This window comes from Algoriphagus sp. NF, from assembly GCF_028823735.1.
GTDB classification, from domain to species: Bacteria; Bacteroidota; Bacteroidia; order Cytophagales; family Cyclobacteriaceae; genus Algoriphagus; species Algoriphagus marincola.
Genome location: NZ_JAPEIB010000010.1, coordinates 1 through 115,343, shown reverse-complemented (window position 1 = coordinate 115,343; position 115,343 = coordinate 1). Strand labels below are relative to the sequence as shown.

Here is a 115,343-nt window from a genome sequence, read left to right as displayed (position 1 = left end):
AAACTGGACTGATTTTGTACCTCTGGGCCTTATTCAAGGAAAACCAATTTCGGCTCTGCCTCTGGAGACGCTGATCCTTGTTCTGCTTCTTTCTCGCCCTTGGCTTTTTTGGAATAAGTAAGGGGTGTTTTTTTCTTGATCAACACTTCAATTTTTTCCAACGATATCATCCCTTTTGCGATGATCGAAGGGGTCTTTGAAATGCTTCTAATCGCGGGAGCCATAGCACCTATTACAAGCATAAAGGCCAGCAATTGACCGGGACTTCCTTTGCTTTCTGGTGAAAAAGAAATGGCAGCAAGCAAGGAGAAAGTAAGCAAAGGACCCAAAATGGCTACCCAAGCCAGTCTGGAATTTTCCCAGAATTGATATTGAAGATTTGCTGTTAGTGCCTCCTCGCTTTTTTCTTGAAAAGTCCCGCTTATTTTGGTTCTTTCGGATTTAGCAAAATCTCCCTTTTGATTGGAAAAAGTCTCTGTGACATACTTCAAAACCAAGCTTTTTTTATTCCTTTTGGATCTGGTCCAGGGGATCTGTTTCGAATCAAGGAGAAAAGCGATTGGGCTCACAATTAATAGCGTGGCCACAATGGTCAAGGTCCAAAATGGGTTTAAATAAACCAGTAAGCCCAAACCCGTCAATAGAAAGAAGGCATCCCGGAGGCCTCTATGAAAGCCATTGCATAGCATATTTCTTACTGACAATTGATCCCCTGAATACCTCAGAAGGTATTTTCCAAATCCATTCTTTTTGTAGTAATCTGAGGTCCATTGAAGCTGCCTTCGGAATAGCCTTTGCATCAAATGAAAATTGAACTTTTCAGCCTTGGTGCGTATCAGCTGCCTCTCCCAAAAATGAAGGAAGAACTTAAGCAGGATGACGAAGCCAAGAATCGCAAAGAATTGTTGCAGCGAGCTAACTCTAAGCCCGAAGTCGGCAAGTAATTCTGATTTGCTGATCGAATTTTGATACATCAGGTCAAAGAACCACCCAGTCATTAGACTGAGGAAAAAGGTACTGACTGCTCCCAACCAACCTATCAGTAGAATTGCTGAAAGTCGACCCCAATGGGCAAACCAATGGCGTTTGAGAGTTTTATTTTTTAACCAGTCCATCGGTGATTTCAGGCAGATAGGAGTTGCATAGGTTTGAGATAGCTAGGGAACTCACCCATACTCAGCTGCTCCAGGTTCAAAATAGGCAAATAGCTATGTTCCTTGTTCTCATCCAGGCATTCCCTTACTTCCTGAACCAAAAGTGGACTAGCTGTAAATATCCCTGCCAAAGCTGTTGCTTGGATGCCCCAGGAGTTTAGAGTATGGACTCCATTCACCGCAGATAAACTATCTCCTGCTGAGAACACGACTTGATGCACCGAATCTATAAATTTGGAATTTTTCAAAAGCATCTTGGTCTCGCGCTGAAGTATGCCGTCTGCTATTTCAATTACCACGTAGTCAGGTCTTTTTTTCAATACATCCCGAAGGAGAGATTCATAAAGACTTAAGAGTTTTTCCTCAGAAATCAGATAGGTGGAAGGATACCCATACCTGGAAAAATCTATTGCTTCACAGGCTCCAAGATCAAAGGCCAGATTGGCATCCTTTGGGTATGCGGTTCCCGTCAGCTTGATGTAAGCCGCTGTATGACCCTTTTTTACAAGACCATTGATGAGGTAGGCTGCCGTGGTTGTTTTTCCACTATCCATAGCTGAGCCCAGCGAAAGCACCACTTTGGTTCTCTTAGCCAGTTCGCCGGTATAGGGAATGAGCTTATCCTCCTTTCGTGCAATGGTATTGGCGATCTGCCCTCTTTCATCTGTGTAAATGCCGATAAGTTCCACTTTGGTAGGTCCTATCTCGTCTAGTCGCTGATGCATGGATTTTACCTGTCCGATCACCCCAGCCCCTCCGAGCATATGAAATTCACCTTTTAGATCATCAGGGACATAGCCTTCAAATTGATTGGTGGCATATCTATTTCCAAAAGCCCCCATGATCAAATCGCCCGGGATCAGGGTTGCGCTTCTCGATCCTGTCTGAATCATTTTATTCTTACCGATTTCGGTCACCATAAAGAGTCCCACATCACCGGCTTTTAAAGTGAAGTTTTGCTCTAATTCATCGATTGTAATTAATTCCATAGGTCTAATTCCATGACAGACCATTCCAATTTTGATTCGAGATTTCATCATTGTTTCTTAGTTAAAAGTTTATTGGTAGAAAATTTTCATTATGCTTGCCCTTGAGCTGGTAGCTGAGGGACATTCCAATCACATGGTAATTGTTAAATGGGCGCTGAATCCGTCCTGTATTTGGGTTTAGGACATTGATTCTATTGGTAGCTGAAACTCCAAGGTTGAACTCATGCTGATTCATGTAATAGAGTGATAATCGAATCGGATCACTGATTTTGAAATTGAAATTTGCCAGTATCCTACCCCGATGAAATCCATTGGCGGGCTTCCGGGCGATTTCTTCTCCTTCATCATTGAAATACCGAATATTTCCACCGCCTATATTGTAAAATAGGCTGTAGGTCAAAGAAGGAGCCACTCCGAGAAACTCTAGCCTTTTGCGAAGACCCAGGCGATTGCTTAGGATTATTCGATGGTCGAATCGGCGCTCTTCTTTGCTATGGGTTTCAAATTGAACGCCACTTCGTAGGACCAATCTCCTGTTTAGCTTTTTCCGGTAGATGGCGTTGACGAAAATCCTGTTGGTCGTGCGATTGGAGGAAGGGATGTTTAGCCAGGCGGTTCCTACCCGCGTACTCCAGGTAGAATTGATTCGGTAGCCGAGACGAATTTGGTACCAGTTGAAATTATTCTTTATCTCATTGGTGATATCTGTCGAATGAAGATATGCCACTCTGGCGTCGAGCTTGTCCGTAAGTGGCATTCCTAGGCTGAAGGTGTTCCAAACTCTGGTCTTCTCTTGAGCCTGTAAGGGATTAGCCAAAAATATGGCGATGGCTAGGAGGCTGATTTTTAAATAGGAGGAGGACATATTCTTGTTTTTATGCCTCTTGGTCGCAGTGGGAAATCAGATTGTAACCAGCCTGCCGAAAAAAATTAGGATTTATCCATCTTTTTTAACCCTCTACCCAACTTAGAAACCAAGGGTCACCGAGCGAAGTCGAGGTGAAGCCAATGAAAATTAGCCTTCTGGCGTCAATGCGGATAATCATATTAAAAAATGGTACTACGACGACTTTAATGAAAAGAACAAAAAAACGAGTTCTATTAAAATCGGTACGGTAACAAATCATTCTACCAACGCAATAGTTTGAATTGGACTGGAATCTTTCGGTTTATGGGGCCCTGCGGGATTTTCGGTTTTGGAATGCTTTGTAAACCCGTTAAGAAAATGACTTGGTCCCGAACTTGCTTCGGGAACCCAGTCATTTTTAGGGTGGCAAAGCAGGACAAAATTCCGCTGTGCACTAGGTTTTAAACATGTAGAAAGCGTCACCAGCGGAAAGAAAAGAACGGGGCCAAGACTTTTGGATACTTTTGGTCTTCAAAAGTATCGAAGGATAACCCATTCGAAGGCTTCGAGTGGTAAACTAAAGCGAAGAGGTTTTAGTCAAGGTTTTTTGTTTTTGGCAAAGCCATTCATTAATCAAAAATTGAGTCTAGACTTCTAGCAGCACTAAAATCAGGATATAACCAAAAAAATAGGTATTTCAGTACTTTCAAACCTCTACTTTCAATAAAACTGAAGCATAAAAAAAATCCGGTAAGTTTCCCTACCGGATTCTTTTCCAGCTGCTGATTTCTCAACCCCATTCCAGGGCTATACCGTAATTTCCGCTAATGAGCAACTCTCAAAGGATTCAACAAAGGCTGAAAAAAGCCTATGAAGCGGCGGAGTATGCCTGGAATACTTCCTTCTCAAGTGCAGCAGGTAGCATGTCAAAAATCACGTGGATGCGATCCTCGTTTCCATCATTCCGCGCTTCGTGCATCTCATTATTGTCAAACCACCACAGTTCGCCCTCTTGCATTCGTACCTCCTCATCCCCGGTTTTCATCCAGGAGCCGAGGCTTGATTTTAGGACTAAATGATAGCGGTTTCGGACCCGATAGTATTCTCCTCGATCGATATGCGGGTAAACCTGCTTACCAGCGGGCAAGCAAACAATCTTTGCCCTTCCCAGGATTTCATTTCTCTCCTTCGCAAATTCCTTTAGAAATTTCACAAATAAAGGATACTGTTTGCTGCCGGATGTCCATCGGCTTTCGTGTACGTCTCGACGCTTTCTATCCCCGATAGCCGATTTTCGCAGGCCTCTCAAAGGAATGGCAAGAGCCTCACGCTGAACCATAATCTTGTCTTGTCGACCCGTAGATCCGGCCCAGGCATTTTCGATGGAAGCTATTTCATCCAGAAATGGCTGGGTTGGGATATGCTGTTTGATAAGCTTGAAGTTTTTCATGGTAATCATTCGATTAAGTTGGAAATAACCTATATGCCTCTAAGTCGAAACAGGCCCATCGAACGTAACCGCTATCTTGAAAAAAAATGATAATTCTTAATCCGGCTATTTTTTGATTTTGTGTAGGTTAGGGTTGTTTAAAAAATGGGGAGGATTTAAATAGTAGAAGCCTAATTCAAGTCTGGGCTAATAACTACATTTAAGTAGTGCTGAAATTGCTTTATTTTCTCAATCTTAAGTTCTTGATTATTAAAGTACGCTTTCACTATTCTAAGTACCTTCCCTTTTTGAGAAAAAGTTTCAGCTAAAATGACATTCTTATCATTTACTAGCTGAAGTTTACATTCATATGGATTTTCACAATAATAGTTTTTATCCAATACTTTAATTTTCAATCCTTCTGAATCCGAAAATCCTTTTTCCTTCAATTCAAATTGAATTTCTACTGGTTTAGACATCCGATATTTTTTCTCCAACTCCTCTCGTAATGATTGTTTATCTTTTTCAATCATTTCGTTGATTCTTCGCTTTTGTTCTTCAGCGGAAAATAATTGGATGGAGATGGTACAGCTTGAAAGTGACAAATCAATAATTGTAGCATCATAGTTATTTGTCAATGGACCAGAAAATCCAAAATCTTGTTTGCCCAGAATATGGGCTTTGATCGATTTAAAAAATTTAGCAGGGACTATACCAAGCTTTCCGGCACCTCCAATAGTTCCTGGGGCATAAATAAAAACTTGATCCATTTCGGGTTTTGTCCACAAGTTTACGTAATCACCTTTCTTGCATCCAGCCAATACTGTCTTATCTAGGTTATTCAAAAGAAAAGAGATTTCCTTTATTTTGGAATTATTAGCCTTTTTAAAGCCAAAGAAGTCAAATAGTCCCATAAAAATTATGGTAAACGGTTTAGCTATGAGATGTTGCGTCCTCGTAGGTCGATATTGTCAACAGGTATTGATGAGCTCAATTTTATTCTGTTTTCGAATTTCGTTCTAATAAACTTAGCAAGCTCTTTGCCCTTTAATTTCTCCGAAGAAGCCAAGTTTCGTACATAAATGCTTTCCTCTTTTTCACCCATTTCATTTCTCAAAATGTGGACTTCTTCGGATGAAGGTTTTACGTTTACAATAAGTAAATCTCCTTTTGGGAACTTTATAAACTCCTTTTCGAGGAAAGTCGAAGAGAAACTATTGCCAAAATACTCCGAAACTTTAGTATCAAAGAATTTTGCAAACTCATCTCTATTTTGATTCTTTTTAAAGGAATTATAATCTTGCTCTAAACCAAAGATTTCTTGATCGTCTTTTACTCCAATTATGAGTGTGCCGCCATTTGTATTAGCAAAAGCACATATTGTTTTCAGGCAACTATGAATAAGTATTTTATCAATGTTTGCTACATTTTGACTTTCTTTATGAATTCTTTGAATTGAATACTCAATTTTTTTCTTTTTTTCTTCTGATTTGGATTATAATTCAAGGAAATCTATCTTACTCCAAGTAGGGAAGTGTTAATTTTCCGGATTTAAACCAAGAACATTGATTTAGGAGTACGTGAAAGGCTTTAGGAGTTTCCAATCCGATTTTCTAAAGAACTCATTTGGGCGAATTGTATTTTACATTATTCAGATCAAATTTAAAAATACTAGAGTATTTGGCGTAGAAATATTCCCAAAATGAATCATTTTTTAGACTTTCTAGGCAATGAGGCTACCTCAATAAAGTAGATTTTATGTTTCATTCAATTCACTTATAGACGCATAGCTGACTTTATTTCAAATACCTCTAATTTGTGTGGTTTTTCATACCAAAAAGAAAGCCTCATACTTTTAAAGTGTTGCGTAAGGATTGACTTAGGGTGTTTAAAAGTCGATATTCCTGTGAATTCTATCGAAATTTTTTTGATATATAGAAGGTAAGACCAATACAATTATTAGGCGAAAAGCAGATTTTAGCAGAAAGTGGGGGGGGGGCATACTCGTAATCATGCATCACAGCCTCTGGCGAATCTCCCTTGTGTCGATTTCGAATTCTAGGGTTCTCTTCCCCAATAATTTGTAGTTGCTTCCTCAATGGCATAAAACATTCATGAAGATAGAGGAAATTCACCCACAGCCATGAAAGTCGTTAAATGTAGTAACCAAACTCATTTACGATATGGCAACAGTAGAATTTCCTCAGATAATTGAACGTGGCTGCGGTCTTGATGTTCATCGTGACACAGTAGTTGCATCCATAGCTGGAATAGGTATTCAGGAAGAGACCCAAACCTTCAGCACTTTTACCACTGATCTGGAACAGCTGATTGGGTGGCTTCAAAACCACGGGGTCACCCACGTGGCCATGGAGAGCACCGGTGTGTATTGGAAGCCGGTCTATTATATACTAGAGGGCTATTTTGAACTTCTGGTCGTGAATGCCAGGCATATCAAAAATGTTCCCGGTCATAAAACCGACAAGAAAGATTCTGAATGGATTGTAAAGCTCCTGCTCAGTGGGCTGCTCAAGTCCAGCTTTGTGCCGGAGGTGACTGTCCGGTTTATCAGAACACTGTTCAGACACCGCAAAAAGTTCATCAATCAACGAAGCCGGGCGAAAAACAGGCTTCAGAATATCTTGGAAGATGCCAACATCAAGCTCTCCAGTGTGGTTAGCGACGTGTTTTCCAAAACAGGGGTGGCTATCATAGAGCAGCTGTTGGCAGGAGTTGCTGACCCCTGGCAATTGGCCAATCAGGCTAGGGGGTCCCTTGTCCGAAAAAAAGAGGAGTTGGCCAAATCGCTCCATGGCAGGTTTTCTGAACAGCACCGTTTCATGCTTAGGATGCTGATGAACAGTATTCTAGATCAAAACCGCTCCATTGAAGAGGTGGAAAACAAACTCGATGATTTAGTCAGGCCCTTTGAACAGGAGCTGGAATTGCTTCAGACCATCCCAGGAATTTCCAGAATTGCCGCCGTTGGGATCATCTCAGAGATAGGTGTTGATATGGATCAATTTGTTTCTGCCAAGCATCTTGCCTCCTGGGCTGGAGTCTGTCCGGGCAACAATGAGAGTGCAGGCAAAAAAATGTCCTCTCGGGTCACTCAGGGAAATAAGTACCTCAAGACAATTTTGATAGAGGCTGCCTGGGCTTCCAGTCATACGCTCAATACTTATCTTTCTTTCAGGTACTATAGCATATCCAAACGAAGGGGAAAGAAAAAGGCTGCCATGGCAATAGGACATGATATACTAAACGCTGCCTACCACATCCTAAGGGATAAAACCCCTTACAGAGAACCAAGGCTAAGGCAGGACATCATTGAACAACGAAGAAAATCAGAGCTGGAACGTCTGGAAAGACGGATCCAAAAACTAAAAACATTAGCGTCCAATTAAAAAAGATCGTCTTTTTTTTGGTGGACTATACCCCGTGCATAAAACTGATATCAGACGCTAAGCACCCACAGCTGTTGCCATAGAGCACGTAGAAAAAATTTTTCTCTCAAGAAAAACTTAGGCCGATCCTGATATCCTGGAATTCCTTTGGGGTAATTGTTGAGACTTTCAGAAAAAAAAAGCGCCTAAATGTTAAAATTTCGACGCTTAGCAGAGAGTGGGGGATTCGAACCCCCGGTACGGTTTGACCCGTACGACAGTTTAGCAAACTGCTGGTTTAAGCCACTCACCCAACTCTCTTAATATTATTTTATGGGATCGTACGCCAGTTTATCCGCCGCGGCAGATGGTTTAAGCCACTCACCCCATTCTTTTTCTGTTATACTTTCCCAGAGTCTTCAGTCCAATTTTGAAATTCTTTCTTCGATGGAGTACCTCTGACACTCAAACAAAGCCCTTTTAGCTTGTTAGCGGTTGCAAATATAATTCAATTGAAAAGACTTTCACAAGTTTATTTCAAGGGGAAATATCCCTGAAACAAGAATTATTTCACACTTAGATTCAGGGTGCTTGGAAATCTGACACTTATCTTCATAATAAATTAAAAATACCCACTTTATGGTATTTTTTTCACTTAGCCGGTTTTCTATATTTGATCAAATTATTTTTCAATGATTATACAAACAAACAAAGCTGAGTACTTGATTTCAGGCTTGCCCGAAAGAAAAGATTTCATTTCTATAAAATCTAATAACCGTGCGGAGTTGGCCAGACTTTTTGGATCTGAAAAGGTGAAACAGTCTCAAGAGGCTCAGTGGAGATTTGAGGTTTATTCCTGCCGGCAGGAATTTGCCAATTCTTTAATCTTGCTTGTAAAGGAGATTGACTACATTGATTTCCATGAATTGGAAAAATTTATCTAAAAAAAATCACTTTTTTTTCAGAACTCTTTTTTTTGACAAAAAGCATTTTTAGTAAGAGTTCTTGCTTTTTCTTTTATTGAAACGAATAAGCTTTTGATAATCAGTTGTTTTCAAAATTTTGTTTACAAAAAGCTCTGTTTTTTTTATAAAAATTTTTATTCACTTTCGGGTATATAATCTGAATTCAACACTCCAAAAAATTGGTAAGCCTGACCACAGACAGTAGTTTAATCCCTGATTTCATCAAAAAATCAGACTTCTTTTTCTGCACGATTCTCGATGTGGACGGAAGAATCTCTGATTTAAATCCAGCGATTGAAAATCATGGAATTACCAGAAATAGCCTTCTTTCGGACTATTTAAGAGATGATTCTTCGGAGGCACTTTTGGAGACATTGAATGCCTTGATGGCAAATCCGAAACGTAAGGAATCCATTATTCTTTTTTGGAAGGATGAAAAAATTCAACCAATCCGTTGGGAGTTTTCCATGCTTATCGATGATCAAAATGATCCAATCGGATTGGTTGGCTTGGGTGTTTCATTGAACCTGCACCATTCTGATTTATCATTATTCAATCTTCTGGATTTACTGAATTCGGTAAAGATCACGCTGTCAGAAGATTTTAAAATTGTAGAAGTCGAAGGATCAATTGATGATGCCTTTGGTGTGTGTCAAACTGACCTGGAAGGAAATTGCCTATTTGACTATTTTGATTTTTCAGATGAAATAATCAATTCTATTCAAGCTGAAAAATGGGATAGCCCATGGAAGGTGTTCAAGCTTTCAAATAATTTGAGTTTGATCTTTTTGAAGCAAAATGACACTGTAGTTCTATTTATGCAGGCTAATAGTCTTTCAAGGATTGATAGCTCGAGAAATGAATCTTGGGATAGGGATTTATTGGAATTGATGCCAGGGCCAGTATGGTTGGTAGACGAGGGCTTGAATCTTATTCAATTAAATAGTGAGGCTGAAGACCTAATTTCTATCAGCTCTGGAAGAAAGCCAAAAATTGGAGAATTAATCGATTGGTCGCAAAAGCCTGTTTTTTATGAAAAATTTCATAAGAAATTATCTCAGGGATTAGATTCTCAAATTGATTGGTCTATTGAGGTAGATGACAAACATCTTTTTTATCAATTGCGAATAAAAGCATTTCATAGACCGGGAGTCTTTTTGGTTCAGGGCTTTGAGTTAAGCAAAATGCGTAAACAGATTCAACTTTTACAGGAAGAGAATAAACTTCTTCGTGAGTTGGTCTTGAAGCCTTCCCATATTCTCAGATCTCCTCTTTCGTCCATGTTGGGGCTATTGGATTTGATTGACGAGGGAAAACTCGACTCCGAAAACAAGAAGTACTTTAAATACATGAAGCCATTGGCCAAAGAATTGGATCATGAGATTCGAGTATCTGCTGAAAGAGCTTCTAGGTTTGACTAGTAAAGGTTTTCTACACCTAGGATGGACAAGCGCGCTGGAATGTCGTAAATACCCGCTAGCGTAACTCTCTCTGAACTATACCAGGCATTTCCGTCCTCCCGAAAGACAATTCCTTCGGTCAGTCCCATTGGAAAAACTTCTATCTGAATTCTCTTGATGTCTTTTGTTAGCCCATTTTCTTCAAAACCATCCACTAGCCAGACGAATCCTTCAAGCGGTATTTTATAGCCTATAAAGATGATTTTCCCAGTTTGGGCATGAATGCTTGCCCCTGTGACTAGGCCATCTGTCGGTAAAGTTTCAATCAATTCAGTAGCATAATCTCCCGGGATAGCCGGTATCCGGTGATAATCGGAGTCATCTCTTCCCCTGTTTTTGGTAAAAATGTGCAGCTGATTATCAGCAAAAATAAAAGCTTCGCAATCAAAACGGTGATTTTCCCGAGGACTAAAATCCTGCTGGTTCGGGTAATTAAATGTGATTCTTTCAGCTGCTACAGTTTCTTCATTCAGGACATCTTCCCAATTCACTCGATAAATAATCAAATCTTTTCTAGCCCCTAGATTATTTCCAAAATCCCCAATAAATAGGTGTTGATCGCTTTGTGCTAAGCTCTCCCAATCTACATTTGTGGCATTTTCCACAGTGATTTTCCTGAGGATTGCTCCCGTTAAAGGATTCAATTCGATGATTTGATTTGGATTGTCTCCATCGTTAATTGCAAAAAGTCGATTCTGATAGAAAGCCAAACCAGAGATTTCATCGAGTTCTTCATCAAGGGTATTTAGTGGTGTGGGAATGAGGGACCAAGGGAAGCCATCCGTGTTTAATTTGATTTTTCTTTCGTATAAACCCGGGACCGAAACGGGATACTCGATGGAGTAATTTTCTGAAGATTCTGGCTTGTGAAATTGGATCAGGTGGTCAATTGAACCCGGCAAAGGGACTTTGATTTTTAATAGCTCTTCGGAATTCAAATAGGCTTGAAAGCTGCCCTCATAGGAAAATAGGTTTTTTTCAAAGGGAGCAATTACTCGGGGAGTGGCTAAATCAAAGTTTGCACTGACTTTGAGTTGCTCACTGAGTCCCGATACTTGTAAGCGGATAGTTTCTGTAGAGTTTTTTAATTCAAATTCACCCAGAATATCTACTGGAAGAGGCTCGGAGAATTCAGGGATTTCTGCGGATCGATAGTGGTAACTGTATTTCCCAAAAGGGAGTGAAATAGGGGAAGAAATAGGCGATTCATTTGGGGTCAAAGTGATGATTTGAGAAGCCTGATTTTCAAGGTTTTTGATTTCCAATCCCCATGTTTCTGCAAACCTTTGCTTGCCCGAATATTGGCCATTCAAAAGATCAATTCCTTCAAAGGATACTAAGGATTGATCTTCTTCAATCGGAGGATTGGGAATGGGATTTGGATCCTCTTTAGGATTGCACGCCCAAAAAACTAAATAAAACAGAATAAAAAACTGTCTGATTTTCATACAGATATCGCTAGCCAATAAATCTTAAATGCTAAAGTACGAATTCTAAACAATGGGATTCAACAGTAAGTTGCCTAAGAAATTCCAAGACAATGAAAGAGCTTCTAGAAAATATCAAGAGAAACGGTAATGGGAATGGCAATGGTCGGAGAGAGGCTTCTTCGAGAAAAGAGAATCCTCTTTTGATTAAAGATGCCCTTTTTGTCCGTCAAGAAGGTACTCTGGTGAAAGTTAAGTATGAAGATATCCTGTGGCTGAAAGGTGACGGAAATTACACGACTCTAGTCACCAGAAATTTTGTGATTTCTGTACGGAATATCCTCAAAGATTTCGAAGATGCTTTGCCAAAAGATCAGTTTATGCGAGTTCATAAAAGCTATATGGTTCGCTTAGATGAAATATCTGTGATTTCCACCCGGGAGGTGAAAATTGAAGAGGATATGGTTCCGGTAGGACGTACTTATTATCAGCGTTTGATTGATGGAATTCAGCGTCTGTCGAGTGAATAATTATTTATTTATTGATCCAAAGCAAACTACTATCACCATAACTCAAAAAGCGATAATCATTATCTAAGGCTTCCTGATAGACTTTTTTCCAATCATCGCCAATCAAAGAGCCGATCAATAGCATCAAAGTGGTCCCCGGTTGATGGAAATTCGTGATCAATCCGTCGATCATTTGAAACTGATATCCGGGGAAAATGAAAATTTCTGTTTCGCCCATGATTTCTACTTTTCCTTCTGCCTCCATTTGATTCAAAACTGCTTGAAGGGATTCATTCTTTGAAGGCAGACTCTCTCTTGTATCATAGGGAATCAACTTAGCGACTTGAAAAGCAGTGCCCTTGTTTTCCAAAAGCTGGACCCCATACCAATACAGGCTTTCAAGTGTACGGACTGAGGTGGTACCCACTGCCACAATTGGGCCTTCCTGATTCAAAAGCTTTTCAATGGTTGATTTTTGAAGGTGAATTTGCTCACTGTGCATAGGATGGGCAGTCACATCATCCACTTTGATAGGCTGAAAGGTCCCTGCACTCACGTGTAATGTAACTTGAGCTTCTTGGATTCCCTTTTTGCGAAGATTTTTAAAAACTTCTTCAGTAAAATGAAGTCCGGCAGTCGGTGCCGCTACAGCTCCTTCCTTTTCTGAATAGACCGTTTGGTAGCGGTCCTTGTCACTTTCTTCCGCTTTTCGATTGAGATAAGGAGGAAGGGGGACTTCCCCGCTTGATTCGACGATGTCTACAAAAGGTACACTTTCGCTATTCCAATCGAATTCTACCCATTTATTCTCTTTATCCACCAATTTGGCTTCTAAGACCACTTTTTGGCCTTGGATTTCTATCACACCTTTTAGAATCTCACCGCTTTTCCACTTTTTGGCATTACCTATCATGGTTTGCCAAGTCACTGGCTGGGTCGAAAGCATGATCTCGGGAATCACTGTGGTAGGCTGAACGGGGTTGAGTAGAAATATTTCTATGCGAGCTCCCGTCTCCCGTTGAAAGATCAGTCGTGCGGGTATCACCTTGGTATCATTGTACACAAGCAAGGTTCCTTTATCCAAAAAATCAGGTAAATCAAAAAAATGATGATGGGAAATCTTTCCTGATTGGTAATGAAGTAGCTTGGAAGAATCCCGTTTTTCAAGTGGATACTTGGCGATTCGCTCTTCAGGAAGCGTATATTCGTATTCTTGGAGGTTTACTTTTTGCACGATTTCAATCAATTTGGCCGCAAATATAGTTCATACTTTCAAACTCATTTAATACCCATTCGTTTCCATGATTTTAAAATTTCAGCTCATACCCCGCACTTTGAAATTTAGATTTGACGCAGGAACCTCCCGAGGGGTACTGAAGACCCGCAATATTTGGTGGATCAAGGCTGTAAATTCAAAGGATTCCAGAATAGGCTGGGGAGAGGCTGCTCCACTGGTAAGGCTGAGTGTTGATGATAGACCGGATTTTGAGGCAAAGGTGCAGGATTTCTTAAATGAGTTTTCAACCTATGATTTTCCTGAGGAGCAAGAATCCTTGTTGGCCTTTATAAAGGATATCGTTCCTTCCGACTTTCCTTCTCTTCGATTTGGCCTGGAGATGGCTATCATGGACCTTTTGCAGGATGGAGAAAAGCGGTTTTTCCCAAACAACTTCTACGATGGGCAAAAGCCGATTCCGATCAACGGCTTGATTTGGATGGGAGATAGAGAGTTTATGCGAGAGCAAATTGATGCCAAAATCAGTCAAGGTTTCACTTGTATCAAAATGAAAATCGGAGCTATCGATTTTGAGCAGGAATTGGAATTGCTTCGCTATATCCGGGAACGCTTCTCTGAGGATGAATTGACCCTTCGAGTGGATGCAAATGGCGCTTTTAGTGCCATGGAGGCTATTTCCAAGCTCGAGCGATTGGCAGAGCTAGGGATCCATAGCATAGAGCAACCCATCGCAGCAGGGCAATGGGCAGAGATGTCAAAGCTTTGTGCCAAGACCCCACTACCCATAGCACTAGATGAGGAATTGATAGGAATTCGGGATAAAGGATTGCTTTTAGACCATATTAAACCACAGCATATTATTTTAAAACCAACTCTGATTGGTGGCTTTTTGGAGTCGGAAGAGTGGATAGAAGAGGCAAAAAAACGAGCGATTGGTTGGTGGATGACTTCTGCTTTGGAAAGCAATATCGGTCTGAATGCGATCGCACAATTAGCTTCGAAATTCAATCCGAGGGTACCTCAGGGCCTAGGTACCGGTCAGCTTTACCACAATAATCTAAACTCACCGCTGGTAATTTCTGCTGGACATATCCGCTACCAAAAGGATTTGAGTTGGGAAGAGCCTCATTAATTTTCTACTGAGAATAAATATACTGGCTTTGGCGCTGATACTTTAATAGAGGTAGGAGTGAGGATGCCATTTTCGATATTTCGCTCGAAAACAACGACATCTTCTGAGGCCTGATGCGCTACCAAAAGGTATTTTTCATCGGCTGTCAGTGAAAAGTTTCTGGGCATATTCCCACCACTTGAAATATGCTGCACCGTTTCAAATGGACCTTCTTCGGTCTTTGCAAAGACAGAAATTGTATTCGCGTCACCACGGTTGGAGGCGTAGATGAATTTTCCATTTTTTGAAACTCGAACTTCCGCTGCTCCCACAGCTCCTTTAAAGTTTGGTTCTAAAAGTGACAGCTTTTGCTGACTGGTGAGGTTTCCATCCTGAAAAGCAAAAACCTCTAAAGTGGCAGTCAGTTCTTGAACCACATAAACTTCATCTCCATTTGGGGAAAATACCAAGTGTCGAGGGCCATCTCCAGGAGTCATGGCCGTTTTTGACAAAAGGCTGACTGGCTCCGGATTATTTCTGTCAATTTGATAGGTATAAATGTGATCGGTTCCCAAATCAGCAACAAGCAAAAATCTCCCATCAGGGCTGAAATTTGCACTATGAACATGAGCAGATTCCTGTCTGCTTTGGTTGATACTGTTACCAGAGTGTTGGATCGATTGAAGGTATTCTAAGCGCCCTTTGGGAGCTAATCGGTAAATGGAAAAATTTCCACCGCTGTAATTACTGACGGCCAAAATCCCATCTTTCTCTGCAATATGACAGGGATGTGCTCCTCTGCTGAATAGGCTGTCGATCTGAAAAAGCTGCGATTTTTCTTCGTTCCAGCTGAAAGACTTTAAAGCCCCATTTTCATTTTCTTCTACAGAAAAAACAAATTCTCCAGATTCAAGAACAAAAGAGGGATTACTGACTCCCGGTGCAATCGTCTTATAAGCAATTGCCTGATCTTCTGGATTGAAGCTCAATAATCCGATCCCTTCTTCTGAACTATCTGTATAACTGCCTACTAGAAAGTTATATTTCATACTTTTTTCAATTTCGATTTTTGATTCCTCTGCACAGGAAAAAGTCGCTAAGATTAAGGAGGCTACTAAGATGTTTTTCATCTGGGAAAGTACGAAAAAAGTAAATAATCGAAAGGAGCTTTGCTCGGCTGATTAATGCTAAATAAATCGACTTTGGAATTGATGAATTGGTAAAAATTTAGCCAAAAAGCAGAAAAATTCGTAATTTGAGCAAGCTTTACAAACCAAATAATATGCAAACACCCTACGAGACTGAAGTTGCCAAGCGATTTACTATTTATAATTCACTTTTTCTGGATCTTCCTTTTGATCATATTTTTCGAACAGGCACTATGCTTCCTTTATTGGCAACTTCCTGTACGAAAGGTTTTGAAGAAGGTAAATCTCCCCGAGCAATCATAGAGGGATTTTTCAAGGAGATGATGCCAAATAATTCTGAGAAAGAACGCAGCGATCTCCTTTTCCAAATGATTCAGTACGTAGAGCGTCAGGTGGTTTTATTTGATTCCATCGAAGATGCAGCTTATGAAAAAATCAATGATTTGGGAGGAAAAGGATCGATCAAAGCCTTGATTACAAGGGCAGAGGGCGACCGGAAAAAAGAAGCTTTAATTGAAAAGTTAAAGACTTTTTCCGTGCGTTTGACTTTGACAGCCCACCCAACACAATTTTACCCCGGGAATGTTCTTGGAATTATCACGGATCTGGAAGATGCTATCCGACATGATGATATTGGCCGTATCAACTTGCTTCTGCAGCAGCTGGGTAAAACTGGCTTTATCAATCGGGAAAAGCCATCTCCTTTTGATGAAGCAGTGAGCTTGATTTGGTATCTTGAAAACGTCTTTTACCAAAGCATTTCTGATATCATGATTCGTCTGCTAAAAAGCCTGGAGCAACCTCTACATACTTGGGAAAACCCGGGTTTATTGAAAATTGGGTTTTGGCCGGGAGGTGATAGGGATGGGAATCCATTTGTCACCCACGAGACTACGCTCAAAGTAGCCGAAAGATTAAAAAAATGGATTCTTCGCTGTTATTATCGAGATCTTAGAAAACTCCGACGCCGACTGACTTTCAAACATGTGGAGGAGGTAATGCTCCGGGTAGAGCGCGGTATTTATGTGACCTTATTTGAAGAAAAACCGATATATAACAGTGCCGAGGAGCTTTTAGGAGAATTGCTGACTGCAAGAGAAGCGCTGATCAAATATCATGATGGGCTATTTTTGGAGCTTCTGGATGAATTCATCTTGAAGGTTCGGATTTTCGGTTTTCATTTTTCCTACATGGATATGCGGCAAGATAGCCGTAAGCATGATGGACTTTGGGACGAACTTTTACAAATTGAGGGGCAATCTTGGGAGGAAGATGAAAAGGCTCAAATTGACCAAATTTTATCATTAAAATCCCTGCCAAAAGTAGAGAAGTTCAAAGATGAGTTTCATCAGGAAATGCTTAGTTCTATTCAAAGTATTGGTACCATTCAAGACAGGAATGGTCAGGATGCCTTACACCGATATATCATTTCCAACTGTCAATCAGTAAAACATCTTTTGGAGGTTTTTCAACTGACCAAACTTAGTCTTGACTCAGATGATAAAGGGATGAATTTGGATATTGTGCCTCTTTTTGAAACAGTCGATGATTTAGCAGCGGCACCGGAAATTATGTCTTTCCTTTATAAACTTCCTGTCTATCAAAAACACCTTCAACACAGAGGAAATAAGCAAACGATCATGTTGGGCTTTTCGGACGGAACCAAAGACGGTGGCTATCTCAAGGCCAATTGGTCTATCTTGAGAGCAAAAGAGGAAATGACTCGGGTTTCCCGGGAAAATGGCATTGAAGTAGTCTTTTTTGACGGGCGTGGTGGACCGCCAGCCCGAGGAGGAGGTAATATGCATAATTTCTATGCTTCCCTTGGAGAGCGGGTAGAAAATGCAGAAATCCAAGTGACGATTCAGGGTCAAACCATCTCGGCCAATTATGGAAAGCAGGCTTCTTGCGTTTACAATTTTGAGCAATTATTAAGTGCAGGTTTGGAAAACCACCTGTACTCAGATGAAGAGCGAAACCTTTCAGAAAGCCAGCGTGTACTTATTTCAGAGCTAGCTGATAGAGGCTATGAAGCCTACAAAGAATTTAAAAACCATCCCAAGTTTGTACCATATCTAGAGCATGTGACCCCGCTCAAGTTTTTTGGAATGACCAATATTGGTTCAAGACCTTTGAAGCGGGGCAAATCAGATGGATTGAAATTTGAAGACCTTCGTGCTATTCCCTTTGTGGGTTCTTGGGCGCAGATGAAGCAGAATATTCCTGGATTCTACGGTGTAGGAGCGGCGATTTCTGAATTGGAAGGTCAGGGTAGAATTGCTGAGCTCAGAGATTTATATCAGCGCAGTTTATTCTTCAGGACTCTGCTAGGTAACTCTATGCAATCTTTGAACAAATGCTTTTACCCCGCTACTGCTTACCTTAAAGAGAATAAGGATTATGGTGAATTTTGGGAACTCATGTACGAGGAATATCAGCGATCTATCGCTGCTATCAAGCAAGTGGCTGAGATGGAAGAGCTAATGAGAGACAATCCGGTGAGCCGCACATCCATTTCCATCCGTGAGCGAATAGTCTTGCCCCTAATCACCATTCAGCAATATGCTATTCAAACCATGCTCGAAGAGGGTAAAGATGATAAAACGCTTCAAAAATTGATTTTGCGAAGCATGTTTGGAATCATCAATGCAGCACGAAATGCAGCTTAAAAAAAGAAAGCTCCGCAAGGAGCTTTCTTTACCATGTCTTGATCAACTAAACTATAAGAAAAGCCTTACTCTCCGTATGAGCAGCAAAACCTTAATGCGACATAGTTACATCAGATACTACAGAAAACAGTTTTGGGTTCCGGCTTTTGGGATTTTTATGATTTCAGGGCTTTTTTCCTGTCCATCGGTTTAATTTCAGGATTAAAAAGAAGTACTCGTTTTCGAACAGAAATGGCTTTTGTAGCCACTTCGTACGCTTTTTTTGAAGCGGTCACAAGGTTTTTTTAAACTAGGCCAAATGCAAACCTATCAGGCTTCCAGAAAGGAAATGAATATTTTGTAATTTCCATTTTCCAAAAAATTAAAGCCATGAATCATCTCGAAACAAGTTACCAATCCCCAGATGGAGTGAAACTTTATCTTCAGGCCTGGATGCCAGATCAACCCAAAGCGGCTTTATTGCTTATTCATGGTCTTGGTGAGCACAGCGGAAGATATGAATCTTTGGTAAATGGGCTAGGAGAGCTGGGTGTGGCAGTTTTTACCTTTGATGGAAGAGGTCATGGAAAGTCAGATCTTCCCAGTCCCAGTGCTTATTTTGATTCTTATCAGACTTATTTGGAAGATATTCATGCCTTGTATGGGAAAGTGAAGGCCTATGCGCCCGGTGTTCCAACTTTTATCTTCGGACATAGCATGGGTGGGGGATTGGCGGCAGCCTATGCACTAAGGTATAAACCTGAAACCAACGGGGTTATTCTATCAGCTCCAGCTATCAAGGAAGCTGCTGGTACCTCGCCGCTTTTGGTAGCGATTTCTGGAATCTTGAATAAAATCGCCCCAAAACTGAAAGCCTTGGCATTAGATATTGAGGGTGTTTCTCGGATTCCCGAGGAGGTAGAAAAATACAAAAAGGATCCCTTGGTTTATCAGGATAAAATCCCTGTTAGGACAGGTTACGAACTGCTTCAAATGATGCGGTATATTCAATCTAATGCTAGTGAATTCGATTTTCCTTTTTTGATTATGCATGGGACAGCAGACCGGCTGACCAATCCTGAGGGCTCGCGCTTACTTTATGATAATTCACCTTCACAGGATAAAAGTCATCAGATTTTTGAAGGGGCTTATCATGAATTGCTCAATGATTTGGACAGAGAAGAGGTATTGACGTTGATTTTGGAGTGGGTAAGACAAAGAGTTTGAAATTAAGACAACATGAAGTGGTCAATTGTTTTTTTCTAAAGACAAGGATTTTCAGTCCTGTGATACTTTCGTGATCTTTTGGGGTTATTTTTCGGCTCATTCCGAAAATATGAAAAAGATACTTATCGTAGAAGATGATCCCAATATCAATGAATTGCTTCAGCTTCACTTAAAGGATGATGGTTATGCAGTGCAGGTGACTGATAATGGTAAAAAAGGCTTCGAATTGGCCCAAAAAGGGGAATTCGATCTAATTATTTTAGATGTGATGCTTCCTGAGATGAATGGGATTCAGATCTGTCAACGGCTCCGTGCTTTGGAAATTTTTACTCCAATCCTGATGCTAACAGCCAAATCAGAGGAAATTGACAAAGTCATGGGGCTGGAGTCTGGAGCAGACGATTATTTGACCAAACCCTTTAAAATCCGGGAATTTCTAGCTCGGGTTAAGGCAATTCTTCGTAGACAGGAGATCCAGCTTTTAGCATTAAAAAAAGAAAAAACGCTCATTTATCAGGGGCTGTTAGAAATCGATATAGAAAAACGAAAAGTTCAATTTGATCAAAAAAGAGTAGAGCTGACTCCAAAAGAGTTTGACCTTTTGTATCTCATGGCAAAAAATCCCGGGAGAAGCTATTCCAGAGGGGAGCTGCTGGAATTGATTTGGGGCTATGATTTCAGTGGGTATGAACATACTGTGAATGCACATATTAATCGCCTTCGATCCAAAATCGAATCGGATCCAAACAATCCTTCCTACATCTTAACTACTTGGGGCGTAGGCTATCGCTTCAATGACGAACTCTAACCCCCGAAAATTATGAAAAGTCTTTATTGGAGATTATCGCTTTCCCTAATTCTGGTATTACTCTTGGTTGGAGCTTCATATATCCTGATTACTGCTAAAAATGCCCAGCGCTATTTTCAGGAAACTACCCAAAAACTCAATGCGGAAGTGGCTTCTTATTTAATCAAGGAAGTCAACCCCTTTCAAGATGGCAAAATTGACGAAGAGGCCTTAGGAGTCATTATGCATTCCATGATGGCCGTTAATCCTGGAATCGAGGTGTATTTGTTGAATCCGAAAGGGGAGATATTATCCTATGTAGTGTTGGATCAATTGGTCAAGCTGAAGGCTGTTGATATAGAACCAGTGGAACAATTTATTTCTGAAGGAGGAAGCGAATTTGTTTTGGGTGATAATCCGAGAAATCCCGGTACAACTTCAGTGTTTTCCGCAGCGCCAGTTTATGAAAATGGGGAACTCCAAGGTTATGTCTACATTACCTTGGAAAGTGAAAAATTCGATACTATCAGCTCCGATTTATTGGGTTCTTATTGGCTAGGACTGACGCTGAACTCCATCCTCATCACCTTGATCGTAGGTCTTTTAATTGGCTTGGTTTTGATAGCTTGGTGGACTAGACACCTTCGAAAAGTAGTCGTGGCAGTGGAAGCATTCAAAGAAGGAGATATGCAAGCCAGAGTGCCTCAGTCTACCTCCAATTCTGATTTGGCTTTGCTAGGCAAAACCTTTAATTCCATGGCAGATACCATTCTGGATAATATTGAGGAACTCAAAAATGTAGATGCGCTTCGTCGGGAATTGATCGCCAATGTATCCCATGACTTGCGAAATCCTCTGGCGATTATTAATGGCTATGTGGAAACCCTTCAGATTCGGGATGAAAAATTGACCCCGGATGAAAAGCGTGGTTATTACAAAATTATTCTCAATTCGGTTGATAAATTGACCAAACTGGTAACGGATCTATTTGACCTTTCCAAACTGGAGTCGGGACAAATGCAGGTAAAAAAGGAGAAGTTGAAAATCCAGGAATTATTGGTGGATTCCAGTTTGAAATACGAACTCTTAGCCCAATCCAAAGATATTGCTATCAGTTCCAGTATCTGTGCGAATTTGCCTTTTGTGGAGGCTGATTTGTATTTGATTGACCGAGTGATTCAGAATTTATTGGATAATGCTGTGAAGTACACACCGGATCATGGCCATATCGAATTGGAAGCCTGCAGTGCACCGGGTGGAGTGAAAATCCGGGTAAAAAACTCCGGTGAAGGAATCCCAAAGGAAGATTTGGATTCCATTTTTGACCGGTATTACAAAGTAGATAAAGACATGAAGGGAATTGAAGGTTCAGGACTTGGCCTGGCTATCGTTCGAAAAATACTGGAAATCCACGGCTCCGAAATCCACATTTCATCTGACTCCGAGAGTTACACAGAATTTGAATTTGTTTTGCCTGCATAAAGTCTTTTAAAAAAATAAAAAAGCCTCTGTTCAATCTAAACGGATGCTTTTTGGCTAGGAGATGATTTAAAACTTTTGTCATTCCATAAGTGCAAAACCAAAAGGGATTCCAGCGGCTCCACACCAAATAATTCCATAGGTAAATTTTTCATCTGGCATTCCCGGAAGGGAAAAAAAGTGCTCTCCAGATTTTCCCACAATCGATACCAATTGAAAGGTGGAGGCATTATTTAGGTTTAGAGATTGACTGGTAGAAAGGTAAACAGTCACTGTACCTGTGCTGAATTTTGTTGTAAAATCATCTGATAACCGAATGAAAAACTTATTCTCATCATCCTGGATCAATTGCACCATGCCACGGGTATTAGTTGAACTTTGAGCACTAAGCGTTCCAGTTCTCAAAATCTCAAAGTTTTCACCGACTTGATTAGAGTCGTCGGGGGGAATGGGCTCCATGGATTCTGAGGAACAGGAAAGGATCAAGGAAAGGAAGGAGACTACAAATATTTGAATTAGAGTTTTCATAAGTTGGGAGTTTTGAGTTGATGAATATTTCGGAAAAGAATTCTTCCCCGGCTGTAATTGATTTTATTTTGGGCTTTTAAGCCAGAAAGGATAGTCGTTACAGTCTGACGGCTGGTATCCGTCAACTTGGCAAGTTCTTCATGTGTTAAAGGGAGTTTGAGGAGGGTTTCATCCCCGTATTTTTCTCCAAACCGCTCTCCAAGATCTTTTAGCACAGAGATGATTCTGAATTCTGCATCTTGGAACAACATCCGCTCCAGTCGAAGCCTTGCAGTGTGGATTTCTTCCTGTAAAGTTTGAATGATCCGCATTAGCTTTAAGTTGGGATGTTCCTCCATTTGTATTTTCTCTACTAGCGTGTTGTCTTCCATGGCAAATGCTGAATAGGAGAGTCTTTTCTCTGTATGCTCTTCATGAAATTCGCCCAGAAATTCACCCTGATCTTTGATAGAGAGTAGTGTGCTATTTCCGGATTCTTGGTAGCGGACAGTTTTGACCAAGCCGGATTTAATGAGAAAATAGCCTTGGAAGAGTTTTCCCTGCCCCAATATCTGCTCTCCTTTTTGAAATCGAAGAAGCTGAGGGAAATTGGGTTGAGTAAAGGATTTGTCTGCTTTATTCATTGGTTTTGGGTTTTACTTGATAATAGATTCCAATCGAAAAAGTAGCTGCCGAATAGAGATTTTTCCGTGAGTAAAGGAAATCGGCAAAGTTTCTATAGTTCAGAGAAAGATGAAAATCTTGATAAACCGGTACCGATGCACCAAAACTGTAGCTGGTATATTCCGTACCGTCTCCCCGAACAAAGTCCGTTGCTACCAAGACATCATCTACTGAATTGAGCCCCTGGAGTCGGCCATTGACCCAGACTTTCCCTGCGATTTGATAGCCTAGTTCGATTCCGATCGCAACTTGGTCTGAGAAGGATACATTTTCATAGGAAGTCCTGAAATTGTAGGAACCGAAAATGCTTCCATATAGTGGTATATTAGGCAAGGCAAAAGAGGTTGAAAGGGTTGTCCATACATTAAATTCTCCATCTCCTGAAGGCAGATTGATGGATTCAAAGTCGTTGAGAGTACTTTGGGCAAAATTGTTAGCACGACCAATTGGGATTTCCGGAGCGATAGAAATGGCCAAAGGCAAGTACTTTTTTAGTAAGGAATGCTTAAACTCCAACCTCAAATCACCCAAGCCGCTGACCGTTTCCGTGGTATTAAACCCATTCCAAATTTGAAGGGGCCAGTTGGCGATCAAGGAGAAGCGTTCGGTCAAGCCGTATTCTCCATAGAAAACCATTGAATTTTGGGTGAAGGTATTTGTACTGAGTTTTTCTCCTCCAAGCGTGAAATAATCCGAAGAGCTAAAGCGATTGAAGCTTAGCTGGTAGAATCCTTCACCTTTTTCCTTGGTCCATCCGCTTTGGGCAAAGCCAGTATTGCAGGAAATCAAGAAGCTCAATCCGATTCCAAGGATTCGGAACAAGCTTCCTTTTTGAGTGAGCATCATGACTTAGTTGAGATTTGCATAGCCAAAAGGAACGCCCACAGAACCGCACCAAAGGATGACGTGGGTGTATTTGGAAGTGGACATGCCTGCTGGGATTGCAAAGAAATTCTCACCAGCCATTCTTACTGGTCCAAGTGGTAAGAGATTGGGGTTTCCATTGGCTGGATCAGGCATAAATTCCATTGAAGTGGATAGAAAGACGGTGACAGTTCCTGTAGCCAAGGCCGTATTAAATGCCCCATCGAATCTTAAAAATTCTTTTCCCTGTGTATCGGTACCCAAGCTGGCAGTCCCACTGGATCCTGCATTATTTTGATCGATGAAAGTTCCAGATCGAAGGACTGTCAGACTTCCTGTCGGTTGGGTAGGGTCGATGACAACCGGATCCCTGTCTTCCGTGCATGAGACAATTCCCAAGAAGGCGATGTAAAAGAGTAGCATTACTTTTTTCATGATTTTATTGGTTTTGATTTGAGTCAAAATTGGCCGAAGAGTATCACGAAAAAGTCACGAAAGTTTAAAGCTTTTTAATGGAGGAGAAATGGTGGTACAATACTGTTGAATTAGCTCATTGTATTCGGTTTCACCTTTTTTTTGGAAAAAGGCGGTTCTCTTTTTCTTCCAATATCTGATTCAATCTTTGGTTGCGTTGTTTTTGTTTTTTTTTAAAAATTTCCTTTCGATTTGGATTAATATTTTGTTTTTGTATTTTAGTGTCATAATACACTATGACACTAATACACTGCTTATGATTCAGGTACAAAACTTGGATTTTTCCTATTCAAAAAAATCCCAACTTTTTTCCCAATTAAACTGGGAAAGCAGGACTGGCAATATCATTGGGATGCTTGGTAAAAATGGAGCGGGGAAGTCTAGCTTTCTCCGAATTTTGGCGGGTTTATTATTTCCAAATTCGGGTCAGGTGTCTGTTTTGGGTTTTTCTCCGGAGCAAAGGAATCAGACTTTTCTAAGCGAGGTCTTTTTCGTACCGGATGAAAACTTTCTTCCCGGACACTTGTCTGCTGAGCGGTATCAACAGATTTTACAGCCTTTTTATCCACGGTTTGATTCTGAGATTTTCACCCGGTTGCTAGATCGATTTGAAGTTGATTCACAGGAAAAAATAAAAAACCTGTCTTTTGGTCAGCAGAAAAAAGTTGGATTGGCGATGGCCTTGAGTTCGGGTTGTGCCCTGATTCTGCTGGATGAGCCGACGAATGGCTTGGATATTTCGAGTAAATCAGCATTCCGTAAGGAACTGATTTCAGTGCTAAGTGAAGATCAGACAGTGGTAATTGCCACGCATTTGATTCGGGACTTGGAGAATACATTGTACCGGGTGATGATTTTGGATCAAGGGCAAATCAAACTGGATGCAGACCTTAGCGACTTAGCTGACTCGCTTCATTTTGGTGTCAGTCAATCGGAAGTTTCTGGTGCGATTTATTCCCAGTCATCGACTTTGGGAGTTCAATTCATTCAGGAACGAACTACTCAAGCCCAAACGGTAGTGAACCTAGAATTACTCTTTGAAGGGGTCACCTCAGGTGTTCCAATAGCTTCTTTTCTTTCAAAAACTAATTCCTTGACGGCATGAAAACAGCTAAAGCTATCAGCTTGACCCGAATGGGTTGGCTTCTACAATATTATTGGGCTACCTATAAAACGACATATTTGACCGCCATATTCGGGTTTATTGGGTTGATTATTTTGGTTTACCAATTGATCCTATTTTCCAATCATGGCTATCTTACCTTCGAAACAGGTTATGTTCATGGCATTTTTCTCAGTGGATATTTTGTCATTTGTTTGCTTTGGGTGGGACAAAGCTTCCTAGCTCTACGAAATCCTCAAAATGCAAAAAGCTATTTGATGCTACCGGCTAGCATAGCAGAAAAATATATAGTCGAGCTTTCAATTAAGATGGCAGGCTTGTTAATTATTTATCCCATTATCTTTTGGATAGCTTCTAATTTAGGTTTGGGCTTATTCCAATTGTTTGGTCCGATTTTTTTTACAAATGTCACCATAGATTACATAGGGGTTTTGGAATGGAAGGAATTCTGGCTGATAGAAGATTTCGGAGAGCAGTTATTTTTTGTGAAGTTGATTTTATTGGGTCTTTTTGCTCTGATTCCATCTTTGATTTGGGCTGGAAGTTTGATTTTTGGAAAGTATAATTTTATCTGGATGCCATTCAGCCTTTTTGTGGTTTACTTGGCAATCAGTGCGACTTCTATCGCTTTATCATGGATCATGGATCCGGGAACTTTATCTATATCTATAAATGGACAAGTGAAATATGAATTCCTCAAGGTTGATCAACCTGAATTGCTCCCTGATACGCCTTTGATAATCATTATGTCAGCTATCTGGATTTGGCTAGCGGTGGTTTTATCCTATGTGGTGGCTTATTTCAAACTGAAAGAAAAGCAGGTATAAGATGGACTTTAGCGAACATAAAAACATCTTTCTGCAGATCCGGGATTGGATGGTCGATCAGATACTCACCGGGAAGTTGCAGCCTGGAGATAAAATTCCATCTGTACGGGAACTTGCCGCAGATATCGAAGTCAATCGAAATACAGTCATGCGTAGCTATGCGCTGATGGAGGAGGAGGGCATTCTGGAAAATAAGCGTGGCATAGGCTTTTTTGTGTCTCCTGGAGCCAAATCAACCCTGCTGAGCATTCAGCGAAAAGAGTTCTTTACAGAGACTTTGCCTCCGATCATTCATCAGATTCAGGTTTTACAACTCAATTCAGAAGATCTTGAATCACTTCTTGCAGTTATCCACTCAAATGATGCTAAAAAATGAAAAAGAGCAATAAAATAATTATTGGATATCTAAGTTTTTTATGGATTACCTTGGTGATTAGTCTGGTTGTTTCTTTCGCCATGACTCCCCAAAAAAATTATTCAATTGTAGATGAAGTTCGGAGAGAAAAGTTCGAATTGAATGATTTTTCGGTAGTAAAAATTCAAAACTCCAGTTATTTGAAAATAGTGCTGGCTGACTCTACCTATTTGGAATACATTACGATTCACGGAGGGGATGTAAAGCCTCCCAAATCAGAGCCGATTAAAAAGTATCGTGTTACCAACGATACGTTACACATTGATCAGCTACAGCAGGCCTCCAATGGGAGCTTCCTGTTGAAAGTGAAAAGTCTCAGAGAGATTCAAGTCTTGGATGAGAGCAGGCTGATCTTGGAAAATCTGAGCATGGATTCTTTGGCTTTCCAAAGCCCTGAACACGAGTTGCAATTAAGCGAACTCGATCAGGTGACCCTAGATTTTCGTAATGGTCAATTATTTCTCAAAGGAAGGATCGGGGAGCTGACGGGAAGTCTGGAAGATCGGGCTTGGCTGAGCATTCCGAGTAAAATCGGCAAAATCAATCTTGAAAAAGGTGAGAAAGCAACGGTATTCGTAGAGTAGGAGTCAATTCTTTTTGATCAATAATTTGATATTTCTCGATCGTAATCGAAAAATTGCATGTTTATTTTCGGTTACGATCGATAAAATACATATTTTTGATTCATGATCCATCGAATCATTGAGACAGAATTGCTCAAACGAATCCATCAAGGAAAGCTTTTACTGGTCGTGGGTCCACGTCAAGTTGGGAAAACTACGCTCATGCGTCAACTTTTAAAGCAGCTGAATATAGAAGATTTGTGGTTGAATTGTGATAATATAGACGACCGGCTGAGCTTGCAAGAAGCGACGATGACTTCCCTCCAATCGTTGATCGGAGATCGGAAGCTTGTATTTATTGATGAAGCCCAGCGAGTTCGAAATATTGGGCTAACATTAAAATTGCTCATCGATAATTTTCCGGAAGTGCAGGTGATCGCATCCGGTTCCTCTGCTTTGGATTTAGCCAATACCATCAATGAACCGCTCACTGGACGAAAGCGAGAATTTCAGCTTTATCCATTTTCCACGGAAGAATTGTGCCGACATACTTCCGAGCGTGAGGAGAAGCGGCTCTTAGAAGACCGGCTTATTTATGGATTTTATCCGGAGGTGATCAATCTTCCTGCCGATGCGCAAGAGGCTTTGGGAGAGATAACTAGCAGTTACCTGTACAAAGATTTGCTGAGTTTGGAAGAGGTTCGAAAACCTGCAATTCTTCAAAAGCTACTGCTCGCCTTGGCTTTGCAAGTGGGCTCGGAGGTTACCTACAATGACTTGGGGAATACCATCGGGATCGATAAGGGAACCGCCGAGAAGTACCTGGACTTGCTAGAAAAGGCGTTTGTGATCTTTCGATTGAACTCATTCAGCCGGAATATGCGAAGGGAAATCAAGAAAAGCCGTAAGATTTACTTTTGGGATAATGGCATCCGAAATGCCATTATTAATAATTTCAATTCGGTAGCACTTCGTGCGGATGTGGGTGCACTTTGGGAAAACTTCATCATCAGCGAGCGTATGAAGTATTTGGCCTATCACCGGATTCCGACGAATGTCTACTTCTGGCGAACCACCACGGGCAAGGAATTGGATTGGTTGGAAGAGCGAGGAGGGAAGCTCTATGCCTTTGAGGCAAAATGGAATCCTGAACGGAGGGCAAGACTTCCCTTGGGTTTTGCTGAAGCGTATCCCGAAACCGAATTTCAGGTGGTTCATCGAGAAAACTATCTTGAATTTTTGATTTAAAAGTGAGGGTTATCAATCTACCATATTTTTACAGTTTGGGAATACGATTACCAAATTGTAAAAAAGCTATCCAAAATTAACTACACCTCCATCCCATTAAAAGGATTAAATCTTCTCCTCCCTACACCCATGGCCACGGCCCGGCAGACGGTTTTGTCGCCGTACTTGACATTGAGTCGGTCTAGGGCTTGGTAGAGATTGATCTGTTCTTGGCTGTCTTCGAAGAGTTTGATTTGATAATTGCCATAGACCAGGCTACTGAAGCGCACCCCGATCAGTCGGATGAGTAGTCGGCGGCTGTAGAGTTTGCGGAAAAGCTCCTTCACCACAGGCAGGATGCTATGATCTGCCGAAGTGTAGGGAATCCGCTGCTGCATGCTGTGCGTCTCGAAGTCCGAATAGCGGATCTTCACACTCACACAGGCGGTGAGTTGCCCCTTCTGACGAAGCTTGGAGGCGAGTTGCTCGGTCATCGCCACTAGGGTCGCTTCTAGCATCTTGACATCGATGGTATCTTCTTCGAAGGTATTTTCAGAAGAAACCGACTTGGCTTCGGAGTAGGGGATAACCGGATTACGGTCGATGCCATTCGCTTTTTCCCAGATCATCTTCCCATTTTTCCCAAAAGTTGCTTCCAGCAATTGAGAGGGCATTTGCTGCAGGGTATGGACCTTTTTGACACCCATATTATAAAGCGTTTGGGAGGTTTTCTCCCCGATCATGGGGATTTTTCGCACGGATAGGGGGGCAAGAAAGGGTTTTTCCTCTCCATTGGGTACCTGCTTTTCATTGTTGGGCTTGGCTTCGCCGGTGGCCACTTTGGAGACGGTTTTGTTTTCCGACAGCCCCATGGAAATGTTCAGTCCGCTCTCTCGGATGATACGCTGCCGGAGTTCGTGAGCGAGTTTGAAGCAACCGAAAAAGCGGTCCATCCCAGTCAGATCGATGTAGAACTCATCGATAGAGGACTTTTCGAAGAGCGGAACAGATTCTTGGATGATCTCGGTGACCTCATGTGATTTTTGGCTGTATTTCTCAAAATCCCCCTTGACAATGATGGCCTCGGGGCAGAGTTGCCGGGCTGTCCGCATAGGCATGGCCGAGTGCACCCCAAACTTCCTTGCCTCGTAACTGCAGGAGGCGACCACTCCCCGGTCACTCGAACCCCCGATCAGTATGGGTTTCCCGTCGAGTCGACTATCAAAAAGCCGCTCCACCGACACGAAAAATGTATCCAAATCCATATGCGCAATACTTCGCTTCCCCTTCATGACTTTTTGTTAATATTATTGACATTTTAATGTTTATAATTTAATCATTTTTATTAGATTTGGGGAAGGGGATTAAGGGAAGTGGCGGGAGTTGTCAGAGTATAGGGAAAGAAATACGCTTTGCGAAATACTGTTGAAATATACCTCCCTTCGGTCGGTGAAATACAATTCGTGAAATACGGTAGAAACAAGCTTTGCGAAATATGATGGAAATAGGCTTCGCTTTGCTCAGCGAAATAGAATCGGAAAAGGGGCACTAGAAAAGGTTTAAAAAAGTGTTTACTTCTGAATATTAGTGTTTTAAGTTAAAAAAAGTGACCATGGAAGCTAAAAAGAAATTTATTCCAGTTCATGAATTGGAAGTCTACCGATTAGCTAGAAAATTATCATCCATGGCTTGGAGTATCTACGAAAACCTGACATTCCAACAGCGAAAGGTATGGGGTGATCAGATGCTTGAGTCTGTAGATTCTGTAGGAGCTAATATAGCAGAAGGCTATGCTCGGTTTCACTATTTGGAGAAAATCCGGTTTTATCATATTTCCAGAGCCTCTTTATCCGAAGGTGTGGAACATTGGATTGATTTGGGATTCGAAAGAGGGATTGTGTCCGGCGAAGAATACGAATCATTTAATCGACTCAGGCCTGATATTCAAGTCAAATTAAATAACATGATCAAAGCCACTTATTCGGCTAAAAACCAATTCAAAAATGATGGCTAAATCAATATTTCGCCCTGCTTGAGAGGTTTATTTCAAATGTATTTCTACCGTATTTTCCTACCTGAAATTGGATAATAAGTATGCGGTGTTCTACTATTTCGCCCCGCTTGCGGGGCCTATTTCCATGATATTTCAATTGTATTTCCATGAAATTAAATTCAAACATCAAATTCCTCCGAAAAAAGAAAAACCTCACACAAGAATCTCTTGCCCAGGCTTTAGGGATTTCTAGATCTAAACTGGCAGGATACGAACTCACTATCACGCCTCCTTTGGACATTTTGGTGAAAATTGCTGAATACTTCAACGTTTCTCTCGATATCCTGATCAAAGAAGATTTGGCTTCTTATTCCGAATACAAACTCCGGGAATTGCTGGAGACAGATCAATTCCTCCGGGGAAGGAAGCTACGGGTTCTTTCCACCACCGTGGATGCGGAGGGACGTGAATTGATCGAAGTGGTTTCTCAGCGGGCCAAGGCCAGTTATTTGGCTGGCTTTGCTGATCCTGAATTTATCTCAGAGCTTCCCCGCTTTTCCCTGCCTTTTCTTCCCATGGACAAAAAGCATCGCGTTTTTCAGGTGGACGGAGATTCCATGCTGCCGATTCCTGATGGAGCATGGATTGTCTGTGAATACGTGGATGACTGGTTTGGAATCAAAGACGGGGAGCGCTATGTGATAGTCACCGAGCAGGATGGTGTGACTTTTAAAATCGCTTACAACCGTATTCAGTCTGTTCAAAAGCTTCTGCTCTGTTCCTCCAATCCAATCTATCCACCCTTCGATGTAGAGATAGAGCAAGTTCGGGAAGTGTGGCGGTATCGTTTGGTCATGGGTCAGTGATTTTTTGAAGAGGAATCAATTCATTTCCACCATTGGTTCATGGCTTTTACGAGGGCATGTGTATCTTCAAGATTCAATAAACCTAAAAACCTGCTTTCATGAATTCCTTTCGTTTTTTAGGATGCCTTATCCTACTTGGATTACTTTGGAACTGCTCCCCAAAAGATGTTGACCCCTTTGCTACTATAAAGCCGGACGAGACTCGCTTCACTAAAGTGACTTTGGTCGAAAAGCTCAACGAACCCATGGAGCTTGAAGTCCTGGACAACGGAGATGTGCTTTTCATCGAGCGGGCTGGTTTGCTGAAATTGTACGAGGCTGCCACAGGGGAGACTACTGTGGTGGGTGAGCTCGACGTGTATATCGAAGGAGAAGATGGGCTTTTGGGTTTGGCCAAGGATCCTAACTTCAACCAAAATCATTGGATCTACCTCTACTATGCTCCCAATGATTACAGCCCGGATGTCAACCGGCTTTCCAGATTTGATTTTGTCGAAAATCGGCTTGACCTAAGTTCCGAAAAAATTCTGTTAGAAATTCCTGTATTTCGAGGTTGCTGCCACTCAGGCGGATCGATTGAGTTTGATGCCAATGGTTTGCTCTTTCTTTCTACCGGGGATGATACTACGCCTTTTGAATCGGATAATTACAATCCCATCGATGAGCGTCAAGATCGTCCCGCCAATGTGGATGCCCAAAAGACCTCCGGAAATACGAACGATCTTCGTGGAGCCATCATTCGAATCAAGCCGGAAGCCGATGGAAGCTACAGCATTCCTGAAGGCAATCTTTTCCTTCCGGGCACGGCCAATACCCGACCGGAAATCTATGTGATGGGTAATCGAAACCCATACCGAATTTCCATTGATCAGCATACCGGAAATCTTTTTTGGGGGGAGGTGGGCCCGGATGCTTCTGTGGATTCGGCCCGTAGAGGTCCCAAAGGTCACGATGAAATAAATCTAGCTACAAAAGCTGGATTTTACGGTTGGCCGTATTTTGTAGGAAATAATAAGCCTTACTGGAAATACGATTTTGAAACTCAGGAAAGTCTTTTTGAATTCGATCCAGCTGCTCCTGTGAATACCAGCCCAAATACCACGGGCTTGGAGCAATTGCCGCCGGCACAACCGGCTTTGATCTGGTATCCTTACGATGAATCGGTGGAGTTTCCAATGCTCTCGACGGGAGGAAGAAATGCCATGACAGGTCCGGTCTATCATCGGGAAGATTATGAAAATTCATCGATTCGATTCCCCGGGTATTACAATGATAAGTTGTTTATCTATGATTGGATGCGGAATTGGATTTTTACTGTTTCCCTGACCGAAAATTTCGAATACGATACCATGGAGCGATTTATGCCCTCAACTGTTTTTGATAAGCCTGTAGATATGCAGTTTGCCAAAGATGGTTCGCTCTATGTGCTGGAATATGGAACCTACTGGCGAGCTCAGAACGATGACTCCGGTTTGTACCGAATTGAATTTGCGCCCGGAAATCGTGAACCGCTAGCAAAAGCTTCCGCAAATCAACGAACGGGAGCGGCTCCTCTTGATGTGACTTTTTCTGCAGAAGGTTCCATGGATTTTGATCCTGAAGATCGCTTGACTTATACCTGGGATTTTGGAGATGGTAGCCCAAGTAGCAATTCACCAAATCCTTCCCATACTTTCGAAAATCCAGGAATTTATCCAGTTACACTGACAGTTACTGATTTGGAGGGAGAAAAAGCTTCCACAAGTCTTGAAATTCGGGTAGGAAATGAACGTCCTCAGGTATTTATCGAATGGGCTGGTAATACAAGTTTTTACTTTGAAGGGGAGCCTGTGGACTATTCAGTGCAAGTTGTGGATCGGGAAGATGGTGAAATAGACTCTGAAGCGATTGATTTTTCTATCGATTACATCGCAGGAGGCTTTGATCTGATTCAGGCTGGCCATCAAGAGGAGCAGGTTTCTGTGGGTGAAAATTTCATCACGCAGGCAGGTTGCAAAGCTTGTCATGCCATAGCTAATGAGTCGGTTGGGCCGACTTATCAGGAAGTTTCTGCCAAATACAAAGGTCAATCCAATGCCAAAGAATACCTTATTGACAAGATCCGAAATGGCGGTGGGGGCGTTTGGGGAGGCGAGCGCATCATGCCTGGGCATACTCATTTGCCGGAAGAGCAAGTTGGGCAGATGGTCGATTTTATCCTGGCTTTGGAAGATCCTGATTATGGAAAAGTCAACTGGCCTTTAGAGGGAGAGTTTTCCCCGGAGCAATCTGATAATCCTGAAGGATATTATTTGGTGCAGGCAAGCTATACGGACCAAGGAGCCAATGGTATAGACCCGCTTCGAGGAAATGTCCAGCTAACTCTCCGCCATCCAGATGTGAAAGCGGTAGCAGCAGATCAGTTTGAAAACACAGCGAAAGCCAATGCAAATGGGCTGAATTTCGTCCGGTTTACCCAACGAAATTCCTGGATTGCATTTGACCAAATTGACTTAAGGGGAATAAGGCAAGTGGAGATTCTTGTAAATCCTGCAGGGATAGAAGGTCGATTAGAAATTCGGCTTGGTTCTCCGACGGGACCAAGGATTGGTATTTCTGAAGTCCTACTTCAAGGTGATCGAAGGGGCTATTTTACTGAGGTGATTCCACTGAAGAAATCCGATGAAACTGCGGACCTTTATTTTGTTCTTAAGACAGATTCAGGGATTTCGATTTGGAATACCTTTAATCTAGATCGGATTCAATTTCTAAAATGAATATAGGAGTCATTCTGAAAAGACCTGAAAAAATACAGATGACATCAGAAAGCAGTAATAAATACCATAAAAGGGAACTTTCGGGTTTCCTTTTTTATTTCCACTTCTAATCAATCAAGAGATCATGAAAGAGTTTTGGGATGAGCGATATGCCGCTGATGAATACGTTTACGGGAAAGAAGCTAATCTATTTTTACAATCGAAACTAGTCGGGATTGAGCCTGGTAAGGCTCTTTTTGCGGCAGAAGGAGAAGGACGAAATGCCGTCTTTGCAGCAACTCTTGGCTGGAAAGTGACGGCTTTTGACATCAGTTCATCCGCTAAAATTAAAGCAGATAAACTGGCTGAGGAAAAAGAAGTTTCCATTGATTATCGAGTTGGGCTCCTTGATCAACAAGGCTTCAAGGAGAACTCTTTTGATCTGATCGTTTTGATTTTTGCACATTTTCCGGCCTCTCTTCGCCCATCTATTCATCAATCATTGAAAAAACTCCTGAAACCTGGAGGTCAAATCATCCTCGAGGCTTTTTCCAAGGAACATTTGGAGTGCAATTCTAAAAACCCGAAAGCAGGAGGTCCCAAAGATGCCAGTATGTTATTTTCAAAAGAAGAGTTGGAAGAGGATTTTGGGGACTTAGACTGGTTGTTTTTTGAAAAAAAGGTGCTTGAGATCAAGGAAGGAGAGTTTCATGACGGATTGTCTTCCGTGATACGATTGGTAGCTCGGCTATAGTTTTCTTCAATTTTCTTGATTTTTTAAACTAATTATCTAAATTGAAAAGAATTTTTTTGGATGCTATGGAAAAGAAAACATGTCTTAATTGTGGAGCGCCTATTCAGGGTAGGGCCGATAAGAAGTTCTGCGACGATCAGTGTAGGAATAATTACAACTACAAGCAGTACGCGGACAATAGCAATTTTATGCGTCGGATAAACCATCGACTAAAGAAAAACCGAAATATTCTCGAGTCTTTGATTCCTTCCGGAGAGGATATGTACAAAACTCCAAAGGATAGATTGATGCGTGAAGGATTCGATTTTGTCTATTTCACTCACACCTATGAAACCAAAAAGGGATCGGTCTATCACTTTTGCTATGATTATGGATACCTAGCCCTGGAAGGTGATTGGTATTTGATTGTGAGGCGAAAGGAAAGTTAGTTTTTGGTCTTCTTCAAAAAATCCACCGTAGCTGCAATGAGTCTTCCGTGTCCGACTGGCAAACTATGCTGTCTTAAATGAGGTACTTTGGATGAAAATCGGGCTAGGTTCTGCTCCGTAACCATCCGATCGTATTTTCCAATGAAAAGGTCAACCGGGGTTTTATTTTTCCGGAGTTGGCGAATAATTTTTCCCAAATGCAATTGAATGCCACCAAAGACCTTCCAAGTGAAATAGACTTGAGCCCGTTTGGAGCGAGTTTCCATCTGAGTCTGTACAAATTTGACAATGCTGCTTTCGAGCAAACCCGCTGAATTTAATCCATTCATAAATCCAAAGAAAAGCTTGGGCTTGAATACAACTCCTTTGAAAACTCCGTGAAAAGATCCCGGATAGCTACTGATGCTATACCAAAGACCGGTTTTAATGCCGTCCGGAGCGAGTAGGGTAAGACTTTTGACATTTTTATCAAAAAGTTCATAAGTCAACAAGGCGAATTTCCCACCCATGCTGTATCCAATCAGGTGAAATTCATGAAAGCCCTCCTTCTTCATCAGTTGCTCAATAAAGATCTTCCAAGTGTTTTTGGTCAAAGGTGTTGTAGAATCAAACCAATGGCTTCTGCCATGATAAAAAATATCAATGAGGATATACTTTGACCCATTTTTGCGAAGCTCTAAAAATTTAGCCATATCCTCTTGGGTTTGTCCAAATCCATGAAATAGGATAAAAGTTTTTTCGCCTTCTCCATAGGTGAGGTAGGAAAGCTTTCCAAGTTTGGTTTCGATAGATCGAGTCATGGATTAAAACTTCAATATTTTATTCAAACTACAAATTTTTATAGATGAACGTAATTGATTCTACAAAATTATATATCAAAAATATGCAAAAATGTTCGTGAACGAACAGTTTGGAAAAAGAATATTGATAAATACCCAAATATAATTTTAGAAAAAACTATGGAAACTTTGAACTTTCCTATCGTTTCCATAGTTTCGCAACCTGAATACCAATAGAGATGCATGAGATGCGAGAGAAGATATTAGATGCAGCGGTAGATGAATTTTCTAGATTCGGAGTTCGAAGTGTCACAATGGATGATATTGCCAGACACTTGGGAATTTCGAAAAAGACGCTGTATCAGGAGTTTTCGGACAAGAAGGAACTGGTTAAATCTGCCTTTGAACGGATTTTGAGTGAGGATCAGTGCAAGCTAGACGAGATTATGAATAGTTCCGATGATCAGGTTATCGAGACTCTTGTAAGTATTTCTCGCATGATGAGGCATCGCTTGCAGTCTATCAACCCCATCACGATTCATGAAGTTCAAAAGTATTTTCCGGAAGCTTGGTCTGTTTTTGCAAGACATAAGGAAGAAGTCATATTACATGAATTGACCGAAATCATTGAGCGCGGGAAAAAATTGGGCTATTTCCGACCTGAAATAGAAGCCCCCATCTTAGCACGTATTCGAGTAGATCAAATCACCAATGCTATGGATCCATCCAACTTTCAGGATAAGGAATACGATATCGTGAAAGTTCAGCTCGAGATGATGGACCATTTCCTGCATGGAATTTTCACAGAAAAAGGACGAGAAGCCTATAAAATCCAACAAGAAAAATCTGTTTCAACCCCAGAAAAATGAGAATACCAGCTATTATTTTCTTTTTATTGTTCAGTTTCTTTTACAAAGTAGAAGCTCAGGAAATAGTCGAATTGACTCTAGAAGAGGCGCTTCAGTACACTTTGGAGAATAATGTGAATGTAAAAAATGCTCAATTAGAAACACTGATTTCTAAGGCAACAATCAAGGAAACTACCGCCTCGGGACTACCTCAGATCAATGGAAACTTTGATTTGAATTATAATCCCGCCATTCCGGTCGTATTTCTTCCCAATGAACCACCGTTTGGGGATCCCAATATTCCTTCCGATGTCATTCCTGCGAGATTTGGGGTTAGTTACCAATCTAATCTTGGAGCAAATCTCCGACAAATGATTTTCGACGGTTCATTCTTTGTCGGACTTCGAGCAGCTAGAACCTACAAGCAACTGACCGATCTAGATCTGATCAAGACCGAGAATGATGCCATAGAGGCAGTGAAGAAAGCTTATTTTGGAGTTTTAGTCAATCTCGAAAGGATTCGTCTTGCAGAAGCAAATCTGGCCCGGATCGATACTTTACTTTCGGAAACTCAGGCATTGAATCAGGCTGGTTTTGCAGAAAAGATCGATGTATCCCGTATTCAAGTACAGCGAAATAATACCTACTCTCAGGTAGAAAGAGCCAGGACCTCATTAGAAGTAAGTGAGCAAATTCTAAAACTTCAGATGGGACTTCCTATGGAGTATGATCTTCGGCCTACTGAGACATTGGCTGAGCTCAATCCCATTGAGGAATTAAATGCACTCTTGATCGATGAAGGGGTAGAACGAATAGAAGTGGCCCAGCTAAATACAAATATTGAATTGATCGGTTTGGACCTGAAGAATAATCAGGCTCAATATATGCCGACTATTGACTTTGTTGCGAATGCGCAGCGTGCTGGTGCAGGAAATACTTTCAATACGGTTTTTGACAAACAGAATTGGTTTGGAAGCTCTTTACTAGGTGTGAGTATGCAGATTCCGATTTTTGACGGATTACTTAAAAGTGCCCGAATTCAGAAAAACCGAATTCAAATTCAGCAATTGGAGAACCAACGAAGTTTCTTGAGAGAAAGCATAAAAAATGAGGTTTTCTCAGCGAAATCCACTTTAGAAAATGACCTGCTAATCCTGACGGTTCAAAGGGAAAATTTGGAATTAGCCCGTGAAGTTTATGACATAGCTAAAATCAAGTATCAAGAAGGGGTCGGGTCAAACCTTGAAGTAGTAGATGCCGACGCAGCGCTTGTTCAGGCAGAATTCAATTATTTATCAGCGCTCTATGACGGTTTGATCGCAAAAGTAGATTTAGAAAAAGCATTAGGAATTCTTAAAAATGACATCATCAACTAAACCAACTCCCAGTTTTGGGACTCAACTCCGTAAAATTAATATGAAAGCGATATACAAATTTTTATTTCTGGGTCTAACTGCCGTGGTTTTATACAGCTGCGGAGCAGAACAATCTGAACTTGAAACAAAAAAGGCTGAATTAGAAAGCTTACAACAAGAAGCTTCCTCTATTCAGACCAAAATCCTTCAGTTGGAATCTGAGATCGCAAGCTTGGATCCTGAATTTGCCTCTCAAAACAAAAAGTCTGTTTTGATTACAACTGCGAGTGCTCAGCGAGCTAATTTCGAGCACTTCGTAGAGGTGACAGGTTCTGTGCTGTCAAAAAAGAATGTGGTCATCTCAGCTGAAACAGGAGGAAGAATATTAGAAATTCCCGCCATTGAAGGTATGAGAGTAGAGCGAGGGTCTGTTCTTGCCAGAGTAGATTCAGAGTCGATTCAGCGGAATATCGATGAATTGGAGACCTCTTTGGACTTGGCTACCATGCTTTTTGAAAAGCAGAAAAGACTTTGGGACCAGGAAATCGGTACGGAAGTTCAGTATTTGGAAGCGAAGAATCGAAAAGAAGGCTTGGAGAGAAACTTAGCCTCGCTAAAGACTCAATTGGATAAGACTATCATCAGAGCGCCATTTACTGGTACTATTGAATCTGTAGACGTGAGACTTGGTGAATTGGTGCAGCCGGGTATGCCAATGTTCCAGTTCGTGGGCGAGAGTGATCTTTTCATCGAAGCTGACGTGTCTGAGGCCTATGTCGGTGTACTCAGCAAAGGAGACAGCGTTCAGATTTCTTTCCCTTCTATCGGTGAAAGTCTGAAGACAAGAGTGAGTTCGGTAGGGGCAATTATCAATCCCAACAACCGAACCTTCAAGGTAGAGGTATTTCTTCCCAATATGAAAATGGTGAAGCCCAACATGCTGACGGTCATGAAAATCAAAGACTATGAAAATGATGATTCAGTGATTGTTCCTAATCATTTGATTCTTAGCGATAATAAAGGTGACTATGTGTATATCGTTCAGGACGGTGTAGCAAAGAAGACCTATGTCAAGCGTGGTAAAACATTCAACGACAATGCAGAGATTTTAGAGGGTCTTCAAGGAAATGAGACCTTGGTAGACAAAGGTTTCAGAGAAGTAGGAGATAATTTCAACGTAAACATTGCACAAGGTTAAATCATGTCAGATCAACAAAAATTGAAAACCACTCGGGAATTTGGACTATCCAGTCTCAGTGTCGACAATTCCACCTCGGTGGTGATTTTGACACTGATCATCACCGTGCTTGGCCTGAGTGCTTATCGCACGATGCCGAAGGAAAGTTTTCCAGAGATAGTTATTCCAACGGTCTATGTGGGTACTCCTTATCCAGGTAATTCACCTGTGGATATGGAAAACCTGATCACTCGACCTATCGAAAAGGAGCTGAAGTCTCTCAATGATGTAAAGGATATCAAATCCACCTCGGTACAGGATTTTTCTTCCATTGTTATTGAGTTTAATCCTGGTATTGAAATATCAAAGGCCATCCAAGACGTAAAGGATGCGGTAGATAAGGCAAAAAGTGAGTTGCCAACTGACCTCGATCAGGATCCAAATGTGGTGGAGGTGAATACCTCGGACTTTCCAATCATGAATGTCAATATCTCTGGAGATTATTCAGAGACTGAGCTCAAGAAATTTGGTGAATACCTGGAAGACGAAATCGAGAAGTTACCAGAGATTTCCAAAGCAGATCTCGCTGGTACGGTAGAGCGTGAGATTCAAATCAATGCGGATCCCTACAAAATGGAAGCAACCGGGGTGACTTTCAACGATATTTCCGGTGCGGTACAGTCTGAAAACGTGACTGTTTCAGGAGGAAACATCCGTTCAGGAGACTTTACCCGTACGCTTCGTGTTGATGGAGAGTTTTCAGATCCCCAGGATTTGCTAAACATCATCGTCAAAACAGACAATCAAAAGATCGTTTACCTTCGGGATGTAGCAAAAGTGGAAGACACTTATAAAGAGCGCTCTTCTTACGCTCGTAGCAAGAATCTCCCGGTAGTAACTATCAATGTGACCAAGCGATCAGGTGAAAACCTGCTCAATGCAGCTGATAAAATCAAGGTAATTATCGATGACGCAAAGGCTAATCGATTCCCACAAGACCTGGAAATTACCATCACCAATGATCAATCCAAGCAGACACGACTTCAAGTAAGTGATTTGGAAAACTCCATCATCTTTGGGGTGATTCTGGTAGTCTTGGTTTTGATGTTTTTCCTAGGCTTTAGAAACGCCTTGTTTGTGGGTGTGGCTATACCGCTTTCTATGTTTATCTCCTTTTTGGTGCTAAACTCATTCGGAATTACGCTGAACCTCATGGTGCTTTTCTCCTTGATTCTTGCCCTAGGTATGCTAGTGGATAATGGAATCGTGGTTGTAGAAAATATCTACCGACTGATGTCCGAGGGAAAAAATCCAATTCGTGCAGCGAAAGAAGGAGTAGGAGAGGTTGCTTGGCCAATTATCACCTCAACAGCCACTACCTTGGCGGCCTTTTTGCCTTTGGCGTTTTGGGATGATATCGTCGGTGAGTTTATGAAATACTTGCCCATCACGCTGATTATCGTTTTATCCTCCTCCCTATTTGTTGCCTTAGTGATTAACCCTGTGTTGACCTCCTTGTACATGAAGGTGGAGGATATCAACGTGGTGAAGAAAAAGCAAAAGCCCATCATCGTTGCAGGTATCTTTTTGGTATTGTCCGTTATTTTCTACCTCTTGGGTTGGACGGCCTTTGGGTCATTGGCGCTTGTAGCTAGTTTATTGACCATCTTTAATGTGTTTGTACTTCGAAAAGCTATCAGATGGTTTCAGACAGTCTTTTTGGTCAATTTGGAGAATGCTTATGAGAAAACCCTCAAGTTTGCTCTTAAAGGCTGGAACCCTTATTTCTTCTTTGCTGGAGTAAACCTATTATTGATTCTTTCGCTAGCTCTGTTGTTTGTGAGATCTCCGAAAATTCTATTTTTCCCTGACAATCAGCCTCAATTGGTCAATGTCTTCGTGGAATTCCCAATCGGAACGGATATCGAAGCCACCGATGAATTTGTAGATCGAATGGAAGATGAAGTCTATCAGGCTTTGAATGAATTTCATCCAATTATCGAATCTTTCATCACTCAAGTAGGTGAGGGTACAGGAGACCCTACCGAAGGACCAAGTAATGAGACTACCCCACACAAGGCGAAAATCACCATTGGTTTTGTGGATTATATCGATCGTCAAGGGGTGAATACCAATAGAGCTATGGAAGTGATCAGGGATCTAGTGGAAAAGTATCCTGGTGTGCTGATCACAGTCGATAAGCAGCGGAATGGACCTCCTGTAGGAAAGGCAGTAAATATTGAATTCATCGGGGAAAACTATGAGCAATTAATTGACTACGTTGGTAAAGCCAAAGATTACCTTGAAGACCAGAATATTCCCGGATTGGAAGAATTGAAAACTGATCTTTCTCTCGGTAGTCCTGAGGTAATCTTGGATATTGATCGAGAAAAAGCCCGAAGATTTGGCCTTTCAACATCCTCCATCGCTACGGAACTCAGAACAGCGCTATTTGGACTAGAGGTTTCGAAATATAAAGAAGGAGAGGATGACTATCCGATCCAACTGCGATTGATGGATGACTATCGGTACGACATCAATACACTTGTCAATAAGAAGATTGGCTTCCGAGATAAATTTGGTACAAAGAGAGAGGTTCCGATCTCGGCAGTAGCCGACATTCAATATGGCTCAACTTATGGATCTGTAAAGCGTAAGGATTTGGAGAAAGTCATTACCATGTATTCCAACGTACTGGATGGCTACAATCCTACCGAGATCAATCAAAAGATCAAGACCTTGATGGCTAGCTATGAAGTGCCGGATCGTATTCAGGTCAAATTCACAGGTGAGCAGGAAGAACAAGCCAAATCGCAGGAATTCTTGACACGCGCATTGGGAATTGCAGTTTCACTGATCTTTCTAATCATCGTGGCTCAATTCAATTCCGTGACTACTCCATTTATCATTATGGCTTCGGTAGTTTTGAGTACGATTGGCGTATTCCTGGGTCTTGTGATTTTCAATATGGACTTCGTGGTAATCATGACGGGTATCGGAATCATTTCCCTAGCTGGTGTGGTGGTAAATAATGCCATCGTATTGATTGATTATACCAATCTGGTTAGAGAGCGAAGAAGGGAAGAACTAGGTGTCGACAAAGGAGCCTTCTTGAGCTATGAAGACTTAATTGGAAGTATTGTAGAATCAGGGAAAACCCGTCTTCGTCCTGTGCTTTTGACAGCGATCACAACTGTACTTGGATTGATTCCTCTGGCTATTGGGATGAACATTAATTTCGGAAGTCTTTTGAGTTCTTTTGATCCACAGTTCTACATCGGAGGAGACAATGCAGATTTCTGGGGTCCAATGGCCTGGACAGTAATATTTGGCCTAACCTTCGCGACTTTCCTTACGTTAGTAATTGTACCAGTTATGTACTTGCTGGCTGACAAGCTAAATATGGCTATACGCAAGGTAAAGGCATGATTGATTTAAGGTTGGTGGTTTTTTTATGACAAAACCCCCGCGGACAATGTCCCGGGGGTTTTTACTTTTTGAGAAAAACTGAAAGTTTTTTCGAGTTAAACTCAGGATTTAACATTTTTTAAAAGGGAAGGTCTGCTTCCTCTTTTTCGGCTTCTGAGGGTTGATTTTTACCGCCACCTAGGAACATAAAGTCATGGACAACGATCTCTGTCTGATAGCGCTTTACCCCATCTTTGTCAGTGTAGCTTCTGTTGGTGATTTTACCTTCGACTGCAAGTTCGGATCCCTTGGAAGTGTATTTAGCAATGATCTCAGCTGACTTGCCCCAAATGACCAAATTGTGCCAGGTGGTTTCAGTGACCTTTTCTCCTTGTTGGTTTTTGTAAGTCTCGTTGGTAGCCAAGCTTACTTTTCCCAATACTTTTCCAGACTCAAGAGTCTTTACTTCTACATTGTCACCTAGGCGACCGATCAATTGTACTTTGTTTCTTAGCGTGTTCATGATAACGTGTGTTTTGGTTAGAAATTTTGTTTTGTGGTTTTCGCTAGAGGAAAACTTGATGATCCAAAGTTGCAATGAGGGCGCTTTATTACTCGGTAAGCAGTCGTTTGTATCCGTTTGTATCCGATAGTAGTCGTTTGCTGTCGAATAATGTGCCTTTATGGCTATTTAAAGCACTTTTTTCAAAAAGGGTTATTAATAAAAAATATGGCTTATTAATCGGTTAATTGATTTGGAAGTCCATTTTGAATAAATAATTCTAGCGGGTTTTGACTTTTTGCATTCAAAATAAAAACCGAAATAGATTGAATTAGCGGGTTGGGAAAGGTAATTTTGAAACAAAAATTTATGCGGAAAATACTATCCATTTCCTTTCTCTTTTTTCTGATCATAGGGAAGGTTTTTTCTCAAGAAAGTACCAAAAATTATGTGATCTTGATTTCCTTGGATGGGTTTCGTTATGATTATGTTGAGCGATTTAAGCCGGAAAATTTAAGTAAGTTTATTTCAGAAGGAACAGCTGCAGAAGCAATGATTCCATCCTTTCCAACCAAGACTTTTCCAAATCACTACACCATCGCTACCGGACTTAAACCGGAGCATCATGGTATCGTGGATAACAATTTTTGGCACCCCGAAAAAGAACAGCGTTACTCTATTTCTAATCGAGAGGTAGTGACCGATGGGACTTGGTATGGAGGGACGCCACTTTGGGTTCTAGCTGAGCAAAATGAAATGACTGCCGCGAGTTACTTTTTTGTAGGGAGTGAGGCAGATATTCAGGGCGTGAGGCCATCTTACTATTATGACTATGATGGAAGAGTGCCCAATCTTCAGCGTATATCGAAAGTTTTCGAATGGCTTCAGCTTCCAGAGGACGAGCGACCTCAGTTGATTACCATGTACTTTTCGGATATGGATGATACCGGGCATCGATACGGTCCAGATAATGATGAGCAGCTGAGCAATACCTTACAAAGGTTAGATCGGGAGCTTGGAGCTCTTTTTGAAGGATTGAAAAGTTTAGATTTACCAATTCACGTCGTTTTGGTTTCCGACCATGGAATGCAGGCTGTTCCGAAGGAAAAGCTCATCAATCTAGATCCCTTGGTAGAAGGCATCAATGCACGAGTGGTCAACTCAGGAGCTTTGGTTCATTTGCACTTGGAGGACCTTTCGGAAAAGAAAAAAATCATCCAGACTATCGAAACACGTGGAGAGCACATTCATGTAGTGGATGTGGAGGATCGAGAGTACTATCAGGATTTAAGCTTGCACCGTGACCTACTTGGTGATTTATTGATTATTCCTGATTTGGGATACTATTTGACTGATGATCGCGGAATTTTTCGGTACCAAAATCGTTCAGCAAGTATGAAGACCGATGTTTTTGGAGAGCATGGATATAGCCCTGATTACAAGTCTATGCATGGGATTTTCTATGCAAAAGGGCCTCAAATTAAGGAGGGCTTGGTAATTGAGCCTTTCGAAAACGTTCATGTTTATCCATTGATATGTAAAATTTTGGGTCTTCCTATTCCATCGAATATTGATGGAAAACTTGAGGTACTTCAACCCGTACTTAAAGATTGATGGAGCTTCGAAAGGAAATAGAAAGTCGGAAGGATGTAGATTTTTTGGTTCGTAGATTCTACGAAAAAGTGCGAAAGCATGAGCATTTAGGACCGGTGTTCAATCATGTGGTCACTGATTGGGATCATCATCTAGTTCATTTGAGCGATTTCTGGGAAATGATCCTTTTGAATACAGGTCCGGGCAAAGGAAAATTCAATCCTGCCCAAGTTCACCGGGAAGTGGATGCAAAGGTAGACTATCAGGTTGATCAAGTTCATTTTGGGAATTGGCTGGAATTATGGTTTCAGACTATTGACCGCTATTTTATTGGAGAACAAGCCAACTATGCCAAGGAACATGCCCGAAGGATGGCGCATATGCTTTTTATGCGTATTTGGGAGGCTAGACCCCGCTAGACTTTTTCATACTAAAACCTTGAAAACCAAGTGTTTTTTCCTAGATTAATTGAACTTTAACAAGACGATCAATTCTTATGACTAATTTATCATCTAGGGCAACTGCTTTTTGCCTTTTTTTTTCATTCATTCTGATTTTTACAGCTTCAAAATCTTTCGCTCAGGAGGATCTATTTGACTCTAATGAAATCATCGACATCAAGATGGCATTTTCAATTAAGGATCTTCGAAGCACTACTAATGACAGCACATTTACCGAGGAACTAGTTTGGGTGAAGTCCCCCGATGGAGAGTGGGAAGAAATGCCTATTGAACTCCGCGTGAGGGGGAATTTTCGTCTCAGTAACTGCTATTATCCACCCCTCCGGATGAAAATTAAAAAGAAGAATCGTGAGGGGACGATGTTTGAGGAAAATAAAAGTATCAAAGTTGTATTTCCCTGCTCACGCTCTAAAACAGCAGAGTCTTATCTGGCGAAAGAGTTTATGGCTTATCAACTTTTTGAAGAAGTAAGCGAGTATATTTTTGAAACTCGAATGATGCGGGTCACTTTTATCAATGAGGATAAAAAGGATGAGGAAGAGGTCATGTTGGGTTTCTTTTTGGAAGATGATGATGATGTGGCAGATCGCTTTGATGGAGAAATTGTAGATGACAAAAGGATTTTAGGAACGCTATTGGAAGATTTGCCTGCGGTTAGGCATGATTTCTTTCAGATGATGATCGGAAATACGGATTTTTCAGGTCTTTTCAAGCATAATTCCAAAACACTCATGCTTCCAGGAGAAAAATTGGTCCCACTTGCCTATGATTTTGATATGACTGGCTTAGTCAATCCTCCTTATGCACAGGTGAGTGATTTGGTTGATATTGAAAGTGTGACAGATCGATTGTATCGAGGTTTTTGTAGGGAAAAGGAGGTTTTTTATACGGTAAGAGACGAGTTTTTGCAAAAAGAAGAGCGAATTTTTGAGGTGGTGTCCAATTATGAAGAATACATGACTTCCAGTCAGTACCGTGAGTCTGTCCGGTTTTTAGAGGATTTTTTCAATATCCTTAAAAATGATAGGGTCTTTGAAAATCAAATTGTCTTAGCTTGCAGAAATTACTGATAAGTTAATTTTCAGTGAAATGCTGATCCCTGTCAAACTATGATTTGGAAAAAAAATAAGACACCCGAACAGCTCGAAGAAGAAAAGCAGCGGGAAATAGACCGTGAAATCAATAAAACTTCTAAGAAGAAGACAGACGGAGCTAAAACTCATGGAGAAATTCTTCGGGATCAAATTACTGAGGCTCTGGAGACTTATGATAAAAATTCCAGTAGCATTCTTTTGAGTTCTTTTGCAGCTGGATTGGAAATCAGTTTTAGCTTTCTGTTGCTCTGTACATTTTACTTCTTTCTGGAAGGCAGGTCAGACGAGACCGAGATTTTCAAAACCATTTCACTAGTTTATCCAATTGGATTCATTTTGGTAGTATTGGGTCAGAGCATTCTCTTTACTGAGCAGACAGCTTTATTGACTTTGCCTGTGCTTAATAAGAAGCGGTCAATCGGCAGTATGTTAAAGCTATGGGGATTGGTCATAGCAGGCAACCTTCTCGGGGGTTATTTTATGAGTTTTGTTCTGACTTGGCTGGGACCGAGGCTGGAGATATTTGACCATGAAGTAGTTGAAGCTATCGCGATGCATGTATTGCATGGAACCGTCCCTGTGATATTTGTCAGCGCAATCATTGCAGGCTGGCTGATGGGACTTTTATCTTGGCTTTTAGCTTCCTCCAGAGATACCATAAGTCGGATTGTGATCATCTTTCTGATCACCACAGTTCTATCTTTTGCAGGTCTTCATCACAGCATTATTGGTAGCATTGAGGTATTTTCAGGCTTTCTAGTTTCTGATCAAATTCACCTCTCAGACTATTTGACATTTCAATCCACAGCCCTCTTGGGAAATGCCTTTGGTGGGGCAATTTTCGTTGCCCTTTTGAAGTACCGGGCATTTATTTTTAACATTGGAAATTAAAGTTCGGAAAGAAGAAATCACAAGACCATGAAACGGATACTTCTCCTTATTTCAATGATTTGTTTCTCGCTATCCATTGCTTGCAGTGCTCAAAATCAAGCCGAAAAATCTCTGAAAATTGAATGGGATCTTATTGAAAACAAGCTTTCTGAGCCCTATTCCCATCAGGCTAAATTTATAATCGAAAATCAGAGTGAGGTAGCTATTCAACCAGGATGGAAGTTGTATTTCAATAGCATCTTTTTCGACCTGAATGCTCAACTCAAATCCCCTGACTATGAGATCAAGCATCTGGCTGGGGACTTTTTTGTTTTAACCGGTTCAGAGGCTGTAGGATTGATTCCTGTTGGAGAAAAGCTCGAAATCGAATACCTAAGTCGTAATCCTCATTTCAAAAATAGCCATGCGCCGGATGGACTAATTTTCACCTTAGCAGATGGAAGTATTGCTAGTAATCTGAGGTATCAAAAACGTGAAATGAGTGTTTGGGACCTTGAAAAATATGCTGCAGGAAGTCCATTGCCAGTTCCCACCCCAGCTATTTTATTTTCCCAAAACGAATCGCTCAAGGAGCTTTCTGTAGAAGAGATTCCTCCCTTTGTTCCTACGCCTCATTCTTGGTCAAGGCAAGGCGAAACTATTCAGGTTACTCAGGCAGGTTTGGCTGTGGTGGGGGATAAGGTCTTTGCAGAGACGGCGACTTATCTTACCAAGCAGATTAAGGCTCATTACAACCCTGACGTTGACCGAGCAGAGAAACCGGTTCAGATTCGAATTTCGAGGAAGGAAGGCTTTCCATCAGAGGGTTATTCCTTAGAAATTCGGGACAGAAGAGTATTAATCCTTGCTTCTGACGAAAAAGGCGCTTTCTATGGCGTCCAATCTTTTTTAGCATTGCAGTCAGCGAATTTCTGGGATGGGCTTTCCAATCAATTGACTTTACCGCAGATTAGCATTTCTGATCATCCTGCTTATCCCTATCGGGGATTCTTCTTGGATGTAGGACGTAATTTTATGCCCAAAGATGAGATTTTTCGGATACTGGATTTGATGGCTTTGTATAAGCTAAATACCTTTCATTTTCACTTGGCTAATGATGAGGGATGGAGACTTGAGGTCAAAGCACTACCTGAATTGTTTGAATATGCGTCTCAGCGAGGTTTTTCTGATAATGAAACAGACTTTTTGTGGCCATTTTATGCCTCTGGAGTAGAGAAAGGGCAATCACCCGGTTCTGGTTTTTATACTCAAGAGGAATTCAGAGAAATACTTCTTTATGCTGCCGAAAGAAAGATTGAAGTGATTCCTGAAATTGGTTTTCCTGCTCATTCTCGAGCTGCAATTAAGGCGATGGAGAAGCGATACGAGCGATTTAGTCAACTCGGAGAAATTGAAAAAGCTGAGGAATTTCGCTTGATCGACCCTAATGACAACTCGCCTTATCTATCTGCTCAAAATTTTCGAGATAATACCATTTGTGTGTGTAGAGAGTCTGTTTACAATTTTTTTGAAACGGTAGTTTCCGAAATTAAAGCGGTCTATGAAGATGCAGGACTTAGCTTGAAAACCTTCCATACGGGAGGAGATGAGGTACCTCATGGAGTTTGGGAAAATTCTCCGCTTTGCGAGCAGTTTTTGAAAGATAACAAGTCTATGACTAAGGCGGGCTTGGGTGATTATTTTCGATCTCGAATTGGATATTTTTTGAAGCGTCAAGGTATCCAACAAGCCGGTTGGGAAGAGATAGGACAAAAGCTTGAAGGGGGGGAAGTCATCCCTAATCCTGATTTTTCGGATCGTTCTTGGCAGCTGTATGCTTGGAATGCCGTTGCCGGTTGGGGAGGGGAAGATATGGCTTATAGATTGGCTAATGCTGGGTATCCTGTAGTGATCTCCTCCAGCGCCAATTACTATTTTGACCTTTCATCAAGTTGGGATCCACGAGATCGGGGACATACCTGGTCTGGAGTCACGAGCTTATTCAATACCTGGCAAACTGTACCGGGAAAATTCCACCTATCTCACGACGAGACCGTGGAAGGAAAGCCTTGGGATTGGGAAGAAGCGGAGCAATCATTTGAAAAACTCACCGAAAAGGGAAAAGAAAATATTCTAGGGATTCAAGGACAGATTTGGACGGAGACAGTAAAAAGCCCAGAAATGCTAGAATCTTACCTTTTACCTCGTTTCTTAGCACTTACCGAACGTGCATGGGTCGGAGATCCAAATTGGTCGGAAGCTAGTACTATTCGGGAAAAATTAGAAATGCGAGAATTGGAGTGGAATATTTTCGCTAACCAAGTTGGTCAAATTGAACTTCCTAAGCTGGAGAAAATTAATGGAGGATATGAAATTTCCATTTCACCTCCCGGACTTCAATTGCGTGAAGGAATGGTGTATGCTAATACTGAGTTACCTGGTTTGATTATTCGTTTTACCACGGATGGTTCTGAACCTACAGCAGAAAGCTCTCTTTATTCAGAACCTATTCCTTTTTCGGAAAAACTCCGATTTAAAGCATTTACAAAAAGTGGCCAAGGTAGTCATGTGAGTTGGTTGGAAAATTAAAGCGGAGGAACTTGTCCTTTGTATTTCTCCAAAAGGCTGTCATTATATTTTTCGCCCTCTTCGGTATTGGCACTGATGAAAAGTTCTGGAATCGTGCCAGCTTTGACTAAGCTCTCCACAGCCTGCGCCATGATGGCTTGAAGAAGTGCTGCTCCGATCACCGTGGAAGTTGCTCCTACTTTTCCCGGAATTCCTGAAATCTCAACTGCAGCATCACCGATTTCACCCTGATTATCCAGAACCAAATCACTTACTTGGTAAAGCTTCAAACCGGAACTATGTCGTGATACCACAGATCGACTATGAGCAAGGTTGGTTATACAAATTACCTTTGCTCCTTGATTTTGGAATGCTTGAGCAAGTTCAATCGTTACAGCATTTCTCCCTGAATTTGAAGCGATTATAAGAGTATCCTTTGAGCTTAAGTTTATTTGACTCAGGATTTTATAGGCATATCCTTCTTCCCGTTCGAGTAGAGAGCTTTTCGAAGCACTTTCATGAAGCATCAAGGGTGGATCTAATATTGGGTAAACCCTTGCAAATCCCCCTGCGCGGTAAAAAATCTCTTCTGCTAAAAGATGGGAATGGCCCGTTCCAGCAGTGTAAATCCAACCTTCATTTTGAATGGTGCTTGCGACCCATTCTGAAGCCTGAAGAATCTCTTGCTCCTGTGAGAAAGCTCCTTTGAGTTTGGATAGGATGAGTCTATGAAACCGCTCAAATGCCTTTTCCATAACTTCAGTTTAAAAGAATTTCATCGACAAATACCCATCCTTTGGCTCCTGCTCCGGGATGCCAAGGTGGAAGTGATTGGATGGGGTAGAGTTTGACTTGAATTTTTTCAAAATCAGCATCTTTCAAAGAATAGGAAAGAAGTTCGGATCTGATTTCTCCTATTTGTTCGGACTGTTCTGGTTTTTCAGAATGAATAATGGTGCTTTTTCCATTCTTCCAACCAATGATTTCTACCCGAGTAGGAGGAAAAATATAGGCTGATTCATTGTAAAGTAAACTAATCGCCAATTCTGAAATTGACTGACTTTCCTTCAGCATCAACTCAGCTACAAACGGATCTTCGCTGTAGCCCAGCCACTCACCAGAAGTGTGATTATTTTCTCCTTTGATTTGGTCGAAAAGCGTCTCTTCAAGATCGCCCTGATATCTTGGGTTTGGCTGGGTCAACAAGAGATATTCTGTAGGTTTGATTCCGGATTTCATAAATACGGAACTAACTTCCTGTGATCCAATCCACCCTTTCGCAAAAGCTTTTGCCCTTATTTTTCCGGAACTTGTCACTGTGATAGGTGATTCGTAAACGGGACTTGACAAGCTGTCTGGCTCGGTTCCATCAATACTGTATCGGATTTCTACAGATGGAATGGGGTGGCTGAGCTCCATTTCTAGGCTTTCTGAAAATAAAATGCGCTCCTGTTTGATTCTTGGAGGGTTAAGAGGAAGAATTACATCCGATCCATCAAAGCCAAAGTCAATTTCGGTTTTTGGTAATTGAGCTCTTAAATTGGCTTTTTGTTCAGCGGATAGTCCTGTCTGCCAGAGAAAAAGCTTTTCAAGGTTTTTCATAGCCGAAATTCTCTCCATGGCAGCTTCTGAAAGTTGAATTCCGGAAAGTGAAAGCTCTTTCAAGCTCTCAATATTTGGGATGCGCTCCAATTGATCTTCATCAAGCTCTGCAAAATTCAAGGATAGCTTTTCAAGATTTGGGAAATCATTTAGAAAATCCAGTGAAGCATTACCAAGAGGCATTTTGTCCAAATTCAAGGAAATCAATTGAGTCCTGATTTCCTGCAAGTCAGAAAGCGATTTTGGGTCAAAAGCAGCAATTCCAAAGTAGGAGAGTTCCAATGCAGGGGACTCAGGATAGATGGGATTTACTTTTCTGAAAAATGTATTCAGCTCTTCAAGCTTTTCATCAGATACTGCATCAAAATCATACTCCTGTTTACTATCGAAGGTCTTAGATGCAAATTGAAATAATTCATGCTCTTCAGGAAGATCAGCGACTTTTTGATCAAAAGTTGCTCCTGAATTGACCCAAGCAGTCAAAATATTCATTTCCTCTTCGGTGAGCTGGGTTTTATTCTTGGGAGGCATATGCTCCTCCTCTTCCAAGGGCAGATTGATTCGTTGAATTAAAAGGGAATTGTCAAGGTCGCCAGCAAGGATAAAAGGTCCTGATTTGCCACCTTTTTGTAAGCCTTCTACAATATCCATCCGAAGCTCACCTTTTACCTTTCCGTCTCGATGGCAGCTCTCGCATTTACTCTTTAGAATCGGTCGGACTAGGTGCTCAAAAACTTCCGCCTCGGCTAGTGTGACCTCAGGTTCAGCTGTTTTGAGTGGAGCTAGTAAGAAATCCTCCCCATGCGTGATGGCAGCTCCCCAATGTCCGGTCAAAACAATACAAAGCATCAAAAGGATTGAAGGAATTTGAAGTGCATTTTGCTTTCTTTTTTGAAAAAAATAGAAAAAACTTCCTCCCCAAAAGGTGATCATACCGGCCCACTGATGCCAAAAGAGCGCATCGCCTTCATACCCCTCACTGGATAACACTAAACCTGCGATTACCGTGATCCCGGAGAAATTTGCGCCCAAAAGCAAAAGAAAAGGAGCAATCTGAGTGTATGCTTCACTTTTGTAAGACTTGGGTAAAATCCAAAACAACAATCCTCCCATCACCAAAACTATGGGGAAGTGTAAAAGTAGGGGGTGAGCTCTTCCCAATACTTGAAGAAAAGGTGGAATACTTGCGATTTCTATTCCGACTAAAAGAATCGCGGAAAATCCAAACCATACGAAAAGTAGGTTTTCTAGAATTGCTAATGGGCTAATGCGGGATCGGGCCATTTAGACTAAAATATCTTTGACTACATGACCTGAAACATCTGTCAGCCTGTACCTTCTTCCAAGATGTTTATAAGTGAGCCTTTCGTGATCTATTCCCATCAAATTAAGAATTGTGGCTTGGAAATCATGGACATGAACCGGGTTTTCAGTGATGTTGTAGCCAAATTCATCAGTTTCTCCATAGACCATTCCAGACTTCACACCGCCTCCAGCCATCCAAATGGAGAAAGCTCGAGGATGATGATCTCTACCGTAGTTTTCCAGTGTTATTTTTCCCTGGCAATAATTAGTCCTACCGAATTCCCCTCCCCAGATGACTAGGGTCTCATCCAAAAGTCCACGCTGTTTCAAGTCTGTAATCAGTGCAGCAGAAGCTTGATCTACATCCTTCGCCTGCATAGCCATTTGACTGGGGAGATTATCATGCTGATCCCAGCCTTGGTGATACAATTGAACAAAGCGAACACCACTTTCGGATAATTTTCGGGCGAGAAGACAGTTGGCAGCATAGGTGCCCGGTACGAGACAATCTGGTCCGTATAGCTTGACGATTGAATCAGGCTCTTTGGAGACATCGGTGATTTCTGGTACAGCAGTCTGCATTCGGAAAGCCATCTCGTATTGCTGGACTTTTGCAGTGATAGCTGGATCGTTGAATTCCTTGAAGCTAAGATCATTCATGGCGGCAATGTGATCCAGCATTTTTCTCCGTTCATTTCTACTCATAGAATGAGGGTCCCGGAGATAAAGCACTGGATCCTCTGAATTTGAGAACTGTACACCTTGATGAGTGGCATCTAGAAAACCATTGCTCCAAAGCTTACTGTAAACACCCTGACCATTTCCTCTGCCACGGCTTAGAAGCACGCAAAAGGCCGGTAGGTTGTTGTTTTCACTTCCAAGCCCATAGCTAAGCCAAGAACCCATGCTGGGTCGGTTTCCTACCTGAGCTCCTGTTTGAAAGAAGGTCAAAGCAGGATCATGGTTGATGGCCTCCGTATGCATGGATTTGATGATACAGATGTCATCTACTACTTTGGCGGTGTAGGGGAAAATGGAGGAAATCCACGCCCTGCTTTCCCCATATTGATTGAAGTCATAATAGGAACCAACCAAAGGAAACTTATCCTGTCCGGCGGTCATACCTGTCAATCGCTGACCCATCCGGATGGACTCAGGTAGGTCCATCCCGTAATTTTTTTGCAAAAGTGGTTTGTAATCAAAGGATTCAAGCTGAGAGGGAGCCCCATTTTGAAAAAGGTAAATAACTCGCTTGGCTTTCGGAGCAAAGTGTGGCAAAGCGGCCATGATAGCATCTTCTGCTTCCGATTTGCCTGAAAAAAGGTCTGGAATCAATAGAGAACCTAAGGCGGCACTCCCTAAGCCTAGACTTAATCTGGAAAGGAATTTCCTTCGATTCAAACTTAATCCATGCTCCAAAAATTCCTTCTCCATCGCTATATCTTGGTTATTGTTTCTTCTAAATTATACAGACTGACAATCACCTGCATCAGTGCGGCAGTTCTGGGATTTATATCCTCTTCCTGGAGTGGATATTCTCCCACAGCGAGCGTTGGCTTGATAGTCTCCGGTTCTGATCCAAATCGCTCCAACTGATCTTTAAAATAGTCAGAAATCAAGGAAGCTTCTGAGTCTTTCATCGGTCTACAGAGTATGCGTTTGAAAGCTTCTTCAACGGCCGCTTCAGAATCTGAATGTTTATTGGTTAGCTCACTGGCCAAGACTCGAGCAGCTTCCAAAACCATGGGGTCATTGAGCATGACGAGAGCCTGAAGGGGGGTATTGGTTCTTCCTCTGTCTACTTCGCATCGATCTCGATTACTAGCGTCAAAGATGATTGCTTTTGGCGGTGGAACAGTCAGTTTAATGAAATTGTAGATTCCTCTTCGGTAAAGGCTTTCTCCAGTATCCTGCTCATATTTCGCCAATTCTCCCCGGCCTGAGGTGGCTGCTTCCCAAATACCATCAGGCTGATAAGGCTTTACGCTAGGCCCTCCAACTTTTTGCACCAGAAGACCACTACTTGCCAATACCAAGTCCTGGATATTTTCAGCAGGTAATCTCAATCTCGGAGCTCGAGCCAAATACACGTTTTCCGGATCGGTTTTGAGATGTCTGTCTGTGATTTGAGCAGATTGTCGATAGGTGGCCGAAGAAAGGATCTGCTTCAGCAGGCGTTTTATGTCCCAACCGTTTTCCATAAAATCCACCGCTAGCCAGTCCAGCAGTTCGGGATGGGAGGGAAGGTCCCCTTGCATTCCAAAGTCCCCTGCCGATTTGACGATGCCTGTTCCGAAGATTTCTTGCCAAATCAAATTTACAAATACTCTGGCAGTCAGAGGGTTATCTTTATTGGTTGCCCATTGAGCCAGTCCCAGTCGGTTTTTGGGTAGCTCATCCGAAAACTCCAGAATAGATGCTGGCGTTGATGGATTTACAGGATCGGTCGGTGCATCATATACTCCTCGGTCCAGAATATAGGTGGTCCGAGCCTCTTCTTCATCTAATTCACCCATCACGGAAATACTTAATCTACTTGTATCGGGATGGTTAATGAAATCCAAGATGCCTCCCAAGTCCTCTTGCTCTACCCATAGAATAGGCGTTTTGGCAGGTTTGGAGACGCTGACATCCCCTTCGAAACCTTTTTCCCGGCTATTATTGAAGAAGGCGAAAAGTTCAAAATATTCTTTCTGAGAAAATGGATCGTACTTGTGGTCGTGACATTGTGCACATTCCATGGTAATGCCAAGCACCCCTGTGCTGAAGGTGTTGGTTTTGTCCAAAACATATTCGATGCGGTATTCTTCATCTATCACGCCTCCCTCTTCGGTGTATTTGTGATTTCTGTTGAAAGCTGTCGCCAAAATTGTTTCCTTGGTCGGATTGGGAAGTAGATCCCCAGCCAGTTGCCAAGTGATGAATTGATCGTAAGGTAAGTTATTGTTGAAGGCATGAATGAGCCAATCCCGATAGGGCCATTGGGTTCGGATATTGTCATCTTGATAGCCGTAGCTGTCCGAGTATCTTGAAATATCCAGCCAAAGGATCGCTAACTTTTCTCCGAAGCTTTGCTCTGAAAGAAGATTATTCAATAAGTCTTCGTAGGTATTTTCTCCTTCAAAACCCTGGTATCGTTCCAAAATTTCTGGACTAGGAGGTAGGCCAGTCAGATCTAAACTCGCTCGCTTGATCAATTCATAATCTTCGGCTTCTGGATTGGGCTCTAGCCCTTTTTCCTTCATCTTCTTCCAGGTGAAATGATCAATTTCATTTCTAGCCCAGTCAGGAGCTTCAGGGATTTGTTTTTTTTCTGGTTTGACAAAAGCCCAATGAGGTTCGTATTTAGCTCCTTGCTCAATCCATTTTTTGATCAATTCAATTTCAGAATCCAACAGCTTCAAATTTGACTCTGGGGGAGGCATTTGTTCGGAGGGGTCTTCCGATATAATTCTATGATAGACTTCTGATGCACTTGGTTCTCCAGCTACCAAAGCGAATTTACCCGGGTTTTCTTTCAGGGCTTCGAAGGCTCCTGTTTCGGTATCCAGTCTTAATCCGGCTTCTCGCTTATTGGCATCGGGTCCATGGCAGGCGAAGCATTTATCAGAAAGGATGGTGCGAATATGAAAGTTGTAGCTGATTTGATCTACAGCTTGTAACTCAGGAGAATTGGATGAGGTGCCTGTACATCCCCATCCGAATAAACCTGCAAGGAATAGCGTGTAAAACGAATTTTTTGCCGACAATTTCAAAAGCTGAATTGAGTTATTTTGAAAAAGTAAGTTAAATAAAAATTTTCAAAAAGTTTTTCCCTTTTTCTAAAAAAAGAGGTTTGTCTAGATTTGAAAAAAAGGGGTTCTAGATTTCAATTTTTGGAGATAAAAAATAGGATTTAAAGGCAAAAAAAAAGCTCAGACCTAAGTCTGAGCTTTGTGCACTCGGAAGGATTCGAACCCTCAACCCTCGGAGCCGAAATCCGATATTCTATCCAGTTGAACTACGAGTGCTTATTCCGATTTAGCTTTGAAGTACTCCTTGTACTTTTTCAGCTGCTTCTTTCAATGTAATCGCCGAGAAAACTTTCAATCCCGACTCGTCGATAATCTTGGCACCTTCTTCTGCATTGGTACCTTGAAGTCTTACGATAATTGGAACGCGAATATCGCCAATAGATTTGTAAGCTTCAACAACTCCGCTAGCAATTCTATCACATCTTACGATTCCTCCGAACACGTTGATCAAAATTGCCTTAACATTGGGATCCTGAAGGATAATTCTAAATCCAGCTTCAACGGTAGTAGCGTTAGCACCACCTCCCACATCTAGGAAGTTGGCAGGCTCACCACCGGATAATTTGATCATATCCATGGTAGCCATCGCTAGTCCGGCCCCATTTACCATACAGCCTACGTTTCCGTCAAGCTTCACGTAGTTTAGACCAGATTTACCAGCTTCCACTTCCAATGGATCCTCTTCAGAGATATCGCGAAGCTCAGCAAGGTTTTTCTGACGATACAAAGCATTGTCGTCAAGATTTACCTTAGCATCAACAGCTAGGATTTTGTCATCCGAAGTCTTCAATACAGGATTGATCTCAAACTGAGAGGAGTCCGTTCCTTCGTATGCCTTATAAAGAGCAGCGATGAATTTGACCATTTCTTTGAAAGCATTTCCGCTAAGTCCAAGTTTGAAAGCGACCTTTCTTACCTGAAAGCCTTGCAATCCTACTTTCGGATCGATCCACTCTTTGATGATTTTCTCAGGAGATTTTTCTGCAACCTCTTCGATATCCATTCCGCCTTCTGTAGAAGCCATGATTACGTTGCAACCTTTGGCTCTATCTAGGAGGATAGATAGATAATATTCCTTTGGTTCTGAATCGCCAGGATAGTAAACGTCCTCAGCGATCAAAACTTTACTTACTTTCTTACCTTCTGGACCCGTCTGATGAGTTACAAGTGTTCCGCCAAGAATATTCTTAGCTTTTTCACCTACCTCCTCAAGTTTTTTGGCCAATACCACGCCGTTTGAACCAGTTTCTTGGATTTTACCTTTTCCTCGACCACCAGCGTGGATTTGAGCTTTGATCACATACCAAGAGGTACCTGTTTCCGCGTTCAACTTAACTGCAGCTTCGTGGGCAGCTTCTGGACTGTCTGCTACGATTCCTTCTTGAATCCGGACTCCGTAACCTTTCAATACTTCTTTCGCCTGATACTCGTGTATGTTCATTGCTCAAAATTTTTGGCGAAGTTAAGCCCTTCAGCTTTATAAATCAAACCTGAAAAAATCCTTTTTTATCAAAAAAAAGCCTTTAATTCCCATTTTCTAAAAATATCCAACTTGCTAATCCTTTAGAAAGAAATCTATAATGCTGACTGCCAGAGAGATTCATAAGTCATACGGAAACCTTCATGTTTTGAAAGGAGTAAACCTTGAAATATCCTCTTCGGAAATTGTTTCCATCGTGGGTTCCTCCGGTGCTGGAAAAAGTACGCTTTTACACATTTTGGGCACTTTAGATGAGCCTGATTCCGGAGAGGTTTTGATTGAAGGGAAAAATATCTTCGCCCTGAATCGAGATAAGCTAGCCACCTTTCGCAATCAGACGGTAGGCTTCATTTTTCAGTTTCACAATTTGTTGCCGGAATTTACGGCCATAGAAAACATTCTGATCCCCGGGTTTATCCAAGGGCAATCCGAGTCTAAGTTGAAAAAAAGAGCTTCAGAACTAGCAGAAATCCTGTCAATCAGTCATCGATTGGATCATAAGCCTTCTGCACTTTCAGGAGGGGAACAGCAGCGAGTGGCTGTGGCCAGAGCTTTGATCAATGATCCAAAAATTATCTTCGCAGATGAACCAAGTGGAAACTTGGATACGCAAAATGCCCATCAACTTCATGATCTTTTTTTCAAGCTTCGGGATGAACTAGGACAGGCATTTGTCATTGTCACTCACAATGAAGAGCTGGCAGCCATGGCTGATCGAAAGCTGGAAATGAAGGATGGAGTAATGGTCTAGCCTACTTTTTCAACTTTTTCAGCATGGCTTCGATATGCTTTTTTGATTCAAACATATCCTGAAATACTCCGGCAATTTTCATGTCCGAATCGATGAAATAGGTAATTCGCTTGGGCATCTTGATGAGTGGAATGAGCGCGTCGTATGCTTTGCAAACTTTTCCGGATTCATCTGCCAAAAGCTCAAAGGGAAGTTTATGAGTTTTTTTGAACTTCTCATGTGTCTCGATAGAATCTCTACTTACTCCAAAGACAGGAATATCCAAATCCCGAAAAGCCTCAAATTGATCTCTAAATTCACAAGCCTCCGCAGTACAACCGGGGGTGAAGTCCTTTGGATAAAAGTATAATACAAAGCTTTTTCCAGATAGGTCTTGATGTAGATTCAGTGAAAGTCCAGAAGTCCCTTTTACAGAAAAGTCTGGTGCTTGGGTGCCAATTTTTAATGCCATGAGTTTAAAACTGTATTTAAAACTGTTTGTTAGCTTGAACTCAAAGTAATGAAAAATGATTCTTTCTTTCTTACTTGCTCCAACTGATTAAAATAAAGCTCCGACCTTGAAACTATCCGGTGTGCAGTCCATGATTTTGGCAGGAATATTCTTTGCCTTGATGAATGTGTCTGTGAAGTTTATCCCTCATATTCCGGCGATCGAAATCATCCTATTTCGCTCCATTTTTAGCCTTATTTTCAGTTATGCTTTTCTGAAAAGTCAGGGTGTATATGTCTTTGGGAATAATAAAAAACTACTGGTAATCAGAGGTGTAGTGGGTTCGATTGGACTGATTACCTTTTTCTACACGCTTCAGAAAATCCCCTTGGCAAGTGCTGTGACCATTCAATACCTATCACCGATTTTCACCACGATTTTGGGAATATTTCTAGTTAAGGAACGGGTCAAGCCTATTCAATTCTTCTATTTTGGTTTGGCTTTTCTAGGTGTGATTGTGGTGCAAGGTTTTGATCCGAGAGTGGATTTGCTTTATGCCAGCATAGGAATTATTTCTGCACTTTTTTCGGGCTTGGCTTACAATGTGATCCGAAAATTGAAGAATACTGAGCACCCTTTGGTGATTATTTTTTACTTTCCCCTAGTTACCTTACCCATTGCCTCCGTTATTGTATTATTCAATTGGGTAAATCCTGTGGGTTGGGATTGGGCGATATTGCTTTGGATTGGAATCTGTACTCAGGCAGCACAATACTTCCTGACTTTAGCATATCAAAACTCAAATGTGTCTAAAGTTTCAAGCCTAACATATTTGGGAATGATTTATGCATTGTTTTTTGGGTATATCTTTTTCGAAGAGACATTTACGCTTGGTTCTTACATAGGTATGGGCTTGGTTGTACTGGGAATATTATTGAATTTAAGAGAAAAGTAGTATGAAGTGGTTACATTTTGAAAGTGAGATGCGACTTAAAAGAAAACCTTTAAAGATGAGCCCTAAATCTTTTCTATCACTAATAGCATTCGCGCTGATATTCCTTTCCATTTTTTCTTGTGTAGAAGAAACGGAAGATCCTCCAGGAAATGGTCAGTTAAATTTTGACTGTAACCAGTTTGCCTACGCGGATACGATATATTATTTGAATGCCACCCAAAATATACTTGTAAGCCCTACTAATCCTATCCAAGGAACTTTCGAAGCAAGTCCAAATGGCTTAGCAATCGATCCTAGTTCAGGAGTTATCGATATCAATGCGAGTGAAACAGGTCTTAAATACAAAATCACATTTACTCCTCAGGGAAGCAACCAGACATGTGAGACTTTTCTGACTATTGGAGGAGTCAATTACCTGGATGGAGTGTATGTTTTGGATCAAAATCAAACCTTGGCAGCGCCTATATACAACGGAGTTCCAGGGCTTGCCCTACCTTGTAATGATGACGACGATGACGATGATGACGATGATGACGATGACGATAGTAGTTGTGACTTTGATACCGAGAATCCTACTGGGCAGTTATTAGAGGATTTAGGATTTGAGATTTCAAGTGATGGCGTCTTTGATTTATTGGAGACAGTGGAAAATGGTACTTTCGGTGCCACTCCTGTGAATGGAGAAGTTCTTGATGTTGAGTTATTTTATAGATTGGCAGATTTGAGCGGGGAAGCATTAAATTCTATTCCGTTGCGTTTCTTTTATTATGAAACAGTGGCCGATATCCCACAGGCTCTTTTGGATGATATTGAAGAAAAAAGTGATCTAATCAATGAGCTTAGATCAGGAAAATCGTCTAATTTCAGGATAGCAAATCAAACCAGGCCCCGAAAAGTGCCAAGGCCACCATTCATAGTAATTGTGGCGAATCTACAGTAGGGGCTTTAACAGCCCCTAATAGTGTCAAATCTTTGGAGTCGTCTTTTATGTTTTAGCATTTTTTTTATACCTCTAATTGTCAAAGGGCAAGAGAAAAATCAAAAAATCCAAAAGGCTGATTCTCTTTATTTTTTACCATTTCCAGAGGAGAAAGATGATAGAATGGCAATGGAACTCTATTCAGAAATTCTCTCTGAGGTTCCAGATTCTGATGAAGTATTCGATTTCATAAGAGCTGCCGAGCATTTGGGCAACCTACAAGTGATCTACGGCTTGCAGTCAGAAGCTGCAAACACCTACCGTAAGGCCTTATTTTTCACAAAGGGATTTCAAAAGCCAGATACCTTGGTCTATGCCTCAAACTTGTACCTCGGTGAGGTTCTTTTTCGGATGAGTAGACTTGACAGCGCGATTTTTCATCTGAAAGAAGCTGAACGTCTTCAGGATCAAATCAGTACAGGGACCTTACCAGAGCGGCTTTTTAATGCCTTGGGAGTCTACTACTTCGAGACCGGGAATTATCTTCAAAGTATTCAATATTTCACACAGGCAGAATCATACTTGGAGACTTCCGGAGATTATGCACAATTTGCCCGCTACAGTTTTTTGAGCAATAAAGCCTCCGCGCTCTACCATTTAGAAGAATACGATAGTGCACGTTCGATTTACCTCCAACTCCTGGACTGGAATATCAATTCCAATCAAGTTCGGATTAACCTGGCAAATACTTTTCTAAAGGAAAAAAGGGGAGGAGAAGCTTTGGAAGTACTGAGTCAGATCGATGGCGTTTCTGGCACGAATTACTTATCCTACTTGAACCTCCAAACGAAAGCATTTCTACTTCAAAATAATCTATCAAAAGTAGATAGTCTGCTCCAGGCCACACAGTTTGCCTTGGATAGCCTCCAAATACCTCCTAAAAACTATCAAAGAGGTATCTTCTTAGCCAACTTTGGAGATTTTAAATCTAAGCAAGACAGGCTTAAAGAAGCAGTCACTTATTATCATTTATCTGTCAGAGAGTTACATCCCAGTTTTAATTCAGAAGATATCTTTGACAACCCCAAAGAACTTTCCTTGGGAATGGGTGCAGTTACACTTTTTGAAAGCTTGGTCTCTAAGGCTCGTGCAGCTTGGAGTTTATACAGGATAAACCAAGAAGCCGAATTTTTCGAATTAGGCTGGGATTCTTATGAATCTGCCTTTGCATTAGCTGAATTTATATCAGCAAATTTCGATAATGATGAGGCCAGAATATTCTTGGGTGATCAGGTTTTACAAGCCTACCAATTAGCAATTAGGCAGTTAATAGCTTTTTCCCGAAGCAGTCATGAAGAAAGAATCAAAAATCAAGTATTCCTTTGGGCAGAACAGAGTAAGTCAACTGCACTCAGGCTGGGTATCTTGGAAACTAAGAGACGGCAAAAATCAGCTATTCCAAAGAAACTGCTTGAGGAAGAGCGATTGATTTTACAAAAATTGGCTAAAAATTATCGAGATCAGTATGAGAATTTTGATGAATCTCAGCTCGTAGATCTCAAATCTGAATACACTGAATTACAGGTCAGCCTATCTAGACTTCGTGATGAGATCAAGGAGTTTTCCCAAACAGAAGAGGATTCTGCTAATCTCACTCTAGCAAACATTCAAAATAGACTGCCTGACAACACTGTTTTACTATCCTTTTTTGAAGCTGATGATTACCTAGTCATTTCATTGCTGAGCAATAAAAATCTTGACTGGAAAGTAATTGATTGGAGTGAAAAGGATCGAGATAAGGTACTGGCATGGAAAGAGCAAATTAGATCTTGGAAGTCAGGGATGCGATATCAAATCCCTGAATTTATTGATTCACTGAGTGTTCGGGTTTTTGAAAACTGGGGAAATGAAATCAGTGATTCCAAACTGTTAATGATTGTTCCACACGGTACTTTCTCTGGTGTTTCCTTTGATGAGCTTTACGTTGATGGAGAAATGCTTATCGAAAAACTACCGATCAGCTACCAATTTTCGGCCCTTCAAATTCAAACTCAAGAACTCTCTCCTTGGAATGGATCGAGCATGATAAGCTTTGCACCTTTTGATAGGAGCTCAGGTCCAGAGGGATTGGGACTTCCCGTTCTACTTGGATCGGCAGCTGAAATTGAGAGCTTGCCGGGCTTGAAGATTCAGGGCTCTGAAGCCACACTTCAGCGATTTCTAGCTCAAGCAGATCAAAATAAAGTTATTCATTTAGCTACCCATGCCATCGCTTCTGATGAAGATAATGAGGCATCTTTTGTGGCATTTTATCCGGAAGGAGATTATAGACTTTTTGAAAACGAATTGAGGTATCAAGCTTTTGATCAGGTCGAATTGGTGTTTTTGAGTGCCTGTGAAACCGGGTCTGGCAAATTCAGTGAATCAGAAGGACTTGTCAGTCTGGCTCGGGCTTTTTCATTTTCAGGAGCTGATAATCTTATATCCACGCTATGGCTAACAGAAGATCGGGTAGCAGCCTATTTATCAAAAGAGTTTTACAAGGGGCTGGACGCGGGTTTGACTTATGCTGAGGCACTGAGGGAGGCAAAGCTAAGCTTACTCCAAGATCCAGAAATGGTACAGTTTCGGGATACTCCTTATTGGACCAATTTTGTCCTGGTGGGGCAGATTCAGGAGAAATCTATTTGGAACTCCATGATTCAGCTTATTCTCATTGTGGGAATTATCCTGATTTTGGCCGGATTGATTTATTGGTTTTTAATTTCTCGCCGGAGATAGAAAATCAGTCGGGTTTAGAATAAAAAAATCCGGCAAATTACTCTGCCGGATCGGATCGAAAGAGTCAGTGCCCTAGTCCAACTCTAGCTCGATGTCTAAGGAGTTTTCTATGCGCTCGAGAATTCGATTGTAGATACCTTTATTTTGGTCTCTGGAAATCACCAAAACACCATCAGTGAGCTCCGCATCCTCTAAATCTTCATTAGATACAGCTAAAAACCACTTACTTGCATCTATCTCCATCAAGGCGAAAGGATTATTTGATCCATCGAAGAAGAATAGCTCATCATCATCTCCTTCCAATTCTAGCTCAAAATCCAAATCATCGTCATCATCTCCATAAACTTCAAGACGCAGGGGAACAGAGCTGCCGTCACTTTTTGTAAATGTCCCTTCGAGGTAAATGCTTGGTTCATTTCGGTGATCAATCAGATCCACTTCAAACTCGATTTCCTCGTAAGTACCTGAGGCTATATTGATGAAAAAGTCAGCATCAGAAGAGAACTGATCAAAATTGATCTTTTTGATCTCTGGGAATGAATATTCAATTTCTCGCTCGAATCTTCCATTGTCATCTTCTCCTTCGACTTCCAATTCTATTTCCTTGACTTGGATGAACCCGGAATTAATCTGTACTCCTTCTTCCATGATTCTTGAATTTGGATTGGATGAATTGGCGAGTTTAACGCCTACTGCCATTTGTACATCACCATCTCCGATAGCGATAGGATCATTTTCTTCAGAGCAAGAAGCAAAGCCAATCATAGTGGCAACTGCAGCAATTAATGGGTATCTTTTCATGGTTTAGTATTTTTGATTGTTTGGTAGTAGGTCGGAGCCGGATAAATATTTGTAACCGCCTCGAAGGATTTTTTTTAATTTTTTTTCTCAGCTTGATCTGATTAATATTTCAAATCCAAAATTTTGATTTTTAGTGCGTCCCAGCGATTAATAGTTTGGTGATATTTGTGTCTCGGATTTGATCGGATTTTTTCAAGTTGATTTTGAGCTAGATCGTATTCGCCACTTAGAAGGTAGCCTTGCATGAGATAATAGTCTATCTCTTCTACATACATTTTCTCAGAAGAGGATTCATTGATAGTCTCAATCTCCCGTAATTCATCGACAGCAAGCTTACCTTCCCCTAGCTCCAGGAAGGCCATCCCTAGAATAAATTTTCCCTCTATGGTCAAATCACTGTTGCCTTTTGCCAGCGCTACTACTTCTTCAAAATCAGACTCATTAAAGGCTTTTTTCAAAGAAGAAATCTCAGCCGATTCACCTCTCATGACTGGGATATTGTAGGAAAGAAAATCTTCATTTACCCCTTGAGGTGTAGTAGAAATTACCAAAAATGAGGCCAACCCTACAAGTAGAATCGTCATAGAAGCTGCCACTCGAATGCTCCATTGTTGAAAGTTGGAGATGGTTTTGGTTCCATCGGATGGTTTCTTTTTTCTTTCGGATAAGTAGGAAGCTTGCACATCCTGAATTGTCGATTTCCAACCAGCCAATTCTATTGCTTCCCGGCTGATTTTCAAGGCATCGAGTTCATCAGCCAGTGATTGATTGTTTTTTATTTTCTCTTCAATGGCCTGATTTTGGTCCATGCTGAGTTTACCGTCTAGGTAATCTTCCAAAATGAATAAGTCTAGTTTATTTTTCATTTCTTAATGATTTCAAGAGTTGTTCTCCGATATGGGGAGAAGACTTTACTGATTCAATTAATGATTTGAGACATTTATATTTTTTATTCCGCAATACCTGCTCGGAGCTGAACTCCATTTTCTCGCAGATTTCTTTCATGGCCATGTCTTCGTAGTAGAAGAGCTTGAGTATTTTTTTGCATGTTTCACCAAGCTTATCAAACAAAGTCATGACGAAATTTAAATTCTCCTGACGGGTGATTGCCTCGCTGACATCCAGTTCATTTTCTTCATGTTTTGTCAGGTAATTTTCATGTCGTGCCTGACTGCTTCTTTTTCTCCTGATTTCGGATATCCATTTATTTTTGGAAATGCTGTAAAGCATGGATTTGATCGTAGATTCGCCTCTGAACTTTCCTGTCTTTATCATTTGAACCATCACTAGCATGGATTCTTGAATGATATCTGCAGCCTCCTCTTCTGTTCCTGAATTTTGTATTACCATACTTTCTAGCATATCATAATGCTGTTCATAAAGCTGTGCTATTGCCTTATTTGGATTCGAATTCCTCTGGATCATTTCAGTAATTTCAAGATCGCTCAAGTTTTTTTCTAGCTTCATCCGCTTTCAATAATAAGTCGTGTTCACTCGTAAAAATGTAATCAAAATAGGTAAATAAAATCTTGACTAGAAGAGAAAAGACTTCTGTTTCATTGAAAAATTCCCTAAAAAACTCTTGATACCCGTTTGACTCCTTTATTTTTGATGGAAAGTAAAATTTTATGAAAATCACCAAAGACCTTTACACTGGCAGCCTTGCTCTGCTTACGGATTTTTATCAGCTGACCATGGCTTATGCCTATTGGAAGGCGGGGAAAGGTGATCAGGAGGCTGTATTTAACCTTTTTTTTAGAAAGCACCCATTTAATGGTGGTTTTACAGTGGCTGCCGGATTGGAATACGTGGTGGATTATTGTAGAAATTTTCGATTCGAAAAGCAGGATATCGATTACCTGGCAGGGATGAAAGCTCCTGACGGTTCTCCCCAATTCGAAAAGGGTTTCTTGGATTACCTCAGTGAGATGCGTTTTTCATGTGATATCGAGGCAGTGGAGGAGGGGACTATCGTTTTCCCCAATGCTCCCATGCTTCGAGTGAAAGGTCCCCTGATTCAGTGTCAATTACTCGAAACCCCACTACTTAATATCTTGAACTTTCAAACCTTGATTGCAACCAAGGCGGCTAGAATTACATTGGCCGCAAAAGGAGAACCTGTTTTGGAATTTGGTCTTCGGAGAGCTCAAGGGATTGACGGAGCGCTTGCCGCAAGCCGGGCGGCCTTTATCGGGGGATGTACTTCTACAAGTAATGTAATGGCGGGAAGGTTATTTGGGATTCCTGTTTCTGGCACTCACGCTCACAGCTGGATTATGTCTTTTGAGACGGAGTTGGAGGCATTTGAAGCTTATGCAGATGCGTTTCCTTATCAGTCTGTCTTCTTGGTGGATACATATGATACGATTCAGGGAGTGAAAAATGCCATCAAAGTAGGAGAAAAGCTCCGAAGCATGGGAAAGGAACTCATCGGAATCCGAATCGACAGCGGTGATTTGGCTTACTTTTCCAATCAAGCCCGTGAACTCCTAGATCAAGCAGGCTTTCCCAATGCGAAAATCGTTGCATCCAATGATTTGGATGAGTACTTGATTTCTTCCTTGAAAACGCAGGAAGCCTCGATTAATGTTTGGGGGGTAGGTACCAAATTAGTCACTGCCTTTGATCAGCCGGCATTGGGAGCGGTGTATAAACTTTCGGGAATTAAGAGTCCTGAGGGTGAATGGATTCCAAAAATCAAGGTTTCCCAACAATCACTTAAAATCAATATTCCAGGGGTGCACAATGTCCGAAGGTATTTTTCAGGCGGAAAAGCTGTCGCAGATATGATTTACCTCGAGGGTCAAGAAGTTGACTCTAAAGGAACTGTCATCATCGATCCTATTGATGCTACTAGAAGAAAGCGGATTATGCCTGCTTTTTATCAAAGTGAGGAATTGCTAAAGCCGATTTTTGAAAAAGGGAAAAAAGTCTATAAATGTCCGGATATTCAGTCCATCAGGAAGCGGACTCAGGATCAATTGAAGACCTTTGACAAAACCCACAAGCGACTAGTCAATCCCCATGTCTATCCGGTTGGTTTGGAAGAAAATTTGCACCATTTGCGCATGGACTTGGTTTTAAAAGCTAAAGAAATTGAAGATGAATCTAACTGATAAGGACGCATTAATTATAGTTGACCTACAATATGATTTTCTGCCTGGAGGAGCCTTGGAGGTTAGCGAAGGAGATCAAATCATCCCGCTAATCAATTCCATTCAGCCTTTATTTTCTTGCGTAGTCGCTACGCAAGATTGGCATCCGGAAGATCACTTAAGCTTCGCAGCAAATCACAGTGGAAAAAAGCCCGGTGAACTGATAGATTTAGATGGCGTCGATCAGATTCTTTGGCCGGTTCACTGCGTACAAGGTGAACATGGATCAGAATTTCATGAAGACCTAGATCCTAGTAATTGGGAAGCAGTATTTCAAAAAGGTACCAACCCTCGAGTAGATTCGTATTCCGGTTTTTTTGATAATGCCCGCAGAGGAGATACTGGTTTGGGAGATTATTTGAAGGAAAAAGGAATTGAAAGGATCTTTGTATGTGGCTTAGCCCAGGATTATTGTGTGAAATTTACAGCCTTGGATGGCTTATCTTTGGGCTTTGAGACCTACCTCCTTCAGGATGTGACAAGAGCTGTGAATCTAAATCCAGAAGATGGCAAGTTTGCCCTGGAAGAAATGGAGGAGAAAGGAGTGAAGTTGATTGAATCAAAAGAACTGATTGATTAAGCCCATGTTTGAATACGACGCTGAGAAACACTATCCCAAAGAGACAGAAAGTAGAGTGGTCATCCGATTTCAGGATTGTGATCCACTTCGGCATTTGAATAATGCCAAGTACTTCGACTACTTTTTCAATGCCCGTGAGGATCAGGTCCCTAAGCTCTATGGATTAGAGGTGATCGATTTGATTCGTAAATACAAAGCTGCTTGGGTGGTTTACAATCACAATATCAGCTACGTCAAGCCTGCAATGGTCGGAGAGTGGGTTCGAATAATGAGCCGTATACTATGGCATAATGAAAATACCATCTTGGTCGAGTATTACATGACCGATGACAGCAAGACCCAGCTCAAAACAGTTCTTTGGTCCACGATGCGATATGTGACCCTGGCAGAAGGAAAGTCTACCAACCATGAAGGTGCAGTAGTTGATTTTCTCGAAGCGACCTCTCTAAAACGCGATGATATCTGGGATTTCAGTATCAAGGAGCGAGTAAAGCAGCTCAGTATGGAATTGAAAAAATCTTGACCTGAATCAAATAATGTGTTGAATCGAACAAAGGCTGTACACTAGCGTACAGCTTTTTTTGCTTTTGGCATGGCCATTTCTGAGCTGGAGAATTTTTTGAAAATTATTTTTTCTTAACAAGCTTACTAAGATGCAACCCTCGAAATCCAGAAAATTGCCTTAAAGTGTTCGCTTTCGAGTCAAACGAACAAGCAAGTGTTCACATTCTTTACAGATTTTGTTAATTTTTTGAGAAGAAAACCAAATTTAATTCCGTGTAAATCTTAAAAATTTTAAAAAATTCTGATTTTCTAAGCTTTCTTAAAAATCAGGAAATGGCAATTGGTACAGCCTTGGCAATAGGGATAGCACAACAACTTAAAACCAACTACATTATGAAAACGCTATTCACATTCGCACTTGCTGGACTACTTGCTACTAGTACTCTTGCAGCAAACTCAAATGAAGACCTTTTAGCAGACACAGACGCTAGGGCAAAATTCAAAAAAGTAAATATCCTTCTAAATGAGGGAGTTGGAAAGGCAAAGGTTGCCATTCTTGATGATGAAGGAAAGGTCCTCCATCAGCGAAAAGTAAATGTAGGTGATGAGAAAGTCATCGTACCTTACGACTTGAACAACATGCCTTGTGGAGAATATCAAGTAAAAATCACGACCGAGGATGAAGAGGTGATTTACAAGGTGGAGACTTTTGACAGGAAGCCAGAAATCGGAGAACTACCGCTTATGGCTTATGGCAAAATTGTCGATGATGAAACTGTAAATATTGCAGTAATCGGACTTACAGAGCCAGGTGTAGAAGTTACTGTTAGATACGCAGACTCAAACAAAATCATTCACACTGAGACTGTGGATCACCCTGATGGATTCCGTAAAGACTACAAATTGAAAGGAGTAAACCCGGAAGATGTTTACTTCCAGTTGACGGACAACTTGGGTAGAACAAAGACCCTATACTTCTAAATTAAACCACCCACAATGAAACCCCTTTTCGCAAAGAATTGGGGTTTTTTTATGGTTCGACCAAATGGTCGCCAAGCTGTTGACCTATAGATAATAAGTCTAATCCCAACTGTTCCTTTGCTACTTGAATCACCTGCTCTCGCTCTTTTTTAGGAAGTTTTTCAAATCCTAAATAAGCTCCCAAAATTCCTCCTGCTAAGGCAGCTGTGGTATCATTATCCCGTCCATAATTCGTCAGAAAAATCAGTGTATTCATAAAGTCAAAGTCTGCATATACCATCGCAGTAATAGTCTGCAAATAAATCTCACCAGCGTGAAAAGGCATATCCTGAATCCGCTCATCCAGCTGCTCAAAGGCATAGGCAAGTGCCGGACTATTCCCTTCCATGAAATTCAAAGAATCCAGTTTTTTGGCTTCTTCATTTATTTTCAGCGCATCCTGAAGGATCCGATAGGCCGTCCTTCCTACAAGTCTACTTTGGAAATACTGCCTTGGGTCGACTCGCAAGGAAGCGAGCAAACTGTCCGGATTGCTACCTTTTTTCATCCCCGCAGCGGTCAATGCTGCACTCAGAGCTGTGAGGTCTTTGGCATATCCCAAATCGTACATTGAAAGCTTGTATGCTTCAGAATAAGCTCTCTCGGGATCACCTGGGAAATAAGCTCCTAAAACCGGTGCATAAAGCAAGCCTGCACAAACCATTTCCCCTCCATAAAATTTTCCCAAAGAATCAGCGTAGCCAGTCAGATTATTTTCGATAAAGGGTCTGCTTACTTTTGCCCATTCCTGTAGCCATTCCACTTTCAGCATAGCATTTTCATAGGCCTCAATATCTTCACTGTTGATTTGTTTGATTCCCTCCAAGTAGCTGAGATATCGATCCTCAATGATTTTTGCAAAATCTGATGGATTTAGTTCTTCGTGATTTTGAGTTAGTAAGTATTCAGACGTCAGGACCTTCCATCTTGTATCATCCGTAGTGCCTCCTGCCGGCAAATTTGGAACCCATATACCCTCAGGGGAAGCCTCTCGAATCATAGAATCCAAGTCTGTGACAAATCCATATTCTAGTTTGATGGATTCTCTTGACCACATTTCGGTAGGTGCGCCCATGGCATCACCAATAGCACTTCCTACAATCATTCCCAAGATTTTATCTTTCAGTTCCTCTTCTGAAAGTCCAGATTTTGAAAGCTTCTCCTCCAATGAAATCGAATCTTCTGACTCCTGATGACTGCAGGAGAAAATGATTAAAGAAGCGGCTAGAATTAGATATTTCCTCATGAATTCATGATCATTTCTTTAGCTCTTTCGAGTAAAACTTCTTTTTGACCGAGATTCAACTTTAAAGGCAATTGAGCAATTCCGATTAATCTACGCATGATTTCCACTCCTCGGTAGCTTTGTAAAAGCTTAGAATCAATGTCCTGAGAATAGTGCTTTGTGATTGCCATTTCCAATTGAATACCCATATCTGCAAAATCAGCATGCGCAAGAAATACTCCAAGATCAAATTCCCGATCTCCCACAAAGGCGAATTCCGGATCGATAATTTTGATACCAGAATTTCCACTCATCCAACTTCCGGGATAAAAATCTCCATGTAAAAGTGAACTTCCCGGAGCTAAATATCGCTTTCCCAATTCATTAATTTTTTGCTTCAGGGAATCATCTTTTTTATATCTCAGGCTGAGTTCTTGAAGACCTTTTTGGATGGTGTCCAAGTCAAACCCGTTTTCAATTTCAAATGGAAAATTAAAGATATGCTCATGGTTAAGCACTCTCATTTCGAGATTGTCTGGGAAATCCTCAGGAGCTAATCGATGTAGATGATTCAGATAGTCGATCAAAGATTTGATTTCAGAATCACTAATTAGCTTTTCCCCAGAATAGAGTCCGCTAAAATCACCGACTTCACCCAAATCTTCGGTAATCAGCAAGTAATGCTCTGGAAACCAATTGATTATTTTTGGGCTATAAGGGTTTAAAAATTCTGATTCTTGAACGGTCTCATAAAATTTTTTTTCAGTCTCAATTCTCTGGATAGGAGCTGGAATCTGTGGAAATTTTCGAACAAACTCTCTGGACTGTTTCGCTATGACCGTACGCTGATTGGTGTGGATTCTGATCACCTGATTCATATTGCTATCAGGCAATTCTGAGGTTTTGAGGACTTTTTCCTCCGGCTGCCAGAAGTTGAGGGCTTGTAAATCTTCTAGAGATGATTTGTTGGTTAGTTCAAATTTCATGCTTTAATAATTGCAATTTGAGTTCAAACATAGGGCAATGAAAATTAATTTCTTCCAAAAAAATGTCAAACGGATGACTAATCCTTTATCAAAAAGGTGGCGTTTCTATCCATTGTAATTTTTATTTTTACACTGAAAAAATATAAACCCAATGTTTGGACTACCACGAAAACTATTTAACGAAGAACACGAATTATTCCGACAAAGCGTTCGGGATTTTATTGCCAAGGAAATTACACCCTACAATGCAGAATGGGAAAAGCAGAAAATGGTTTCCAGAGAATCTTGGAAAAAATTAGGGGAAAATGGATTTCTAGGGATGCAGGCTCCTGAAGAGCTGGGAGGAATGAATATTCAGGATTTTCGATACAATGCAATCCTGATCGAAGAGCTTGGACTTAGCGGTTGCTCAGGGCCTGCGATTGGCTATCCGCTCCACTCTGATATTGTGATGCCTTATATCCTGCACTACGGAACTCCCGAAGCCAAACAGAATTACATCCCTGGCATGGTGTCAGGAGATTTGATTGGAGCAGTGGCGATGACCGAGCCGGGTGCTGGATCCGACTTGCAGGGAATGAGAACTTCCGCGGAGGATCAAGGTGATCATTACTTGGTAAACGGCTCAAAAACCTTTATTACAAATGGCTACCTGAGTGATGTAGTGGTTGTAGCGGTCAAAACAGACCCTACTAAAGGAGCCAAAGGAATTTCATTAGTTTTGATAGATGCTAAAATGGAAGGTTTCTCGAAAGGAAAGCCTTTTGAAAAAGTCGGTCTTCATGCGCAAGATACCTGTGAATTGTTTTTTGAAGATGTAAAAGTGCCAAAAGAAAACCTGCTTGGAAAAGAAGGTGAGGGCTTTAAATATCTGATGACCGAATTGGCTCAGGAAAGACTGGTAGTGGCCCTTGCTGCAGTTGCCCTGGGTGAATATATGCTCGATAGTACACTTAGCTATGTCAAGGAGCGAAAAGCTTTCAATAAGAGCCTTTCAGATTTTCAGAATACCCGATTTAAGCTTGCCGAAATGACCGCAGCGCTGGAGCAGGGAAGGATTTATTGTGACTACTTGGTCCAACTCCACAATGAGGGAGAATTAGACCCTGCAATGGCTTCAGCTGCAAAATATAATATGACTGAACTGCAGTGCAAAGTTGCTGATGAATGCGTTCAGCTGCATGGTGGCTATGGCTATATGTGGGAATATGGAGTGGCCAGAGCCTATGCGGATGCGAGAGTTCAGCGGATTTATGCTGGCACAAATGAAATCATGAAGGAATTAATCGCTCGAAAAATATTGAAATAAGTTTATATTCAAGGCTTAAAATCAATTATCAATTCACCCAAACGATTCCTTTTATGACAGATTTCCCTTGGTTTAAGCAGTACCCAGCCTCGGTAGATAAAGAAATTGATTACAAAGCCTATTCGAGCATCAGTGATTTGTTTGATGAGAGTGTCAAGAAATATGGTGATGCGGTGGCTTATGAATGTATGGGTAAAACCATTTCATTTAATGATTTGGAAAGATTGAGTGCCCAATTTGCTAATTATCTGACACATACACTCAAGCTTCCGAAAGGATCCAGAGTTGCCATTCAAATGCCCAATATTCTACAATATCCAGTAGTAATGTTTGGGGTTTTGCGAGCTGGGATGGTGGTAGTCAATACCAATCCACTTTACACAGCTGCGGAAATGCGTCATCAGTTTAATGATTCAGGTGCAGATGTGGTTGTTATCGTGGCCAATTTCGCCCATAATCTGGAGAAAATTAAAAATGAAATTCCGGCCAAACATGTGATCGTAACCGAACTTGGTGATATGCTAGGTGGATTGAAAGGCACTATTGTCAATTTGGTGGTCAAGCATGTGAAAAAGATGGTTCCGGCATTTTCGATTCCAGGAGCGGTCAATCTCAAATCTGCGCTTTCTCAAGGAGCGAAACATACATTCAGTAAAACAGCTCTTTCCTTAGAAGACACTGCTTTTCTTCAGTACACAGGAGGCACTACAGGAGTATCTAAAGGTGCTGAATTGACACATGGAAACATAGTGGCGAATATGCAGCAGATTTCTGCTTGGATGAAACCTAAGCTGAAAGAACGAGAAGAGATCGTAGTGACCGCTTTGCCATTGTACCATATATTCGCCTTGACGGTCAACTGTCTTGCCATGCTAAAAATTGGTGCGCATAATTTGCTGATCACCAATCCCCGGGATATGAAAGCCTTTATAAAGGATCTTTCAAAACATCAGTTTACTGTATTTACAGGAGTCAATACTTTATTTAATGGCTTGCTTAATCAAGAAGATTTCAAATCATTGGATTTCAGTAAGTTAAAAATAGCTGTAGGAGGGGGAATGGCTGTTCAGAAGGCTACCGCTGAGAAATGGAAATCTGTCACCGGTGTCCCACTTGCAGAAGGGTATGGATTGACAGAAACAGCCCCTGTAGCGACCTGTAATCCCATTGATGGGACAGAGCGAATCGGAACCATCGGCTTGCCATTACCAAACACAGAAGTGATGGTAGCGGACGATGAAGGAAATCCACTTCCTACCGGAGAGCGAGGCGAAATTTGTATCAAAGGACCCCAAGTGATGCGCGGCTACTGGCAAAGACCAGAGGAAACAGCAAATGTTATGCACGGAGATTGGTTTAAGTCTGGAGATATTGGCGTGATGGATGAGGATGGGTTTTTCAAGATTGTGGACCGAAAGAAAGAGATGATCTTGGTTTCCGGATTCAATGTTTATCCAAACGAGGTGGAAGATTGCATCGCAAGTTGCCCAGGAGTTCTGGAAGTAGGGGTAATCGGTATGCCGGATCCTAAATCCACCGAGAAGGTAGTCGCTTATGTAGTTCCCAAGGAGAGTTCACTTACCAAGGACCAAGTCCTGAAGCATTGTCATGAATCCTTGACTAATTATAAGGTTCCTCGTGAAGTTTATTTCACAGATGAGCTTCCAAAATCAAACGTCGGTAAAATTCTAAGACGGAAAATTAAAGAAGCGCACATTGAAAAAATGAATGCATAATCATTCACAGTGAAAAACCGACTTGATCCTAATGGTCATGTGTTCGAATGTATTTAGAAGGAAGTCGGAAGCTGAAAGAACGAAGTTTCCTGAATTCTAAATCATTGATCAGAGTAGATTCAACAGGATCTTATTATAAAATGCGAAAGACCTCAAAATTACTTTTTGGGGTCTTTTGCTTTTTCCTGCTCTGCAAAGCCAAATACAGTTTGGAGTAGGGGACTTGTCCTAGCCCCGATTTTTTCTCGGATTTCCACTTCTTCTTTGGCTATTTCTACAAAAAGGCCTTCAATAGCTTTGTCCGTCACATATTTTGTCAGATCGGTTTGCACCGGTTTTACAAAAGGTAACTTATTGTAATTTTCCATAGCGGATTCCCAGATTTTTGTAGCATCAGTTTTCGATAAACTTTGGTCTATTTTTGGAGAAAACTTAACTGCAAGGGAATCAGAAGTTGTTTTTTGGAAATAGTTGGTGGCTGCATTTTGCTCACCCAAAAGAATTTGTTTAACATCTTTAAGGGTCATGTTCTTGATTGCATCGGTGAAAATAGGCTTTGCTTCTTTGGCAGCATCTTCTGCAGCACGATTAAGGCTTGTGATGACATCATCTGCCACATTTCCGAGTCCGATTTTGCGGAGCGTACTTTCCACTTTCCTAGCCTCAGGGGGAAAAAGAATTTTAATATCAGGATTTTGGAGGAAGCCATTTTCCAGAGAAAGTCGCTCTACAGTCAAATCAGTAGCCTTTTCCAAAGCCTCTTTAATACCTGATTGGATCTGTTCCTCACTGGGCTTTGATCCCAATTTTCCTAAAAGCTCATTGATTTGGGCTTGAGAAACTTGATGAAAAAGAAGCAAAATGAAAGTGAATAGAAGCTTGGACGAAGCTTGAGATTTAGTGAATTGCATAGGGCTTGTTAACGAATCGAAAAGTAAAAAGATTTGTGTTTTCAATAAGTTTAATAAATCACGTTTCAGGTGGATTTTCCTTTAAAGAATTCAGTAGGAAAATTGTCCTTCAAAGAGAATATAATCTCGAAATGCTTTCAAATGACCCTGATTCTTTCCAAAGAATAAAAGGTTCTAAGTATCAGTCTAGGAATTTGAAGTTTTAGCTTCTTAGATGAAAACATCCTTGAAGATTATGTTTTTTTAATTGATGAAGCTCGTTATCTTAGAAATTATTAAAAATATACTGTTTTTATTGAAAAAAGCTCAACATGAATCTTCGAATCAATTCTGAATATGGTACGCTTCGGGCGGTATTGATGCATAGGCCTGGTAAAGAAATCGATCGTCTTACGCCTTACAATAAGGAGTTTTTACTCTTTGAGGATGTGCCGTATTTGGAAGCTTTGCAAAAGGAGCACGACGCCTTTTCCAATTTGATCAAAGAATCTACCGGGGCGCATGTGTATCAGTTGCGTGAGTTGCTGATTCGAGTTTTGTACGATAAGGAAATCCTGTTCAAACTTTTGCAGGAATCCTTGAAGAGATCCACGCATACTCACTTGGCAGAGGATATTTTGGAGCGTTATTCCACGGCAGAATGTGCCGGTATTCTCACAGCGGGTCTGAAGGTACATGAACTCCGAAGAAAGATGCCTAAACTTGATGCGGGTGAACTGATGGAGTATGCATTTTTGATTGCTCCTTGTCCTAATCTTTATTTTCAGCGCGATCCTATGGCATTGACTCCCGGAGGAATTATTTTTTCATCGATGAAAATGGAAGGTAGGCAGCGGGAAGCCGATCTGCTTCGAACAATCTTCGAAAATCATCCTGAATTTAAGGATCACGTAAATCCATTGTATCCAAATAATGGTCAGGCAAATCCACCAAGCATAGAAGGCGGAGATGTCATTATTCTCTCTCATGAGGCGGTGGCAATAGGAAATTCAGAGCGAACGGATGAAAAAGCTATTTATCAAGCAGCTAAAGCCTTGCTAGGAGAGGGGACGGTGCAGCGAGTTTATGAAGTGCATCTTCCCGAAAAAAGAAATTACATGCACTTGGATACGGTTTTTACCATTTTGGACGAAAATCTGGTTTTAACCTATCCAGATGCTATGAATGCCGTGCTGAAAACCTCCTGTTACACCCTCAAAGAAATTCAAGGAGATAAAGTGCATATCAAACGCGAGGTCTTGAAAGAATCATTATTGACTGTTCTGGAGCGGGAAATTCCCCATTTGGAGGTTTTGGCAACTGCTGATGGAAACCCGGATTATTCCTTGCGAGAGCAGTGGTTTGATGGGGCAAATGTCTTTGCTATAGGACCGAGAAGGGTAATTTCCTACAACCGGAACCTTCATACCAATCGTGCGCTTCGAAATATGGGCGTGGAAGTTTTGGAGATTCCATCGTCCGAACTTTCGAGAGGCCTAGGGGGACCAAGATGTATGACCATGCCATTGAGCAGAGCTAGAGTCTAGGCGCTTTTTCTTTTCAATTACACCTGCTCCGATTATCGAAATATTCTATCAATTTGCCGTCATTTCTGCTAATTTTGCACATTCAAAATTAAAAGCATTACTGCATTCACACCTTCATGGAAGCAAAGCAAATCAGAACTACCTTCATTGAGTTTTTTCAATCCAAAGCACATCAATTTGTCCCTTCATCACCCATCGTGGTCAAAAACGATCCGACCCTGATGTTTACCAATGCCGGGATGAATCAATTTAAGGATGCCTTTCTTGGAAATGAGACCCCGAAATTTTCCCGAGTAGCCAATTCCCAAAAATGTCTTCGCGTAAGCGGAAAGCATAATGATTTGGAAGAAGTTGGCGTGGATACTTATCACCACACTATGTTCGAAATGCTCGGAAACTGGTCTTTTGGAGATTATTTCAAAAAAGAAGCGATCGAATGGGCTTGGGAATTACTTACAGAAGTATATCAGCTGCCAAAAGATCGGCTTTACGTATCAGTCTTTGAAGGAGATAGCTCGGACAAGCTGGGGATGGACCAAGAGGCTTTTGACTTTTGGAAGAAAATCGTTCCTGAAGATAGAATCATCATGGGTTCTAAGAAGGATAACTTCTGGGAAATGGGAGATACCGGACCATGCGGCCCTTGCTCGGAAATTCACATTGATTTGCGGACAGATGATGAGATTGCAAATGTTCCGGGAAGATCATTGGTCAATCAAGATCACCCTCAAGTGATTGAGATTTGGAATCTGGTATTTATGCAATTCAACAGACTTGCAGATGGAAGTCTGAAGGAGCTTCCAGCCAAGCACGTCGATACCGGAATGGGCTTTGAGCGTTTGGTTAGAGCCATTCAACAAAAATCTTCTAATTACGATACGGATATTTTTACGCCTTTTATTTCCTTTTTGGAGGGAAAATCCGGTAAAAAATATGGTCAGGACGAGCAGACAGATATTGCTTTTCGGGTAATTGCCGATCATATCCGAGCAATTTCTTTCACTATTGCAGATGGTCAGCTGCCATCAAATAATAAAGCCGGTTATGTGATTCGACGCATTCTTCGTCGGGCAGTTCGCTACGGATATACCTTCCTAGACTTTCAATCACCTTTCCTTTATGAATTGTGCCCTTTGATGGCATCACAGTTTGGAGAGATTTTCCCGGAAATCAGAGAGCAACAGGATTTTATTGCCAAGGTGATTCAAGAAGAAGAGACTTCCTTCCTTCGCACGCTTGACAACGGACTGAAAATGCTGGGTAGCATCAAGTCAGAGATGAAAGAAAAGGGCGAAAAGGTTTTGTCAGGCAAAGTGGCTTTCGAATTGTATGATACCTACGGGTTTCCTTTGGATTTGACTTCATTGATTGCTCGGGAAAGCGGCTTTTCACTTGATGAAAAGGGTTTTCAGGCTGAAATGGAAAAGCAAAAAACTCGTTCCAGAGCGGCCTCAGAATCCGAAACAGGAGACTGGGTACAGGTGGAGGAAGAGAGCTCTGTAGAGTTTTTGGGCTACGATCAGTTGGAATCTGAATCAAAAATTATCAAATACCGAACCGTTAAGGAGAAGAAAGGTGAAAAATACCAATTGGTTTTGGATCGTACTCCTTTCTATGCCGAAAGCGGTGGACAGGTCGGAGATTCCGGCTGGTTGCTTTCTGATTCTGAGAAAATCCGCGTAGTAGATACCAAAAAAGAAAACGACCTCATTGTTCATTTTGTAGAAAAGCTGCCACAGGATCCCTCTGCTTTATTCACGGCAAGTGTAGATCGCCAAAAGCGCAGCTTGACCATGAATAACCACACAGCTACGCACTTAATGCATTCCGCACTTCGAGAAGTCCTAGGCGATCATGTGCAGCAGCGTGGTTCTTTGGTCAATGAAAGACTGCTTCGATTTGACTTTTCTCATTTCTCCAAGATGACTGAGGAGGAAATCGAGCAAGTTGAAAAATTGGTCAATAAAAAGATCCGGGAAAATATTCCACTTCTTGAAAGAAGAAATGTTCCCATAGCTGAAGCCAAAAACATGGGCGCTACTGCACTTTTTGGAGAAAAATATGGTGACTTTGTGCGTGTAATCACTTTCGATCCTGATTTTTCAGTAGAGCTTTGTGGAGGTACGCATGTTCCTTTTACCGGTCAAATTGGCTTTTTCAAGATTGCTTCTGAAGGGTCTGTTGCTTCAGGTGTCCGACGCATCGAGGCAATCACCTCTGTGGAGGCTGAGAATTACTTCCGTCAGCAGGAAGACTTGCTCAAGGAAGTTCAGGATATTCTTAAGAATCCAAAGGATGTGAAAAAAGCTATTGAGGCCTTGCTTTCGGAGCGAAACGAACTGAAAAAGGAATTGGACGTATTGCATCTAGAAAAGGCAGCTCAAGTGAAAGGACAGCTGATCTCTCAATTCGAAGAAAAAGATGATCACAAAGTTCTGGTTGCTCAGGTGAGCCTTCCAAATGCAGATGCCCTAAAAAAGCTGGCTTATGAGCTCAAAAATGAAGTGGAGAAGTCCTTGATTGTACTAGCTGCTGATATAGATGGCAAGCCGCAAATCGCTGTAATCATTGACGAGACTTTGATTGCTGAGAAAGGATACAATGCAGGACAAATCGTCCGTGACCTTGCCAAAGAAATTCAAGGTGGCGGTGGTGGTCAGCCATTCTTTGCGACAGCAGGTGGTAAGAATCTGGGAGGTCTGCCACAAGTGGTCAGTAAGGCACGAGAGCTTTTTCTCGGATAAATAGCTATCTAAAAGATGAAGGAAGAAATAAAAAGTAAATATCAACTCGTAGTCGGACTGGAAGTACATGCACAGCTTTTGACGAAAAGTAAGATGTTTGCTGCTGATTCTACTGCCTACGGAAATCTTCCCAATACGCAGATTTCAGTCATTACTTTAGGGCATCCTGGCACTTTGCCAAAGGTCAACAAGAAAGCCATTGAGTACGCTGTGAAAATGGGTTTGGCTTGTGATTGTGAGATTACCCGAACCAACATTTTCTCTCGGAAAAATTATTTTTATCCAGACCTGCCAAAAGGCTACCAAATCACCCAAGACAGAGGGCCTATCTGTGTGGGAGGTGAAGTACCCGTCATCCTTTCGGATGGTACTGAAAGAACTGTCCCACTGAATCGAATCCACCTAGAAGAAGATGCAGGAAAGTCAATGCATTTGGCTGAGGAGGAGGATACCTTGGTAGATTTTAATCGTGCAGGGACTCCTTTGATCGAAATAGTGACTGAGCCGGCTATTCATACAGCTGAGGAAGCTTATGTTTTTCTCAATGAAATCAAAAAACTGGTCAGATACCTCGATATCTGTGATGGAAATATGGAAGAAGGTTCACTTCGCTGTGATGCCAATATTTCTGTGATGTTGAAGGGTTCGAATACCCTTGGCAAAAAGGTTGAGGTAAAGAATATGAATTCTTTCCGTAATGTGGTTCGAGCTATTGAGCATGAGCATGAGCGAATTATCGGGATTTTGGAGAGAGGAGAGGAAGTCATTTCTGAGACGCGGACATTTGATGCCAGTACGGGCACGACTGCCAGTATGCGTACAAAGGAGGAGTTGAACGACTATCGGTATTTTCCGGAGCCTGACTTGAGCCCGGTAGTGATTTCTGAAGAATGGCTCCGCTCCATTCAAAGCGACATGCCTGCTTTGCCGCGGGAGCTAAGGAAAAAGTTTGTGGATCAATACGGTCTTCCTGATTATGACGCAGGAGTTCTTACTGATTTGAAGGAGATGGCGCTTTGGTTTGAAAAGCTTTGCCAAAAAACATCCAATTATAAGGCGGCATCCAACTGGCTAATGGGACCCATCAAGTCGACCTTGAATGAGTCGGCTTGGCATATTTCGGAATTTCCGATTTCCACTCAGACCTTGGCTGATTTAATTGGTTTAGTGGATGATGGGAAAGTGAGCTTTTCGGCGGCTTCCCAAAAAATTTATCCAGAAATGCTAAAAACTCCCAGAGAAGGAGCTCTTCAGATTGCACAGCGGCTGAATCTGATTCAGGAAAGTGATGAATCTTCCTTAATTCCTGTTATTCAGGAGGTTTTGAATGAAAATCAGGCAAAAGTGAAAGAATATAAATCAGGTCGAAAAGGTCTGATTGGCATGTTTATGGGTAAGGTAATGCAAAAATCGAATGGTAAGGCTGACCCAAAAGTTGCCACCAAGTTGTTAAAGGAATTATTAGAAAATTGATATGAATAAAAAGATGATGACAGGACTCTGGATTCTAAGTGTGTTTGCGCTTTTCTCCTGTGGAGAATCAGAGTCGCAAAACGACGGAAAAGTAGAAATCAGCGGTAAAATCATTAATGCTCCAAGTGGGCAGGTGGTTTTATCCCAATTTACGGATAGCCGTCCCAAGGTATTGGACACGCTTGAATTGAATGCTGATGGAGAGTTTTCCTATGAACTGGAGGTAGAATCTCCGACTTTCTACGACTTAAATCTCTACGGGCAGCGATCTGTGCGCTTGGCTTTGCTAGATGAAGATGTAGAAGTCAATTATGATTTCAATCAGCCAGAGGCAATTGAGATTTTGGGATCGAAGGATTCTCAAGAAATGCTCAAATTGGAAACATTGATGAATCAATATCAAAGTGATGTCAATGCGCTTAATGAGGCTTATTACGAAGCCATGAGCAATAAGAATACCGAGCAAATCAAGGATATTCAAATGAAGGCTCTTGAGCTTGAGGCTAATCAAGCGGAGCGGGTTAAGGAAACCATTACCAGTATGGGAGATAGTTTTGCGGCACTTGCAGCCATTGGTCTTCTCAATCCTAAAAATGATTTTCCCTTCCTAGACGAACTCATCCAGCGATTGGATCAAAAATATCCGAATACGGTAACGATTATCCAGTTGAAGCAGCAACTTGAAGAACTTCGCGCTTTGGCGATTGGTGCTGAAGCTCCTGATATCGCACTTCCGAATCCAGATGGAGAAATCAAAAAACTTTCTGATTTAAGAGGTAAATACGTTTTGATTGACTTTTGGGCTGCATGGTGCAAGCCTTGCCGTGAAGAAAATCCTAATGTGGTCAGGCTATACAATAAATATAATGATAAGGGCTTTGAGGTTTTTGGCGTATCTCTTGATCGTGAACGCGATGCCTGGGTAAAAGCCATTGCCGATGACGAACTCGCTTGGACTCAAGTTTCTGACCTCAAATACTTCAATTCTGCTGCTGCTGAACTGTACCAGATTCAGGCAATTCCAGCTACTTACATGGTAGATCCGGAAGGGAAAATTATCGCCAAAGACTTGAGAGGTCCTAGTTTGGAGAGAAAGCTAGAAGAGTTATTTGATTGAATTTTGATTTCAAAATAAGAGATCAACTTGTAGTGATTTTTATAAACAAAAGAGGCTGTTTCATCGAAACAGCCTCTTTTTATGGACTTTTTGTCTTAATTAGTTAAGAATCAATGGGTAGATGATGTCCAAATCGGACTCGCCACCAGCCTGTACAAAGTTCTCAAAGTTAGGGCTATCAGCACCAGGGAAGTTCTTATCCAAATCGTGACGCAATACAACTCGCATCTGAGCATTGTTGAAAGAAGGAGTAGCATCCACAGTAACAATACCACGGACACCGATCAATTCTCCTGACTCATCATCATACACATAGCTTAGAGGAGCAGCTCCGCCTACGAAGGCTGAACCAATGAAGTAGAATTGGTGCTCATCAGCTTCTTCAAGAATTTCCTCAGTGATGTCTTCATTTTCGATACTGTTAAAGACCTCAATTTCCATACGGTAAGTCTTTCCTGCTTCCAGTTCAACAGTTTCAATAACAGGCGCACCTCCAACTTCGATTCCTTCCGGGTCAGCTGCTGTAAATGTAAAAGTCAAGCCAACTGGATTGCCAGCACCATCTAACTCCGTAAACGCTAGCGTCACATCAGTAATTACTTCTCCTTCATTCTCAATCACAGGATCTTCACTGTCGCAGGAAGCAAAAGCAAATAGCCCCACAAATAGTAGATAGAGAGGTAGTTTTTGTAGATTTTTCATGGTTTGTTTTTTGTTTAGAATTGATAGTTGATTTTGATTAATAAATTCCTTCCCATATCCGCTGTGAAGTAGCGGAATCGGTTCATGTATTCTTTGAATTCTGTGTTGAAAATATTTTGAACTTGAAGACCTAGGTTTAATCGATTTCCTTGAAAAGGCAATTCATACCGGTAACCCACATTGAAAAGCGCATAGCCAGGAGGAGCTGGAGCCAAATCAAAGACTGGTTCTCGTTTTTGCCTAGCAACCAACATATTGGATAGATTAAAGTGATGTGTTTTGGCGCCTCTATCCAGTTGATAGCTTAGTCCCCAATCCATTCTGTCAGAAGGAATGAATGGGAAAAATTCATCGGTTTCTGTATTTCTAGCCCGGATTATGGAGCCTTTGGCATAGGCCTGAAGACTTTCTGTCAATTCATAGCTTCCAGAAAAATCTACGCCCCAGAAAAAGGCATTGGCTTGAAGGTATTCGTAGACATTAAAGGTCCCGCGAAGACTTACAAACGTCTCTCCAGTTGGATTGAGGTAGATATAATCTCGGATCTGATTGGCATAGACAGTCAATTCTCCAGTGGATTTTTTACCTTCAAACTCAAGCGAGTTTACCCATTTCAAACTTTTCTCCGAATCCAAATCAGCATCTCCAATTTCTACGGCCGCAGCCCCATGGTGAAGTCCCTGTGAAAAGAGCTCATTCACATTTGGTGGCCTCCAAGCTGATCCAAGATTTGATCGAAAAGCCAAATTGGGGCTGATTTGATAATAGGTTCCAAAAAAGGCTGTGAAGTTATTGTACTGTAAATCAGCTTCTTCCAACTCACTGCCAATAAATCTTGCCGTGCTGATCGTTCGATAGTCATATCGCAGCCCACCTTCCAGTTCCAAAGGACCTTTGGAATACTTCTCTATCAAATATATACCAGCATTGAGCATGTCATAATTAGGAATCAATGGTGTGACTCCTGTACCAGGAACATTGGAATTGGCCTGTTGGATAATATTGATTCCCCAAGTACCGCTCAAGGCATTTTCATGGGTATGGTCCACAAATAGGTCGAGCGTATTGGTGAAAAGCTCTAAGTCCAAACTTGCCCTTTCATTCAAATCACCTCTTCTCCTGTCATACTCCTGACGTTGGTTCAGCTGAAAACCATACTGAAGATTCGCTTTCCATTTGCTGTTTAGATGATAGTGTGTTTTGAGTTTAGCTAGGTGATGCTGGACTACCTGCTTTGGGTTGTTGATTTCATAGGTGAAATCAGGATTGGTAAAAGGTCTGCCGTTGGCGATGATTTCTTCTAGGTCTGATAGGTTACCAGTATGTGCATCTCTTAAAATTCCCAATTCAGTATTGAAATAAGAATAATAAAGCTCTGCACCTAGTTTGGAATTGGAATAGCCTGTGGCACCGGAAAAATTTATTTCACTCATACCGGTATTCCCCTGAAAATATTCCGGAGACCGTACATTTCCAGCTCTTTTGACTGAACCTTGAACTCGATATCCGAGACCTTTGACTTTTTCAGATCCGCCAGTATGGCTAAGGGATAAATTCCCCATTCGGCCATTGGTCCCACCAACAAGGTATAAGTCCGTTTTATTCTTTTTTTCTGTAGGAAGATCACCCGGGTTGACCATGATTACTCCACCCATTGCTTCAGGACCAAACCGCACTGTTTCAGCACCTTTGATCACTGTAATTTCTTCCGCCAAAAATGGATCAATTTCAGGAGCATGCTCTGCTCCCCACTGCTGCCCTTCCAGTCTGATTCCATTATTTAGAATCATAATTCGATTGGAGTGTAATCCATGAATCACAGGTTTTGCAATGGTGTTTCCAGTCGAAAAAGTGGTAACTCCGGCAATTCTCTTAAGACTTTCTCCTAGATTTTCCCCTCGGGCTTCCAGTAATTCAGATCCGTAAAGGGCATTTACTGCAGTGGTTGTCTGAATTGCATCGCGGTGACCATGAACTTCCACTCCACCCAATTCAGTGGGAAGCTCTTCCATTCGAAAGGTTTTATTGAAAGAAGAGTTGGAAAGTGTGACCTCCTCAATAATATCCTTATGTCCTAAAAACTGGATTTTGATAGTGTAATCGCCTGGGCAAAGATTTCTAAAAATGAAATTTCCAGAGTCGTCAGTGACGGCGCCTGCCTTGACCTCCTCAATCCAAATATAGGCACCGGGTATGGTTTGGTTATTTTCTAAATGAATAACCTTCCCCCTTATTACCAGCTTGCAGTCTTGAGACAGTGCTTCAAACCCGCTGATAATCAATAATAAAACTAAAATTAATCTCGCGCCTTGCAATTTCACTCTGCAAAAATAGTTTACATTTCATCTAATAACCAGAAAAAATGAAACAAAGTTGCAAAAATGGATAAGCGGTAAATTCCTTAGATCTTAGCGACTGATTTTTTCCAAATCCGACAATTTGTAATTGGGAGAGCCACCTTGTTGAGAAGCTACAAATGCACCGAGCTTGCAGGCAAATTCCAAAGTTTCCGGCATGGGTTTCTTCTCCAAATAGCTTTTCACAAATCCGCTTAGAAAAGCATCTCCTGCCCCGATGGTATCCTTTACTTTCACTCGAAAGCCAGCATCTTGAAACATCTCTCCCTGATGAAAAACCATGGCTCCTTTTGACCCTAAGGTGATGCAGATGGTTTTGACAGGAAAGTGATGGCTCATAAACTGGCAAATGCTTTCAGGATTGGGCTTGATATCAAAATAATCCTCAAAAGCAACCAGTTCATCTTCGTTGATCTTGAGTACTTCCGTCATTCCCAAAAGCTTTTCTATTACCTCAAAATCGTAGTAAGGGGGTCTCAGGTTTGCATCGAAGATCCTCAGTTTGGCATGTGGTAGCAATTCGAGGAGAGTTTGAAGGCTTTTGGAATGTCTCACTCCCAAGGTTCCGAATATGAGTGCATCGGATGATTTGACGGAGTCTTTCAGCGTGTCTGAATTCTTCACAAAATCCCAAGCTGCAGGGGAGAGGATGTCATATTTGACGTTTTCTATATCCTTATTGTCCACTATGACTCTTGAAGTAGGATATTCATTTATTTGGATCAAGTCGTCCGCTGCACCAAAGCTTCGGAAATGGTTCAGAAGCTTTTCGCCCAAGATGTCATCACCTACAGCCGAAATCAAGTGACTATCAAATCCCAAATGATGCAAGTGCAGGGCTACATTCATAGATGCGCCTCCGGGCACATCCCCCTCTGGAAGACAATCCCAGAGCATTTCCCCAAAAACAAGGACTTTATGCGACATAGTCTTTATGTAAATCTTTTTGAATCTCTTCCAAGGAACGACCCTTGGTTTCTGGCATTTTAAATCTCACCCAAAGTAGCTGCAAAAACATCATGAAAGCAAAAAAGCTAAAAATATAGCCCGGACCGTAGGCATTGGCGAAGAAGGGAAATACATTGGCAATCAAAGCCGCTAAAATCCAATGCGTGAAAGAACCCAAAGATTGTCCATAGGCTCGAAGTTCATTCGGAAACATTTCAGAAATAAAGACCCAAATCACCGATCCTTGACCAATTGCATGCGATAGAATAAATCCGAAAACAAAGATGGGCAACCAAATGGTGGGAATTCCGGGACCGAGGAAATTGTATGCCATAAGGCTCAACGAAATCAGATAACCAAAGGAACCGATGTACATTAAAATTTTTCTACCTAATCGATCGATTAAGTAGAGCCCTAAAAAGGTGCCGAGTAGATTGACTACTCCAATTCCAATGGTCGAAATCAAAGCTGATTCGGTGGATATTCCAGCCATTTCAAATATTCTCGGGGCAAAGTAAATGATGGCATTGATCCCTGAGACTTGATTGAAGAAGGCTATTAAAACGGCTAAAAAGGTACTGGCGAGATATTTTTTATTGAAGAGTGTAGCAAAACCAGAAGTTGATTTTTCTTGTCTTTCCTCTTCGATAGCCTGACGGATGGCAGCTTCTACTCCTTCGGGGTCGGTACGTTGTAAAATAGCCCTTGCCTCTTCCTGGGCATTTCGCTTGGCGATCAACCAGCGTGGGCTTTCCGGGATTCGGAAAATCATAACACTGTAAATCAATGCTGGAATAGCTTCTACTCCCAACATCCAGCGCCAATCCTCGGGGAGTTCGGCTGTTCCGATCAAAAAGTTAGATAAATAAGCCACTACTATACCGAATACAATATTAAACTGATAGAGTGCGACCAATAATCCTCGGTTTTTGGCAGGAGCTATCTCAGAAATATACATGGGGGCCACAACCGATGAGGCTCCGACACCCAATCCACCCAAGAACCGGAAAAGTGTGAAGCTTTCCACGTTCCAAGCCATAGCCGAACCAAAGGCAGAAATAAAGTAGAATAGGCCGATCCAAAGCAGGGATTTTTTGCGGCCAAAGCGATCTGCAGGAATTCCTCCGAAAAGCGCTCCGATTACCGTTCCATAAAGGGCGGAAGCGATAGCTAGGCCGTGAACCCAATCGCTGAGTTGCCAAATCTCCTGAATGGCCCGTTCACCTCCTGAAATGACAGCCGTATCAAAACCAAATAAGAATCCACCCAAAGCCGCAGTGATGGAAATGAAAAAGACGTATCGGTTGGAATTCATGGTGATTTTTGCAAATGGAATCCACGAAACTAATGAGAAGCCTCTTATTTCAAAATACATCGAAAAAATATGTTGTAATTCGATCTTATCAAAAGGAAATTTGGATAGCTCTAAAAGAAGGAAATATTATTTGATTTAAAATTTTATTAAGAAAAATTAAATCAATTAGTATTTATTCACTGTATTTCTGAAAACATCTTTAGAATTCAGAATTTTATTTTGTAAGTCAAATAATCATGCTGTAGAAGCTCCATCAAATTCCTTATATTCGCAGACGTAAAAAAGGCTTTCTAATCCAACCTTTTTCCAGGTTTAGGGAGTTTTGATACTATAAACCCAAATTCATGTCAGCAACTACCGAAATCTACAAACCAAAGAATCATATCCGAATTGTAACGGCTGCCTCACTTTTTGATGGGCATGATGCTGCGATCAATATTATGCGTCGCATCATTCAGTCTACAGGTTGCGAGGTAATCCATTTAGGGCATAATCGTTCCGTTCAAGAGATCGTAGAATGTGCCATACAAGAGGATGTTCAAGCTATAGCCATTACCTCTTATCAAGGTGGGCACACGGAGTTTTTTAAATACATGTATGATCTCCTTCAGGAAAAAGGAGCTGGGCATATCAAGCTTTTTGGAGGGGGAGGAGGAACCATCCTTCCTGAGGAAATCAAGGAACTGCATGAGTATGGGATTTGTAGAATCTATTCTCCTGATGATGGTCGTGCCATGGGGCTTCAGGGGATGATCAATGACCTGGTCAAGAAATGCGATTTTCCGATTGGAGATGAGATTTCGGAAGGATTTGATTTGAAAGCCTCTGAAAAATCTCATGTGGCAAGAGCTATATCAGCTTTTGAAAATTTCCCGGAAAATGCATCTAAACTACTTGAGCGGATTCGGAAGGCTAGCGAATTGAGTAAGACTCCTGTTTTGGGAATTACCGGTACCGGTGGAGCTGGGAAATCCTCATTGGTGGATGAGTTGGTTCGAAGGTTTTTAATTGATTTTGAGGATAAAACACTGGCTATCATTTCTGTAGACCCATCCAAACGGAAAACTGGTGGAGCGCTACTAGGTGACCGGATTAGAATGAATTCCATCAATCACCCACGAGTTTTCATGAGGTCTTTGGCTACCCGACAGTCCAATTTGGCACTTTCAAAGTATGTCCAAGATGCTGTCGATACAGTGAAAGCAGCTGGATTTGATCTAGTGATTTTGGAGACCTCCGGAATCGGCCAGTCGGATACAGAAATCATTGAACACTCTGATCTTTCTTTGTATGTAATGACACCAGAATATGGTGCTGCATCTCAGCTGGAGAAGATCGATATGTTGGATTTCGCTGATGTGATTGCCTTGAATAAGTTTGACAAACGAGGCGCACTCGATGCGATTCGCGATGTCAAAAAACAATACAAGCGAAATCATAACCTTTGGGAAACTCCCGAAGAAGAAATCCCTGTATTTGGCACTATTGCCTCTCAATTCAATGATCCCGGAATGAATCAGCTATATCGGGCGATCGTGGGACGGATCAATGAGAAATTTGGAGGCTTAGAAAGTAGTTTTGAATTGACAGCAGGTCAAAGCGAGAAAATTTATATCATTCCACCTGCCAGAACGCGCTATCTAAGTGAAATCACGGAAAACAACCGTAATTATGATTCTTGGGTGGAAGAGCAGAAGGAGGTAGCCCAAAAGCTTTATTCCATTCAGAAATCAATGGAAGCCATTCGGGAAACCAAGGTGGATGACAGGGATAGGCTCTTGAAAGAATTGCAGGAGGTTTATGAGCAAGTTGAGTTAGAACTTGACCCAAAAAATAAAAAATGGCTTGAAGAGTGGCCGGCTGAGGCAGAGCGCTACCGAGATGACTACTATGTCTTCAAAGTGCGAGATAAAGAGATAAAAATTAAGACGTATCATACCTCTTTGTCAGAGTCCCGGATTCCAAAAGTTTCCCTTCCAAAATATGAAGCTTGGGGTGAGTTGCTCAAGTGGGGACTTCGGGAGAATGTTCCAGGGAAGTTTCCGTACACCGCTGGAGTTTTCCCTTTCAAGCGAGAGGGAGAGGATCCTACCCGAATGTTTGCCGGTGAGGGTGGTCCCGAGCGTACCAACAAGCGTTTTCATTATGTCTCCAAGGACATGCCGGCTAAGCGTCTTTCTACGGCTTTCGATTCGGTAACTTTATATGGCGAGGATCCAGATTATCGACCTGATATCTACGGAAAGATCGGTAACTCAGGAGTTAATGTTTGTTGCCTGGATGATGCCAAGAAATTGTATTCGGGCTTCAATCTAGTAGATCCCATGACTTCCGTATCCATGACCATCAATGGACCTGCTGCTACGATGACAGCGTTTTTCATGAATGCGGCTATTGATCAGCAGTGCGAAGTCTATATTAAAGCAAACGGTCTGGAAGAAGAGGTAGAAGCCAAAATCAATCTGATTTACGAAGAAAAAGGTTTGCTTCGGCCGAAATATAATGCTTCAGTTCCGGCAGGAAATGATGGCTTAGGCTTGATGCTTTTGGGAGTAACGGGCGACCAAGTTCTTCCTGCTGAAGTGTATGCTAAAATCAAAGCTGATACTATTTCTAAGGTCCGAGGAACAGTTCAAGCTGACATCTTAAAAGAGGATCAGGCTCAAAATACCTGTATTTTCTCCACTGAGTTTTCACTTCGATTGATGGGGGATGTGCAGCAATATTTCATCGATCATAAGATCCGAAACTTCTATTCAGTCAGTATTTCTGGCTATCACATAGCAGAAGCCGGAGCCAATCCAATCACACAATTGGCGCTTACGCTTTCAAATGGTTTTACCTATGTGGAATATTATGTTTCCAGAGGTATGAATGTCAATGATTTCGCTCCAAACCTTTCATTTTTCTTTTCCAACGGAATTGATCCAGAGTACGCGGTAATCGGCCGGGTAGCTCGGAGAATTTGGGCAAAGGCGATGAAGTTGAAATATGGGGCTAATGAGCGTTCTCAAATGCTTAAATACCATATTCAGACATCAGGTCGTTCGCTTCACGCTCAGGAGATTGATTTCAATGATATTCGGACCACGCTGCAAGCACTGTATGCCATTTATGATAACTGCAACTCGCTTCATACGAATGCTTATGATGAAGCGATTACTACGCCTACAGAGGCTTCCGTACGCCGTGCCATGGCCATCCAATTGATTATCAATAAGGAATTGGGACTGGCAAAAAATGAAAACCCACTTCAGGGTTCCTTTATCATCGAGGAATTGACCGACTTGGTAGAAGAGGCTGTTTATTTGGAATTTGACCGAATCACTGAGCGCGGAGGTGTCTTGGGAGCGATGGAAACCATGTATCAGCGTGGAAAAATTCAGGAAGAAAGTATGCATTATGAAATGCTAAAGCATACAGGCGAATATCCTATCATTGGGGTGAATACCTTCCTTTCTTCTGAGGGTTCGCCTACCATTGTACCCGGAGAAGTAATCCGGGCTACTAAAGAGGAAAAGGAAAGTCAAATTGCTACATTAAATAATCTTCATCAGCGAAATGAAGTGGAAGCGGAAAAGCATTTGAATGCTCTAAAAAAAGCTGCAGTTGCAAATGAAAATGTGTTCGAAAGACTGATGGAGGCAGTGAAATATTGCTCTTTGGGTCAAATCACCCAATCACTCTATCAAGTAGGGGGGCAGTATCGGAGAAATATGTAATCTTTGCACACTTAGTACTTTATCCAAAAATTAAATTTCCAAATCAAGCATATGGCACATCATAGACAAGTCACAGTCCGGATGAAAGCGGATTATGAATATGAAGCAACGAATCAACAGGGCAATACCGTGCAAATCGACATGTATGATGCTCCTGCAAAGAAGGCTCAATCCCCCATGGATATGCTGCTTTCTGCTTTGGGCGGATGTGCTTCAGTGGATGCTGTCTTGATGATGAAGAAGAAGCGTAGAAATATTGCAGATTTCTATGTCGAAGTGAATGGTGAGCGAAATGATGGTGTCCCGGCGTTTTACACCGATATTAATCTACATTTTGTCATAGTATCTCCTGATGCCAAGGTTGAGGAGTTTGCCAAAGTGGTGGCCTTGTCTGTAGACAAATATTGCTCTGTGGCTTCTTCATTGAAAAGTCGAATTACTTACAGTTCAGAAGTAAAAAGACCAGCATGAGAATCGTAAAGGAGTTTTCTAAGGAAGAAATTCGCGTTAGTATTTTTTCATGGAATAATAAGTATCTGATCAAATTTGAGTTGGGTCCCATGGAGCAAACTTTTAAAGTAAGTGAAATGGATGTCCTTGATGAGGAGGACTTGAACTCTTTTTGTGAAGGGGAATTTTTTGAAGCAGTCAAACTACGTTTCGAAGAAATGGGGAAAAATTTACGGAAGCAGCTCGAAAATCTTTAAATTTCCCCAATGAGTGGGAAAATATTTAGGTCTCTAATAGTGCTAGTGCTGCTTGGTCTATTTTCCAAGTGCAGCAAATCCTTGGAAGAGAGGAAGATTCAAGATCAAGTTCTTTTAGCGGAAATGATTAAAACCCTAGAGTTTCAGGGTGATTCTTTGACAAGGGAAATCTCTTCTTTAGCCGATTTTTTGGACTCGCTGGTAGATCAAAAAGAGGAAATTCTTGCCCAGGAGCTGCCTGACCCATATCGCATGGTTGGTAATTTCTCCTCCCTGCCTACACTCGAAGACTCTACAAAAAGTACGGTAGTCATCTTAAGCACCACCGAAGATTACGAGGCCGCAATTGATGAAATTAAGTTTACTAATTTCCTGGACTCGGCCTTTTACCATTTGGTCAGGAAGTATGGTATCATCGCTCAAGTATACTTAAACACCAGCAATCAATATTCTCGAGTCTACCCTGCCTATGATGCCAAAAACATCATGGATCCTAATATTGATGTGAAAAAATTCAACTTTTTCTATGAAGCTGATCTTGAGCATAATCCCTCCAAAGGGCCCGTATGGATTCCTGAACCCTATGTAGACCCTGCAGGTAAGGGTTGGATATTATCTTTGATTCATCCCGTTTATGATGGTGATCAGTTGTTTGGAGTGCTTGGAATAGACATCACTGTAGATGAAATTATCCAAAGCTTTATCGATGACTTTGAAGGGAGTTTCCTGATTCTGAATAAGAATGGAGATATCGTGGCGGGCTCTTCCTCTGCCATAGAGTCTTTGAGTATGCCTCCTTTGAAAAATCATGTCTACAGGGAAACCATCCAATCTGATTCCTTCAGAATTTCTGACTTCAACCTATTTAATAGTAAGAGTAGGGAAGTGAGAAAAATGGCTAAGAGCTTTATCTTGGAAGGAAATGATCATTTTCTTTTTGAAGAGGAAGCGTACCTTGAAGATGCGGTTTGCTTTCCATTTGAGGTCATAGATTGGTACATGGTCAAGATAAATCCACGGGTACAATGAAGGCACCTAAACCTAGATCTTATTTTAGAAACTTTTGGGTGAGCTTTGTGGTCGGAACCCTTTTAGTGATCCTAATTATGGTTCTGGGAATTGGTTTTTTCAACGCGATTTATAATGCGCAAATCGAATCAAGAAGAGACTTTTTAACCAAGCAATCCGAATTGGCTGCGAGGGGTCTGGAATTAGAAATCCGTCGATTTGAGGAAGAATCAAAGGACTTGATCAATTATCTCGAGGATCCTAATCATGAAATCGATGACTATGATGAGGAGTTTACCTATGCAGTAAGAAGGCTTTTCAATGCTTTTCCTCAGTTGATTGACTCAGCATGGGTAGATATGCAGGACTCGGTTTTGACATTTACCTTCAATGAGCGGAATGACTTCTTCAGAAAGGCGGTTGACCAAGGATTTCCGGAGTCTTCTTCTAAGCCTTATGCCAATCTTGTCCTTGGGAAAAAAGGCTTTCGGGTACTTTACAATTTGAAATTTCTTGATTTTGCGAAGGAATTTGCGGAAAATTATTATCTCAATCCAACCGGTGCTAAGTATTTATTTTTTGAAGACCAACTGTTCCCCTTGAATAAATCTGAAATTAGCTTGCCTGAAAGTGAATTGAGTATTATTCAAAAAGACTTAACTGAGGGTGTTAAAGGTATTTATACCATTAATAGCAGTGTAGGAGAAGATGACTTTACCGGGGTGGCTGCGCAATACCCTTTTCGGTTTCATGTAGCAAATCGGGTAGGGGCTGTGGTCTTTGTGGTTCCTGTAGAAAGTCTTTATTCAGGTATTTACCGCACCTATTTTCTGTCGTTTTTCGGCTTTATGATATTGTTGATTTTTGCGGTAAGTTTTTTTGTGATTTCTCTTAAAAATAGTTTCGAGTTTCAGCGTATCCAAGAGAGCAATATCCAAGAGATTAAGCAACTGTTTGATCAGCAAAATCTGCTCTTACAGGAGTTGCGAGGTTTTGTATTCTTCCATGATCATCGAGGGGAAATCACTCGAGTCAGCCCTGAAGTCGAGCAGGTATTAGGGCATAGTCCGGATGAATTTGTAGCAGCTTTTGCTACTAATTCCAGTCATATGGAAGCCAAGGTGGTCAAAAAGCAAGTCATGGATCGAATTGCCCAAAAACAGGATGTATTGGATCTTGAGTATGATTTTGTTCGTCCAGATGGTCAGGAGATTCGAGTAAGAGTCTTCGAAAAATTGATTTTTGACGGAGAAGGCAACTTTAAAGGCGGTATGGGGCTTGGTACTGATATTTCACTTCAATATGAGTCTCAAGAGCAACTCAGAGAAAGTGAAAACCGCCTGAGAAACCTGATTCGAAGTATTCCGGATATCATTTTTATTTATGATAATTCAGGTAAGATTTTAGATTTCCATATTCCTTCAGAAGCAGCTGAAATGATGCCGCCGGAGGATGTGAAAGGTAAAAATCTTAAGGATTTGTTTGATGGTCCAGATGGAGAAGGAGTATTGCAAACCTTCTTAAATGCACTTCAATCTCGGAAAATCCACTCCTTAGAACAGAAAATCCCAACAAAGTCCGGTATCAAGCATTTTGAAACCCGTTTTTTTTCATTGGATCAGCAGCAGATGATATCAATTTCCAAAAATATCACTGGACAGAAAATTTGGGAAAAAGGACTCATGGAAGCTATGGAAGCGGCTGATAAGGCAAGTCGTGCCAAATCGGAGTTCTTGGCAAATATGAGTCATGAGATTCGTACCCCAATGAATGGTCTTTTGGGTATCATAGACCTGCTAGAACAGACCAAGCTTGATAAGGTACAAAAACAATATGCTGATATTATCAAAAATAGTGGGAATATGCTGTTGGGGATAATCAAGGACATTCTTGACTATTCCAAAATTGAAGCTGGAAAAATCGAAATTATCAAAGAGGTCTACGATGCCAATGCGGAACTGGAGAATCAAGCAAAAATCCTTTCAGGACTAGCATCAAAAAAAGAGATAAAATTTACTTTTCAGCGAGCTGATGAGGAAGACTTGTTTATAGAGGCGGATAAGGTTAAGATCAATCAGATTTTTCTCAATTTAGCAGGAAATGCCATCAAATTTACTCCAGAAGGAGGAGAAGTAGATATTCGGCTTGAATACGACCCACTGGGTGAGGCACAGGGCTTTTTGAGCTGCACTGTAAAGGATTCCGGCATTGGGATTTCCTCAGACCACTTACAGCATTTGAGTGAGCCGTTTTATCAAATTGATAGTTCTAAAACGCGGTCTCACCAAGGTACAGGCTTGGGATTGGCAATAGCCAAAAAGCTTACAGAGCTTCTGGGTGGAAGTTTTGAGGTGGAAAGCCAGCTTGGTGAAGGTTCCACTTTCCAGTTTTCGGTTTTGGTTAAAAGAGTGTCCTCACCTGAGGCTACCGACCCAAAGAGCAAAACGAGCTGGAAAGATATTAAAAATTCTACGGGGAAATATCCGATAAAAGTCTTATTGGCTGAAGATAATGAGCTTAATATTCAACTAATGGGAATGATGTTGAATCAGCTAGGCTTCTCATACGAAATTGCTAAAAATGGATTGGAAGCGGTCCAAATGGTAGAGAAAAATGGATATGATATGGTCCTAATGGATGTTCAAATGCCAGTGATGAACGGTCTTGAGGCTACTCAAGCTATCCGAAAACTAGCACTTATTAAACAGCCTGCCATCATTGGACTTTCTGCGAATGTGTTTGATGAGGACCATATTTCCGCTATCGAGGCAGGGATGGATGATTACCTGACCAAACCAATACGTCTCGGAGTATTAGGAGAGCGGCTCGAATATTTTTTTCAGAAAATAGTTCAGGAAAGCGAATAGAAAGGAACTATTTCTTGTAAGTTACTGCTCTGCCAGTTCTTTTTTGTCTTTTGAACTAATTCTGCCAATGACCATGGGTATCAAAAGGCAGATGATGGCCATAATGGATATCCATGTAGTTTCTTTGAGGAAATTCATCCCAATCAGGAAAATACCACAAAGAATAAAAATGGTTTGAATTAGCTTTTTGTCCCAGAACAATCCAGTATAAATGTAAGCCATACCGATCAGGGAAAACATAGCTATATTAATGATTGTATTGATCTCTGAGTTGAAATCCAGAAACCAATTCATGACTTTTGCAATCAATACTATCGCTATCAAGAAAAAGAATAGCTTTTGGAGTAAAGGATTAAGTTTCATGCGTTTATAACTTAAAACATGAAACTAAAATAATAGAATTTTTATAAGTTCAAAAACTCCATCTTTAAAAATCAGCCTATTATCAATTTCCCAATTTTTTTGCCAAAGCAAAAAAAATACGCTTCTAACAAACTGACCTGGGTCTTTTTTCTAAGTGAATTAAAGAGATTTTTAAAGCCCTAAAAATTCATCACCCATCCATGCGGATCTTCCTTGGTTCCGTATTTGATACCATCTAATTCGGCCAAAACTCGATGAGAGAAGGCATCTATAGCCTTTTCTGGAAGTTCGTAATCTTTTCCATCGATATGAATCAAGCGAATATGGGCGATGGTTGCGGCAGTTCCTGTTCCAAATGCTTCCTCGATGCTTCCATCTTCCAAAGCACTTTTCAATTCAGATACGCTTAAAAATCGCTCTTCTACCTCTTCTCCCCAGTCTTTCGCCAATTTCAAAACGGAGTCTCGGGTGATTCCTTTCAAGATGGTATCGCTATGAACAGGGGCTGTGATGATTTTTCCTTGGATTTTAAACATCACATTCATAGTACCACTTTCCTCGATAAACTGATGGGTTTTTCCATCGGTCCAGAGCAATTGATCATAACCGGCCTTCTGTGCTAGTAGGGCAGGATAGAGGGAGGCAGCATAATTTCCGGCTGTTTTGGCTGAGCCAGTTCCGCCTTGCACTGCTCGAGTGTATTTTGTTTCCACTTTTACACTTACTGGCTTGGAATAATAATTCCCAACCGGGCAAGTGAAAATGATGAATTTGTAGGTGTCTGATGGTTTTACCCCAATGTAATCATCCGTGGCAAACATATAAGGGCGGATATAAAGGGAAGAACCCTTTGCAGTAGGAATCCAATCCCGATCCAGATCAATCAGCTGAGATAATCCTTCCATAAAAACTTCCTCTGGAATCTCCGGCATACACATTCTCACCGCTGACTCATTCATTCTTCGCCAATTGGCATCTGCCCGAAAAATCAAGGCTTCTCCAGCTTCATTTTTGTAAGCCTTCAAGCCTTCGAAAATTGACTGTCCATAGTGAAGGGCAGCATTCGACGGGTTTAATTGCAAAGGACCATAAGGAACTATTCTTAAGTCAGTCCACTCGCCGTTTTTATAGTCCGCCACAAACATGTGGTCAGAGATGGTTTTCCCAAAAACTAAATTTGAAAAGTCAGTTTCAGCTAGTTTGGACTTCTGAACCTTGGTAACGGGTATGGCTAGTGATGTCTTCATGTTCTTCTATACTAAAAGCTATGATTATTTTATATTTTTTGGATTGAGCTCTTCAATCAAAACCCAATGATATTTTCATTTTTTACTTCAAACTTTCTCCTTCCTACTTCCTTCTCCCAGCTTCCAACTTCTCCCTTCCGTCTACGTCTTGCTGGGGAATATAATTATTCTCCAATTTAAATTTTCAGGCCCAGCGCTGGTTTTCTAGGCTACTTTGGAACCCTTGGTTTCACCCAGGGCTATTCACAATTTGACCCCTTCAGGGTCTTTTTGGTTTTTATTCCTAGCCCAGACCAGCGAACCTTGTACTCAACTTCGAACTTTGCAACCTTCCATCTCTTCCCCAATAAAGGTGGGCCCTCAAATCAATTGACTCAAGTATTTCCAAATGTGTTACAGTTAATTTTCCAATTTTCCCACTTCCTTCTTCCCACTTCCTTCTCCCAGCTTCCCACTTCCCACTCCAAACTCCCTACTTCCCCTCAACTCTCGGTCTCCAAGTCACCTCTTCGACCTCTAGTTCTTGGGCCATTTTTCTACCTAATACAAAGAAGTAATCGGAAAGTCGGTTGAGGTATTTCATGACCAGTTGATTGACTTCTTCATAGGAAGCCAGCTCTACGACCAAACGCTCTGTGCGACGGCATACTGTGCGGGCCAAGTGGCAAAAAGAGACGGATTGATGTCCGCCCGGAAGAATAAAGGCGGTTAATGGTGGTAATTGCTCTTCCATTTGATCCATCTCCTTTTCCAACAGATCAATGTCAGATTCGTGCAAGTCTGGTTTTTTGACTTTGTCTTTGCCAGGACTGGTAGCAAGGTCAGCACCGATTGTGAAGAGTCTATCCTGAATCTCCTTTAAGATCGCACCTCTTTCCTTATTTACTTCTTGATCTCGAAGCAGGCCCACATAGGAATTAAGTTCATCCACAGTGCCATAGGCATCGATTCGTAAATCAGATTTTGGAACTCGAATACCCCCTAATAATGAGGTGATCCCTTCGTCTCCGGTCTTTGTATAAATTTTCATTCTACTCCCTGCTTTGATCGCACAAAATTAAGAATCTATTTCGAAAAGGGCAGGGTTTAGACTGCTTCGCTCACTCCGCGAGTAGGGTTGGGGTTGACTGTGTCGGACTCAACCAATCCATCCCGAAGTCTGACAATTCGGTGAGCATAGTGAGCAATATCATCCTCGTGAGTTACCATGATGATGGTATTTCCTTTGCTGTGTAGCTCATGGAAAAGCTCCATGATATCGTAAGATGTTTTGGAATCTAGGTTACCTGTAGGTTCATCAGCAAGAATAATACTTGGATCATTGACCAAGGCTCTTGCAATGGCGACACGCTGACGCTGACCACCGGAAAGTTCATTGGGCCGGTGTTTTGTTCGATCACCCAAACCAACATTTTCCAAGGCTTTGAAAGCCATTTCTTCCCGCTCTTCTCGACTAAACCCTGCATAAACTAATGGTAGGGCAACATTCTCTAAGCAGGAAGCTCTCGGAAGCAGGTTAAATGTCTGGAAGACAAAACCAATTTCTTTATTTCTGATTTCAGCCAACTCATTTTCAGTCATGGAGCTGACATCTTTATTATTCAAAATATAGGAACCTGAAGTTGGTGTGTCGAGGCAGCCAATGATATTCATCAAAGTGGACTTACCCGAACCGGAAGGTCCCATGAATGCTACATATTCCCCACGATCCACGGTAATGGATACAGACTTGAGAGCTTGAATAGTTTCGGCTCCCATTTTATAGGTTTTGTTGATTTCGTGGGTTTCTATGACTCGACTCATGTGGTGTAGGTTTAGTTCGCTTAAAGTTAGATTCATTTATGAGAAAAACCGAAACCAACTATCAAAATTTACGCATTTGAAGCTGATAAAGTGTCTCTTCATCAATCCATTTTGACATTTCTCCCAAGGCATCGGTAGCATAATTGCTCAAGCCCAGCTCTCGGGCTGCTTGTACTTTCCGCATCCAAAGCACCGGATCTCGGTTAAATTCTGTCGCTCCATTCAGTATTTCGTATCGATCGAGTGCATCACTTTGGATAGCTTGTGCTGACCAAATCAAAGGACTGTGATAGGGGTTACCGGTAAGTTCATCGGGTTTTCCAAGCCATTCTAAAAAGGTATTAATAGATTTCGAATCTTGAAAATCCGGGTTTTTAGCGAAGCTTGATAGAGCGGTATTTTCACCTTGTACTTTTTGAATAAAATCAGCCAATTCCTGAATATTGCTTTTGCTTAGGTCATGGGATTTACTCTTCAATAAGCGAATACCAAAATCTGCCTTGAATCGCTCATCTTCCATTCCCTTCCAAGCTTCTAGTAGGGTTTTGGGCAAGCTTTCATGCAATCGTTCAATCCAAAATAGGTATTGAGCTTCCTCAGAATCAGGACTTTTATACCAGTTTCTAGGTTTCAATTCGTAAGCTAACCTCAGTTGCTCGGCTTCTTCATAGTACCCTCCTAAAATTAGAATCTCCCAATGATAGTTTTGGAAAGCTTGGAATCCTTTGTCCTTTGCTGCCAATAATTCTTTTCCAGCTTTTTTGAAGTCAAGTTCGGAGGCCAAAATCATGGCCGAAAGATGAAGGAAATAACCAGCGTCTCCGGGATTTCGGAAGGCTAGCCCATTTAAGTTTTTTACAGCTTCACCGATTCGATCTGCTGCCAGGCTCCGAATGACGGCTGTCTCCTGCAAAGGCATGATATAGGTTTCCATTTCAGGCTGCTGCCAAAGGCTATCTAATAGTTGAAGATCCGATTTAGGAGATTCTTGTGTCCACACAGAGTGCACATTTCGCAAGCCAGCTTGCTTCAAAATAGGAGAAGTAGACTTTAATGATTCTTTTCGAAGGCTTTTCACCAATTCTTTGGCAGGAATATTTCCCAAAGCATTCTGATAAGCGAGTGCATTGATTTTACTCGGTAAGTCTACGGCTTCGGCATTTTCAATATTGAAGTTTCCGCTTTTCAACCTAGAAGCCAGAAGATTGCTTTTTGTCACCTTTTGCTCAAAAGGAGCATCGATCAAAAGTTGGATGGCTTCTTCCGCTCGATTGGTTTTGAGATAAAGCAAGGCTAGATTATTTCGAATAGCTTCGCTTTGCTTAAAAATTTCTAATCCATTTTCTAATAAAGAGATAGCTTGGAAAAGTTTGTTTTCCTGATGAAACCGCTCTGCTAGAAGTACAAAATTATCCTCCTGTGGTGCTTCATACACGCTTTGTTCCAGGTGGCTTTTGGCCAGACTTGGCTGTTTCAGTTCAAAGAGCAGATGAGCCAAGGCATTTTTGGCTTTCGGATTATTTCGGTAGCGAAACCATGAGTTTTCATATAAGATACTCGCATTGAGTCTTTGGTCGGTTGCATAATAATAATCGCCCAAGACATGATTACTCATCGCGTTGACCTGGGCACCGACGATTCCGTTGGCGTAAGCAGTGATGACCAGCATAGCAATCAACCCACCAAGACGAAGGTGATAATAGGGAAGAGAAAAAGGTTTGAAAAGGACTCTTTCCACATTCTTTCCAGTATTCATGATGGAAAGAAAATTGGAATAAAGATAGATAATGAAAAAGGCTGAAATACCCAATTGGGAATAGGTAAAGAGGTGCTTAAGCAATTCTTCTCCGGGTTGATTGCCGGTTGCTTTCAATTTCCAAACTAACCATAAGACCAAGGCAAAGCCTATTAAGTGCAGGGATTTTAGCACTTTGGGGGGAGCAATTAAATCTAGATCGGTGTTTCCTTTGACATCGATTACGAAATAGCCCAAAACGCCTACGGGGATCAATAAATACAGCGGATCAAAAGAGGGAAGCCAAGAAAGAGGGTTTCCTGTTAGATCTAATAAGATGTTGAAAATCAGCAATAAGTAGACGATAGATAGAATTAAAAGTTGAAATGAAATCTTTACTTCTAAATTTCGGCTTGCTCGGGTCAGTAAGATGTAAATACCGGATATCATAGAATGTCCATTCCAGAAAACCCAAGCAATGCTGAGGCAAAAGACCGGAATCAGGGCATGTTCTGCAAGGAAGATATCCGCCCGCTCTACGGTACTTCCCTGAATCATAACCCAAGCTGAAATCCCCACAAACAGTAAGCTGACAACAAAGCGAATTGGATAGTAATTGAATTTTCCAGATACATGGAAAAAGACAGGAGCCGCCAAACTTCCTGCAATCGCTACAATCAAGGGTAGGTTAGTACTAAGCCCTTCAAAATTGAGCCCATTGAGATTGCTAAGTGTTAAGATCAGAATCCAGGCTGCGCCCGCAATGAGGAAATAGAGCTTTTTGAAAGAAGGTATCCAAGCCAAAAAGGCTGAAATTAAAATAAAAGCCAGCACTCCAAATGTTCGAATTTCAAGCAATGAAAAACTGGGTCTTAGAGATTTGAATTCTTGGAAAACCAGAAAATTATCTACTTCAATCGGAAAAGTTACTGGCCCAATCGCAGCTATGTCAAAAGGAATAGGTAGTCGGTCCAGAAAGTAACCAGGAATGAGCTCCCGATAGGGCATACGATCGAAGCCCACGAAATAGATCAATAAAAAAGCCCCGATTAGGATCAAGGCAATGAGGATAAAAGAGCCGATGGCTGGAAGGATTTGACGCATTATTATTCCAAAACTTTTGGCACCCGAAAATAATCTGAATCGCGCTTGGGAGCATTTTTCAGTCCTGCTTCATGATCCAAGTGGTTTCCAACCTTATCCTCACGCATATCATTGACTTCAGAGGACATCGTGGTCAGTGGTTCTACTCCCTCTGTATCGAGTTCATTTAGTTTTTCCACCCAGTCCAAAATCTGACTCATATCTTTTGACATTTTTTCGGCACTGGATTCATCAAATTCCAAGCGCGCCAAGTGGGCGATTTTCTTGATGGATTCTTTGTCTATTTTCATTTGAACTTAGCTCAGTTTAATTTCCAATCTTCCTTCTAAACGCCATTATCAAGTTGCAATTGCCTTTCGATGGCTTCAAAGCATCTGTTTTTCAAACTTTCCTCCGTAGCTCCTTCTTCAGGAAAGATTGCCTCATGCAGGACCATTTTTGCCCGGTGAAAGTCGAGCAAAAACTTACCGTCCTCAGGCAAAATTAGATGATTAAACGACAATGTGACAGGAATGATGGGGATTTGTTTGTCCAAAGCAAGTCGGAAAGCTCCATTTTTGAAGGGTACCATATGGGGTGGCTGAGTAGTGTAAATTCCTCCTTCAGGAAAAATCACGATCCCGCTACCTTCATCCACCGCCAAAGCAGCGCGACGCATAGTTTCCGCCCTGCTTTTTAAGCGGGAGCGATCCACTGCGATATGAAGGCTTTTGAAGAAATAACCAAAAAGGGGGGCTTTTCGAATCGATGCTTTTCCGATGAATTGTACATCTCCGGGGATGAAACCCATCATGGGAATATCGAGGTATGAGAAATGATTGGCTGCAAAAATGTAGGGTTGGCCGGGTTTGATTTGACCTTGAATTTCTAAATGAACTGGTTTGAAAATCAGAGAAAAATAAATTTTAGCCCAATATTGATTGATTCTTCGGCCGTAAGGTTTCCAGCCCGGTATCCAAATACAAATCAGAAAGAATGGAAAAATCAATAAAAAGCTTAGCACAAAAAGCAGTGCGGCATAGAGGGAATATATTCTTCGAAGAAGCTTAATCATGGTTGACCATGTGATTTGCAACTTTGATGAAGTAATTCATCATCAATTCCCGGACCTCTTGATCAAGCTGTATTTTATCCATTGCTTCGAGCATTGCATTCAGCCAATGATTCCGCATTTTTGGATCAATCGCCCATTGCATGTGTCTCAGCCTTAAGCGAGGATGACCACGCTCTTCTGAGTAAGTTTGCGGCCCTCCAAACACCTGAACTAAAAATAAATACAGTCTACGCTCAGCAGGTTTTAAATCTCCTTCAGGATAAAGTTTCCGGAGCTCATGGTTACTTTCTACCCCTTGGTAAAAATGATGTACCAGTTCCTGTATTTTTTCTTCGCCCACTGCCTCGTAGATGCTCTGAAATGGATTCATGGCGCAAACTTAGAAAAAAAGTAGAATTAGGCTTCGTGCTTTTTGACCTTCAGCGAAGTTCCTTCTGTAGAAATGACGATAATCTCTTCGCCCTGATCAATAAACTCTCCCCGGGAATAGGCATCGAAGATTTCTCCATCGATTTCTACTCTTCCGCTTGGTCGAAGACGGGAATGGACCTTTCCAACTTTGCCCTTGAGTTCATCAGGATAAAAGGAAGAAGTATATCCTTCAGACTTTCCTTGAGTTGTGGCAAGGGTAATGGTGCTAAATGCCTTCCAAGAGTTCACTTTTGGTGTCAACCAGAATATCAGAAAAACTGCGGCTATGGCTGCCAGTATAACGGTGAGCAAAGCGACAAAGAGTTGCTCTGCAGGTACAAAGGAAAAGTCAAAGTTTTGATTGGGGAGCATTCCTAAGACCAAGCCAGAGAGGATGCAGACTATTCCCAGAATTCCAAATATTCCAAAACCTGGTATGACAAATAGCTCCACCGCCAGCAATATGATTCCCAAAACAAAGACAATCACTTCCCAATTTTCAGCCAGGCCGTTGAGATAATAGGGAATGAAATATAGGATGGTTGCGAGAATGGCGGCAGCCAGTGGAAAACCAACTCCCGGTGTCTGCAATTCAAAGTAAATACCACCAATGATAATTAGGATTAAGATTCCTGAAATAGCAGGATTTAAAAAGAAGGATATGATTTGCTCTGTACTTGAGACTTCATATTCAATGATTTCGGCCTCTGCTATCCCTTGAGTGGCAAGAATTGCATCTATCGAAGGATATTCTCCTTCACAAAAGCCAAATTTGATAGCTTCAGAAACGGAAAGTGTTACTACTGAGCCTTCCTCGGTAACGCCGTTAATGGCAATTTTTTCATCCACCATAGCCTCTGCGATTTTTGGATCTCTACCACTTGCTTCGGCAGTACTTCGCATCATGGATCGCATGTAGGATTGGTATTTGTCAGGTGCAGCGCTACCATCCGCACCATTTACCACGGTGGCTGCTCCGATACTTGAACCCGGGGCCATGTAAATACTGTCACTGGCGATAGAGATCAAGGCTCCGGCAGATGCCGCATCTTTGTTGATAAAAGTGTAGACCGGAATCGGAGCTTCCAAAATCATGGTTCGAATATCATCGGCATCATTCACAGCGCCGCCGTAAGTATCCATTTCAATAATGATCAAATCAGCTTCCTTTTCTTCCGCAGATTCCAAAGCGAGTTTTACCCGGCGATTCATGGCAGGATCGATGTCCCGATCAATTTTAAAAGTGAAAATCCGTTCTATCTTTTTATCCTGCGCAAGGAGTTGCTGTGGGAAAAAAGAAATAAGCATGAAAAGGAAAGGAAGAAGAAGTCTACTCATAGAAGCAAGATACTTTTTTCAGTCTAATATTGATTCGATTCGAGATCAAAAAAGCTAAATATCATATGCAGAGAATTTGAGAGGTAATTAATTGTTCAAAATCGCTCTCTTTAGCATAATTCTTGTTCTTGTGCTATTGTTTGAAGTTTCCGAACAACACCTAACCTTAATTTAAGCATGCGATTCAACAAATTTCTTACTCTCGGTTTAACTTTTTTAGCTTTTGCAGGTAGTGCTCAAGCTGTTTCTGTCTTGGATTCCTTACGTACAGAAAAAAGAGGAGGGAAGTCATTTATTGTTCATCAAGTAGAGGCAAAAGAGACACTTTTTGCGATTTCCCGCCGTTACCAAACCCCTGTTGGTGAGATTGTTAAATCAAATGAATCTTTAAAATCAGGCTTGAAAGCAGGTCAAGAAATTTTTGTTCCTTTCATAGGTGAAGAGTCGGTTCCTGCAGGTTCGGATTTGCATAAAGTAGCTTCAGGAGAGACGCTGTATTCGATTTCCAAAAAGTATAATGTTTCCATCGATGAATTGAAAACCTGGAATTCCCTACGTGGAAATGATCTCAGTGTCGGTCAGGCTTTAATTATTAAAGGTCAGGCCGAAACTCCCAAGCCAATTGTAGCAGAGGTCGAGAAGCAAGAAATACCGCAACAAACTCAGCCTACTTCAGAAAAGGCTGTAGCTACCAATACGGAGGTGGTCAAGGTTGAAGAAAAAGCACCAAAAAAGGTCGAGAAAGTAGAAGCGAAAGCTGAAAAAGCGGTAGAAGAGAAAAGCTCATTGGCCGAAACTCCAAAAGCACCTGCCGAGGCTGTAGCTGTTGTGCCCGGTGATTGGATTTCCCATGAAGTAAGATCGGGAGAGACGCTCTTTTCGATTTCAAAACAGTACAATGCAAAGGTCGAGGAGGTGATTCGATGGAATGGCTTAAGCTCCAATAACCTTAAAGTTGGGCAAGTTATCAAAGTGGGAAGAGCAGAGCCTGCTCCCTCACAAGTTCCGATCGTGGGTGAACCGAAAGTGGTAACTGATGTGGAGGAAATGCATGAAGTGCCTGATGGAGCTAGCTCGGGCGGGTTTAAGAATATTTCTGAAATGGGTCAGGCTGAAGTGATTCCGGGAACGGGAGGACATAAAAAGTATTTGGTCTTACACCGAACAGCTCCTGTGGGGACGATCATGCGTGTGAAAAATGAAGAAAATGATATCACCATTTTTGCCAGGGTAGTTGGAGTATTGCCAGAAACAGGAGATAATTCCAAATTGGTGATCAAACTATCCCAAGCAGCCTATGATCAGTTGAAGGCAGTAAATCCAAGATTCCCGGTGGAGGTTGCCTATTGATAAAAAAAAAACGCACTAGTAAAAGCCCATCTAATTTTTGTCAAATGGGTTTTTTGTTGAATAGGGTCGGTCAAATGCCTGCTTCTTCTTTGTTTTATTTGATTATTGATTGTGCTTGTCTTGCTGGCAATAAAACCCGTTTTCAAATTATAGACTAAGGGCCAGCGCTGGTTTATTGTTGTAAATTCTAACCCCCAGGTTGCGTCGTTTCTCCTTACCTGGGGCTGATAATTTTCGTGCCTTCAGCACTCTTTTTTTTACCGAACGAAGCGATGGATTTCTTTTTGAATGCAGGGAAGGTTATTTAAAAGATAGCTTCGCAGATAGGCAAAGATATGGCTACGACAAGATATAAGGTCTATCTCACCAACTGAAAAGAGGTGTATCTCAGGAGGCGAAGCCGACTATATTTCACCGAAGGTGTATTTCTTAATATCTTTTCTTTACAGGAGTAAAAAACATTACCCGTCGCGTTTTAGGGAATAGAAAAACAATCACAATTTCCCCTAGTTTTACAAACATGCAATCAAAAACCGCCTTTTTTCTTCTGATAGTTTTTTCATCCTGCTTCTTTGCCAATGAGCTGATGGCGCAGCAGCAGGAACTTGATTCTTTCAATACCACCCGAACAGATTTCAATCGGAAGGGTATGGTCATTTTAGGTTCTTGGGCGGTTGGAAATATGCTTTGGGGAGGAATAGCTGCATCCCAAACTACCGGTTCCGATAAGGCTTTTCATCAAATGAATCTCTATTGGAATTCGGTTAATCTGATCATTGCAGGATTCGGATACTGGCAGGCAAGCAAAAGCCCGGAAGCCATGAGTCTCTGGGAGACCATAGAGGCTCAGCAGGGGATTGAAAAGGTTCTTTTGGTTAATGCAGCTTTGGACTTTGGCTATATGGCAGGAGGTCTTTATCTGAAGGAGCGTGGCCTGAGAAAAAACAACGAAAGACTGCGGGGCTTTGGGAAGTCAATCATTCTCCAAGGTGCATTTTTATTGACCTTTGACGCGATTATGTATGGTTTTCACAGCCATCATGCTCAGGCCTTGCCAGAATTTGTGAATCAACTCAGTTTAGGCCCTACGGGCTTTTCCCTACGGATTCCTCTTCAATAGTCATTTGTCAATCCCAAGCTTCTAAGGTAACTTTGCATCCTACCACAGAAGTATGAACAAAATCCAACTCTTTTTTCATTACCTATTCCGATTTATCTGGAATTTGATTTTCGTGATCAGCTATCCAATTCTTGCTAGTTTTGGCTTGCTCTTCATCGGCCTGACCTGGATTTTTTCAAAGCTTTCCCAATTGCTTGCACGTATTCGACCTGAGGGTAAGAAAGTGACGATCAAAGCTTCAGATTGGGAGACCTTGCCCCATACCAATGAGCTAATTGAGGCACTCGAAGTCAAATCAATCATGTTTGGTCCTTCGGGGTTTAAGCTTCGAAGAGTGGATGGTGTTCCTTCCATTTTATCCGATTATGTATTTGGTAATAAAGTTCGGGTGATTGAAGAAGGCTTGATTCTGGAGAAGTGGAATAGCACAGATTCTAAAGAACTTCCCGATTTTGATATTTGTCTTTACAATCCGGATGAAGATAGCCTGCGACCGCTTACCAATATCAAATGCTTTGATTGGCATGTGTCTGAGAGAGGAGAACGGGAATTGTTTTTTAAATGGTTTGATGGAACCCAAGGAGGAGAGGTAAAGGTCGCTCTTTAAGCCAATGCAAGATCTGAAGGGCTTTTTGGATGAAAAGGTTGAGCAATACAATCAACCGGGATTTATTACCTACGATCCAATATCTATCCCACATTTATTCAAGAAAAGGCAGGATATCGAAATCGCTGGTTTTTTTGCATCTATTCTTGCATGGGGACAGCGGAAAACCATAATTTCCAAATGCTTGGAGCTTTTTCGTCTAATGGATAATGCTCCGCATGACTTTTTGTTAAATCATCAAGAGAAGGATTTAAAGCCCTTTTTGCTTTTCAAGCATAGAACCTTCAATGATATAGACACGCTTTATTTTATTCATTTTTTTGCTTGGTTTTATAGGCATTATGATTCGCTTGAAGAAGCTTTTCTTATCGGACAAAATCACTCCATCGATGGAATGGAAAGCATGCTGAAGGCTTTTCACGAGTTCTTCTTTTCCTTGCCAGATGCTCCTAGCCGTACGAGAAAGCATATTGCGACACCTGCCCGAAAATCAGCCTGCAAGCGAATGAATATGTTTCTCCGCTGGATGGTTCGACATGATGACAAAGGAGTGGATTTTGGTATATGGAAAGGTATACAGCCCGCTCAGTTGATCTGTCCTTGTGATTTGCATGTGGATCGCGTTGCCAGAAAGTTGGGATTGATTACCCGAAAGCAAACCGACTGGCAGACCGCTATCGAACTTACAGAAAGACTGCGCGAAATGGATCCAAATGACCCCGTCAAATACGACTTTGCACTTTTTGGTCTGGGAGTAGAGGAGAAGTTTTAGAAAGCAGAATTAATGAAACTTTTTCACCTCGGGTGCAGCGGCAGATGTCGAGAAATCCCTGGTTAATCGATCTGCATAATCATCCATAAGTGCCAAAACCTTATCCCGATTTTTTGATCGTACGATCAATCCTGCATGGTATTCCAATGGAACTCTAAAATACACCTCCGGGTCATCAAAGCTGCTTAAATCAGGATTTTGGAATTTGGAAAGTGTGAGCACAATTCCAGCATATTGCTTGACGCTTTTGGGGAGTTTATACTCCTTTCCTCGAGCAAGAGAATCTTCGATTTTGGCCCATTCAGTCCAGAGATTGATGGATGTGGCTGCTTCCACCATTTCTGCCAAATGCGCTCCTCCTACGCGCGAAGAGGTTTCTAAGAAGTAGATTTCCCCATCTTCATGGCACTTGATGAATTCTGTATGAGTGGCTCCCGATTTTAGGCCAAAGGCTTTCATGATATCTTTATTGACCTTTTTGATGGCTTTTTCGTCTGCCGAACCGTACTCCAAATTGGCTGATCGGAAAATCCCACCTCCTTGAGATATTTCCATGGGAGTTGCTAAGTATTTAGAAACGGTCAAAAAGATGTTTTTTCCGTCTAGCATCAAGCCATCCGCATGATAGACATCACCCGGCTTAAACTGCTCCACGAGGTAATAAAGGCGATTGTCTCCAAGTTCATGGATATGTTTCCAGAGCTCTTCCTTGTTGTGCACCTTTATGATACCATGCGCTGAGGCTTCGGAGCGAGGTTTCAGTACCCAAGGGGCAGGAATATGATCTGCATATTGGTTGATATCCTCGTCATTAAATAGGGGAGAGAAGGCGGGAACATTGATTCCTGCATCTTGCGCTTTGATCCGCATGGCAAGCTTGTCGCGGAAGTATCGACCGGTAGTTTGCCCCATACCTGAGATACGTAGGTTTTCTCTAAGGAAAGTTGCTTTTTCTACATCATAATCATCCAAAGCGACGATAGCGTCAATCTTATTTTCCTTCATCAGCCCTCCGACTCCTTGTAAGAGTAAATTCAAATCCCAATCCAAATCTTGGCCCGGCATGTAGAAAACTTCATCGATGTATTCAAAAGCCCAAGGATGCTCTTTGAGATTTTCTGATGTCACCAAAAAGACTCGATTCCCTTGCTTCTTGAGAGAAATTAAAAATGCATTTCCTTTGAAGTAATTGGAGATGCAGAGAAAAGTTTTGCCCGAAGTATCCATTTTAAAGAAGATTTTCGATCAAATTAAGCAATAAATTGACACCATAGGATGTTCCGGATTTGGTTTTTGTAAACTCACTATCTCCGAAGGCTACACCGGCAATATCCAAATGAGCCCAGGAAGGATGCTCATTGGTGAAAGCTTGCAAAAATGTAGCTGCTGTGATGGCTCCTGCTAGAGGCTTTCCATGGTAGTTTCGAATGTCCGCAATCTCACTATCCATTTCTTTTGCATATTCCTTCCAGATGGGTAGAGGCCAGGATTTTTCACCTATTCCCATACCTGAATCCTGAATTTGCTTGGACAAGGATTCATCATTGGAAAACAAAGCTGCGCATTCATACCCGAAAGTTCCAACAGCTGATCCAGTCAATGTTGCAAAATCAAGGATGTGATCAGTTTGGTAATTTTTGACCAAATAAGCCAAGCCATCTGCTAAAATCAATCGTCCTTCTGCATCGGTATCGACGATTTCTATGCTATTACCTGAGTAGCTTTTAATGACTTCGGAAGGAAGATAGGCATCCTTGTCAATGGCATTTTCCACCGTTGGCACGATGCAAGTCAGGTTGATTGGGACTTGGAGGGAAGCGATGAGTTGGGTTGCTGCCAAAACCGCCGCTGCACCGCCCATGTCTGACTTCATGTAATGCATCCCCTGAGTCTTCACATTCAGGCCTCCGGTATCAAAAGTGACTCCTTTTCCAACCAGTCCGATGTGTTTTTTGGCTTTAGGCTGTCGGTATTCTAAAATGATGAATTGGGGTTCTTTAGCAGAACCTCTTGCCACTGCCAAAAAGGCTTCAAGGCCCTCTGATTTTGCCTTTTTCCGGTCAAAGATTTTTGCTTTTAGGTTTAGCTTTTTGGATGTCTTTTTTGCCCAATCCGCCAAATACTTGGGAGTAAGTACATTTGGTGGAAGATCTACCATCAATAAAGCCTCCAGCTTGGCATCCAAGATCTTCTCTGCACGGAATAGCGTCTTTTTGGCTTCGGTTGAATTCGAACGGACAGCTACTTTCAGTTTTTGAAATTGTTCTTTTCGCTCCTTCTTGAAAAAATCTAAATGGTAAGCTCCTAATCCTAAGCCAATTATACTTGCTTCCATCAAATCTGCCTGGTCAATTTGACTGAAGTTCAATTCTATGTTTTCCTTCACCCAATCTCCCTGCTTAGCCAATACTCTTCGGAAAGCATTCTCAACTGATTTATAGCTTGGACTATCGCCTAAACCCAGCAGAAGAATGATTTGGCTTTCATTCGAGAAAGCATAATGCGTATTTTCCTTCCCACTGAAAAGGAGCGGAGATATAATTTGTTGCGGAAAGTTTTGGCCTAAAAAACTGGAAACCTGATCGCTTTTAAGTGGAAAAATTTTCAGGAAAGTCTGTGATTTTGACTTGGGATTCAGTTGAAATTGCATATTGATTTATTCAGGTTTGTCACTAAAGAAAAGCCATTCGATGGCTTTTGGGAACTCATCGCTCCAGTATCTTTCATTGTGTTTTCCTTCCATATTGATGGAAAGGCGCACTTTCATTTTTCCTTGAAGGCTTTCTCTTCTTAGTAACCGCTTTCGGAATTTGGTCACATGCTTGACCATGGTTTCGCTTTCGTCTCCACCTGCATAGAGGTAAAGTCTAGTTTCCTGCGGTTCAAAAATATCCAGAAAGCCGAGCTTGATCTTTGGTATGACCCAAAGTGAGGGAGAAAAGACCATCAATTTTCCGAAAACCTCCGGATAGATCAATCCTGAAAAAATACTCACTAGACCTCCCATGGAACTTCCGCCAATACCTGTGAATTCACGATCAGTTTTGGTTCGGAAAGTCTTATCCACAAAAGGCTTCAAGGTATCGGTGATAAAGCGGATGTATTTTTTTCCGTGACCTGCACCTAGTAAGGTTCGCCCTACATTGTATTCCTGAATGCGCTCTGATTCTGCATGCTCGATAGCAATGACGATAATCTTCCCAATTCCGTAGTCCGACATAACCGCCAGCTTCTTATCTATCTGCCAGTTGAATTCGGATTTTTCGTTGAAAAGGTTTTGAGCGTCCTGTAGGTAAAGAACCGGGTAATGCTCATCACTGGTGTCGTAATCATGGGGAAGCAGTGCCCATATTTTGCGGGTTTTATTGAGTTGGGGAATTTCAAATTCCTCCGAGATCAAATGCACCTTTGGCAATTGACTTGGGCGGTAAGGAAGCCAGTTGTGACGCCATTTAGCTACTTTTTCAACTCGCTCGAGTTGATCATCATTCCAGTGGCGATTGGGAGTTTTATTTCCGTATCGATCAATTTCGACTTCTGACCAGTCTCCTTTTGTAAATTTGTAGATCAGTTCTCCTTCAAACTCTTCACCTTCCGGAAATTCAAACTCATAGCGCCCTTCCTCAATTTTTTCCATTCGGAAATTATAGTCCTGAGTCGCCCAATTATTGAAATTACCCGAGATATAAACCGGCCTGTTATCATCATTCGGAGTGAGAAGGATGATTTTTTTGGTATGGGTGACAGTGGACTTTACTGGAGGCTCTTGTGAATTCATCAGCAGATAGCAGGCGATGGCTTAGCCTTGCAAAAATAGCTTATACCGCTTCAAAATGAAATGTAATTGAAAATGATTATTCAGAATGTGAAAAACAGGTGTTTCTGTCAGACTCTTTCAAAAGGTCTAAAGCGGATTTCCTCTGGATAGGGGAATGCATGAATGAGTTCACCGCTTTTAATTCTTTTTTGAATCTTTTGCCAATGCAACGGATCGAAAAGGTTTTTGTGATAATTCAGAAAATGTTCTTTTAAATCTTCTCTGCCAATCATCCAGCGCCGAAAATCTTCTGGAAAGACGTCATTTTTGGCAATATCATACCAAGGCTCGGAGGCATAGATCTGCTCATAAGTTTCCGCTTTTGGTTTCACTCGGAAGTTCATATCTGTCAAAAACTCAATCTCATCATAATCATAGAAAATGACTCTTTTTTGACGGGTCAGTCCAAAGTTTTTGGTCATCATATCACCTGGGAAAATATTCGCCTGCGCCAATTGTAATATGGCTCTACCATAATCTTCTGCCGCTTCCAATCCTTCCTCTGTGGGGCAATCATCCAGGTAAAGGTTGAGCGGTATCATCTTGCGCTCGGTGTACAGGTGTTTGATAATCAATTCATTGTTTTCGATTTTCAAGAGGGAGTTGCAGGTATTCCTCAACTCCTCCATCAGTTCCGAACTAATGCGATCAAGTGGAAGGTGAAAGTATTCGAATTCATGTGTGTCTGCCATCCTACCAACACGATCATGCAATGAAACCAACTTGTATTTTTCCCTTACTTCTTGCCGGGTCATGCTTTTTGGCGGTTCAAAATGATCCTTTACCAGCTTGAAAACCACATCTAAAGAGGGGGACGTGAACACAGTCATCACCATGCCTTTGACTCCAGGGGCAGGAATAAACTTATCCGAAGATTGATTTATATGGTCCAGAAAGTCACGATAGAAAAGCGTCTTTCCGTGTTTGTTAAACCCGATTGCATTGTAGAGTTCGTGTGTCTTTTTATGAGAAATGACTGAGCTTAGAAAACCAACCACTTGTGAAGGGACATCAGCTTCGACCATAAAATAGGAGCGGGTAAAGCTGAATAAGTGACTCATGATCTGCCGATCAAAAATCAAGGTATCCACGAAAACACCCTTCTCCCCATGAAGCATAGGTATAATGAATGGCATCCACTTTTCCCCGACGAATGTCCTTCCGATCAGGTAGGCAGCCTTGTTTCGAAAAAAGACCGATTTGAGTATTTCTGTGGTAGTTTCTGGGCCCGGGTTGTACCGGGTGAGAATGACGTCTTTGACACTTTGAATTAAAAACTGGATATCCTGCTCCTTATTCATATATGGAACTCCCATATCAAAATCATCCAAAATCTTTCGGATGATAGGCTCAAGTCCCATTTGACTGGGATATACATGGATCATATCGCTATCTCTACTCCATTCACAGGATTCATGACCCTCCGTAAGGTACATCAATTCGGCATCTATCGACATTCCAGGAAAAGCTTTGCGGATGACTGAGTTGAAAAAAGTTTCGGCCAATTCCACATCTGGTCTTCCCAATATCATGCTTTGGTACTCTTTCCTAATAGAAGACCAAATGCCTCTGTCGGAAGCAGTCTCCCCAAGCTTTTCATGAAATTCATCCACTAGTTGGAATAGAAGATCCTTGTACAATCTCAACCTCTGTCGGTGGTTGATTTGCATATTTTGCCAATTTCGTTCCCTGAAATATTTTGGAGCGAGTCGTGTATAGGTATTGAAGCTTCGGATGTAGCTTTCAAATCCATCAAAGATTCTTTTGGCCAATGATTGGGGACTATGCGGCATTGCTTGGCTTGGTATTTTTTCGAAAATACAGAAAAAATAAGACCCTTCAGGATTGTAATGAAAAAGTGAAAATTTATGCAGACGATTGCATAAAACTTTGATTAAATCTAGATAGAATATTATTTAATATGACTCTTCGGAATCCTACACGTAGCCAAATATTCTTAGACAGCTAGTGACA

Annotated in this window: 96 protein-coding genes and 2 tRNA genes; 51 read left to right on the top strand and 47 right to left on the bottom strand. The window is 41.5% G+C overall.

The window, feature by feature from the left end; genetic code table 11:
- Positions 1-29: 29 nt before the first annotated feature.
- The 6 genes from OU792_RS06780 to OU792_RS18670 all read right to left on the bottom strand — a co-directional run bounded on the left by OU792_RS06780 (position 30) and on the right by OU792_RS18670 (position 5,866).
- Positions 30-1,115 carry an ABC transporter transmembrane domain-containing protein gene (locus tag OU792_RS06780; RefSeq protein ID WP_274669807.1) on the bottom strand — a complete coding sequence of 362 codons (1,086 nt, stop codon included), beginning with the start codon at positions 1,113-1,115 and terminating at the stop codon, positions 30-32.
- An 8-nt stretch (positions 1,116-1,123) separates the two neighbouring features.
- Positions 1,124-2,194 (bottom strand): hypothetical protein, encoded by a 1,071-nt coding sequence (locus OU792_RS06775; protein ID WP_274669806.1) that lies wholly within the window; start codon positions 2,192-2,194, stop codon positions 1,124-1,126.
- Between the two features lie 10 nt (positions 2,195-2,204).
- Complete coding sequence (locus OU792_RS06770; protein WP_274669805.1) at positions 2,205-3,008, bottom strand: DUF2490 domain-containing protein; 804 nt, start codon at positions 3,006-3,008, stop codon at positions 2,205-2,207.
- A gap of 850 nt (positions 3,009-3,858) precedes the next feature.
- A complete protein-coding gene (locus OU792_RS06765; protein WP_274669804.1) occupies positions 3,859-4,440 on the bottom strand; it encodes an aspartyl/asparaginyl beta-hydroxylase domain-containing protein in 582 nt (193 codons plus the stop codon).
- Positions 4,441-4,610: 170 nt separating this feature from the next.
- A complete protein-coding gene (locus OU792_RS06760) occupies positions 4,611-5,333 on the bottom strand; it encodes a hypothetical protein (RefSeq protein ID WP_274669803.1) in 723 nt (240 codons plus the stop codon).
- A gap of 23 nt (positions 5,334-5,356) precedes the next feature.
- A complete protein-coding gene (locus OU792_RS18670; protein ID WP_446698883.1) occupies positions 5,357-5,866 on the bottom strand; it encodes an AlbA family DNA-binding domain-containing protein in 510 nt (169 codons plus the stop codon).
- Between the two features lie 736 nt (positions 5,867-6,602).
- Here OU792_RS18670 and OU792_RS06755 point away from each other — a divergent pair.
- Positions 6,603-7,826 carry an IS110 family transposase gene (locus OU792_RS06755; RefSeq protein WP_274669802.1) on the top strand — a complete coding sequence of 408 codons (1,224 nt, stop codon included), beginning with the start codon at positions 6,603-6,605 and terminating at the stop codon, positions 7,824-7,826.
- A 211-nt stretch (positions 7,827-8,037) separates the two neighbouring features.
- On the opposite strand, the gene OU792_RS06750 is transcribed toward OU792_RS06755, so the two are convergent.
- Positions 8,038-8,126: transfer RNA gene (locus OU792_RS06750), tRNA-Ser, on the bottom strand.
- A gap of 371 nt (positions 8,127-8,497) precedes the next feature.
- Here OU792_RS06750 and OU792_RS06745 point away from each other — a divergent pair.
- Together OU792_RS06745 and OU792_RS06740 are read left to right on the top strand one after the other, a co-directional pair.
- Positions 8,498-8,749 carry a hypothetical protein gene (locus OU792_RS06745; protein WP_035483718.1) on the top strand — a complete coding sequence of 84 codons (252 nt, stop codon included), beginning with the start codon at positions 8,498-8,500 and terminating at the stop codon, positions 8,747-8,749.
- A 200-nt stretch (positions 8,750-8,949) separates the two neighbouring features.
- Positions 8,950-10,191 carry a PAS domain-containing protein gene (locus OU792_RS06740; protein ID WP_274669801.1) on the top strand — a complete coding sequence of 414 codons (1,242 nt, stop codon included), beginning with the start codon at positions 8,950-8,952 and terminating at the stop codon, positions 10,189-10,191.
- Here the strand turns inward: OU792_RS06740 and OU792_RS06735 are convergent.
- Positions 10,188-11,678 carry a hypothetical protein gene (locus tag OU792_RS06735; protein WP_222583426.1) on the bottom strand — a complete coding sequence of 497 codons (1,491 nt, stop codon included), beginning with the start codon at positions 11,676-11,678 and terminating at the stop codon, positions 10,188-10,190. The genes OU792_RS06740 and OU792_RS06735 overlap by 4 nt on opposite strands.
- Positions 11,679-11,770: 92 nt before the next feature.
- Here OU792_RS06735 and OU792_RS06730 point away from each other — a divergent pair, with 92 nt between their 5' ends.
- Positions 11,771-12,187 carry a LytR/AlgR family response regulator transcription factor gene (locus OU792_RS06730; RefSeq protein WP_222583425.1) on the top strand — a complete coding sequence of 139 codons (417 nt, stop codon included), beginning with the start codon at positions 11,771-11,773 and terminating at the stop codon, positions 12,185-12,187.
- A 4-nt stretch (positions 12,188-12,191) separates the two neighbouring features.
- Here OU792_RS06730 and OU792_RS06725 read toward each other — a convergent pair whose 3' ends face one another.
- Positions 12,192-13,409 (bottom strand): S-adenosylmethionine:tRNA ribosyltransferase-isomerase, encoded by a 1,218-nt coding sequence (locus OU792_RS06725; RefSeq protein ID WP_274669812.1) that lies wholly within the window; start codon positions 13,407-13,409, stop codon positions 12,192-12,194.
- A 91-nt stretch (positions 13,410-13,500) separates the two neighbouring features.
- Between OU792_RS06725 and OU792_RS06720 the strand changes: the two genes are divergently transcribed.
- On the top strand, positions 13,501-14,535 hold the full coding sequence (locus OU792_RS06720) for an o-succinylbenzoate synthase (protein ID WP_274669800.1): 1,035 nt from the start codon (positions 13,501-13,503) through the stop codon (positions 14,533-14,535).
- On the opposite strand, the gene OU792_RS06715 is transcribed toward OU792_RS06720, so the two are convergent.
- Positions 14,532-15,563 (bottom strand): lactonase family protein, encoded by a 1,032-nt coding sequence (locus OU792_RS06715; protein WP_274669799.1) that lies wholly within the window; start codon positions 15,561-15,563, stop codon positions 14,532-14,534. The genes OU792_RS06720 and OU792_RS06715 overlap by 4 nt on opposite strands.
- A 233-nt stretch (positions 15,564-15,796) precedes the next feature.
- On the opposite strand from OU792_RS06715, the gene OU792_RS06710 reads away from it, so the two are divergent.
- The 4 genes from OU792_RS06710 (at position 15,797) to OU792_RS06695 (ending at position 21,806) form a co-directional block, all read left to right on the top strand.
- Positions 15,797-18,331, top strand: a complete 2,535-nt coding sequence (locus OU792_RS06710) for a phosphoenolpyruvate carboxylase (RefSeq protein ID WP_274669798.1) — start codon at positions 15,797-15,799, stop codon at positions 18,329-18,331.
- Between the two features lie 369 nt (positions 18,332-18,700).
- Complete coding sequence (locus OU792_RS06705) at positions 18,701-19,537, top strand: alpha/beta hydrolase (protein WP_274669797.1); 837 nt, start codon at positions 18,701-18,703, stop codon at positions 19,535-19,537.
- Positions 19,538-19,646: 109 nt separating this feature from the next.
- Positions 19,647-20,345: a response regulator transcription factor gene (locus OU792_RS06700; RefSeq protein ID WP_134201135.1), complete on the top strand. Its 699-nt coding sequence runs from the start codon at positions 19,647-19,649 to the stop codon at positions 20,343-20,345.
- Between the two features lie 12 nt (positions 20,346-20,357).
- Positions 20,358-21,806 (top strand): HAMP domain-containing sensor histidine kinase, encoded by a 1,449-nt coding sequence (locus OU792_RS06695; RefSeq protein ID WP_134201138.1) that lies wholly within the window; start codon positions 20,358-20,360, stop codon positions 21,804-21,806.
- 78 nt (positions 21,807-21,884) lie between these two features.
- Here the strand turns inward: OU792_RS06695 and OU792_RS06690 are convergent, their stop codons facing one another.
- The 4 genes from OU792_RS06690 to OU792_RS06675 are packed head-to-tail and all read right to left on the bottom strand — an operon-like array spanning position 21,885 to position 24,293.
- The gene (locus OU792_RS06690; protein WP_026946668.1) at positions 21,885-22,331 is read right to left on the bottom strand and encodes a hypothetical protein; all 447 of its coding nucleotides are present in this window, start codon (positions 22,329-22,331) and stop codon (positions 21,885-21,887) included.
- Positions 22,328-22,954, bottom strand: coding sequence for a Crp/Fnr family transcriptional regulator (locus OU792_RS06685; RefSeq protein ID WP_051260806.1), 627 nt, complete (start codon positions 22,952-22,954; stop codon positions 22,328-22,330). The genes OU792_RS06690 and OU792_RS06685 overlap by 4 nt, the downstream gene beginning before the upstream one ends.
- The gene (locus tag OU792_RS06680; RefSeq protein WP_134201140.1) at positions 22,947-23,840 is read right to left on the bottom strand and encodes a hypothetical protein; all 894 of its coding nucleotides are present in this window, start codon (positions 23,838-23,840) and stop codon (positions 22,947-22,949) included. The genes OU792_RS06685 and OU792_RS06680 overlap by 8 nt, the downstream gene beginning before the upstream one ends.
- Before the next feature lie 3 nt (positions 23,841-23,843).
- A complete protein-coding gene (locus tag OU792_RS06675) occupies positions 23,844-24,293 on the bottom strand; it encodes a DM13 domain-containing protein (RefSeq protein ID WP_026946666.1) in 450 nt (149 codons plus the stop codon).
- Between the two features lie 295 nt (positions 24,294-24,588).
- Between OU792_RS06675 and OU792_RS06670 the strand changes: the two genes are divergently transcribed.
- From OU792_RS06670 to OU792_RS06650, 5 genes are all read left to right on the top strand, one after another.
- The gene (locus tag OU792_RS06670; protein WP_134201141.1) at positions 24,589-25,437 is read left to right on the top strand and encodes an ABC transporter ATP-binding protein; all 849 of its coding nucleotides are present in this window, start codon (positions 24,589-24,591) and stop codon (positions 25,435-25,437) included.
- Positions 25,434-26,282, top strand: a complete 849-nt coding sequence (locus OU792_RS06665) for a hypothetical protein (RefSeq protein WP_134201143.1) — start codon at positions 25,434-25,436, stop codon at positions 26,280-26,282. The genes OU792_RS06670 and OU792_RS06665 overlap by 4 nt, the downstream gene beginning before the upstream one ends.
- A gap of 1 nt (position 26,283) precedes the next feature.
- A complete protein-coding gene (locus OU792_RS06660) occupies positions 26,284-26,658 on the top strand; it encodes a GntR family transcriptional regulator (protein WP_134201145.1) in 375 nt (124 codons plus the stop codon).
- Entirely contained in the window at positions 26,655-27,281 is a 627-nt protein-coding gene (locus OU792_RS06655; RefSeq protein ID WP_134201147.1) for a hypothetical protein, read from the top strand. Before OU792_RS06660 ends, OU792_RS06655 begins: the two co-directional genes overlap by 4 nt.
- Positions 27,282-27,383: 102 nt before the next feature.
- Positions 27,384-28,508, top strand: a complete 1,125-nt coding sequence (locus tag OU792_RS06650) for an ATP-binding protein (RefSeq protein WP_026946661.1) — start codon at positions 27,384-27,386, stop codon at positions 28,506-28,508.
- An 80-nt stretch (positions 28,509-28,588) separates the two neighbouring features.
- Here OU792_RS06650 and dinB read toward each other — a convergent pair whose 3' ends face one another.
- Positions 28,589-29,779, bottom strand: a complete 1,191-nt coding sequence (gene dinB / locus OU792_RS06645) for a DNA polymerase IV (protein WP_274669796.1) — start codon at positions 29,777-29,779, stop codon at positions 28,589-28,591.
- Positions 29,780-30,099: 320 nt separating this feature from the next.
- Here dinB and OU792_RS06640 point away from each other — a divergent pair, with 320 nt between their 5' ends.
- From OU792_RS06640 to OU792_RS06620, 5 genes are all read left to right on the top strand, one after another.
- Positions 30,100-30,501, top strand: a complete 402-nt coding sequence (locus OU792_RS06640) for a four helix bundle protein (RefSeq protein ID WP_274669795.1) — start codon at positions 30,100-30,102, stop codon at positions 30,499-30,501.
- A 146-nt stretch (positions 30,502-30,647) separates the two neighbouring features.
- Entirely contained in the window at positions 30,648-31,346 is a 699-nt protein-coding gene (locus OU792_RS06635) for an XRE family transcriptional regulator (protein WP_274669794.1), read from the top strand.
- Between the two features lie 98 nt (positions 31,347-31,444).
- On the top strand, positions 31,445-34,102 hold the full coding sequence (locus tag OU792_RS06630) for a PQQ-dependent sugar dehydrogenase (protein ID WP_274669793.1): 2,658 nt from the start codon (positions 31,445-31,447) through the stop codon (positions 34,100-34,102).
- A gap of 124 nt (positions 34,103-34,226) precedes the next feature.
- Entirely contained in the window at positions 34,227-34,835 is a 609-nt protein-coding gene (locus tag OU792_RS06625) for a class I SAM-dependent methyltransferase (protein WP_222583410.1), read from the top strand.
- A gap of 65 nt (positions 34,836-34,900) precedes the next feature.
- Complete coding sequence (locus tag OU792_RS06620) at positions 34,901-35,263, top strand: DUF2116 family Zn-ribbon domain-containing protein (RefSeq protein ID WP_026946655.1); 363 nt, start codon at positions 34,901-34,903, stop codon at positions 35,261-35,263.
- On the opposite strand, the gene OU792_RS06615 is transcribed toward OU792_RS06620, so the two are convergent.
- Positions 35,260-36,063, bottom strand: coding sequence for an alpha/beta fold hydrolase (locus OU792_RS06615; protein ID WP_222583409.1), 804 nt, complete (start codon positions 36,061-36,063; stop codon positions 35,260-35,262). The two genes, OU792_RS06620 and OU792_RS06615, sit on opposite strands and share 4 nt — an antisense overlap.
- Positions 36,064-36,290: 227 nt before the next feature.
- Between OU792_RS06615 and OU792_RS06610 the strand changes: the two genes are divergently transcribed.
- The 4 genes from OU792_RS06610 to OU792_RS06595 are packed head-to-tail and all read left to right on the top strand — an operon-like array spanning position 36,291 to position 42,851.
- Positions 36,291-36,911 carry a TetR/AcrR family transcriptional regulator gene (locus OU792_RS06610; RefSeq protein ID WP_051260811.1) on the top strand — a complete coding sequence of 207 codons (621 nt, stop codon included), beginning with the start codon at positions 36,291-36,293 and terminating at the stop codon, positions 36,909-36,911.
- Complete coding sequence (locus OU792_RS06605; protein WP_134201161.1) at positions 36,908-38,266, top strand: TolC family protein; 1,359 nt, start codon at positions 36,908-36,910, stop codon at positions 38,264-38,266. The genes OU792_RS06610 and OU792_RS06605 overlap by 4 nt, the downstream gene beginning before the upstream one ends.
- Positions 38,267-38,306: 40 nt before the next feature.
- The gene (locus tag OU792_RS06600; RefSeq protein WP_134201163.1) at positions 38,307-39,443 is read left to right on the top strand and encodes an efflux RND transporter periplasmic adaptor subunit; all 1,137 of its coding nucleotides are present in this window, start codon (positions 38,307-38,309) and stop codon (positions 39,441-39,443) included.
- Positions 39,444-39,446: 3 nt separating this feature from the next.
- Complete coding sequence (locus OU792_RS06595; protein ID WP_134201165.1) at positions 39,447-42,851, top strand: efflux RND transporter permease subunit; 3,405 nt, start codon at positions 39,447-39,449, stop codon at positions 42,849-42,851.
- 118 nt (positions 42,852-42,969) lie between these two features.
- On the opposite strand, the gene OU792_RS06590 is transcribed toward OU792_RS06595, so the two are convergent.
- Complete coding sequence (locus tag OU792_RS06590; RefSeq protein WP_035483712.1) at positions 42,970-43,353, bottom strand: single-stranded DNA-binding protein; 384 nt, start codon at positions 43,351-43,353, stop codon at positions 42,970-42,972.
- Between the two features lie 348 nt (positions 43,354-43,701).
- Between OU792_RS06590 and OU792_RS06585 the strand changes: the two genes are divergently transcribed.
- The 5 genes from OU792_RS06585 to OU792_RS06565 all read left to right on the top strand — a co-directional run bounded on the left by OU792_RS06585 (position 43,702) and on the right by OU792_RS06565 (position 49,939).
- Entirely contained in the window at positions 43,702-44,946 is a 1,245-nt protein-coding gene (locus tag OU792_RS06585) for an alkaline phosphatase family protein (protein ID WP_274669792.1), read from the top strand.
- Entirely contained in the window at positions 44,946-45,344 is a 399-nt protein-coding gene (locus OU792_RS06580; RefSeq protein WP_134201615.1) for a group III truncated hemoglobin, read from the top strand. Before OU792_RS06585 ends, OU792_RS06580 begins: the two co-directional genes overlap by 1 nt.
- A 203-nt stretch (positions 45,345-45,547) precedes the next feature.
- Complete coding sequence (locus OU792_RS06575) at positions 45,548-46,456, top strand: hypothetical protein (protein ID WP_222583405.1); 909 nt, start codon at positions 45,548-45,550, stop codon at positions 46,454-46,456.
- A 39-nt stretch (positions 46,457-46,495) separates the two neighbouring features.
- Positions 46,496-47,371, top strand: a complete 876-nt coding sequence (locus OU792_RS06570; protein ID WP_134201617.1) for a formate/nitrite transporter family protein — start codon at positions 46,496-46,498, stop codon at positions 47,369-47,371.
- A 27-nt stretch (positions 47,372-47,398) separates the two neighbouring features.
- A complete protein-coding gene (locus OU792_RS06565; RefSeq protein WP_274669791.1) occupies positions 47,399-49,939 on the top strand; it encodes a family 20 glycosylhydrolase in 2,541 nt (846 codons plus the stop codon).
- Here the strand turns inward: OU792_RS06565 and OU792_RS06560 are convergent.
- The 6 genes from OU792_RS06560 to sucC form a co-directional block, all read right to left on the bottom strand.
- Positions 49,936-50,673: a sugar isomerase domain-containing protein gene (locus OU792_RS06560; protein ID WP_222583403.1), complete on the bottom strand. Its 738-nt coding sequence runs from the start codon at positions 50,671-50,673 to the stop codon at positions 49,936-49,938. The genes OU792_RS06565 and OU792_RS06560 overlap by 4 nt on opposite strands.
- Before the next feature lie 4 nt (positions 50,674-50,677).
- Positions 50,678-52,804 carry a c-type cytochrome domain-containing protein gene (locus OU792_RS06555; RefSeq protein WP_274669790.1) on the bottom strand — a complete coding sequence of 709 codons (2,127 nt, stop codon included), beginning with the start codon at positions 52,802-52,804 and terminating at the stop codon, positions 50,678-50,680.
- The gene (locus tag OU792_RS06550; RefSeq protein WP_274669789.1) at positions 52,805-54,259 is read right to left on the bottom strand and encodes a DUF1501 domain-containing protein; all 1,455 of its coding nucleotides are present in this window, start codon (positions 54,257-54,259) and stop codon (positions 52,805-52,807) included.
- A gap of 2 nt (positions 54,260-54,261) precedes the next feature.
- Positions 54,262-56,574: a PSD1 and planctomycete cytochrome C domain-containing protein gene (locus OU792_RS06545; protein ID WP_274669788.1), complete on the bottom strand. Its 2,313-nt coding sequence runs from the start codon at positions 56,572-56,574 to the stop codon at positions 54,262-54,264.
- A 187-nt stretch (positions 56,575-56,761) separates the two neighbouring features.
- Positions 56,762-56,835: transfer RNA gene (locus tag OU792_RS06540), tRNA-Arg, on the bottom strand.
- Positions 56,836-56,845: 10 nt separating this feature from the next.
- The gene (gene sucC / locus OU792_RS06535) at positions 56,846-58,060 is read right to left on the bottom strand and encodes an ADP-forming succinate--CoA ligase subunit beta (protein WP_026946642.1); all 1,215 of its coding nucleotides are present in this window, start codon (positions 58,058-58,060) and stop codon (positions 56,846-56,848) included.
- Between the two features lie 139 nt (positions 58,061-58,199).
- Between sucC and OU792_RS06530 the strand changes: the two genes are divergently transcribed.
- Positions 58,200-58,850 carry an ABC transporter ATP-binding protein gene (locus OU792_RS06530; RefSeq protein ID WP_274669787.1) on the top strand — a complete coding sequence of 217 codons (651 nt, stop codon included), beginning with the start codon at positions 58,200-58,202 and terminating at the stop codon, positions 58,848-58,850.
- Between the two features lies 1 nt (position 58,851).
- Here the strand turns inward: OU792_RS06530 and OU792_RS06525 are convergent, their stop codons facing one another.
- Positions 58,852-59,301 carry a peroxiredoxin gene (locus OU792_RS06525; RefSeq protein ID WP_274669786.1) on the bottom strand — a complete coding sequence of 150 codons (450 nt, stop codon included), beginning with the start codon at positions 59,299-59,301 and terminating at the stop codon, positions 58,852-58,854.
- Between the two features lie 106 nt (positions 59,302-59,407).
- Here OU792_RS06525 and OU792_RS06520 point away from each other — a divergent pair, with 106 nt between their 5' ends.
- The 3 genes from OU792_RS06520 to OU792_RS06510 all read left to right on the top strand — a co-directional run bounded on the left by OU792_RS06520 (position 59,408) and on the right by OU792_RS06510 (position 63,935).
- Positions 59,408-60,235, top strand: a complete 828-nt coding sequence (locus OU792_RS06520) for a DMT family transporter (protein WP_262900061.1) — start codon at positions 59,408-59,410, stop codon at positions 60,233-60,235.
- Positions 60,236-60,290: 55 nt separating this feature from the next.
- Positions 60,291-61,175: a hypothetical protein gene (locus OU792_RS06515; RefSeq protein WP_274669785.1), complete on the top strand. Its 885-nt coding sequence runs from the start codon at positions 60,291-60,293 to the stop codon at positions 61,173-61,175.
- Positions 61,176-61,337: 162 nt separating this feature from the next.
- Positions 61,338-63,935: a CHAT domain-containing protein gene (locus OU792_RS06510; protein ID WP_274669784.1), complete on the top strand. Its 2,598-nt coding sequence runs from the start codon at positions 61,338-61,340 to the stop codon at positions 63,933-63,935.
- Between the two features lie 72 nt (positions 63,936-64,007).
- Here OU792_RS06510 and OU792_RS06505 read toward each other — a convergent pair whose 3' ends face one another.
- The 3 genes from OU792_RS06505 to OU792_RS06495 form a co-directional block, all read right to left on the bottom strand.
- Positions 64,008-64,736 carry a hypothetical protein gene (locus OU792_RS06505; protein ID WP_134201625.1) on the bottom strand — a complete coding sequence of 243 codons (729 nt, stop codon included), beginning with the start codon at positions 64,734-64,736 and terminating at the stop codon, positions 64,008-64,010.
- A 101-nt stretch (positions 64,737-64,837) separates the two neighbouring features.
- Positions 64,838-65,602 (bottom strand): hypothetical protein, encoded by a 765-nt coding sequence (locus OU792_RS06500; RefSeq protein WP_134201626.1) that lies wholly within the window; start codon positions 65,600-65,602, stop codon positions 64,838-64,840.
- Positions 65,592-66,161: an RNA polymerase sigma factor gene (locus OU792_RS06495; RefSeq protein WP_166669395.1), complete on the bottom strand. Its 570-nt coding sequence runs from the start codon at positions 66,159-66,161 to the stop codon at positions 65,592-65,594. The genes OU792_RS06500 and OU792_RS06495 overlap by 11 nt, the downstream gene beginning before the upstream one ends.
- 203 nt (positions 66,162-66,364) lie before the next feature.
- On the opposite strand from OU792_RS06495, the gene OU792_RS06490 reads away from it, so the two are divergent.
- From OU792_RS06490 to OU792_RS06475, 4 genes are all read left to right on the top strand, one after another.
- On the top strand, positions 66,365-67,852 hold the full coding sequence (locus OU792_RS06490) for a nicotinate phosphoribosyltransferase (RefSeq protein WP_134201628.1): 1,488 nt from the start codon (positions 66,365-66,367) through the stop codon (positions 67,850-67,852).
- On the top strand, positions 67,839-68,471 hold the full coding sequence (gene pncA / locus OU792_RS06485; RefSeq protein ID WP_274669783.1) for a bifunctional nicotinamidase/pyrazinamidase: 633 nt from the start codon (positions 67,839-67,841) through the stop codon (positions 68,469-68,471). The genes OU792_RS06490 and pncA overlap by 14 nt, the downstream gene beginning before the upstream one ends.
- A 4-nt stretch (positions 68,472-68,475) precedes the next feature.
- Positions 68,476-68,994 carry an acyl-CoA thioesterase gene (locus tag OU792_RS06480; RefSeq protein ID WP_024282734.1) on the top strand — a complete coding sequence of 173 codons (519 nt, stop codon included), beginning with the start codon at positions 68,476-68,478 and terminating at the stop codon, positions 68,992-68,994.
- Positions 68,995-69,308: 314 nt separating this feature from the next.
- Positions 69,309-69,956, top strand: coding sequence for a hypothetical protein (locus tag OU792_RS06475; RefSeq protein WP_274669782.1), 648 nt, complete (start codon positions 69,309-69,311; stop codon positions 69,954-69,956).
- Positions 69,957-70,005: 49 nt separating this feature from the next.
- Here OU792_RS06475 and OU792_RS06470 read toward each other — a convergent pair whose 3' ends face one another.
- The gene (locus tag OU792_RS06470) at positions 70,006-71,241 is read right to left on the bottom strand and encodes an ADP-ribosylglycohydrolase family protein (protein ID WP_274669781.1); all 1,236 of its coding nucleotides are present in this window, start codon (positions 71,239-71,241) and stop codon (positions 70,006-70,008) included.
- On the bottom strand, positions 71,238-72,206 hold the full coding sequence (locus OU792_RS06465) for a phosphotransferase (RefSeq protein ID WP_134201632.1): 969 nt from the start codon (positions 72,204-72,206) through the stop codon (positions 71,238-71,240). Before OU792_RS06465 ends, OU792_RS06470 begins: the two co-directional genes overlap by 4 nt.
- 151 nt (positions 72,207-72,357) lie before the next feature.
- Here OU792_RS06465 and OU792_RS06460 point away from each other — a divergent pair, with 151 nt between their 5' ends.
- Both OU792_RS06460 and OU792_RS06455 read left to right on the top strand, forming a co-directional pair.
- Positions 72,358-73,515: an acyl-CoA dehydrogenase family protein gene (locus tag OU792_RS06460; protein WP_134201633.1), complete on the top strand. Its 1,158-nt coding sequence runs from the start codon at positions 72,358-72,360 to the stop codon at positions 73,513-73,515.
- 53 nt (positions 73,516-73,568) lie between these two features.
- Positions 73,569-75,251, top strand: coding sequence for an AMP-binding protein (locus OU792_RS06455; protein ID WP_134201634.1), 1,683 nt, complete (start codon positions 73,569-73,571; stop codon positions 75,249-75,251).
- A gap of 158 nt (positions 75,252-75,409) precedes the next feature.
- Here OU792_RS06455 and OU792_RS06450 read toward each other — a convergent pair whose 3' ends face one another.
- Positions 75,410-76,162, bottom strand: a complete 753-nt coding sequence (locus OU792_RS06450) for a DUF4197 domain-containing protein (protein ID WP_134201635.1) — start codon at positions 76,160-76,162, stop codon at positions 75,410-75,412.
- A gap of 311 nt (positions 76,163-76,473) precedes the next feature.
- Between OU792_RS06450 and OU792_RS06445 the strand changes: the two genes are divergently transcribed.
- From OU792_RS06445 to OU792_RS06430, 4 genes are all read left to right on the top strand, one after another.
- On the top strand, positions 76,474-77,688 hold the full coding sequence (locus OU792_RS06445; RefSeq protein WP_100626749.1) for an arginine deiminase: 1,215 nt from the start codon (positions 76,474-76,476) through the stop codon (positions 77,686-77,688).
- Between the two features lie 116 nt (positions 77,689-77,804).
- Positions 77,805-80,432 carry an alanine--tRNA ligase gene (alaS, locus tag OU792_RS06440; protein WP_134201636.1) on the top strand — a complete coding sequence of 876 codons (2,628 nt, stop codon included), beginning with the start codon at positions 77,805-77,807 and terminating at the stop codon, positions 80,430-80,432.
- Between the two features lie 15 nt (positions 80,433-80,447).
- Positions 80,448-81,905 carry an Asp-tRNA(Asn)/Glu-tRNA(Gln) amidotransferase subunit GatB gene (gene gatB / locus OU792_RS06435; RefSeq protein ID WP_274669780.1) on the top strand — a complete coding sequence of 486 codons (1,458 nt, stop codon included), beginning with the start codon at positions 80,448-80,450 and terminating at the stop codon, positions 81,903-81,905.
- 1 nt (position 81,906) lies between these two features.
- Positions 81,907-83,022: a TlpA disulfide reductase family protein gene (locus tag OU792_RS06430; RefSeq protein WP_246628762.1), complete on the top strand. Its 1,116-nt coding sequence runs from the start codon at positions 81,907-81,909 to the stop codon at positions 83,020-83,022.
- A gap of 99 nt (positions 83,023-83,121) precedes the next feature.
- Here the strand turns inward: OU792_RS06430 and OU792_RS06425 are convergent, their stop codons facing one another.
- From OU792_RS06425 to OU792_RS06410, 4 genes are all read right to left on the bottom strand, one after another.
- On the bottom strand, positions 83,122-83,724 hold the full coding sequence (locus OU792_RS06425) for a hypothetical protein (RefSeq protein WP_134201638.1): 603 nt from the start codon (positions 83,722-83,724) through the stop codon (positions 83,122-83,124).
- A gap of 14 nt (positions 83,725-83,738) precedes the next feature.
- On the bottom strand, positions 83,739-86,045 hold the full coding sequence (locus OU792_RS06420) for a TonB-dependent receptor (RefSeq protein WP_274669779.1): 2,307 nt from the start codon (positions 86,043-86,045) through the stop codon (positions 83,739-83,741).
- Positions 86,046-86,132: 87 nt separating this feature from the next.
- Positions 86,133-87,008, bottom strand: coding sequence for a carbohydrate kinase family protein (locus OU792_RS06415; RefSeq protein ID WP_274669778.1), 876 nt, complete (start codon positions 87,006-87,008; stop codon positions 86,133-86,135).
- The gene (locus tag OU792_RS06410) at positions 86,998-88,344 is read right to left on the bottom strand and encodes a sugar porter family MFS transporter (protein ID WP_134201640.1); all 1,347 of its coding nucleotides are present in this window, start codon (positions 88,342-88,344) and stop codon (positions 86,998-87,000) included. Before OU792_RS06410 ends, OU792_RS06415 begins: the two co-directional genes overlap by 11 nt.
- A gap of 344 nt (positions 88,345-88,688) precedes the next feature.
- Here OU792_RS06410 and OU792_RS06405 point away from each other — a divergent pair, with 344 nt between their 5' ends.
- The 5 genes from OU792_RS06405 (at position 88,689) to OU792_RS06385 (ending at position 96,648) form a co-directional block, all read left to right on the top strand.
- Entirely contained in the window at positions 88,689-92,066 is a 3,378-nt protein-coding gene (locus tag OU792_RS06405) for a methylmalonyl-CoA mutase family protein (RefSeq protein ID WP_274669777.1), read from the top strand.
- A gap of 51 nt (positions 92,067-92,117) precedes the next feature.
- The gene (locus OU792_RS06400; RefSeq protein ID WP_024282718.1) at positions 92,118-92,537 is read left to right on the top strand and encodes an OsmC family protein; all 420 of its coding nucleotides are present in this window, start codon (positions 92,118-92,120) and stop codon (positions 92,535-92,537) included.
- Positions 92,534-92,773: a hypothetical protein gene (locus OU792_RS06395; protein ID WP_134201642.1), complete on the top strand. Its 240-nt coding sequence runs from the start codon at positions 92,534-92,536 to the stop codon at positions 92,771-92,773. The genes OU792_RS06400 and OU792_RS06395 overlap by 4 nt, the downstream gene beginning before the upstream one ends.
- Positions 92,774-92,896: 123 nt before the next feature.
- A complete protein-coding gene (locus OU792_RS06390; RefSeq protein WP_134201643.1) occupies positions 92,897-93,802 on the top strand; it encodes a cache domain-containing protein in 906 nt (301 codons plus the stop codon).
- Positions 93,799-96,648 (top strand): PAS domain-containing hybrid sensor histidine kinase/response regulator, encoded by a 2,850-nt coding sequence (locus OU792_RS06385; protein WP_274669776.1) that lies wholly within the window; start codon positions 93,799-93,801, stop codon positions 96,646-96,648. The genes OU792_RS06390 and OU792_RS06385 overlap by 4 nt, the downstream gene beginning before the upstream one ends.
- A gap of 21 nt (positions 96,649-96,669) precedes the next feature.
- Here the strand turns inward: OU792_RS06385 and OU792_RS06380 are convergent, their stop codons facing one another.
- The 9 genes from OU792_RS06380 to OU792_RS06340 form a co-directional block, all read right to left on the bottom strand.
- Positions 96,670-97,011: a hypothetical protein gene (locus OU792_RS06380; RefSeq protein WP_274669775.1), complete on the bottom strand. Its 342-nt coding sequence runs from the start codon at positions 97,009-97,011 to the stop codon at positions 96,670-96,672.
- Positions 97,012-97,190: 179 nt separating this feature from the next.
- Positions 97,191-98,258, bottom strand: a complete 1,068-nt coding sequence (locus tag OU792_RS06375) for a branched-chain amino acid aminotransferase (RefSeq protein ID WP_274669774.1) — start codon at positions 98,256-98,258, stop codon at positions 97,191-97,193.
- 472 nt (positions 98,259-98,730) lie between these two features.
- Positions 98,731-99,288 carry a cob(I)yrinic acid a,c-diamide adenosyltransferase gene (locus tag OU792_RS06370; protein ID WP_026946612.1) on the bottom strand — a complete coding sequence of 186 codons (558 nt, stop codon included), beginning with the start codon at positions 99,286-99,288 and terminating at the stop codon, positions 98,731-98,733.
- 56 nt (positions 99,289-99,344) lie between these two features.
- The gene (locus OU792_RS06365) at positions 99,345-100,061 is read right to left on the bottom strand and encodes an ABC transporter ATP-binding protein (protein WP_026946611.1); all 717 of its coding nucleotides are present in this window, start codon (positions 100,059-100,061) and stop codon (positions 99,345-99,347) included.
- Positions 100,062-100,122: 61 nt separating this feature from the next.
- Complete coding sequence (locus tag OU792_RS06360; protein WP_274669773.1) at positions 100,123-102,900, bottom strand: tetratricopeptide repeat protein; 2,778 nt, start codon at positions 102,898-102,900, stop codon at positions 100,123-100,125.
- 2 nt (positions 102,901-102,902) lie between these two features.
- Positions 102,903-103,190, bottom strand: coding sequence for an Asp-tRNA(Asn)/Glu-tRNA(Gln) amidotransferase subunit GatC (gene gatC, locus OU792_RS06355; protein ID WP_026946609.1), 288 nt, complete (start codon positions 103,188-103,190; stop codon positions 102,903-102,905).
- 35 nt (positions 103,191-103,225) lie between these two features.
- Complete coding sequence (locus OU792_RS06350; RefSeq protein ID WP_342453728.1) at positions 103,226-103,954, bottom strand: lysophospholipid acyltransferase family protein; 729 nt, start codon at positions 103,952-103,954, stop codon at positions 103,226-103,228.
- Complete coding sequence (locus OU792_RS06345) at positions 103,947-104,324, bottom strand: globin domain-containing protein (protein WP_134201648.1); 378 nt, start codon at positions 104,322-104,324, stop codon at positions 103,947-103,949. Before OU792_RS06345 ends, OU792_RS06350 begins: the two co-directional genes overlap by 8 nt.
- A gap of 26 nt (positions 104,325-104,350) precedes the next feature.
- On the bottom strand, positions 104,351-105,673 hold the full coding sequence (locus tag OU792_RS06340; RefSeq protein WP_274669811.1) for an NfeD family protein: 1,323 nt from the start codon (positions 105,671-105,673) through the stop codon (positions 104,351-104,353).
- Positions 105,674-105,880: 207 nt separating this feature from the next.
- Here OU792_RS06340 and OU792_RS06335 point away from each other — a divergent pair, with 207 nt between their 5' ends.
- From OU792_RS06335 to OU792_RS06320, 4 genes are all read left to right on the top strand, one after another.
- Positions 105,881-107,053: a LysM peptidoglycan-binding domain-containing protein gene (locus OU792_RS06335; protein ID WP_274669772.1), complete on the top strand. Its 1,173-nt coding sequence runs from the start codon at positions 105,881-105,883 to the stop codon at positions 107,051-107,053.
- A gap of 520 nt (positions 107,054-107,573) precedes the next feature.
- Positions 107,574-108,173 (top strand): DUF6992 family protein, encoded by a 600-nt coding sequence (locus tag OU792_RS06330; protein ID WP_274669771.1) that lies wholly within the window; start codon positions 107,574-107,576, stop codon positions 108,171-108,173.
- A gap of 52 nt (positions 108,174-108,225) precedes the next feature.
- Entirely contained in the window at positions 108,226-108,780 is a 555-nt protein-coding gene (locus tag OU792_RS06325; protein ID WP_026946604.1) for a hypothetical protein, read from the top strand.
- 4 nt (positions 108,781-108,784) lie between these two features.
- On the top strand, positions 108,785-109,552 hold the full coding sequence (locus OU792_RS06320; protein WP_274669770.1) for a TIGR02757 family protein: 768 nt from the start codon (positions 108,785-108,787) through the stop codon (positions 109,550-109,552).
- 9 nt (positions 109,553-109,561) lie between these two features.
- Here OU792_RS06320 and OU792_RS06315 read toward each other — a convergent pair whose 3' ends face one another.
- The 4 genes from OU792_RS06315 to aceK form a co-directional block, all read right to left on the bottom strand.
- Complete coding sequence (locus OU792_RS06315; RefSeq protein WP_274669769.1) at positions 109,562-110,779, bottom strand: ATP-grasp domain-containing protein; 1,218 nt, start codon at positions 110,777-110,779, stop codon at positions 109,562-109,564.
- A 1-nt stretch (position 110,780) separates the two neighbouring features.
- Complete coding sequence (locus OU792_RS06310; RefSeq protein WP_274669768.1) at positions 110,781-112,202, bottom strand: leucyl aminopeptidase family protein; 1,422 nt, start codon at positions 112,200-112,202, stop codon at positions 110,781-110,783.
- A 6-nt stretch (positions 112,203-112,208) separates the two neighbouring features.
- Positions 112,209-113,330, bottom strand: coding sequence for an alpha/beta hydrolase (locus OU792_RS06305; protein ID WP_134201656.1), 1,122 nt, complete (start codon positions 113,328-113,330; stop codon positions 112,209-112,211).
- A gap of 107 nt (positions 113,331-113,437) precedes the next feature.
- Positions 113,438-115,162 carry a bifunctional isocitrate dehydrogenase kinase/phosphatase gene (gene aceK / locus OU792_RS06300; protein WP_274669767.1) on the bottom strand — a complete coding sequence of 575 codons (1,725 nt, stop codon included), beginning with the start codon at positions 115,160-115,162 and terminating at the stop codon, positions 113,438-113,440.
- Positions 115,163-115,343 lie beyond the last annotated feature (181 nt).

Bases quoted from the DNA above. Each gene is read 5' to 3' on its own strand.
- OU792_RS06780 (WP_274669807.1), bottom strand. From the start codon at position 1,115: ATGGACTGGTTAAAAAATAAAACTCTCAAACGCCATTGGTTTGCCCAT.
- OU792_RS06775 (WP_274669806.1), bottom strand. From the start codon at position 2,194: ATGATGAAATCTCGAATCAAAATTGGAATGGTCTGTCATGGAATTAGA.
- OU792_RS06770 (WP_274669805.1), bottom strand. From the start codon at position 3,008: ATGTCCTCCTCCTATTTAAAAATCAGCCTCCTAGCCATCGCCATATTT.
- OU792_RS06765 (WP_274669804.1), bottom strand. From the start codon at position 4,440: ATGAAAAACTTCAAGCTTATCAAACAGCATATCCCAACCCAGCCATTT.
- OU792_RS06760 (WP_274669803.1), bottom strand. From the start codon at position 5,333: ATGGGACTATTTGACTTCTTTGGCTTTAAAAAGGCTAATAATTCCAAA.
- OU792_RS06755 (WP_274669802.1), top strand. From the start codon at position 6,603: ATGGCAACAGTAGAATTTCCTCAGATAATTGAACGTGGCTGCGGTCTT.
- OU792_RS06745 (WP_035483718.1), top strand. From the start codon at position 8,498: ATGATTATACAAACAAACAAAGCTGAGTACTTGATTTCAGGCTTGCCC.
- OU792_RS06735 (WP_222583426.1), bottom strand. From the start codon at position 11,678: ATGAAAATCAGACAGTTTTTTATTCTGTTTTATTTAGTTTTTTGGGCG.
- OU792_RS06730 (WP_222583425.1), top strand. From the start codon at position 11,771: ATGAAAGAGCTTCTAGAAAATATCAAGAGAAACGGTAATGGGAATGGC.
- OU792_RS06715 (WP_274669799.1), bottom strand. From the start codon at position 15,563: ATGAAATATAACTTTCTAGTAGGCAGTTATACAGATAGTTCAGAAGAA.
- OU792_RS06710 (WP_274669798.1), top strand. From the start codon at position 15,797: ATGCAAACACCCTACGAGACTGAAGTTGCCAAGCGATTTACTATTTAT.
- OU792_RS06705 (WP_274669797.1), top strand. From the start codon at position 18,701: ATGAATCATCTCGAAACAAGTTACCAATCCCCAGATGGAGTGAAACTT.
- OU792_RS06700 (WP_134201135.1), top strand. From the start codon at position 19,647: ATGAAAAAGATACTTATCGTAGAAGATGATCCCAATATCAATGAATTG.
- OU792_RS06695 (WP_134201138.1), top strand. From the start codon at position 20,358: ATGAAAAGTCTTTATTGGAGATTATCGCTTTCCCTAATTCTGGTATTA.
- OU792_RS06690 (WP_026946668.1), bottom strand. From the start codon at position 22,331: ATGAAAACTCTAATTCAAATATTTGTAGTCTCCTTCCTTTCCTTGATC.
- OU792_RS06685 (WP_051260806.1), bottom strand. From the start codon at position 22,954: ATGAATAAAGCAGACAAATCCTTTACTCAACCCAATTTCCCTCAGCTT.
- OU792_RS06680 (WP_134201140.1), bottom strand. From the start codon at position 23,840: ATGATGCTCACTCAAAAAGGAAGCTTGTTCCGAATCCTTGGAATCGGA.
- OU792_RS06675 (WP_026946666.1), bottom strand. From the start codon at position 24,293: ATGAAAAAAGTAATGCTACTCTTTTACATCGCCTTCTTGGGAATTGTC.
- OU792_RS06670 (WP_134201141.1), top strand. From the start codon at position 24,589: ATGATTCAGGTACAAAACTTGGATTTTTCCTATTCAAAAAAATCCCAA.
- OU792_RS06665 (WP_134201143.1), top strand. From the start codon at position 25,434: ATGAAAACAGCTAAAGCTATCAGCTTGACCCGAATGGGTTGGCTTCTA.
- OU792_RS06660 (WP_134201145.1), top strand. From the start codon at position 26,284: ATGGACTTTAGCGAACATAAAAACATCTTTCTGCAGATCCGGGATTGG.
- OU792_RS06655 (WP_134201147.1), top strand. From the start codon at position 26,655: ATGAAAAAGAGCAATAAAATAATTATTGGATATCTAAGTTTTTTATGG.
- OU792_RS06650 (WP_026946661.1), top strand. From the start codon at position 27,384: ATGATCCATCGAATCATTGAGACAGAATTGCTCAAACGAATCCATCAA.
- dinB (WP_274669796.1), bottom strand. From the start codon at position 29,779: ATGAAGGGGAAGCGAAGTATTGCGCATATGGATTTGGATACATTTTTC.
- OU792_RS06640 (WP_274669795.1), top strand. From the start codon at position 30,100: ATGGAAGCTAAAAAGAAATTTATTCCAGTTCATGAATTGGAAGTCTAC.
- OU792_RS06635 (WP_274669794.1), top strand. From the start codon at position 30,648: ATGAAATTAAATTCAAACATCAAATTCCTCCGAAAAAAGAAAAACCTC.
- OU792_RS06630 (WP_274669793.1), top strand. From the start codon at position 31,445: ATGAATTCCTTTCGTTTTTTAGGATGCCTTATCCTACTTGGATTACTT.
- OU792_RS06625 (WP_222583410.1), top strand. From the start codon at position 34,227: ATGAAAGAGTTTTGGGATGAGCGATATGCCGCTGATGAATACGTTTAC.
- OU792_RS06620 (WP_026946655.1), top strand. From the start codon at position 34,901: ATGGAAAAGAAAACATGTCTTAATTGTGGAGCGCCTATTCAGGGTAGG.
- OU792_RS06615 (WP_222583409.1), bottom strand. From the start codon at position 36,063: ATGACTCGATCTATCGAAACCAAACTTGGAAAGCTTTCCTACCTCACC.
- OU792_RS06610 (WP_051260811.1), top strand. From the start codon at position 36,291: ATGCGAGAGAAGATATTAGATGCAGCGGTAGATGAATTTTCTAGATTC.
- OU792_RS06605 (WP_134201161.1), top strand. From the start codon at position 36,908: ATGAGAATACCAGCTATTATTTTCTTTTTATTGTTCAGTTTCTTTTAC.
- OU792_RS06600 (WP_134201163.1), top strand. From the start codon at position 38,307: ATGAAAGCGATATACAAATTTTTATTTCTGGGTCTAACTGCCGTGGTT.
- OU792_RS06595 (WP_134201165.1), top strand. From the start codon at position 39,447: ATGTCAGATCAACAAAAATTGAAAACCACTCGGGAATTTGGACTATCC.
- OU792_RS06590 (WP_035483712.1), bottom strand. From the start codon at position 43,353: ATGAACACGCTAAGAAACAAAGTACAATTGATCGGTCGCCTAGGTGAC.
- OU792_RS06585 (WP_274669792.1), top strand. From the start codon at position 43,702: ATGCGGAAAATACTATCCATTTCCTTTCTCTTTTTTCTGATCATAGGG.
- OU792_RS06580 (WP_134201615.1), top strand. From the start codon at position 44,946: ATGGAGCTTCGAAAGGAAATAGAAAGTCGGAAGGATGTAGATTTTTTG.
- OU792_RS06575 (WP_222583405.1), top strand. From the start codon at position 45,548: ATGGCATTTTCAATTAAGGATCTTCGAAGCACTACTAATGACAGCACA.
- OU792_RS06570 (WP_134201617.1), top strand. From the start codon at position 46,496: ATGATTTGGAAAAAAAATAAGACACCCGAACAGCTCGAAGAAGAAAAG.
- OU792_RS06565 (WP_274669791.1), top strand. From the start codon at position 47,399: ATGAAACGGATACTTCTCCTTATTTCAATGATTTGTTTCTCGCTATCC.
- OU792_RS06560 (WP_222583403.1), bottom strand. From the start codon at position 50,673: ATGGAAAAGGCATTTGAGCGGTTTCATAGACTCATCCTATCCAAACTC.
- OU792_RS06555 (WP_274669790.1), bottom strand. From the start codon at position 52,804: ATGGCCCGATCCCGCATTAGCCCATTAGCAATTCTAGAAAACCTACTT.
- OU792_RS06550 (WP_274669789.1), bottom strand. From the start codon at position 54,259: ATGGAGAAGGAATTTTTGGAGCATGGATTAAGTTTGAATCGAAGGAAA.
- sucC (WP_026946642.1), bottom strand. From the start codon at position 58,060: ATGAACATACACGAGTATCAGGCGAAAGAAGTATTGAAAGGTTACGGA.
- OU792_RS06530 (WP_274669787.1), top strand. From the start codon at position 58,200: ATGCTGACTGCCAGAGAGATTCATAAGTCATACGGAAACCTTCATGTT.
- OU792_RS06525 (WP_274669786.1), bottom strand. From the start codon at position 59,301: ATGGCATTAAAAATTGGCACCCAAGCACCAGACTTTTCTGTAAAAGGG.
- OU792_RS06515 (WP_274669785.1), top strand. From the start codon at position 60,291: ATGAGCCCTAAATCTTTTCTATCACTAATAGCATTCGCGCTGATATTC.
- OU792_RS06510 (WP_274669784.1), top strand. From the start codon at position 61,338: ATGGCAATGGAACTCTATTCAGAAATTCTCTCTGAGGTTCCAGATTCT.
- OU792_RS06505 (WP_134201625.1), bottom strand. From the start codon at position 64,736: ATGAAAAGATACCCATTAATTGCTGCAGTTGCCACTATGATTGGCTTT.
- OU792_RS06500 (WP_134201626.1), bottom strand. From the start codon at position 65,602: ATGAAAAATAAACTAGACTTATTCATTTTGGAAGATTACCTAGACGGT.
- OU792_RS06495 (WP_166669395.1), bottom strand. From the start codon at position 66,161: ATGATCCAGAGGAATTCGAATCCAAATAAGGCAATAGCACAGCTTTAT.
- OU792_RS06490 (WP_134201628.1), top strand. From the start codon at position 66,365: ATGAAAATCACCAAAGACCTTTACACTGGCAGCCTTGCTCTGCTTACG.
- pncA (WP_274669783.1), top strand. From the start codon at position 67,839: ATGAATCTAACTGATAAGGACGCATTAATTATAGTTGACCTACAATAT.
- OU792_RS06480 (WP_024282734.1), top strand. From the start codon at position 68,476: ATGTTTGAATACGACGCTGAGAAACACTATCCCAAAGAGACAGAAAGT.
- OU792_RS06475 (WP_274669782.1), top strand. From the start codon at position 69,309: ATGGCAATTGGTACAGCCTTGGCAATAGGGATAGCACAACAACTTAAA.
- OU792_RS06470 (WP_274669781.1), bottom strand. From the start codon at position 71,241: ATGAGGAAATATCTAATTCTAGCCGCTTCTTTAATCATTTTCTCCTGC.
- OU792_RS06465 (WP_134201632.1), bottom strand. From the start codon at position 72,206: ATGAAATTTGAACTAACCAACAAATCATCTCTAGAAGATTTACAAGCC.
- OU792_RS06460 (WP_134201633.1), top strand. From the start codon at position 72,358: ATGTTTGGACTACCACGAAAACTATTTAACGAAGAACACGAATTATTC.
- OU792_RS06455 (WP_134201634.1), top strand. From the start codon at position 73,569: ATGACAGATTTCCCTTGGTTTAAGCAGTACCCAGCCTCGGTAGATAAA.
- OU792_RS06450 (WP_134201635.1), bottom strand. From the start codon at position 76,162: ATGCAATTCACTAAATCTCAAGCTTCGTCCAAGCTTCTATTCACTTTC.
- OU792_RS06445 (WP_100626749.1), top strand. From the start codon at position 76,474: ATGAATCTTCGAATCAATTCTGAATATGGTACGCTTCGGGCGGTATTG.
- alaS (WP_134201636.1), top strand. From the start codon at position 77,805: ATGGAAGCAAAGCAAATCAGAACTACCTTCATTGAGTTTTTTCAATCC.
- gatB (WP_274669780.1), top strand. From the start codon at position 80,448: ATGAAGGAAGAAATAAAAAGTAAATATCAACTCGTAGTCGGACTGGAA.
- OU792_RS06430 (WP_246628762.1), top strand. From the start codon at position 81,907: ATGAATAAAAAGATGATGACAGGACTCTGGATTCTAAGTGTGTTTGCG.
- OU792_RS06425 (WP_134201638.1), bottom strand. From the start codon at position 83,724: ATGAAAAATCTACAAAAACTACCTCTCTATCTACTATTTGTGGGGCTA.
- OU792_RS06415 (WP_274669778.1), bottom strand. From the start codon at position 87,008: ATGTCGCATAAAGTCCTTGTTTTTGGGGAAATGCTCTGGGATTGTCTT.
- OU792_RS06410 (WP_134201640.1), bottom strand. From the start codon at position 88,344: ATGAATTCCAACCGATACGTCTTTTTCATTTCCATCACTGCGGCTTTG.
- OU792_RS06405 (WP_274669777.1), top strand. From the start codon at position 88,689: ATGTCAGCAACTACCGAAATCTACAAACCAAAGAATCATATCCGAATT.
- OU792_RS06400 (WP_024282718.1), top strand. From the start codon at position 92,118: ATGGCACATCATAGACAAGTCACAGTCCGGATGAAAGCGGATTATGAA.
- OU792_RS06395 (WP_134201642.1), top strand. From the start codon at position 92,534: ATGAGAATCGTAAAGGAGTTTTCTAAGGAAGAAATTCGCGTTAGTATT.
- OU792_RS06390 (WP_134201643.1), top strand. From the start codon at position 92,897: ATGATTAAAACCCTAGAGTTTCAGGGTGATTCTTTGACAAGGGAAATC.
- OU792_RS06385 (WP_274669776.1), top strand. From the start codon at position 93,799: ATGAAGGCACCTAAACCTAGATCTTATTTTAGAAACTTTTGGGTGAGC.
- OU792_RS06380 (WP_274669775.1), bottom strand. From the start codon at position 97,011: ATGAAACTTAATCCTTTACTCCAAAAGCTATTCTTTTTCTTGATAGCG.
- OU792_RS06375 (WP_274669774.1), bottom strand. From the start codon at position 98,258: ATGAAGACATCACTAGCCATACCCGTTACCAAGGTTCAGAAGTCCAAA.
- OU792_RS06370 (WP_026946612.1), bottom strand. From the start codon at position 99,288: ATGAAAATTTATACAAAGACCGGAGACGAAGGGATCACCTCATTATTA.
- OU792_RS06365 (WP_026946611.1), bottom strand. From the start codon at position 100,061: ATGAGTCGAGTCATAGAAACCCACGAAATCAACAAAACCTATAAAATG.
- OU792_RS06360 (WP_274669773.1), bottom strand. From the start codon at position 102,900: ATGCGTCAAATCCTTCCAGCCATCGGCTCTTTTATCCTCATTGCCTTG.
- gatC (WP_026946609.1), bottom strand. From the start codon at position 103,190: ATGAAAATAGACAAAGAATCCATCAAGAAAATCGCCCACTTGGCGCGC.
- OU792_RS06350 (WP_342453728.1), bottom strand. From the start codon at position 103,954: ATGATTAAGCTTCTTCGAAGAATATATTCCCTCTATGCCGCACTGCTT.
- OU792_RS06345 (WP_134201648.1), bottom strand. From the start codon at position 104,324: ATGAATCCATTTCAGAGCATCTACGAGGCAGTGGGCGAAGAAAAAATA.
- OU792_RS06340 (WP_274669811.1), bottom strand. From the start codon at position 105,673: ATGCTTATTTCTTTTTTCCCACAGCAACTCCTTGCGCAGGATAAAAAG.
- OU792_RS06335 (WP_274669772.1), top strand. From the start codon at position 105,881: ATGCGATTCAACAAATTTCTTACTCTCGGTTTAACTTTTTTAGCTTTT.
- OU792_RS06330 (WP_274669771.1), top strand. From the start codon at position 107,574: ATGCAATCAAAAACCGCCTTTTTTCTTCTGATAGTTTTTTCATCCTGC.
- OU792_RS06325 (WP_026946604.1), top strand. From the start codon at position 108,226: ATGAACAAAATCCAACTCTTTTTTCATTACCTATTCCGATTTATCTGG.
- OU792_RS06320 (WP_274669770.1), top strand. From the start codon at position 108,785: ATGCAAGATCTGAAGGGCTTTTTGGATGAAAAGGTTGAGCAATACAAT.
- OU792_RS06315 (WP_274669769.1), bottom strand. From the start codon at position 110,779: ATGGATACTTCGGGCAAAACTTTTCTCTGCATCTCCAATTACTTCAAA.
- OU792_RS06310 (WP_274669768.1), bottom strand. From the start codon at position 112,202: ATGCAATTTCAACTGAATCCCAAGTCAAAATCACAGACTTTCCTGAAA.
- OU792_RS06305 (WP_134201656.1), bottom strand. From the start codon at position 113,330: ATGAATTCACAAGAGCCTCCAGTAAAGTCCACTGTCACCCATACCAAA.
- aceK (WP_274669767.1), bottom strand. From the start codon at position 115,162: ATGCCGCATAGTCCCCAATCATTGGCCAAAAGAATCTTTGATGGATTT.